The organism is Streptomyces rimosus, from assembly GCF_008704655.1.
GTDB classification, from domain to species: Bacteria; Actinomycetota; Actinomycetes; order Streptomycetales; family Streptomycetaceae; genus Streptomyces; species Streptomyces rimosus.
The window spans coordinates 5,928,189-6,043,531 of the sequence record NZ_CP023688.1 but is presented as its reverse complement, the minus strand read 5'-3'; the positions used below and the strand labels follow the sequence as shown (position 1 = coordinate 6,043,531).

The window sequence follows — 115,343 nt, the reverse complement described above, 5'->3', positions numbered from 1 at the left end:
ACTCCCGACCCGCCCGCTCCGAACGAGGCGCGCGTGCGGTGCCTACGCGGTGCCTGCCCCCCTTTCCCTTACCTCTTTCATTAGTGCCGCGGTGATGACGGCTGCGATACGTCGCGGCCGGTCACGCGGATGAAGCTGCACGGAGAGCAACATCAGCATGCCAAATTCCTTCAATCAATCGGTCATCGACGAATTCCGGGCCAATGAGGGGAAGGTCGGTGGCCCGTTCGAGGGCGGCGACCTGCTCCTGCTGACCACCACCGGCGCGAAGTCAGGCAAGCCGTACACCACGCCCCTCGCGTACGTTCGCGAAGGCGACCTGCTGCTGGTCGTCGGTTCCAACCTTGGTGGGCCCCGAGACCCCGACTGGTACCACAATCTACTCGCGCACCCGCAGGTGCGGGTGGAGTTGGGCACCGAGACCTACGAGGCGATCGCCGTGCCGGCCGAGGGCGAGCGCAGGGACCGGCTGTTCGCGCAGGTGGTACGGGCCGCCCCCGGATACGCCGACTACCAGGCCAGGACCACCCGCACCTTGCCGGTCGTGGTGCTGGAGCCCGCCGAGCCGGAGTACGAAGAGGCGGACGGCGAGGTGCTGCACGAGGTCACCACGCTCGCCGACAAGCTCATACAGGTGCACACGTGGTTGCGTGCGCAACTGCGGCACGTACGCGCCGAGGCCGAGGCCCATCTCCTGGCGCGGGCGGCACACCAGGGGCCGGGGGAACCACCGAAGCCGGGGCTCGGGCTGCAGATTCGGCAGCATTGCCTGGCGTTCTGCCAGAGCCTGGAGTTTCACCACACCGGCGAGGACGCACATGTGTTTCCCGCCGTTGGCCGCTACCACCCCGAACTGCGTCCGGCCCTGGACCGTTTGCAGGATGAGCACCGGACGATTGCCCGTATACAGAGCGACTTGCTCGCTCTGCTCGCCGACATCGGAAACGCCGACCCGGAACAATTCCGCGCCGAACTGGAGCGGATGTCGGAGGAGTTGCTGGCGCATCTCACGTATGAGGAGGAGCAGGTGATTCCGGCGCTGGCGGAGGTTCCTTGGCCGCCGGTGGCGCCGGTGTCGGCGCCGATGTCAGCGCCGGTGTCAGCGGATTAGGTATCGCTGGATAGCCGTCCCCGCTTGCGTCGGGAACGGTCGATCCATGCCGGGCCGGGGACAACGAAGCCCCGGCCCGGCACCGTGGGACTCATAACACCGGGGCCGCTGCCACGCGCCCAGCCCCATCACATTCCCGGCACAAGCTGAAGAACCAGATCAATGAGCTTGATGCCGAGGAATGGAGCGACCAATCCGCCGAGCCCGTACACCCCCAGGTTCCGGCGGAGCAGCGCGTGTGCGGAGGACGGCTGGTAGCGGACGCCGCGCAGGGCCAGCGGTATCAGCGCCACGATGATCAGCGCGTTGAAGATGATGGCCGACGCGATGGCCGAGGTGGGGCTGTGCAGACCCATGATGTTGAGCGCGCCGAGCCCCGGGTAGACGGCGGAGAACATGGCGGGCACGATCGCGAAGTACTTCGCCACGTCGTTACAGATGGAGAAAGTTGTCAGCGCACCACGCGTGATCAGCAGCTGTTTGCCGACGGCGACGATCTCGATGAGTTTGGTCGGGTTGGAGTCCAGGTCCACCATGTTGCCGGCCTCTTTGGCCGCCGAGGTGCCGGTGTTCATGGCCACGCCGACGTCCGCCTGGGCGAGCGCGGGCGCGTCGTTCGTCCCGTCGCCCGTCATCGCGACGAGGTTGCCGCCCTCCTGCTCCTGCCGGATGCGCGCCAGCTTCTGTTCGGGTGTGGCCTCCGCTATGTAGTCGTCGACGCCGGCCTCCGCGGCGATGGACCGGGCGGTCAGCGGGTTGTCGCCGGTGACCATCACCGTCTTGATGCCCATGGTCCGCAGTTCGGCGAAGCGGCGCGCGATGCCCTCCTTGACCACGTCCTTGAGATGTACGGCGCCGAGCACTCGCGCGCCGTGCCGGTCGGCGACCGCCACCAGCAGGGGCGTACCGCCGCCCGCCGCGATGGAGTCCACGATCCAGCCCGCCTCCGGCGGCACCTGCCCGCCCAGCCGCGTCACCCAGTCCCGTACCGCCCCGGCCGCTCCCTTACGTACCAGGCAGCCGCCCGACCAGGCCAGATCGACCCCGCTCATACGGGTCTGCGCGCTGAACGCCACCCAGCGCGCGGCCCCCATCTCCCCCTCCGTACGCACCCGGATCCCGTACTTCTCCTGCGCCAGCGCCACGATGGACCGGCCCTCCGGCGTCCCGTCGGCGAGCGAGGAGAGCTGGGCCGCGTCGGCGAGCTGGGCGTGCGGGACGCCGTCGAGCGGTACGAAGGTGTCGGCTCGGCGGTTGCCGTAGGTGATCGTGCCGGTCTTGTCGAGGAGGAGCGTGTTCACGTCGCCGGCCGCCTCGACGGCCCGGCCGGACAGGGCCAAGACGTTGCGCTGGACGAGCCGGTCCATCCCGGCGATGCCGATGGCCGACAGCAGCGCGCCGATGGTCGTCGGGATGAGGGTGACGAGCAGCGCGATCAGTACGGTCAGCGGCTGGGCGGCGCCCGCGTAACCGGCCATCGGCTGGAGCGAGACGACGGCCAGCAGGAAGACGACGGTGAGCGCGGCGAGCAGGATGTTCAGCGCCAGTTCGTTCGGGGTCTTCTGCCGGGTCGTGCCTTCCACGAGCGCGATCATGCGGTCGAGGAAGGTTCTGCCGGGGCGGGAGGTGATGCGGACGATGATGCGGTCGGACAGCACCGTCGTACCGCCCGTGACCCCGGAACGGTCGCCGCCCGCCTCGCGGATGACCGGGGCCGATTCGCCCGTGATCGCCGATTCGTCGACGGACGCGGCGCCCTGCACCACTTCGCCGTCGCCGGGTACCGTCGCGCCCGCGTCCACGATGACGATGTCGTACGGCTGAAGGTCGGCGGCCGGTACCGTCTCCTCCTCGTACTCCCACTCCCCCATTCCGACCCGCCAGCTGCGCAGCCGTCGCGCGACGGTGTCGCCGCGCGTCCGGCGCAACGTTTCGGCCTGCGCCTTGCCGCGGCCTTCCGCGACCGCTTCGGCCAGGTTCGCGAAGACGACGGTGAGCCAGAGCCAGACACTGATCGTCCAGGCGAAGACGCTCGGGTCGAGGACGGCCGAGAGCGTGGTGAGCAGCGCGCCGGCGGCCACGACGAACAGCACCGGGTGATGGACGAGCGTTTTCGGGTGCAGCTTGCGGAGGGCGTCGGGGAGGCAGGAGAGGAGGTGGGAGGGGGACAGGACTCCGGGGGTGAGGGGTTGGGGGCGGCTTCGGTGTGAGCGGGTTGGACGGGTGGGGGTGGTGGGGCCCGTGTGGGTATCGCGGTCGGTATGGGGGTTGGGCGCGATGGTGTCGGTGGGGGACGTGGGAACGTTCTGCTGCTCGTCCGGAGCCAGAGGCTGCATCTCGGGGGCTTTCGGGGCGGCGGAAGGGGAGGCATTGAGGGAAAGGGCGCTGAGGGTAGGAGCGCTGTTTGGTGAAGGGCCCTGAAGGGAGGGGCTTGGGTGTGCCTCTCCTGTGGATGGGCTCACTCAACCGTCCGTACGCGCCGCGCCGTGTGCCCCTGACGCTCCTCTGTCGCCCAAACCGGCCAGTCTTACGCGCCTTTGACATACACGGCGCTCATCGCCGCACGGGAGGGCGTACGAGCCACTGTGCGCGCCCCGCGTCCGTACGGGCTTACGATCCGCTCCGCGCGCCCCGCCGTCTCGATCCGCGCCCCACACCCCACACCACCAGAACCACCAGCACGCACCCCCCGAACTGGCTCGCCGTGGGCCGCTCGCCGACCGCCACCCCGAGACCGATCGCCATCACCGGTTGCAGGAGCAGCAGGGCCGCGCCGACGTTTGGCGCCAGGCGCGGGAGCGCCGGCGTCATCACCAACCAGGCCAGCACCTGTCCGACGAGGGCCAGCGCGGTCAGCCAACTCCAGGCGCGCGCGTCGAGGGAGAAGTCGATGCCGGTCCACGTCCCGCCGAGCAGCGCGGCGGCGCCCGCGGCCGCCGCGGTGGACGTGCACACCGGGCCGACCGTATGGCCCTGGCCGCCACCGAGCCGCATCAGGAAGAGGTAGCCCGCGTACCCGAAACCGGCGACCAGACCGAATACCGCGCCGGTCACCGGGTCGCTGCCCGCCGCCGGAGCGCCGACGGCCCCGCTGGCCAGCGCCACTCCCAGCAGCATGACGGGCGTCGCGACAACGAAGCGCCGCGGTACGGGAGTACGGGTGAACACGCGCGCCAGCAGCGGGAAGATCACCACCTGGATGTTGACGACCACAGTGGCGATGGACGCGCCCACGCTGTGGATCGCCGCTGCCCAGAAGACGTAATCGATGCCGAGCAACACGCCCGCCGCCAGGTCCAGGCGCCGCAACCGCCAGGCCCGCGGCCCCGCCGTCCGCCGCTCCGCGAGCGCCAGCGGAACCAGCACGAGGAGCGCGATGGCGCACCGGAAGAACGCCGCCGTCCCCGCGCTCGTACCGGACAGCTTGACGAAGACGGCGGAAGCGGAGATGCAGAGGCTGCCGGCGAGCACCATGAGTACGGGTTTTCCGGGGGTGCCGGTGCGGGGTGGGTGCCCGACCCGGGGGCTGGGATGAGATGGGTGTCCGACGTGGGAACCGATGCGAGACGGGTGCTCACCGCGGGCGTTGGTACGGAGCGGAATCCCCCTACCTCCGCCACCTCCGCGCGGGGCCTCCCCGTCCCCGCCGGTCTTGCCCCGGACCTCGCTGCCGCCCCGTATATCCCCGTCATTCCCTCGAACCGTCATTCCTCCACCCTGGCCGCCCCCACCCCTGAACAAAAGCGACGATCTGTCATCACAACTCAGTAGTTCCACTAACGCATTGCCGATCCGATCCGTCGCTAGCCTGATCTGATGATCAACTTGGAGCGGCTGCGTGCCCTGGCCGCGGTGGACACCCACGGTTCCATCGCCCGGGCAGCACGGGCCCTGCACATCACGCCATCCGGCATGAGCCAACAGCTGAGCAAGCTGGAACGGGAATGCGGACACCGCCTCACGGAACCGGAGGGGCGCAGCGTACGGCTGACCCACGCCGGCCGGGTGCTCGCGGAACACGCGGCCGCGGTCATGGCCCAACTGGCGGCGGCCGAGGACGATCTGGCCGCGCTGGACGACGAAGTGCTCGGCCCGCTCCGGATAGGCGCCGTCGGCAGCGCCATACGGACCCTGCTGCCGGCGACGTTGGCCGCGCTGACCACGCGCCATCCCCGACTCGCCCCGACGGTGCGCGACGGCGAGGTGGCCGAACTGCTCCCCGCCCTTCTGCGCGGCGACCTCGATCTGCTCCTCATAGAGAACTGGTCGAACCGACCGTGGCGCCTGCCGGAAGGCGTGGCCGTCCGCACGCTCGTTACGGAAGAGGCGCGGGTGGCGCTCCACGAGGCGCACCCGCTCGGCGACCGGCCCGTCCTCCGCCTCGCCGACCTCGACGGCGTGGCGTGGGCGGCCTGCCCGCCCGGGGCCGAGCCGCGCGAAGCGCTCGTACAGGCCCTGCGTACTTGCGGCATCGAGCCGGACCTCCGGTACAGCATCAGCGACCATGCCACTCAGCTCACCTTGGTGGCCGCCGGGCTGAGCGCCGCGCTCGTTCCCGCCACGGCCTGGCGCCAGGCCCCACCCGGCGTCCGTTTCCTGCCGACCGATCCGCCACTCCGGCGCGACGTCCAGGCGGCCTGGCGCCCCGGTACGGAGACTCCGCCCGTACGCGCCTGCCTCGACGCCCTCGCGCACGTGCCCGATCGACTCGGCGATCTTGGCCCCGGCCTCTCCACCGAACCGGCACAGTCCGAACCGGCACGGCCCGATCCGGCACAGTCCGAACCAGCGCAGTCCGAACCGGAACCATCCGAGCCGCACACCGAGTCCGCCGGCCCCACCGACCTCGCGGCATCCACGCCGCCGGCTCAGCCGCATCCCCCACACAGCCCAAATCTCACCGCCACCGAGAACCGAACGCGCGGAAGCGACGTGGGTTAAGTTGGCCACTGCTGACGCAAACGCCAGCGCCGTGAGCGGCGGAACCCGTACTCAAGGAGGGGCAATTCATGGCAGATTCCGACATCCCGGGCCATGTTTCCGGCCAGCCGCCCACACCTCCCCCTCCCCCGCCGCCACCTCCGCCCCACGCGGGCATGGCGGACAACGGATCGCGACCGGTTCCGTCCACCACGGAGGAAGCGCTGGAAATCGGCCGGCACCACTTTCCGGAGGTCGGTTCGCCCGGTGGCCCGTCCGGCCTGTTCGTCCACGAATTCGACGTCGGCTACCTCGTACGCGCGAGCTGGCCGGCCCCGGCGGACCCGCAGGCGCCACCGGCCAACCCGGGCGGCAGCAACGTGGCCATCTCCAAGATCAACGGAGATGTGACCTTTCTGCCGAACCATCCTCCGGAAGAGGCCGTGAAGATCTACCACCGGTGGTATCGGCCCAGCGGGTCGTGAACACGCAGGGCCTGACGGGGCGGGACCTGTCGAAGCAGGGCGGCCGCCCTCCGGCGCCCGCACCGATGTCCGGCCTCGTACGGGCCCTTGGCAACATCTAGACTTTGGCATGAACATCTCTTTGGGTAGCACCTGAAGAAAGCACGGACAACTCGGGGGCGTTGTGGGAGCAGGTGGATTCCAGACCGAGGTGGAGTCCCTGAAGGCGGAGGGCACCAACTTCGTCAAGCTGGGTGAGGACTTCCAGGCCTCGGTCGTGCGGCTGATGGACGGGCTGAGCGCGCTGGGCGCGGGCCCGCCCGCGACGCAGCCGGCGGGCGGTGGCCAAAAACAGCCGGAGAAGTCGTTCGGCGAGCAGTTCATAAGCGGACTGACGACGTTCGACAGCAAGGCGGACATGCCGCCGTGGGGCGACGACGACATCGGCGAGAAGTTCGGCGTGGTCTACGAGGGCGTGCGTGACGGCATGTACGAGTCGATGGGCCATCTGTCTTCGAAGCTCCAGGAGATCGGCAAGGCGCTGCACTCCATGTCCAGGAATTACGCGGAGGGCGAGGACTTCAGCGACTCGCTGATCAAGCAGCACGTGCCCAACCCGCAGGGCTCCGAGTCCTCGGCCAGGCTGGTCACGCGTCTGGACGGGCCCAGGACGCACTGACGGGCCGCCGGCCCGCAAGGCCCCGGGAAGGCCCGGGAGGCGGTGGGCGGCGTCGGCCGCAGGGTTGCCTGCCGCCCGCAGGCAACCGGCCGCCACCGCCCACGGCCTCGCCCGGCTCGCCGCCGTCCGCCTCACCACCGCCACCGCTCCCGCCGGTCACCGGCGGGCTGTTCACGCACGTTCACGGGGGAGTTTCGTCGTGTCTCTCATGCTGCCGGATCCGCTGGAGTGGGTCCTGGACATGCTCGGCTTCAACTGGCCGCATGCCGACGAGGACAAGCTGATCCAATGCGCCCAGGTCTGGCGCCAGTTCGCCAACGAGGTCGCCGGCCACCAATCGCGCGGCAACAGCGCGGCGGGCAACGTGCTCGCCGCCAACACCGGCGACGCCATCGACGGCTTCAGCAAGACGTGGGAGAAGTTCGGCGACGGCTCCGGCTACTTCGACGACGCCCGCCAGGCCGCCGAGGTCATCGCCTTCACCCTGGAGGCCGCGGCCGCCCTGGTCATCGGCATGAAGATCGCCGTGATCACGCAGCTGGCGATCCTGGCCGCCGAAATCATCGCCGCCCAGGCCGCCGCCCCCTTCACCCTGGGCCTGTCCGAGATCGGCGCGGCGGCCGGCACGCTCGCCACCCGCGAAATCGTGCGCCGCATCCTCAAGGAGGTCGCCAAGCAGCTGCTGGACGCCATCATGGAGGCGGCCAAGGAACCGGTGATCTCCGCGCTGGAGGCCATGGCCTCCGACCTGATCGCCCAGACCGTCAACCAGAACTTCGGCGCCCAAAACGGCTACGACCTGGGCCGCACCACCCAAAAGGGCGTCGAGGCCGGCAAGGACGCCCTGAAGAACACCGGCGAAACCCTCGGCGAATCCCTGCGCGACGGCGCCGGCCACCGCGCCGGCCACCGCGCCCGCCACGGCCTGGACACCGCGGCCGGACACGGCGATCACGGCGGCGGAGGCGGGACGGGCGGCGACGGCGGGGGGTCCGGGGACGGCGGCGGTTCGGGAGACGGGGGTGGCTCCGGCGGCGGCAGCCGCTCGGGCAGCGGTTCGGGATCCGGCTCGGGCAGCGGGGACGGTGGCAGCGGCTCGGGTTCGGGCAGCGGTACGGGGGCGGGCGCCGGTACGGGCAGCGGGTCGCACTCCGGTGGCGGATCCGACGCGGGCGGCTCCGGCACCGGCGGGCACGGGGCCGGCTCTGGCTCGGGTTCTGGGTCTGGTGCCGGCAGCGGCTCCGGTTCCGGCTCTCACACGGGTACGGGCGCGGGCGGCGGCTCCCACACCCCCCGCGCGGGCGACACCGGCACCGGCACGCGTCCGGACGGCGGTACGGACACCGGCTCCGGCCACCCGTCCCCCGCCGCCTCCGACCGCTCCACCCCCAGCCCGGACGGCAACCGCGACGTCCCCCGCGCGGAGCCCCTGCCGCCCCCGGACCAGCGCTCCCCCTTCGACGCCGGTTTCCAGGGCGGCAACGACCACAACCCCTACAGCGGCACCGACGCCGGACCCCACGGCACCGACGCCACGTCTCACAGCACCGACGCCGGACCCCACAACTCGGACACCGGAACGTCCGGCTCCCACACCACCCCGCCCGCCGAGCACCACACCACGCCGGACAACATCACCACCCAGCCCGCCCCGGACACCACCCCCGACGCCGCCCGCCCCAACCCCGACCACAACCCCAACAACGTCACCACGCAGCCGGCCCCCGACCACACCCCCGACACAGCCCGCCCCAACCCCGACCACAACCCCAACAACATCTCCACCCAGCCCGCCCCGGACACCACCCCGGACCACGCGCGCCCCGCTCCCGAGGCGGCCAGCACCCACCCGACGCCCGGCCCCAGCCCCGAGCCGGTCAGTACCCAGCCGGCGCCCGACACCACCCCGGATGCGGCCCGCCCCACACCGGACCACGCCAGCCCCCAGCCCGCCCCCGGCCCGTCCCCCGACGCCTCCGCCGCTCCCCAGCAGCACTCACCGTCCGTGGACCCCGTGGCAGGCAACCCGCCCAGCAACACCAGCGACAGCAACAACAACAGCAGCTCCGACAGCCCCAGCAGCGGTGGCGGCGGCCGCCCGTCCGTTCCGCACGTGGGCGTGCCCTCACAGGGCGCCCCCGTTCAGCACTCGCCGGCCACCAGCCAGCCGATCCAGCAGCGCGACCCGGCCCCGGGCGACCCCATGCCGACGGTGGACGAGAGCGACACCTCCGTATCCACCCAGTCGGCCGCCACCATGACCGCGCCCCCGCCCACCCAGCACAGCACAGACCCCAACGCCGGCACCCCCACCACCCCGCAGCAGCCGCAACAGAACACCCCCCAGTCCGCAGGCCCGGCCATGGGTACCCCGGCCATGCCCCCGCACGCCACCACCCCCGGCCCGACCACCGCACCCCCACGCGGCAGCACCCCCTCCAACCCCAACCGCCCCACCAACGCCGCACCCTCCACCGGCACCAACCGCCGCCCCGACGGCTCCCAGGCGATCCGCGACGTCACCCAGCAGCGCGACCCCGAGCGCCCGGCCTATAACCCGCGCCTGGACGGCCCGCGCCGCGACACGCCGGCCACGCCGCCCGCCGACACCCGCCGCCCCGACGGCACCCAGGCAATCCAGGACCACACCCAGCAGCCCCGCCCCGAACGCCCGCCGCACAACCCCCGCCTCGACGGCCCCGCCCGCCCCAACGACACCAACACCCCCACCCAGTCCCCAACCCACCCGAACCCGAACCCGCATTCCCCCAGCTCCCCACCCGCCAACACCCCCCACCCCCACCAGCCCACTCCGCACCAGCAGCAGGCTCCCCAACCGCAGCCTCCGCATCAGCAGCCCCACCCCCAGCACCCCCCGCAGCAGCAACCGCACCAGCAGCAGAATCCATACGCCCAGCAGCCCACCCCTCAGACCCAGCCCAACCCGTACCAGCAACACGCGCCTCAAACCCAGCCCAACCCGTACCAGCAACACGTTCCACAGACCCAGCCAAACCCGTACCAACAGCCGGCACCCCAGCAGCAGCCCCACCAGCCCACTCCCCACCACCAGCCTCAGCCCCACCAGAGCCACCCCAACCCCAACCAGCCAACCTTCCAGAACCACTCCACCACCCCCACACCCCAACACTCCCCCCAAACCGCACAGCCCCACCCCCACCTCCAACCGCACCCTCAACAGCAACCGCCCCACCAGTCCCCCCAACCCCACCCCCTCCCCCACCAGAACCAACAACAGCCACACCAGCAGCCCCCTCAGCACGCCCCCAACCAGCCCCCCGCTCCCCACCAGCCCCCACACCAACCCCCCGTCCCCCAGAACCCCAACCGCCCGAGCATCCAGCACGTCCGCGCGAGCCTGAACCACGAGCCGAGCGGTCTGTACTCGCCGTACCCGCACGACCAGCAAGCGCTGCTGAACGTTTTTCCGCGCAACCCCGACGGCACCCCGCGGGCGTTCAACGACCCGTTCCAGTCCTGGGCGCAGTACCAGAACGACGGCGGCCCCACCGTGCTCGGCCGCTCCAACAACTGCGCCGACTGCACCCGTTCCTTCATCGAGTCCTGGTACGGCAACCCGCAGGTGTCCGCGGTCCGTACGTACGATCCGGACGGCAAGGGCGGCATCGACCGCGCCTCTGGCGAGCGTGACGGGACCCGCAACATCGAGCAGTGGGCGGGCACCCAGTTCCGCAACTCCGGCCCGAACTCCCACGACGCCTACTCCAACATCGCCGACGAACTGCGCCAGGCCGGCCACGGCGCAGCCGCCGCGGTCCTCGTCACCTGGCCCAAGAACCCCGACGGCTCAGGCGGCGGCGCCCACGTCTTCAACGCCGTCAACCACAACGGCCGCGTCATCTGGGTCGACAGCCAGACCGGCGAAATCAGCCAGCAGCCCATCAACACCGCCGCAGACGGCGTCTGGCACCTCACCCTCGACGCCAACCGCAACCCATACGACCCCACCAAGGCCCAAACCCAAACCCCCCAGCAACAACACCCCCACACCCAGCCCCAACCACAGCCCCACCCCCAAAACCAGCAACACCCGCAGCACCAGCCCCAGCACCAGCACCACCCGCAGCCGCAGCCGCAGCCGCAGCCGCAGCCGCACAACCCGTACCAGCAACAGAACCCCTACGCCCAGCCTCAACCGAACCCTTACCAGCAATCCCACCAACCGAGCCCCTACCAGCAGCCCCACCAGCCCGGCCCGTACCAGCAGCAAGCTCCCTACGCACAGCCGCACCAGCCCAACCCGTACCAACAGCAGGCCCCGTACGCCCAGCCCCACCACCAGCCTGCTCCGCAGCACCAGCCCAACCCGTACAGCCAGCAGCAGCCACCGCACCAGTACCCGGGCGCCCCCTCCCCCGACGGCCCCGGGCACGAGGAGCACGGCGAAAACAACCAGAACCACCCCGACACCCGGGCCGACGCCCCGAACCAGAGCGACACCGCTCCCCACCCACACGACGTCCCCGGTTCACACGACGCCCCCCACGGCAACGACACTCCCGACCACGACCACCCCCCGACCCCCACCTCCGAAACCCGCAACCGCGAACGCCCCGGCGGGCTCGACGGCCCCTCCGACGAGCACCAGCAGCGGGTCGCAGACGCGATCCCCCGGGACGAGAACGGCAATCCGGAGCACCACCCGGACCCGAACAACGGCGACTGGGTCAACCGGATCAACGAACCCGGGTCCGACGCCCCGGGCCGCAACAACAACTGCGTGGACGCCGCGCTCGCCACGGCCGACACGTACTCCGGCAATCCCACCGCCGCGGCGCACCGCACCCCTGACCTCAATTCGGACGGCACTCCTTCCGACCGCGGCGAGCGCAACGGCCGCGACCGCATCGAGAACACCCTCGGCGCACGCTTCAACGACTACGGCAACGGCCGCGACGCCTTCAACCGCCTGGAGAACACCCTTCGCCAGGCCGGTCACGGCTCGCAGGCGGTCATCATCACCCAGGACCGCCACGGCCGCGCCCACGCCTGGAACGCCGTCAACCACCAGGGCAAGATCACCTACGTCGACTCCCAGACCGGACGCCGCAGCGATCAGCCTCTGCACAGCGGCGATCACGGCGTGCACGCGGTTCCTCTCGGCCGGGACCGCCGGCCGGTCGCCGAGAAGGGCCACCCGCCTCAGGCGGACGCCGGTGGCGCCCGGAGGCCGGCCGCCGAGCCGGCGGGGAAGTCGCCGCCGGAACAGCCGGGTGGCGGCCAGGAGAATCCGGCTCCCAAGAAACCCAAGAAGCGCACCGCAGCGGAGACGCGTAACGCGCTCCAGCAACCACTGGACCACCAGGCCGCGGAGGGCACGCCGGGGTACGGACAGGAGCAGGGGCCGGATCACACCGCGCAGGGCATGCTGGGCGATGAGGCGCAACAGCGGTTCCGTAAGACCCACGTGGTCCGGCAGGTGAACTGGGACACGGTTCTGGGCAACCTGAACCACTGGGCGGACCGGGACGCGCATGGTGATTCGCCGCTGGGTGCGGTGATGGACCACCTTCGCGAAAAGGGCCGGGTGGACGAGGCCGATCTGGAACATCTGCTGGGCGACAGGTACACGAAACTCGGGAGGGACGACAGGCTGGCGACGGTCTCCTGCCTTGCTCGCTTGAGTTACAACTACCATGCGCAGCACACCCGGATCGACGGACATGACATCAACCCGGAGGGCCTGCAGCATCACCGGGACCACAAGCCGTCCGAGGGTAATCTGAGCGACGCTCGCGGGCGAGCGATCGAATACGTGGCTCAGCAGAACGTCCCCGTGCCGGACGAAATGACGCCGCAGAGTGCCAGGCAGTACCGGAAAGACCTGAGGGCCGAACGCACACGCATCAAGAATCTGCTGGAGTCGAAGCAGGGCGACCCGGCGGCTCTTCCGGACTTCTCCGGCCGGAACTACGCGGTTTTCGAGGTGACGGAAACCGTCGGGGATACGGAGCGGGTGCATTTCATCGTCGGCTCCTCCGTGCCGGCCGGGGAAGGCGTGCCGAATCCGGATCACTCGGAACCCGCCGCCGGCGAGGGGCTGCGGCAGCTGGATCCCAAGACATTCCGGCGCACCGCGATGTTCACCGAATTCGAGCCCTGCGGTAACTCCGGCGATCTGGGCGGTGCGGCCTGCGCTCATTACCTCAGTGAGAATCTCGACCGCCCGGCGGGAGCCCCTCGTGTGCCACATGGCGAGATGAAGAAGCAGGGGCTCCTGGTCGACCCGGAAAAGAAGAGCGAGCTTGAAGTTTCATATGGCACCAACTATCGCTACGGCCCATTCGCCGTCGGTGAAACAACGAAGGAGGCCCAGGATGCGGTGAAACAGGGCTGGAAGGACGACATGGATCGGGTACGCGGTGAACTTCTCCGCATCTGGATCAAGGTGCACGAATAGTCGACGGCGTAGTAGCGTTCCCGCGAAGGACCGACTGAACGAATGGAGTCGAGCGCCGTGTCCCGTGAAGCTGTTACCACCCGGCTGTCGGAGTGGCTTCGGACACCGGACCGGCGCCACCTGACGCTCCCTGTCGCCGGTCCGGTCGGTGCCGGCAAGACCTCGTGTGTGGCTGACGCGACGGCGATGGCCGGCCAGGGCGAGTTCCCGGTTGTCACCCACTACGTCGACTGCCGGGGCCGCACCGCGGACGCCGTGGCCACTGAGCTGATCACTTCCTGGGGTTTCGACGAACGCTTCATACGGACCCGCAACGCCCCGCTGGGTGATGCCTTCCGGCAGCGGACGCACGGCCAGGAGAGGGCGGTCGTCGGGTTCGGCAACGTCCAGTGGGCCGGTGTCACGGCGACATCGACGGAACCGGAGCGGGTGCTGCGGCACGTCATCGTTCCCCTGCTGCGCAGCGCCGGCTGCCCGGTCGCCGTACTCGTCGAGACCGACCATCCGCAGGAACGCGTTCCGCTGGCATCGGTTCTGGAAAGCGAGGATCTTCCGGCGTTCGAAGCGCCGGATCCCGGCGCGTCCGCGGGCCACGATCTTGACGACGCCCTCAGCCGTTTCCCGCAGTTGCGGGCTCTGGCCGCAGCCGAAACCCGCAGCACACCGCTCACCGTCTGGTCCGTGTTGTGCACGGCCCTTGACCTGCCGGGCGACCCCGCGGACTTGCGCGCCGCGGTGAACGCCCTCCCCGGGCTCCTCACGGCGACGCCAGGTACAGCGCAGCCCGACCACGCCGGGGGAACGGGCGAAATTCCGGGCAGAGGTCCGGACGAAGCCGCCGGGGAAACAGCTGACGCCACGCACGTCGCCTTCGCCACGGACGGCATACGTCATCTTCTCCGTGGCCATCGCCCGCTGAGCCCGGCGGAACTGCCCCGTATCGCCGATGCTCTCCTGGACCGTTCGCTCCGTCTTCCCGGAGCGGCTGTCCCCTGGCGCGGGCACGACTCCGTCGCACGCTATGCCGCCGACACGCTGCCTGTGCACTGCGCGGCTGCCGGGACTTTGCCCGAGCTGGCACGCGAGCCCGGATTCCTCGCGAATGCCGACCGGCTCGCCCTGCTCACCGGATTGGCCCTCAGCTTTCCCGACGGTATCCCGCAAGGGCATCCCGCGCTCGATGTGCACTATCTGGAGGAAGCCGGCGTCGAACCGGACACCCACGAGGAGTGGGTGTCCTGGCTGCACTGGGCCTTGGTGAACCGCGGGGCCACCGACATGGCCGCCCGGCTGGCGCAGTCGGCCGGCGACCTGCCGTGGCTCACCCGCTGGTCGCACTGGCGCCCGTACGCCCTGTTCGGTCCTTCAGCGGAACACGACGCCGCGCGGGCCGACGAGGCCGTCGTGGGCGTCGCGCACGGTATGGACGTCGTCGCCGGCCAGTTGGAGCTCGACGAGGACGACTTCGACGGTGACGCGGGCGCGGATGCGGACGAGTGGGTCCTGGAACGCCTGTGGAGGCTCGACGACGGCACACCGCTTGAGGAAGCCGTCCAGGTCGCGCTGTACTACGACGACGAAGGTGACGTCGAGCACGCGGCAGGCCGCGTTTTCGAACCGGTCGAGGTGCCGGACGAACTGGACAGCCGCCCCGCTCCGCGAGCTCCTTCCTCCTCGTCGTGTCTGGCCGTGGCGACCGACGGAACGCTGGTCTACGGCGGCCACGGCGGCGTCTACGCCCTCAGCGTCCCGGACCCGGCGCGGGTGACGTCAGCGCCTCGCTGGCGCTCGCTTCCGCTGCTTCACGCCCACGGCCGAGCGGCGACGTGGCCGATGCCGGTCGAGTTGCGCGCGGGCGACCTGCAGCCGCAGCGGTGGTACGAGTCCGCGTTCGGGCGAGGAGCGTGCCGTGTCGTCGCCCGTGCCGACCTTCCGGAGGGAATCACGCACCCTGGCACCGTGCGTTTCCTGACCGAGGTGGGCCTGCCCGACTTCGACGGCGCTCTCCCGTACGTCTCGTTCGTCCCGCCGAACTCACTCACCGAGGCCACCGACAACCCCCTTGCCGCTCGGGCTGTCGGCCCAGGGCCGTTCTTCCACTTGGGGACGTGGGCAGGTGCGGGGCTGTTGCTGGACGGTTCGTCCGGACGGATTCATTTGGCACACAGCGAAGGCGCGGTCGAGGACCATCTCCTCAGCAGCGGTCTGCAACAACTGTGCACACTGCTCGCCCTGTCCAGGCTGCGGGCCGAGAGCGGCTTCACGGTGTGGGCGGAGGAGCTGGACGCGAAGCGCAGTCTGCGTGCATGGGCACAGGAGCTCGACCCGGACGCCGCTTCCCACCCCCACTGGGCCGCTGTGCTGTCGGGGCAGTGGGACGACTCCGACATGCTGTGACCCGTCATCCGCCGTACTTTCCTGCCGTATTCCGGCCGGTCGTCCAGGTGCGGCACGGGGCCCCTGCGATGCGCAACGGTGGTTGCCCGGCACGCCGGGCAACCACCGCTCGGGCAGTTCAGCCCCGCCCCGCCGCAATCTGCCGCGACATGATCGTCGTCAGTTCGTATGCGGTGTGGGAGGCGGCGACCGAGGTGATCTCGGCGTGGTCGTAGGCGGGGGCCACCTCTACCAGGTCGGCGGAGATGAGGTTGCAGGTGGAGAGGCCGCGGAGGATTTCGAGGAGTTCTCGGGAGGTGAGGCCGCCTGCTTCGGGGGTGCCGGTGCCGGGGGCGTGGGCGGGGTCGAGGACGTCGATGTCGATGGAGATGTACAGGGGGCGGTCGCCGATGCGCTGGCGGAGCTGGTCGGCGATCTCGTCGACGCCGCGGCGCATGACGTCGGCGGAGGTGACGATGCCGAAGCCCATCTTCTCGTCGTCGTCGAGGTCCTTCTTGCCGTAGAGGGGGCCGCGGGTGCCGACGTGGGAGAGGGCGGAGGTGTCGAGGATGCCTTCCTCGACGGCGCGGCGGAACGGGGTGCCGTGGGTGTACTCGGCGCCGAAGTAGGTGTCCCAGGTGTCCAGGTGGGCGTCGAAGTGGAGCAGGGCGACCGGGCCGTGCTTCTTGGCCATGGAGCGCAGCAGGGGCAGCGCGATGGTGTGGTCGCCGCCGAGGGTCATCAGGCGGGCGCCGGTGTCCAGGAGGTCGTCAGCGGCGGCCTCGATGGTCTCGACGGCCTCGTTGATGTTGAAGGGGTTGGCGGCGATGTCGCCGGCGTCCGCGACCTGGGCGAGGGCGAAGGGGGACGCGTCCTGGGCCGGGTTGTACGGGCGCAGCAGGCGGGACGCCTCACGGATGGCGTTGCCGCCGAAGCGGGCGCCGGGGCGGTAGGAGACGCCGGTGTCGAAGGGGACGCCGACCACCGCGACGTCGGCCGTGCCCACCTGGTCGAGGCGGGGCAGGCGGGCGAAGGTCGCCGGGCCCGCGTAGCGGGGGACGCGGGAGGAGTCGACGGGGCCGACGGGTTCCTGGGAGGCGCCGGAGGCGGCGGATGCGGTGGTCATGAGGCCGAGGGTAGGGAGCGGGGCCCGGCGTGCCCATGGACATTTGTGGTGATGTGCCGCCGGTCGATGGACATCACGTCCATCGGCGGGTGCTTCAAGGGACAATGACCTCATGCCGATACTGCCGCCTGCTCCCAGCCGCACCGAACTCGTCGACCATCTCGTACGAACCCGGATCGCCGGTGAGGTCGCCACGCCGCGCGAGAACAACCTCGATCACTACCGCAAGCTGGCCAACGGGGACCGCCACTACTGGCTCGGGCTGGAGCTCGGGGACCGCTGGACCGATGAGCAGGACGTGCTCGCGGTGATGGCGGAACGATGCGGCGTCATCGACGACACCCGCCACCGGATGGGCCAGGACACCATCGACCCCGAGCTGACGGTGGACGCTCTGGAGCGCGCGGCCGCCCGGCTGCGCAAGGCCGCCGCCGGGCGGGAGCGGGTGCTGTTCGCGACCGGCCATCCGGGCGGGCTGCTGGACGTGCACCGGGCCACCGCCGAGGCGCTGCGCGCGCGGGGCTGCGACATCGTCGTCGTACCGGACGGGTTGCAGGCGGACGAGGGTGTGGTGTTCCAGTTCGCCGACGTGGCGATGCTGGAGCGCGGCGCGACGCTGTGGCACACCCACTCCCCCGCGCCGATGACCGCCGTACTGGACGGGCTGGAGCGGGCGGGCCAGGCGCTGCCGGACCTGGTCATGGCCGATCACGGCTGGGCCGGGTGCGCGGGTCAGCGCGGGCTGGACGCGATCGGGTTCGCGGACTGCAACGACCCGGCGCTGTTCCTCGGCGAGGCGGAGGGCACGCTGCAGGCGACGATTCCGCTGGACGATCATGTGCTCAGCCCGCGGTACTACGACCCGCTGACGGCGTATCTGCTGGATGCGGCGGGGTTGCTGGGCTGAGGCGAAAGCGGCGGCCTTCGGGACGCACCCACGCCGCCGCCCCCTCGTTCTCAGGGAACCTCGTTCTCAGGGAACCACCTCACCCCCGCGGCACCCGAATAACCCCCTCCTGAATCACCGACGCCACCAACTGCCCATCCGCCGTGAAGATGCGCCCCTTCCCCAGCCCCCGCCCGCCCTGGGCCGTCGGTGACTCCTGGTCGTACAGCAGCCAGTCGTCGGCGCGGAACGGGCGGTGGAACCACATGGCGTGGTCCAGGCTCGCGCCGACCACGTCGCCGACCGCCCAGCCGCCGCGCCCGTGGGCGAGCAGTACGGAGTCCAGCAGGGTCATGTCGGAGACGTAGGTGACCAGGCAGATGTGCAGCAGCGGCTGGTCGATGGCGCCGTCCAGCTTGCCGTTCGTACGGAACCAGACCTGGGAGCGGGGGTCGCGCGGCTCGCCGACGCTGCCGAACGGGGGCGCGTCCACGTAGCGCAGGTCCACGGCGGCGCGTGCCTCCAGGAGGCGCTGGGCGACGCCCGGTTCGCGGAAGCGGTCGGCGTAGCGGGGCAGCATTTCGGCGGCGGTGGGCAGGGTGAGCGGATCCGGTGCGTACGGCATCGGCTCCTGGTGCTCCATCCCCTCCTCGTACACCTGGAAGGAGGCGGAGAGGTGGAAGATCGGCTGGCCGTGCTGGACGGCGACGACGCGGCGGGTGGTGAAGGAGCGGCCGTCGCGAATGCGGTCGACGGTGTAGACGATGGGCGCGCCGGGGTCGCCGGGGCGCAGGAAGTACGCGTGCAGGGAGTGCGGCGGGCGGTCCTCGGGGACGGTGCGCCCGGCGGCGACCAGGGCCTGGGCCGCGACCTGGCCGCCGAAGACCCGGGGCACGACGGACGGGCGGCTGGTGCCGCGGAAGATGTCCTGCTCGATGCGCTCCAGGTCGAGCTGTTCGAGCAGGGCGAGAAGGGCGTCGTTCACGCGCGTACGGCTTTCGTTCGGGCTGCGGCGCGCGGGGCCGGACGCCGGCGCGGCAGCGGGGCGCAGCAGGGGGCGCGGAGCTTCACAGCCCCATGGACTTGGCGATGATGGACCGCATGACCTCGCTGGTGCCGCCGTAGATGCGGGTGACGCGGGTGTCGGCGTACAGGCGGGAGATGGGGTACTCCTGCATGTAGCCGTAGCCGCCGTGCAGCTGGAGGCACTTGTCGATGACGACGGCGGCCCGTTCGGTGGTGAAGAGTTTGGCGGAGGCGGCGTCGGCGGGGGTGAGTTCGCCCGCGTCGTGGGCGTCGAGGGCGCGGTCGACGACGGCCTGCATGGCGTCGACCTCGGCCTTGCAGTCGGCGAGGACGAACTTGGTGTTCTGGAAGGAGGCGACGGACTTGCCGAAGACCTCGCGCTCCTGGACGTATTCGGTGGCGAAGCGGACCGCGGCGGCAGCCTGGGCGTAGGCGCTGACGGCGATGCCGAGACGTTCCTGCGGGAGGTTCTGGCCGAGGTAGGAGAACGCCTTGCCCTCTTCGCCGAGACGGTCCTCGACGGTCACCTTGACGTCGGTGAAGGAGAGTTCGGCGGTGTCGGAGGTCTTCAGGCCGAGCTTGTCGAGCTTGCGGCCGACGGCGTAGCCCTCGGAGGTGGTGTCCACGACGAGGAGGGTGATGCCGCCGCGGCGGTCCTCCCGAGGGGCTTCCTGCGCGGAGCGCAGTCCATCAGGGGTGGTGGCCGGGCGACGGGTGGGCGGGGCCGTACGGGCGCAGACGATCACGCGGTCGGCGAGGACGCCGCCGGTGATGAAGGTCTTGGCGCCGTTGAGGACGTAGTGGGTGCCGTCCTCGGAGAGCTTGGCGGTGGTCTTCATGCCGGCCAGGTCGGAGCCGGTGCCGGGCTCGGTCATGGCGATGGCGGTCATCATGTCGCCGGAGACGAAGGGCGGCAGCCAGCGCCGCTTCTGCTCCTCGGTCGCGTACTTGAGGAAGTACGGGAGGCACAGCGCCGTGTGGACGCCGGAGCCGCCGAAGCTGACGCCGGCCCGCGCGCACTCCTCGGTGATGACGGCGTTGAACTTGAAGCTGGTCTCGCCGGCGCCGCCGTACTCCTCGGGGACCTCGATGCCGAAGACGCCCAGTTCGCCGAGTTTCTTGTAGAAGTCGCGGGGGGCCTGGCCGGCCTGCATCCACTCGTCGTAGACGGGGACGACCTCGGCGGCGATGAAGGCGCGGATGGTTTCCCGGAACGCCTCGTGATCCTCGTTGAACACCGTACGACGCATCCGCCGCCTCCTCAGGTCCGCCGGCCGGCCTCGGCCGACCCGTCGACTAAGCGCTTGCTCAGCCGAAAGCTACCCGCCGGTCAGTGAGGCTGTCCAGAGGTGTCCGAGGGGGCGGAGAGGGCCGCCGCGCCATGCCGCGCACCGCCTGTGGCGCGCGCGTCGCCCATGGCACCCACACCGCTCGCAGCGCCCGCGTCGCGCGCCGCGCCCCCGTCCCCCGCCAGCGCCGCGAACGCCCCGCGCGCCAGCCGGTGCAGCAGCGCCGACATCTCCGTACGGCCCGGGAGCGCGCCGGGGCGGCTGAGGTGCGGGGTCGAGTTGAGCAGGCCGAAGACGGCGTGCACGGAGGCGCGGGCGTCCGCCTCGGCGCTCGCCGGGTACACCTCGCGCACCACCTGCACCCACAGTTCCACGTACTCGCGCTGGAGGCGGCGCACCCGCTTGCGGTCGGCCTCGCGCAGCCGGTCCAGTTCGCGGTCGTGGACGGTGATCAGCGGCCGGTCGTCGAGCGCGAAGTCGATGTGCCCGTCGATCAGCGCGTCCAGCACGGCGGCGGGGGTGTCCCCGCCGGACGCGGCCCGGATGCGGCCGCCGTCCAGCAGCCGTTCACTGATGCCGACGAGCAGTTCGGCGAGCATCGCGTCCTTGCCCGCGAAATGGCGGTACAGGCCGGGGCCGGAGATCCCGACGGCTGCCCCGATCTCGTCCACGCCGACACCGTGGAACCCGCGCTCGGCGAAGAGCCGGGCGGCCTCCTTGAGGATCTGCTCGCGTCGGCTGGTGGCTGCCGGGGCGTGTGTGCTGCTCATACAACTAATTGTAGACAGGCGGGTTAGTGGTCGTTAACCTGGGAGAAATGAAGTTAACGCCCATTAACCGCGCCGCCGGGCGATCCCCGGGACGCGCGGCAGTCGGACGAGAAAGGCGCTAGCGATGCAGCCGGTGGCGATGGAGCCGACGGAGACGGAGGTCCGGTGCTGATGGACCCGACGCAGCAGGCACCGGTGCTCGACAGCACGGCCGACCCGGCCTCGGACGCCTGGCGCGCCAACGAGGCCGCCCATCAGGAGCTGGCCGACGATCTGCGGGCCCGGCTCGCCGCGGCCCGCCTCGGCGGCGGCGAGAAGGCCCGCGCCCGGCACACGGCGCGCGGCAAGCTGCTGCCCCGCGACCGGGTGGACGCGCTGCTGGACCCCGGCTCGCCGTTCCTGGAGGTCGCGCCGCTGGCGGCGGAGGGCATGTACGGCGGTGCCGCGCCGGCCGCGGGCGTGATCGCGGGCGTCGGCCGGGTCTCCGGCCGCGAAACGGTGATCGTCGCCAACGACGCCACGGTCAAGGGCGGCACGTACTACCCGATGACGGTCAAGAAGCACCTGCGCGCCCAGGAGATCGCCCTGGAGAACCGCCTGCCGTGCCTCTACCTGGTCGACTCGGGCGGCGCCTTCCTGCCGATGCAGGACGAGGTCTTCCCCGACCGCGAGCACTTCGGGCGGATCTTCTACAACCAGGCGCGGATGTCCGGCGCGGGCATCCCGCAGATCGCCGCGGTCCTCGGCTCCTGCACGGCGGGCGGCGCGTACGTCCCGGCGATGAGCGACGAGGCCGTGATCGTGCGGAACCAGGGCACGATCTTCCTGGGCGGCCCGCCGCTGGTGAAGGCCGCCACCGGCGAGGTCGTCACGGCCGAGGAGCTGGGCGGCGGCGAGGTGCATTCCCGTACGTCCGGGGTCACCGACCACCTCGCCGAGGACGACGCGCACGCGCTGCGCATCGTGCGCACGATCGTCTCCACGCTCGGCGACCGCGGCCCGCTGCCCTGGACGGCGCGGCCCGCCGAGGAGCCCAAGCACGATCCGTCCGGGCTGTACGGCGTGGTGCCCGTCGACTCCCGTACGCCCTATGACGTACGGGAAGTCATCGCGCGCGTCGTGGACGGCTCCCGCTTCGCGGAGTTCAAGGCCGAGTACGGCACGACGCTGGTCACCGGCTTCGCGCACATCCACGGCCACCCGGTCGGCATCGTCGCCAACAACGGCATCCTGTTCTCCGAGTCCGCCCAGAAGGGCGCCCACTTCATCGAGCTGTGCGACCAGCGCGGCATCCCGCTGGTGTTCCTCCAGAACATCTCCGGCTTCATGGTGGGCCGCGATTACGAGGCCGGCGGCATCGCCAAGCACGGCGCGAAGATGGTCACGGCGGTGGCGTGCACGCGGGTTCCCAAGCTGACCGTCGTCATCGGCGGCTCGTACGGCGCGGGCAACTACTCGATGTGCGGCCGGGCGTATTCGCCGCGCTTCCTGTGGATGTGGCCGAACGCCAAGATCTCGGTGATGGGCGGCGAGCAGGCCGCTTCCGTCCTCGCGACCGTCAAGCGCGACCAGTTGGAGGCGCGGGGCGAGGAGTGGAGCGCCGAGGAGGAGGCCGCCTTCAAGGCGCCGGTGCGCGAGCAGTACGAGACGCAGGGCAACGCCTACTACGCCACCGCGCGCCTGTGGGACGACGGGGTCATCGACCCGCTGGACACCCGCCGGGTGCTGGGCCTGGCGCTGACCGCCTGCGGCAACGCGCCGCTGGGCGAGCCGGGCTACGGCGTCTTCCGGATGTGAGGGGTGCGGGAAATGAAGGAACGTATGACCATGTTCGACACCGTCCTGGTCGCCAACCGCGGCGAGATCGCGGTCCGCGTCATCCGGACGCTGCGCGCGCTGGGTGTCCGCTCGGTCGCCGTCTTCAGTGACGCGGACGCCGACGCCCGGCACGTCCGCGAGGCCGACACGGCCGTACGGATCGGCCCGCCGCCCGCCGCCGAGAGCTACCTGGACGCCGGGCGTCTCATCGAGGCCGCGCGGCGCAGCGGCGCGCAGGCCGTGCACCCGGGTTACGGCTTCCTCGCCGAGAACACCGCGTTCGCGGCGGCCTGCGCCGACGCCGGGCTGGTCTTCATCGGGCCGTCCGCCGAGGCCATCGAGTTGATGGGCGACAAGATCCGCGCCAAGGAGACGGTGCGGGCGGCCGGAGTCCCGGTCGTTCCCGGCTCTTCCGGGAGCGGTCTGACCGACGCCCAACTGGCCGAGGCGGCACGCGAGATCGGCATGCCGGTGCTGCTGAAGCCGTCCGCGGGCGGTGGCGGCAAGGGCATGCGCCTGGTGCGTGACGAGGCGCTGCTCGCCGACGAGATCGCCGCCGCGCGGCGCGAGGCGCGCGGCTCCTTCGGCGACGACACGCTGCTGGTCGAACGCTGGGTGGACCGCCCCCGGCACATCGAGATCCAGGTGCTCGCGGACGCGCACGGCAACGTCGTCCACCTCGGCGAGCGCGAGTGCTCGCTCCAGCGCCGCCACCAGAAGGTGATCGAGGAGGCGCCGTCCGTCCTGCTGGACGAGGCGACGCGGGCCGCGATGGGCGAGGCCGCAGTCCAGGCCGCGCGCTCGTGCGGCTACCGGGGCGCGGGCACGGTCGAGTTCATCGTGCCGGGCGACGACCCCGCCTCGTACTACTTCATGGAGATGAACACCCGCCTCCAGGTCGAGCACCCGGTCACCGAGTACGTCACCGGCCTCGACCTGGTCGAGTGGCAGCTGCGGATCGCGGCCGGAGAGCCGCTGGCGTTCGGGCAGGACGGCGTCCGGCTGACCGGGCACGCCGTCGAGGCCCGGATCTGCGCCGAGACGGTGTCGGTCCGGGAGGGCGCGCGCGGCTTCCTGCCCTCCGGCGGTACGGTCCTGGCGCTCGCCGAGCCGCACGGCGACGGGGTGCGCACGGACTCCGGCCTGTCCGAGGGCACCGAGGTCGGCAGCCTGTACGACCCGATGCTCTCGAAGGTGATCGCGTACGGCCCGGACCGCGCGACCGCGCTGCGCAAGCTGCGCGCCGCGCTCGCCGAGACGGTCGTGCTCGGCGTCCCGACCAACACCGGCTTCCTGCGGCGGCTGCTGGCCCACCCGGCCGTCGCGGCGGGCGAGCTGGACACCGGGCTGGTCGAGCGCGAGATGGACGCGCTGGTGCCTGCCGAGGTACCCGCCGAGGTGTACGCGGCCGCCGCCGCCGTACGGAACGCGGCGCTGGAGCCGGTGGCGGACGGCGGCTGGGTGGACCCGTTCTCCGTACCGGACGGCTGGCGGATCGGCGGCCGTACGGTGCCCGCGGCGCACTGGGTCAAGGTCGCGGGGCACGAACCGGTGCGGGTCAGCGGCACCGGGCACGTCACGGCCGACTCGGTCCGCGTCACCGTGGACGGCGTCGTGCACACCTTCCGCCGGGCCGGCGACTGGCTCGGCCGGGACGGGGACGCCTGGCATGTCACCGACCACGACCCGGTCGCGGACACGCTGCGCGGCGCCGCCGGGGCGCACGGGATGGACGCGCTGACCGCGCCGATGCCCGGCACCGTCACCGTCGTGAAGGTGGCCGTCGGCGACGAAGTGGCCGCCGGACAGGGGCTGCTGGTCGTCGAGGCCATGAAGATGGAACACGTCATCTCCGCGCCGCACGCCGGCACGGTCAGCGAGCTCGGCGTGTCCCCCGGCAGCACCGTCGCCATGGACCAGGTGCTCGCCGTCGTCGATCCGCACGCCTCCGGCTCGCAGGCGGCCGCACCGACCGAGGAGGCAACGGCATGACCGTATCCGGACTGCCCATGACCGTTCCGGCGCCCCATCTGCCGGCCCGCGTCCGTATTCATGAGGTCGGCGCCCGCGACGGCCTCCAGAACGAGTCGGCCGTGGTGCCCACCGAGGTCAAGGCCGAGTTCGTCCGCCGCCTCGCCGACGCCGGGCTGGGCACCATCGAGGCGACCAGCTTCGTGCACCCCAAGTGGGTGCCGCAGCTCGCCGACGCCGAGCGGCTCTACCCGATGCTGGCGGATCTCGACGCGCACCTGCCCGTCCTCGTGCCCAACGACCGCGGTCTGGACCGCGCGCTGGCCCTCGGCGCCCGCCGTATCGCGGTCTTCGGCAGCGCCACCGAGTCGTTCGCCAAGGCCAACCTGAACCGTACGGTCGAGGAATCGCTCGCCATGTTCACGCCGGTGGTCGCCCGCGCCAAGGAGGAGAAGGCGCACGTCCGCGGCTATCTCTCCATGTGCTTCGGCGACCCGTGGGAGGGCCCGGTGCCCGTCGCGCAGGTCGTCCGGGTCTGCCGCGCGCTGCTCGACATGGGCTGCGACGAGCTGAGCCTCGGCGACACCATCGGCGTCGCCACCCCCGGCCACGTCCAGGCGCTGCTCGCCGCGCTGAACGAGGCGGGCGTGCCCACCGACCGCCTCGGCGTGCACTTCCACGACACCTACGGCCAGGCGCTGGCCAACACCCTCGCCGCGCTCCAGCACGGCGTCACCACCGTCGACGCGTCGGCGGGCGGCCTCGGCGGCTGCCCGTACGCCAAGAGCGCCACCGGCAACCTCGCCACCGAAGACCTGGTGTGGATGCTGCACGGCCTCGGCATCGAGACCGGGGTCGACCTGGGCCGGCTCACCGCCACCAGCGTGTGGATGGCCGAACAGCTGGGCCGACCGAGCCCGTCCCGCACCGTCCGTGCCCTCTCCCACAAGGAGTGAACGATGTCCCTGGACCACCGCCTGTCCCCCGAACTCGAAGAGCTGCGGCGCACGGTCGAGGCGTTCGCCCATGACGTCGTCGCCCCCAAGATCGGCGAGTTCTACGAGCAGCACGAGTTCCCGTACGAGATCGTGCGGGAGATGGGCCGCATGGGCCTGTTCGGCCTGCCGTTCCCCGAGGAGTACGGCGGCATGGGCGGCGACTACCTCGCCCTCGGCATCGCCCTGGAGGAGCTGGCCCGGGTCGACTCGTCCGTGGCGATCACCCTGGAGGCGGCCGTTTCGCTCGGCGCCATGCCGATCTACCACTTCGGCACCGAGGAGCAGAAGCGCGAGTGGCTGCCCCGGATGTGTACGGGCGAGGTGCTGGGCGCCTTCGGCCTGACCGAGCCGGACGGCGGCTCGGACGCGGGCGCCACCCGCACCACGGCGGTACGGGACGGCGACGAGTGGGTGATCAACGGCAGCAAGTGCTTCATCACCAACTCCGGCACCGACATCACCGGCCTGGTCACGGTCACCGCCGTCACCGGCCGCAAGGACGACGGCAGCCCGCTGATCTCCTCGATCATCGTGCCGTCCGGCACCCCGGGCTTCACCGTCGCCGCCCCGTACTCCAAGGTCGGCTGGAACGCCTCGGACACCCGTGAGCTGTCCTTCTCCGACGTACGGGTCCCGGTGGCCAACCTGGTCGGCACGGAAGGCCGCGGCTACGCCCAGTTCCTGCGCATCCTGGACGAGGGCCGGATCGCCATCGCGGCGCTGGCCACCGGCCTCGCGCAGGGCTGTGTGGACGAGTCCGTCCGCTACGCCAAGGAGCGGCACGCCTTCGGGCGGCCGATCGGCCACAACCAGGCGATCCAGTTCAAGCTGGCCGACATGGAGATGCGGGCGCACACCTCCCGGCTGGCCTGGCGCGACGCAGCCTCCCGCCTGGTGCACGGCGAGCCGTTCAAGAAGGAGGCGGCGCTCGCGAAGCTGTACTCCTCCGAGATCGCGGTGGACAACGCCCGCGAGGCCACCCAGATCCACGGCGGCTACGGCTTCATGAACGAGTACCCGGTCGCCCGTATGTGGCGCGACTCCAAGATCCTGGAGATCGGCGAGGGGACGAGCGAGGTGCAGCGGCTGCTGATCGCGCGGGAGCTGGGGGTGTAGGCGCCCGCGTCCGGCGGTCGCGTACGGCATCCCCGTACGTGTACGGCCTTCACGTACGGCACAGGGCGGGCCCGGGAATCCGGGCCCGCCCTGCTGTCACGGCACCGTCAGCTCACTTCTTTCCCCACGGCACCTGCGGGGACCTGTAGTAGTCGAAGCCCATGGCCTCCCAGCGGGGCGCCTGGGCGGCCAGCCGGTACTTGTAGGTGTCCCAGTCGTGGGTGGACCGCGGTGACCAGCCCAGCTCGGCGATGCCGGGCATCCGCGGGAAGGTCATGTAGTCCAGGTGCTGATCGGTGGAGAGGGTCTCCGTCCAGATCGGCGCCTCGACACCCATGATCGACTTCTGCGGCGCGCCCTTGAGGTACGTCCCGGGGTCCCAGTCGTAGGAGCGCTGGACCTCGACGTACCCGGCCCACGCCTTACCCAGCTTGGTGTCCTTGGTGTACTTCATGTCGAGGTAGGAGCGGTCGGCGGGCGACAGGATCAGCCCGGCGCCCTCGCGGGCCGCCGCCGCGACCTGCTCCCGCTCCTTGGCGGGGGTCTTGTCGTAGCCCCAGTACTGCACCGCGGCGCCCTTGGCCGGGGTCACGGCGGTCATCTGGTGCCACCCTATGACCTTCTTCTTGTACTTGGTCACCAGCGGCTGGACCTTGTTCATGAAGGTCACGTAGTCGGCGTGGCTGGTGGAGTACGCCTCGTCGCCGCCGATGTGCAGGTACGGGCCCGGCGTCAGCGCCGCGGTCTCGCGGAAGACGTCGTCCAGGAACTCGTACGTCACCTTCTTGGGCACGCACAGCGAGCTGAAGCCGACCTCGACGCCGGTGTAGATCGGAGGCGCGACGTTGTTGCAGTTGAGCTTGGCATACGAGGCGAGCGCGGCCTGGGTGTGCCCCGGAGTGTCGATCTCGGGGATGACCTCCATGTAGCGACTGGCGGCGTACCGCAGGATCTCGCGGTACTGGGCCTTGGTGTAGTAGCCGCCGGGGCCGCCGCCGACCTGGGTGCTGCCGCCGTAGGTGGCGAGCCGCGGCCAGGAGTTGATCTGCAGGCGCCAGCCCTGGTCGTCGGTGAGGTGCAGATGCAGCTTGTTGTACTTGTACAGCGCAAGCTGATCGATGTAACGCTTCAGCTGCTCGACCGTGAAGAAGTGCCGGCCGACATCGATCATCCCGCCGCGGTAGCCGTAGCGCGGGGTGTCGGTGATGGTGCCGCCCGCGACCTTCCAGGGGCGGTGCTGCGCGCTGCGCTTCTCGACGGACGGCGGCAGCAGCTGGCGCAGCGTCTGTACGCCGTGGAAGAGCCCGGCGGGCCGGGCCGCGGTGATCGTCACGGCGTGCCGGGTGGAGGTGAGGCGGTAGCCCTCGGCGCCCAGCTTCCCGGTGTCCTTGCCGCCGAGCCGCAGCACGATGCCGTCCCGGCCGTCCTTGCCGGTGACGGGCAGGGGGTAGCCGGTGGACGGCCGCAGCACGTCCGCCAGGTAGCCGGCCACCCGCCGGACCTCGCCCGACGCGCCGGGCACCCGGATCTGCGTCCGGTCGCCGAGCGTGTAGGGGTCCTTGCCGGGCCGGACGGAGGCGGGCGCCGGGATGACCTGGTCGAGGGCTATGGGCTTGGCGTGGCGGCCGGCCTGGCGGTCATGGCCGTCCGTGGGCCGCGCCCCGGCCGTGGACAGGCCGGCCGCCGCGACCAGCAGCAGCGAGCAGAACAGTCTGCGTCGTCTCACGAGGTTCCCTTCGGTGGGCTCGTCGTGCATGGCCGTGCGTGGTCGTACGTGGCATGGAGCAACCGAACGTCAACATTGAGTACCGCTGACCCTTGTGATGGTCAAGGTGTGGACCACGTCTGGCGTCATCCGGCGTGTCGCTTGCCCGATATCGGGCAGATTTCTTGCATTGGCCGGGGCGACCCATCAGTATTCATCGGGTGCTCGATCGCCGTTCGCCCCATGAGGACCTCATCGACCACCTGGTGCGCAGCACGCCGCTACAGCGCGGCGAGGCTGCCCGGGTGGTCCTCGACGTCCTCGCGTACTTCGACGAGACGACCGAGGACTACGTCCGAAGGCGCCACCGGGAGCTGCAGTCGCAGGGACTGCGCAACGACGCGATCTTCGAACGGATCGGGCAGGAGCTGCCGCACCGCGCGGTGTGCCCGCCCACCCTCTCGGCGCGCCAGCTGCGCCGCCTCGTCTACGGCTGACCCGGCCGAGCACCCGGCACGTGCCGCATCGCGTGCCACCTGTCCAACTGCCTGACCGAAGGGGTCACCACATGTGCGGGATCGTCGGCTACATCGGTAAGCGGGACGTGGCTCCGCTGCTTCTCGAGGGACTGCAGCGCCTGGAGTACCGCGGGTACGACTCCGCCGGTATCGCCATCCACGCCAAGGGCACCGGCAAGGCCGCCGGCGGCCTGAAGACCGCCAAGGCCAAGGGCCGCGTCCGCGAGCTGGAGTCCCGCCTGCCCAAGCGCTTCGCGGGCACCGCCGGCATCGCGCACACCCGCTGGGCCACCCACGGCGCGCCGACCGACGAGAACGCCCACCCGCACGTGGACACCGAGGGCAAGGTCGCCGTCGTCCACAACGGCATCATCGACAACGCCGACGAGCTGCGCGCCAAGCTCACCGCGGACGGCGTGGAGTTCGTCTCCGAGACCGACACCGAGGTGCTGGCCCACCTGATCGGCCGCTCCCAGGCGCCGACCCTGGAGGAGCAGGTCCGCGAGGCCCTGCGGGTCATCGAGGGCACGTACGGCATCGCCGTGCTGCACGCCGACTTCCCCGAGCGCATCGTCGTCGCCCGCAACGGCTCGCCGGTCGTCCTCGGCATCGGCGAGAAGGAGATGTTCGTCTCCTCCGACGTCGCAGCGCTGGTCTCGCACACCCGCCAGGTCGTCACCCTCGACGACGGCGAGATGGCCACCCTCAAGGCCGACGACTACCGCACCTACACCACCGAGGGCTCGCACACCTCCGCGCAGCCGACCACGGTGGAGTGGGAGGCCGAGTCGTACGACATGGGCGGCCACGACACGTACATGCACAAGGAGATCTGCGAGCAGGCCGACGCCGTCGACCGCGTGCTGCGCGGGCGGATCGACGACCGCTTCTCCACCGTGCACCTGGGCGGCCTGAACCTGGACCCGCGCGAGGCGCGCGCCATCCGCCGGGTCAAGATCCTGGGCTGCGGCACCTCGTACCACGCGGGCCAGATCGGCGCGCAGATGATCGAGGAGCTGGCCCGTATCCCCTCGGACGCCGAGCCGGCCTCCGAGTTCCGCTACCGCAACCCGGTCGTGGACCCCGACACCCTCTACATCGCGGTCTCCCAGTCCGGTGAGACCTACGACGTGCTGGCCGCCGTGCAGGAGCTCAAGCGCAAGGGCGCGCGCGTCCTGGGCGTGGTGAACGTGGTCGGCTCGGCGATCGCCCGGGAGACCCACGGCGGCGTGTACGTGCACGCGGGCCCCGAGGTCTGCGTGGTCTCCACCAAGTGCTTCACCAACACCGTGGTCGCCTTCGGCCTGCTCGCGCTGCACCTGGGCCGCATCCGCGACCTGTCCGTCGCGGACGGCAAGCGGATCATCGAGGGCCTGCGCAAGCTGCCCGGCCAGATCCAGGAGATCCTGGAGCTGGAGGACGAGGTCAAGAAGCTGGCGGCCGAGTACGCCGACGCCAAGTCGATGATGTTCATCGGCCGGGTGCGCGGCTACCCGGTGGCCCGCGAGGCCTCCCTCAAGCTCAAGGAGATCTCCTACATCCACGCCGAGGCGTACCCGGCGTCCGAGCTCAAGCACGGTCCGCTGGCGCTGATCGAGCCGGCCATGCCGACCGTGGCGATCGTCCCGGACGACGACCTGCTGGAGAAGAACCGCGCCGCGATGGAGGAGATCAAGGCCCGCAGCGGCCGCATCCTGGCCGTCGCGCACCAGAAGCAGGACAAGGCCGACCACACCATCGTCGTGCCGAAGAACGAGAACGAGCTGGACCCGATCCTGATGGGCATTCCGCTCCAGCTGCTGGCCTACCACGTGGCGCTGGCCATGGGCCGGGACATCGACAAGCCCCGCAACCTGGCGAAGTCGGTCACGGTCGAGTAGGCAATCGACGGCGAGCGGTCGCTCCCGGGCGGTGGTCGCCCGGGGCGGGGGCTCGCTCGGGCGAGCAGTCGCCCGACGGACCGCGGGGGTCCTGTCCACCTCCGCGGTCACGGGCGTTCGTCCGGAGGGCCGGGCGGCCTACGGGGGGCCGCCCGGACGGACGACGCGCCCCTACAAGGGGCGGGAGGCGGGTGCCCCGCGCGTGCCACCATACGCGCGAGGCCCCGCCTCCCCTGTTGCCGGCGTCGCCCTTACGCCGGCGGTGGCCGCCCTCCCGGGAACCGTCACCTCCCGGGCGGCAGCACGTTCTTGACGGGCGTTCTCGGTGGGCGGCCGGTGACGCGGCGGCCGGTCGGCCGTTCACGCTCCGTTCGCGTCCCACTTGATGGGATTTCTACCCTCCACAACCCGGCAATCCACCTCTACGGGCCAGTAGATATGCCGACTGCCCCAGATGGCGCGGCTGGTGACGCTCCCTCACCTCACGCCCCATGAGGGTGTGCGCGGACGGGGGCGGACGCGACGCGCAAGCCGTACGGACACGGAGCGCACCGGACCGGCGGGACGGCCCGCGCAGGCCGTGCGGGGGCGGTACGCACCGGGCGCCCGGATCAGGGAATGACGACCACGGGCCGCTGCGCCCGCCGGGCCAGCCGGCCCGCCACCGAGCCGAAGATGCGGCCCACGAGGCCGTGCGACGAGCCGACCACGATCGCGTCGGCTTCGTACTCCTGCCCGACCTCTTCCAGCTCGTGGCAGATGTCGCCACCGCGCTCCACGAGGATCCAGGGGATCTCCGCCAGATGGTCGGCGCAGGCCAGCTCCAGGCCCAGCACTTCCGTGCGGTGGTCCGGCACGTCCACGAAGACCGGGGGCTCGCAGCCCGCCCAGACCGTCGTGGGCAGCCGGTTGGCCACATGGACGATGATCAGGCCCGACGCCGAGCGCCGCGCCATACCGATTGCATACGCCAACGCCCGCTCGCTCGACATCGAGCCGTCGAAGCCGACCACGACACCGTGCCGGAAGGCGGGGTCGCAGGAATGGCGTGTCTCTTCCGCCGCTCGGAGGTCCGCCATCGGATCGGCGACCTGCTTGCGGTCCGCGGGTTCGGGGATTTCGTGACCGGCCATGGCTGTCTCGGCGAAGGAGGTCCTTGCGGAGGGGCGGACGGGGAGCGGCGATTGACTTGATCCGGCAGTTGACTGAGCTGGCTTGATCGAGAGGTCGGCCCCATAGTTCAAAGGGGAACAACACGACCGGGAATCATCTTCCCAATGCCTTACCCCAAGAGTACGGCGCCAGTCCCCCGCTGCACAGGGCCCGACGCGGACGGCGGACCCCGGTGACGGAGGTGGACCCCCGCCACCACACGGGGCGGGGTGCCCCTCGAACGTTCCCCGGAGCATGCCGGAGCGTGGGCCGGATGGCAATGCCCCGGCCTGCCCCCGTACGTACCCCTCGCGGTGACTCACGGGCCCCGCGGCCGTTGTAGTACCTGCCTGCCTGGAGGGAGTACACCGTGCCCGGTCCGTCGAACACTTCAGCCGATCCGGTGAGCGATCTCGTCCGCTGGGCGGCGTTCAGCTGCGCCCTGGTGCCGCTCGTCCTCGTCCTGTGCGGCGCGTCCGCCGCCGGTGCCGCCGGTGCCGCCGTGGGGCTGGCGACGGTGACCTGCGCGTGCCGGGCGCTGCTGCGCCAGTCCGAGCGCACCGCGGCCCGGCCGTCCTCGGACGAGATCGCCCCGCACCGCGGCCGGCACAGCCGTACCGGCACCGGAGCCCATCGGGGCGGGAGGCGCTCCGACGGGCGTACGCCGGAGGAATGACGCGCTCGCAAGCCTGCCCAGGGTCGTTTTCGGCCAACTTCGGGTTGAAGTGCATCCCTTGGCGAAAGCGACCCGCAACCTGGGCCTGAGCTGGGAGGAAAGGACCGCCGGGCGTGGTTGTGCCCTACGGCTTACGGGCAGAGGCGGGAGGCGTACTTCCCAGCAGGCCCGACGAGTGGAACGCTTCGTGATCGAATGCTTCGCGCCAAGTTGCCATGTCGACATACGAGCGGGTGGTGAACTTGGCACTCCATCCTCACGGGACGCAGTAGATTCGATCTTGGCAATCACGGCGGGGGAACAGTGCAGGACCGAGAGGGCGAGACGACCGAGGGGGGCTTAAGTGCCATGAGCCAGGACTCCGCTGCCGTACCAGATGCCGCACGCAAGCTCGCCGCCCGACGACGCCGCGAAATAGTCGCGGTGCTCCTCTTCAGTGGCGGCCCGATTTTCGAGAGCTCCATTCCGCTCTCGGTCTTCGGCATCGACCGCCAGGACGCGGGTGTTCCGCGGTACCGACTACTTGTGTGCGCGGGCGAAGACGCGCCTTTGCGCACCACCGGGGGGCTCGAACTGTCGGCCCCCTACGGGCTGGAGGCGATCGCCCGCGCGGGCACGGTCGTCGTACCGGCCTGGCGGTCCATCACACAGGCACCACCACCGGCCGCGCTGGACGCGCTGCGCCGGGCGCACGAAGAAGGGGCCCGCATCGTCGGGCTCTGCACGGGGGCCTTCGTGCTCGCCGCCGCAGGGCTCCTCGACGGCAGGCCCGCGACCACCCACTGGATGTACGCGCCGACGCTCGCCAAGCGTTATCCGTCCGTCCATGTCGATCCCCGCGAGCTCTTCGTCGACGACGGCGACGTGCTGACCAGCGCGGGGACCGCCGCCGGCATCGACCTGTGCCTGCACATCGTCCGTACCGACCACGGGGCGGACGCGGCCAACGCGCTCGCCCGGCGGCTGGTGGTCCCGCCCCGGCGCACCGCGTCGGACCTGGGGCACCAGAGGTACCTGGACAGGTCATTACCGGAGGAGATCGGCGCGGACCCGCTCGCCGAGGTCGTGGCCTGGGCGCTGGAGCACCTCCACGAGCAGTTCGACGTGGAGACGCTGGCGGCCCGCGCGTACATGAGCCGCCGTACCTTCGACCGCCGGTTCCGGTCCCTGACCGGGAGCGCGCCGCTGCAATGGCTGATCACCCAGCGCGTCCTTCAGGCGCAACGGCTGCTGGAGACCTCGGACTACTCCGTGGACGAGGTCGCCGGACGCTGCGGCTTCCGGTCGCCGGTCGCCTTGCGCGGCCACTTCCGGAGGCAGTTGGGCGCCTCGCCCGCGGCCTACCGCGCGGCCTACCGCGCGCGCCGGCCGCAGAACGGGGTGCCCGAGCAGGCCGGGCGGGCCGACCGGCCGGAGCGAGGTGAGCGGCCGGGTGCCGGTGCGGACCGGTTCGCCGCCGCGGCGGCGGGCCATCTGCAAGGGGGACACGGCCAGCTGCACCACAGCCAGGCGTCACACCTGCAAGGGGGTCTCGGTCCCGGCGGTCACACGCAGGGCCACCCCCAGGGCGGGCACGGTCCGGGCGGTCACCCGCAGGGCGGGCACGGCGGTCCGGGCGGGCACGGGTCGGGCGGCCAGCCGGGGCACAGTACGGCGGGCCACACCCAGCCGGTGCACAGCCAGGCCACCGCGCTCGCGCCGACGGAGCAGGGCAAACCGGAATCCGACGCCTACTCGCCGAGGCTTCCGGAACAGCCCGCCGGGCGGCCCGGTGGCCGACCGGTGCTGCCCAGCCAGCGGGAGCGCCCCGTAGGGTGAGACGTATGAACGATCGCATGGTGTGGATCGACTGCGAGATGACCGGGCTCTCGCTGGCGAACGACGCGCTCATCGAGGTGGCCGCCCTGGTCACCGACTCGGAGCTGAATGTCCTGGGCGACGGGGTGGACATCGTGATCCGCCCCCCGGCCGAGGCCCTGACCACCATGCCCGAGGTCGTGCGCCAGATGCACACCTCCTCCGGGCTGCTGGCCGAGCTGGACAGCGGCACCACTCTGGAGGACGCGCAGGAACAGGTGCTCCAGTACCTCAAGCAGCACGTACCGGAACCCGGCCGGGCACCGCTGTGCGGCAACTCCGTCGGCACCGACCGGGGCTTCCTGCTCCGCGACATGCCGGAGCTGGAGAGCCACCTGCACTACCGGATCGTGGACGTGTCGTCCGTGAAGGAGCTGGCCCGGCGCTGGTATCCGAGGGCGTACTTCAACAGTCCGGAGAAGAACGGGAACCACCGGGCGCTGGCGGACATCCGTGAATCCATCGCGGAACTCCGCTACTACCGGGAGGCGGTCTTCGTGCCGCAGCCCGGCCCGGACTCGGAGACCGCGAAGCAGATCGCGGCCAGGCACGTCCTGCCCGCGGACCCGGAGTGACGTAGCTCGCTCCCGGCCTCACCGGAAGCCGGGAGCGAGCACCCCTCCGGACCCTGTACACTTTTTCTCAGCCGGTGGGGAACAAGACACCACACAGCACCGGTCATGGTGGGTATAGCTCAGCTGGTAGAGCACCTGGTTGTGGTCCAGGATGTCGCGGGTTCAAGTCCCGTTACTCACCCCAACGACTAGGGCCCCCGGACGTGAAAGCGTCCGGGGGCCCTAGTCGTTGGTGCGGTGGGTCTCAGTGGCTCCACGGGCCGGGCGGCGGGCACCGGTGCCGGTGCGCGCCGCCCCGTGGGCCCCGCGGCCCCTGCGGCTCAGTAGCCGACCGTGAAGCGCTCCCCGATGTGCTGCGGCTTCTCGACCTCGTCCAGGAGGGCGACGGCGTAGTCCTCGGCGGAGATCCGGCTGGTGCCGTCGGCGTCCGTGACCAGGTCGTCCAGGGCGGTGCGGTACGTGCCCGTGCGCTCGCCGGGCTCGATCAGCCCGGCCGGGCTGAGGTTGGTCCAGCGCACGTCCGTGACGGTGCGGTAGAAGTCCAGCGCGTCGCCGTGCGCGTGCATGATCTGGAGCAGGAACTCCGGCAGGCCCTCCGCGTCCCAGACCTGCTTGCCGTCGGGCGTGCGCAGCGAGCCGGCGCCGCCCACCGAGATCAGCCGGGGCGCGGCCTCGCCGAGGGTGCGCAGCCCGGCCACCAGGGACTCGGCGGCGGGCTTGATCGTGGCGATGTGGCCGGGGCCGTCGCCCCCGCCCACCGCGCTGACCAGCACGTCCTGGCCCTGGGCCGCGGCCGCGACGGAGGCGGGGTCGAGGATGTCGCCGGTGGTCACGGCCAGGTTCGGGTCGGTCTTGGTGATCTTCGCGGGGTCCCGGACGACGGCGGTGACCTGGTGGCCGCGGCGCAGCGCCTCGTCGAGGACGCGGCTGCCGATGGTGCCGTTGGCTCCGAAAATGGCGATCTTGGACATAGCGGTACTCCCTGTGCCCCTGCGGGGCCTGCTGTGGCTTTTCTTTTTCCGTCATCAGCCGCGCTGACGTCTTCTACGCTAGGGGTATTAGCAGGACATACCGGGGTAGGCACGGGACCGCCGATGGTGAAAAAACGACACACTGCACAGGACGCCGGGGAGAGCATCCCGGCGGTCGCGTTCGCGGCGCCGGCCGGGCGGCCCGCCGGCGTGGAGGTGCTGACGCTCGCCGAGCTGCGCGAGCGCGCCGACGCCTGCGCCCTCGCCGTACCGCACCGTCCGGACTTCCACCACCTCCTCGTGGTGGACGAGGGGCGGCTCCGGCACACGGTGGACTTCCGAAAGTATGAGCTGTCGGTGAATGACTGGATGTGGGTGCGTCCAGGGCAGGTGCATCACTTCGGCAACCTGTCCGGGGTAGAGGGCCGGCTGGTGCTGTTCGAATCCGGCTTCCTCGATCCGGCGACGGCGGCCGCGGCCCGCCTGGAGGACTGGTTCGGCCCGGCGGTCCACCACCCGGAGGGCGAACAGGCGCGCGCGGTGGACTGTGCGCTGCGTCACCTCCATGAGGAATTCGGGGCGCTGCCGGGGCTGCCTCTGGAGATGCACATCGAGGTGCTGCGGCACCTGCTGGCCGTGCTGGTCCTGCGGGCCTCCCGGATGTCCGCGCCTGCCGGGGGCGGCGAGGCGCGGGGCGGCGCCGGGGCCGTACAGGGTGAAGGCGACGGCCGGGCGCCCGACGGGGACGGCGTCTGCGAGGCGAGCGAGACGTTCCTGCGCTTCCGCGACGCGGTGGAGCGCGGCTTCACCCGCAGCCGCCGCGTCGAGGACTACGCGCGGCAGCTCGGCTACTCGCCCCGCACCCTCTCGCGCGCGACGGCCGCCGCCACCGGCGTGGGCGCGAAGGAGTTCATCGACCGCCGCGTCGTGCTGGAGGCCAAGCGGCTGCTGGCGCACGGCGACCAGACCGCCGCGCGTATCGCCGTCCGCCTCGGCTTCGCCGACGCCGCGAACTTCGCCAAGTTCTTCCAGCACCGCACGGGCAGTACGCCGATCTCCTTCCGTACGGAGGTACGCGGCCCGGCGTGACCAGGGGGAACGGATACGCCGGGCCGGAGGGGGCGTGTCAGGGGGACCAGTGGGAGCGCTCCCAAGGATTGGGGCGGACGGGCGCGCCGTCAAGAGGCGGAGTCCACGCGGCCGACGCGGCAATTGAGAGAGGAGATTTCGCAACTACGTTGTGAATCATGGGCAGTTGACACTAGCCTCCGACAAACCAGTGGGAGCGATTCCATTCGTCGCGGGCCGCGTGGGCGGCCTCCGCGTACGTATCCGAGGAGTCGCTCATGCGCAGACCGTACGAGCCGGGCTTCGCACGCCGGCGCTTACGCCTTTACGCCCTGGCGGTGGCCGCGGTGTTCGCCCTTCCGGGCGCGTCGCCGCCCACCGCGGCCCCGGCCGCCGCTCCCGTGGCGGCGGCGCCACAGCTGCACGTCGCGGGCAACCGCCTCGTCGACCGTGACGGCGCGGCGCACCGCCTGCTCGGGGTGAACCGTTCCGGCGCCGAGTTCGCGTGCGTACAGGGCCACGGCATCTTCGACGGCCCGGCGGACGACGCCTCCGTCGCGGCCATCGCGTCCTGGCGGGCCAACGCCGTCCGCGTCCCGCTGAACGAGGAGTGCTGGCTGGGCACGTCCAACATCGACCCGCGGTACGGGGGCGCCAACTACACCTCCGCGATCCGCGACTACGTCCGGCGGCTGACCGCCCACGGCTTGACGCCGGTCCTCGAACTGCACTGGAGCAACGGCCGCTACACCGGCCCCTCGGCCGGCTGCGCCGACGAGCACGCGAGCTGCCAGAAACCCATGCCGGACCGGCGCTACTCCCCCGCCTTCTGGTCCTCGGTCGCCGCCACCTTCAAGAACACGCCCGAGGTGATCTTCGACCTGTTCAACGAGCCGTACCCGGACCGGGCGACGCCGGACACCGAGCGGGCCTGGGCCTGCTGGCGGGACGGCGGGACCTGCCCCGGCATCGGCTACGAGGTCGCCGGCATGCAGACCCTGGTGGACGCCGTACGGGCCGCCGGCGCCCGCAACCCCGTCCTGGCGGGCGGCCTGGCGTACGCCAACGACCTCGACCGCTGGACCGCGTACGCCCCGAAGGACCCGGCGGGCAACCTCGCCGCCGCCTGGCACGCGTACAACTTCAACGCCTGCGCCGACGAGGGCTGCTGGTCGCGCACGCTGGGGCCGGTCGCCGACCGCGTACCGCTGGTCGCGGGCGAGATCGGCGAGAACACCTGCGCCCACGCCTTCTCCGACCGCGTCATGCGCTGGCTGGACGGCCGCGGCGCGTCGTACCTGGGCTGGACCTGGAACACCTGGGACTGCGCCGCGGGACCCGCGCTGATCCGGGATTACGGGGGGACGCCGACCGCGTATGGGGCCGGGCTGCGGGATCACTTGCGGGCGCTCGGCCGGCACGCGGCTTCCTGAACCGGCACGGCACATCACCTCTCCACCGAGGCACGTCGCCTCGCCACCGAGGCACGTCGCCTCCCCACCGAGAAAGGACGACCCTCACATGAGACGCACCGCTGAACAACTCCCCGTACAACCGCACGGACGCGACCGCTCCCGGACCGCACGCCACCGCGGCCGTGCCGCCGCGCTCGCGGCCTGTGCGGCGCTGGTCGCCGCCGCGGCCGCCGGCACCTCGCCCGGAACCGCCCACGCGGCGCCGACCGCCCGCGTCGACAACCCGTACGCGGGCGCCGGGGTCTATGTGAACCCGGAGTGGTCGGCGAAGGCCGCGGCCGAGCCGGGCGGCGGCAAGGTCGCCGGGCAGCCGACCGGCGTCTGGCTCGAACGGATCGCGTCGATCAACGGCACCGGCGGCACGATGGGGCTCCGCGGCCACCTGGACACCGCCCTGCAGCAGGCGGCGGGCAAGCCGTTCGTCGTCCAGCTGGTGATCTACAACCTGCCGGGCCGGGACTGCTCGGCACTCGCCTCCAACGGTGAGCTGGGCCCGACGGAGATCGACGCGTACAAGACCCGCTACATCGACCCGATCGCGGCCATCCTGGCCGACCCGAAGTACGCGTCGCTGCGGATCGTGACGACCGTCGAGATCGACTCGCTGCCCAACCTCGTCACCAACACCGGCGGCCGCCCCACCGCCACCCCGCAGTGCGACACCATGCTCGCCAACGGCAACTACATCAAGGGCGTCGGGTACGCCCTCAACAAGCTGGGCGCGGTCCCCAACGTCTACAACTATGTGGACGCCGGGCATCACGGCTGGATCGGCTGGGACGACAACTTCGGCGCCTCCGCGCGGCTGCTGTACCAGGCGGCGACGGCCGAGGGCAGCACGGTCGACAAGGTGCACGGGTTCATCACCAACACCGCCAACTACAGCGCGCTCAAGGAGGAGAACTTCGCGATCGGCGACTCCGTGGCGGGCCGGCCGGTGCGGGAGTCGAAGTGGGTGGACTGGAACCGCTACACCGACGAGCTGTCGTTCGCCCAGGCGTTCCGGGAGGAGGCGGTGCGGGCCGGGTTCCGCCCGGACGTGGGCATGCTGATCGACACCTCGCGCAACGGCTGGGGCGGCAGCGCCCGGCCCACCGGTCCCGGGCCGCGCACGAACGTGGACACATACGTGGAAGGGGGCCGGTACGACCGCCGTCTGCACGTCGGCAACTGGTGCAACCAGGCCGGGGCCGGGCTGGGCGAGCGCCCGAAGGCGGCACCGGCGGCGGGGATCGACGCGTACGTGTGGATGAAGCCGCCGGGCGAGTCGGACGGGTCGAGCACGGCGATCCCGAACAACGAGGGCAAGGGCTTCGACCGGATGTGCGACCCGACGTATGAAGGCAATCCGCGCAACAACTACCACCGCTCGGGGGCGCTGCCCGATGCGCCCCTGTCCGGGCACTGGTTCCCGGCCCAGTTCCGTGAGCTGCTGAAGAACGCGCATCCGGCGCTGTAGGCGCCGGGCGGCGCAGGGCGGGTACGTACGGAACCGTACGCGGGCGCCCCGCCCTGCGCCGCAGTCACGACGACGCCCGCCGCACCAGCTCCGTCGGGAGTACGAGGTGGGCGCCGGAGGGGGCGCGCGGGCCCGGTACGCCGCCGCCCGCGCCCCCGGTGATCTGTTCCATCAGCAGCCGTGCCATCGCCCGCCCCATCTCCTCGATCGGCTGGCGCACGCTGGTCAGCGCGGGGTCCATGTGGCGGGCGATGGCGGAGTCGTCGAAGCCGACCAGGGCCACGTCGTCCGGGATGCGGCGGCCCGCAGCGCGCAGTTCGTGCCGGGCGCCCGCGGCCATCACGTCCGAGGCGCAGAAGACGGCGTCCAGCGCGGGGCGGCGTTCGAGGAGTTCGCGCATGGCGCGGCGGCCGCCCTCCTCGGTGAAGTCGCCGTGCGCGACGAGTCCGGCGTCCGCGGGGTGGCCGGCGGCGCGTACGGCTTGCCGGTAGCCGTCGAGGCGGCAGTGGGCCACGTACATGTCGGGCGGTCCGGCGATGGTGGCGACCTGGCGCCGGCCGCGGCCGATGAGGTGCTCCAGCGCACTCTGTGCGCCGCCGGTGTTGTCGGAGTCCACGAACGGGACCGTTTCCCCGGCCGTGCGGCGGCCGTTGAGGACGGTCGGGATTGCCATCCGTTCCAGCAGGTCGGGCAGCGGGTCGTCGCCGTGCACCGAGACCAGGAGCACGCCGTCCACGCGGTGCGCCGCGAGGTAGCCGGCGAAGCGGCGCCGCTCCTTGGACGTGCGGATGAGGGTCAGCAGCAACTGCATGTCGTGGTCGGCGAGTCCGGCGCTGACGCCGCGGATGATGCCGGAGAAGTACGGTTCGGCGAAGAGCCGGGTCTCGGTCTCCGGGATGACCAGGGCGACCGTGTCGGCGCGGTGGCCCGCCAGGGCGCGGGCGGCGCGGTCGGGTACGTAGCCGAGGTCGGCGACGGCCTGCTGCACCAGGGTGCGGGTGCGTTCGCTGACCTGGGGCGAGCCGTTGATCACGCGGGAGACCGTGCCGCGGCCGACGCCCGCGCGCGCGGCGACCTCTTCGAGCGTGGGCCGGCCGCCCCCGCGCCGTCCGCCTGGTGTCATGACCGCCTCCCCCTGCCGCCCTGACCGTACATTCAACAACGGGGCGTGCGACCGGCGTTGGTGCGCTATGCCTTGACACGCCCGCCGCGGAACGGCGACCCTTCACCTCATCACGTCTGGGAGCGCTCCCACACTACTGGACACGCCACATCCCGCACGCACGGTCGGCAGGGCACCAGGAGGAGACGCCATGCGCACGACGATTCGCGGTACCCGGCACCGAGCGGTGGCCCTGCTGGCCGCCGCCGTACTCGGAGCCGGACTGCTCGGCGGCTGTGCCGAGGACAGCGACCGGCCCGGCGCGGCCGGGTCGCCGGGCGCGGACGCCGGGAAGACCACCCTGACGGTCGGTGTCTTCGGCGTCTTCGGATACAAGCAGGCCGGGCTCTACGACGCGTACATGAAGCTGCACCCGAACATCCGGATCAAAGAGACCTCGATCGAGCGGAACGAGAACTACTACCCGCAGCTGCTCACCCATCTGAGCACGGGCAGCGGGCTGGCCGACATCCAGGCGGTCGAGGTCAACAACATCGCCGAGGTCACCGCGACGCAGGCGGGCAAGCTCGTCGATCTCTCGAAGGCGCCGGGTGTGCGGAAGGCCGACTTCATTCCTTGGAAGTGGGCGCAGGCCACGGACAAGAGTGGCAAGACCGTGGGTCTGGGGACGGACATCGGGCCGATGGCGGTCTGCTACCGCAAGGACCTCTTCGCCAAGGCCGGACTGCCCACCGACCGCAACGCGGTGGCCGCGCTCTGGGCGGGCGACTGGGGGAAGTACCTGGACGTGGGCGAGCGCTACAAGGCCAAGGCTCCGGCGGGCACGGCCTTCGTGGACTCCGCCTCCGGCGTCTACAACGCGGTGATCTCCAGCAGCGCAGAACGCTATTACGACCGCGACGGCAAGCTGGTCTACAAGGACAGCCCGTCGGTACGGCAGGCATGGGACGCGGCGATGCGGGCGGCGACGGGCAAACTGACCGCCCGGCTCCAGCAGTTCCAGAAGTCCTGGGACCAGGCGTACGCCAACGGCCGCTTCGCGACGGTCTCCTGCCCGCCGTGGATGCTCGGCTACATCAAGGAGAAGTCCGGGGACCAGGGCCGCGACGTCTGGGACGTGGCCGCCGCGCCCAAGCCGGGGAACTGGGGCGGCTCCTTCCTGGCCGTACCGGAAGCGGGGCGGCACAAGAGCGAGGCGGTCAAGCTGGCGGCCTGGCTGACCGCGCCCGAGCAGCAGGCGAAGCTCTTCACCAAGCAGGCCAGCTTCCCGAGCGCGCGGGCGGCGTACGGCCTGCCGGCGGTGGCGGGCGCCAAGCACCCGTACTTCGGTGACGCGCCGATCGGCAAGATCTTCGCCGCGGCGGCCGAGGGCATCCCGAACCAGGTGCTCGGCCCGAAGGACCTCACCGTCAACCAGAACATCACCGATGTCGGGGTGCTCCAGGTCGACCAGCAGGGCAAGACGCCCGAGCAGGGCTGGCGGGCCGCGGTCGAGTCGATCGACAACGCGCTGGACCAGTGAGCCGTGGCCGGCCGAACCCCTCGCCCCGCGTCCTCGGCCGCGGCACCGGCCCCCGACCCGGCGGCCAACGGCTCGCCCGGCCGGACCGGGGCCGCCTCCGGCCTTGGGCGTACGGGCGGCACGGACAGCCTCGCCGCCGACCGCGCCCGCGCACGGCGCAGCCGCCGCTATCGCCGGGACCTGCGCTGGAGTCCGTACGCCTTCATCGCCCCCTTCTTCCTCTTCTTCGCCGCCTTCGGGCTCTTCCCCCTGCTCTACACGGGGTGGGCCGCGCTGCACCGCGTGGAGCTGACCGCGCCCACCGACATGGAGTGGGCCGGGCTGCGCAACTTCACCCGGCTGCTCGGCGACGACTTCTTCTGGAACGCGCTGGGCAACACCTTCGTCATCGGGGTGATCTCCACCGTGCCGCAGCTGCTGATGGCGCTGGGCATGGCGCATCTGCTCAACTACCGGCTGCGCGGCTCCACGTTCTTCCGCGTCGCGCTGCTCACCCCCTACGCGACCTCGGTGGCCGCCGCGACGCTCGTGTTCGTGCTGATCTTCGGGCGGGACTACGGGCTGGTCAACTGGCTGCTGAGCACAATCGGCGTGGACGGCGTGGACTGGGAGAACGGCTCGTGGAGCGCCAAGCTGGCGGTCTCCACGATCGTCATCTGGCGGTGGACGGGCTACAACGCGCTGATCTACCTCGCCGCCATGCAGGCCATTCCGCACGACCTGTACGAGTCCGCGGCGCTCGACGGGGCCTCGCGGTGGCAGCAGTTCCGGTACGTGACCGTGCCGTCGCTGCGGCCGACGATCCTGTTCACCTGCGTCGTCTCGACGATCGGTGCCATGCAGCTGTTCGGCGAGCCGCTGCTGTTCAGCGGCAGCGCCGGGGCCACCGGCGGCGCGGATCACCAGTACCAGACGCTGGGGCTTTATCTGTACGAGCAGGGGTGGGTGAACCTCCATCTCGGCCGGGCCTCGGCCATCGCCTGGACGATGTTCCTGATCCTGCTGGTCGTCGCCGCGGTCAACGCACTGATCGCCCGCCGGCTGCGGCGGGGCGACTGAGGAGGAGCCATGACAGCCCGACGCGCCGGCCGGCAGCTGCACGGCGGCAAGGTGACCTACGCGGTGCTGATCCTTTTCACCGCGGGCTCGCTCTTCCCGCTGCTGTGGACCGCCGTCGCCGCCTCCCGCAACAACACCCGGCTCGCCCAGACGCCGCCGCCGTTCTGGTTCGGCGGGAACCTGCTCAAGAACCTCGGTACGGCCTGGACCGACGCCAACATGGGCACCGCGCTGCTGAACACCACGGTGGTCGCGACGACGGTCGCGGCGGGCACGGTGGTCTTCTCGACGGTGGCCGGGTTCGCGTTCGCCAAGCTGCGCTTCCGGGCGAAGCGGCTGCTGCTGTTGCTCGTCATCGGCACGATGATGGTGCCGCCGCAGCTCGGGGTCGTGCCGCTGTTCATGACCATCGCGGAGCTGGAGTGGACCGACCACCTCCAGGCCGTCATCCTGCCCACGCTGGTCAGCGCCTTCGGGGTCTTCTTCATGCGGCAGTATCTGCTCCGGGCGCTGCCCACCGAGCTGATCGAGGCCGCGCGCACGGACGGCGCGAACAGCTGGCGGGTCGTGTGGCACGTCGTCTTCCCGGCCGCCCGCCCGGCGATGGCCGTCCTGGGGCTGCTCACCTTCGTCCAGGCGTGGAACGACTTCTTCTGGCCGATCATCGCGCTCACCCAGAACGGCAGCCCGACCGTGCAGGTCGCGCTCACCGGCCTGGGCCGCGGCTTCATCCCCGACCAGTCCGTGATCATGGCGGGCGCGCTGCTCGGCACGCTGCCGCTGCTCATCGCGTTCGTCCTGTTCGGCAAGCAGATCGTCGGGGGGATCATGCAGGGCGCGGTCAAGGGCTGACCGGTGCCCGCACCACACGTACCTCATGCACCACTCGCGCCACGCGCTCCGCACGGCCCGTGCCGTGCACCGCGCCCTCGTGAACGGGAGTACCGCCATGTCCTGCCCCCTTCGTTTCCCGCCCGGCTTCCTCTGGGGCGCGGCCACCTCCGCCTACCAGGTCGAGGGCGCCGCCCGGGAGGGCGGCCGCACCCCGTCGATCTGGGACACCTTCAGCCACACCCCCGGCAAGGTCGCCGGCGGCGACACCGGTGACGTCGCCGTCGACCACTTCCACCGGCGCCACGAGGACCTGGAGCTGATGGCGGCCCTCGGGCTCGGGGCCTACCGCTTCTCCGTCTCCTGGCCGCGGGTGCAGCCGACCGGCCGCGGGCCCGCCGTACAGCGCGGGCTCGACTTCTACCGCCGGCTCGTCGACGGCCTGCTCGCCCGCGGCATCCGGCCGGTGCTCACGCTCTACCACTGGGACCTGCCGCAGGAGCTGGAGGCCGACATCCACGGCGGCTCCGCCTCGGGAGGCGGCTGGCCGCACCGGGACACCGCACAGCGCTTCGCCGACTACGCGGCGATCGTGGCGGAGGCGCTCGGCGACCGCGTCGAGTGGTGGACCACTCTCAACGAGCCGTGGTGCAGCGCGTTCCTCGGTTACGGATCAGGGGTGCACGCGCCGGGCCGCAGCGACCCGGTGGCCGCGCTGCGCGCCGCGCATCACCTCAACCTCGCGCACGGGCTCGCCGCCCAGGCACTGCGCGCCGCGCTGCCCGCCCGTGGCCAGGTGATGATCAGCCTCAACCCGGCCGCCGTGCGGGCCCGTTCCGACGCACCCGAGGACCTGGAGGCTCAGCGGCGGATCGACGCGCTGGCGACGCGTATCTTCACCGGGCCCCTGCTGCGCGGCGCGTACCCCGCCGATCTCCTCGCGGACACCGCGCACCTCACCGACTGGAGCTTCGTCCGCGATGGTGACCTCACCGTCATCAAGCACCCCCTCGACGCGCTGGGCATCAACTACTACACACCCACAGTGGTATCAGCCGGCACTGACAACGCCCCGCCGCCGCGGCACGACGGGCACGGTGCCAGTATGCATTCGCCCTGGCCGGGCGCCGACCGGGTGGCGTTCCACCAGCCGCCGGGCGACCGCACGGCGATGGGCTGGTCCGTGGATCCGACGGGCCTGTACGACCTGCTCATGCGGATGCACCGGGAGGCCCCCGGCCTGCCCCTGTACATCACCGAGAACGGCGCGGCGTACGAGGACCGGCCGGACGCCGAGGGCGCGGTGCACGACCCGGAGCGCATCGCCTACCTGCACGCCCACCTCGCCGCCGCGCACCGTGCCCTGGCCGAGGGCGCCGACCTGCGCGGGTACTTCCTGTGGTCGCTGATGGACAACTTCGAGTGGGCGTACGGCTACGGCAAGCGCTTCGGCGCGGTGCACGTGGACTTCACGACGCAGGCCCGCACGCCCAAGGCGAGCGCCCACTGGTACGCGAACGTGGCGCGCACCAATGAACTGCCCGCCCTGAGCCCTGGAGTGGCCGCTCCGTAAGGCGACGAGACCGAGCGCCCCATAGGAGCGGCGGGACACAGCGGTGGGGGGTGGCCGCTGTGTCCCGCCCGGGGGGTGGCTCGGTTGTGCGCCGGTCAGCCCTGGTACGCGCCGAACGCCTTGGTGAAGTCGAGCGGGCCCTGCGCGACGGAACTGCACGTCGGCTGCGCGGAGTTCTGCGGGCCGCCCGGGCACGCCTTGTCCCGCGTCGAGGACCACATCGACAGCCAGGCGAGGTGCTTGGACTGAGCGAACGTGACCAGTTCCTTGGCGTCCTCGACCTTGAAGATTTCCTTCTGCACGTCGTTGACGCCGATCATCGGGGTCACGGCGACGGCCTTCCAGGCGGCCGCGTCCCCGAGGCCGAGGGTCTTCTTGAGCTGGCGCTGGGTGGCGGTGGCGGCCTGGATGGCGTACTTGCCCATGTCCCCGTCGTAGGAGGCGCCGTAGTCCATCGCCATGATGTTGACGGCGGAGATCTTCACACCGTTCTTCTTGGCGTCGGCGACGAGGTTCACGCCGTCCTGCGTCAGGCCCTCGGGCATGACCGGCAGCGTGAAGGAGACGTCCAGGCCCGGGTGCTTCTTCTGGAGCTGCGCGATGGCCTGCGCACGGCGGGTGTTGGCGGCGGCGTCGGGCAGCGCACCGCCCTCGATGTCGAAGTCGACCTTCTTCAGCGCGAACTGGTCGATGACCTTGCCGTACGCGGCGGCCAGCTCGTTCGCCGACTTGCAGGCCACTCCCAGCTCGGAGCCGTTGGCGCCGCCGAAGGAGACCCGCACGTCCCCGCCGGCCTTGCGCAGCGCGGGGATCTGCTTCGCCACCGCGTCGTCACCCAGCCCGCCGAAGCCGCCCCACTTCGGGGTACAGCCGCCGCCGGACGTGACGAAGGCCAGGTTGAAGGTCTTCACCCCGGTCTTCTTCGCGGTGTCGGCCATGTCGTAGGGCGGGTACAGGGACGTGTCGATGTACGGCGAGAAGGCGGCGCCCGCCTTGGCCGCGGCGCCGGCTTCCGGGGCCTTGGTGGCCAGCGCCGAGCCGGCGACCGCGAAGCCGCCGCCCGCCGCCAGTGCGGCCGCCGCGACCGTACCGATCAGCTTGGCCTTGCGGCTCTTGCGACGGCGGTGTGCCGAGGAACTCATGTCGTGCCTGCCTGTTCGTCATGGGGGGACGGAGGTGCTGTGGTGCGTCCCGCACGCTAGCGATCAGGAAACGGACAAATGCCGGTTACGGCGCGGCAGATGAAAGGCTTATGACGCTCTTAAGGGACCGAAAGGGAACGGTTAAGCGCGAAGGCCGATCGGTCGCGGAACAGCCCGGCCCCGGCACCTCACTCCGTGCCGGAACCGCCGGAACCGCCCGCACGCCCCGCCGCCCGGCGACCCCGCGAGCGGCCCAGGCGCCGCCCCAGCCGACGGCGCAGCCGGTGCCCCGTGTGCCGCCGGCGTCCCGCGCGCGCCCTCCGGGCGCCGTCCAGCGCCAGCCACACCCGTACCTCCGTGCCGCCCAGTACGGACCGGCCGAGACGTACGTCCCCGCCGGTCGACTCCGCCAGCCGCCGCACGATGTCCAGGCCCAGCCCGGTGGACCCGTCGCCGCCGTCCCCGTGGCCGCGCCGCAGGGCCGCGTCCGGGTCGGCGATGCCCGGCCCGGCGTCCGAGACCAGCACGATCACCGCGTCCTCGGCGTTGTGCACGTCCACCGCGAAAGCGGTGCCCTCGGGGGTGTGGCGAAAGACGTTGCCGAGCATCGCGTCCAGCGCGGCGGCCAGATCGGAGCGCGCGACGGGGACGCGTACCGGCCGGTCCGCGCCCGCGACCCGCACCGTGCGCCCCTCGTCCTCCGCGAGCGCCGACCAGAAATCCATGCGTTCCCGGATCACCTCGGCCGCGTCGCAGCCCGCCGCGGCGGCGGCCTGCTGGGCGTGGGCCCGCTGCTGGCGCGCGGTCCGGATGATCTGGTCGACCTCGCGCTCCAGCTGGGCGACCGCCTCGCGGGTCTGCTCGGCCGCCGGGCCCTCGCCGAGCGAGGCGGCGTTCAGGCGCAGCACGGTCAGCGGCGTCCGCAGGCGGTGCGAGAGGTCGGCGGCCAGCTCGCGTTCGTTGGCCAGGAGCTGGACGACCTGGTCCGCCATCGCGTTGAACGCGGCGGCTGCCGAGCGCAGTTCCCTGGGGCCGTCCTCCCGTACGCGCACGCCCAGTTTGCCCTTGCCGAGGTCGTGGGCGGCACCGGCGAGGCGTTCGGCGGGCCGCACCATACGGGTGCCCAGGCGGTCGGCGACGGCGACCGAGCCGACGATCAGCGCCAGGCCGACGCCCGCGAGCAGCGCCCAGGAGGTGCCGACGCCGTTGGTGAGCGCGGCGTCCGGCACGTACACCTCGACCACCGCGATGCCGGAGGCCACGGCGGTGGGCTGGAGCAGCACGGAGCCGCCGGGCGCGGGCGCGATGGAGGCGCGGCCGAGGCCGACGGCGGCCTCGACGTCCGCGGGCCGGGCCCGCCGGGAGCCGATCTCGGCAGGCCGGCCGCCCTTCTCGGCCGGCGGTACGTGTACACCGATGTACCCGCCGGGCCCGCTCTCCGTGCTGGCGACGGCACGTTCCAGCTGTGTGCGGTCGGTGGTGATGGCCAGGACGGGGCCGATGGTGGCCGCCTGCCGTTCGGCGTTGGAGAAGGCGCGGTCCTTGGCCATCTCCTTGACGACGAGTCCGAGCGGTACGGCGAACGCCACCACGACCATCACGGTGACCGCCAGACACACCTTGACCAGGGCCCATCTCACGCCACGGGCTCCGGGAAACACTCCGGGAAGTCCCCGGTCCGCGCGGGCGGCTCCGGCGTGTGCGCCGTCCTTCCGCGCTCGCTCCGGGCGCGCGTCACAGCGGAGGCTCCAGTTTCACGCCTACCCCGCGCAGGGTGTGCAGGTACCGGGGCTGTGCGGCCGTTTCGCCCAGTTTGCGGCGCAGCCAGGAGAGGTGGACGTCGATGGTCTGGTCGTCGCCGTACGACTGCTGCCAGACCTCGGCGAGCAGTTCCCTGCGGGGCACGACGACGCCCGGGCGGCCCGCGAGGAAGGCGAGCAGGTCGAACTCGCGGCGCGTCAGGTCGAGTGGCGTCCCGTCGAGTTCGGCCTGCCGGCGCAGCGGGTCGATGCTGAGGCCGCCCACCTGGAGCACCCGGGAGGGCGGTTCGCCGCCCGCGGCGGCGCCCCGGGAGCGGCGCAGCACGGCGGCCATCCGGGCGGAGAGGTGTTCCACCGAGAACGGCTTGGTCAGGTAGTCGTCGGCGCCGTCGTTCAGCAGCCGGACGATCTCGGCCTCGTCGTCCCGCGCCGTCGCGATGATCACGGGTACGTCGGTGATTCCGCGCAGCATCTTCAGGGCCTCGGCCCCGTCCAGGTCGGGCAGGCCGAGATCCAGGATGACGACGTCGAAGCCGACGTGGGCCACCTCGCGCAGCGCCTCAAGGGCCGTACCGACGCTGCGTACCGTGTGGGACGCCTCGGTCAGATGGCGGATGAGGGCCGAGCGCACGAACTGGTCGTCCTCGACCACGAGCACACTTGCCATGGGCGGCACCGTACGCCATGAGCGGGCATTTCCTTACGCGAGGTTGACGCGGAAGGCGGCCGCTCCGGCCCTCTTTCGACGGGTCTCGACCACTGTCCCCGGACCGTCCCGGATCGTCCCTCCGCACCGGCTATGTCCCGTCCGTACGGGGGCCGTTGCTCCTGACCACCTCCGGCACGTGGTGCAATATGAGCCGGATGCACAGAGGACTGGTTCACACGGCGGCCTGGACGATGGCGACGGGCGCCGCCGTCACGCTGTCGTGGTTCGGCGTGCACACCGTGCTGGCCGGTACGGCGTACGATCCGCCGCGCGCGCTCCCGCTCTCCGACCACGCGCCGTCCGCACACCCCGAAACCGACGGCGGGATCTCGCCCCGCGCCTCCTCCACGCACCGCCCCAAGCCCTCCGGTTCGCCCTCCGCGCGCCCCGGATCGTCCGGGAAACCGACCGCCCCCTCCAAGGAGTCCGGCGGCAGCGGTTCCGGAAGCGGCGGAAAAGGCACGGGCAGCGGGCCGCACCCGCCCGGCGGCGACACCCCGGCCACCACGAGCGGCACGGTCAAGAGCTTCGACACCGCCGGCGGCCGGGTGGTCCTCGACATGGGCACCCGCTCGGCCGAGCTGGTGTCGGCCACCCCGGACTCGGGCTGGCAGATGCAGGTATGGCAGCAGAACGAGTGGATCCGGGTCGACTTCACCGGCGGCACGGGGCGTACATCGGTCTTCTGCACCTGGAACGGCCACCCGCCGCTCGTCCAGACGGACACCCACGCCTGAACCGTGCCGCAGGTTGGCCGCACTCGTAGAGCAGGCTTGCTTACTTGAAGACGGCGGGCGGCGGGGACGGTGAGTCCACTGCGGTCGCATCCGTCACCGGCTGCGCTCCCCCGGTGAAGTCCAGCAGCGCGCGCCCGTGTTCGACGCGGCCCTGCTGCGGGTCGGTCGCGGCGCGCCGCGTCAGCTCGGCGACGGGGAGTTCCCCGGTGGCGGCGAGCAGGACGGCGTTGCCGAATCGTTTGCTTCGCAGGACGGCCGGGTCGGCGGTCAGGCACAGCTCGGGGAAGACCGTACGGACGGTGGCGATCTGCGCCCGTACGAAGGCCAGCGGCGGGCCGTCCGCGAGGTTGGCCGCGTACCAGCCGCCGGGCCGCAGCGCCCGCGCCACCTCTGCCGCGAACTCGACGCTGGTCAGATGCGCCGGGGTGCGGGCGCCGCGGAACACGTCGGCGATCACGAGGTCCGCCCAGCCGTCCGGGATCTTCGCGAGCCCCGCGCGGGCGTCCGCGCCGCGCACCCTGATCCGCCACGCGCTGTCCAGCGGCAGTTCACGGCGGACGAGTTGGACCAGCGGCGCGTCGATCTCCACGGCCTGCTGGGTCGAGCGGGGGCGGGTGGCCGCGACGTAGCGCGCCATGGTCAGCGCGCCGCCGCCCAGGTGCACGACCTGGAGGGGGCGGCCGGGCGGCGCGGCGAGGTCGACGATGTGGCCGAGCCGGCGCTGGTACGCGAAGTCCAGGTACGTCGGATCGTCCAGGTCCACGTGCGACTGCGGGGCGCCGTCGAGGAGCAGCGTCCAGCCGCGCGGCCGGTCGCGGTCGGGGCGCAGCTCGGCGACGCCGCCGTCCACGGTTTCCACCACGGGCTCGGGACCCGTACGGGACCGGCCGCGCCTGCTCTTCGCCATGCCTCCAGTATGCCGCGTATCCGCAGGTCAGGACGGCCCCGGTGGAGGCAGTGGGCTCAGCAGCAGCGGTCGACGGCCTCGATGGTGCGGGCCGCCTCGCCGAGGGCCTCACGCAGGACGATGGGATCGGTGGCCGTGCCGCACGCGCCTTCCGGGGACACCAGCCAGTCGGTGCCCGCGACGGGCGGCTCGACGGGGGCGCCGTCGGCGGCCCGCGCGCCGTCCGCGGGCACCTCGCGCTCGTACGTCTGCGTACACGCGCTGCCCGGCAGGTCCCAGCCGTCGGCCGTGCCCGGCGGCACCAGGAAACCGAGGGTGTCGCACGCGCCGTCGTGCAGGACCGGGCCGACGCCGGCGCGCAGCCGCAGGATGTCGACCGCCTCCAGGCCCTGACGGGCCGGCACGGTCACCAGATCGCAGGTCCGCGGCGCCTCGGGGAGCAGGCCGAGCTCCGCGGAGGGCCAGCGCCGGTCCACGGCGGGTGAACCGTGCCCCGGCGCACGGCCGTTCGGGTGCGCCGCGCGGCCGGAGCGCGCGCTGCCGCCGTGCGCCGCACCGGCGGCTCCCGGCTCGCCGCCCACGGCAGTCCTGACCTTGGCCACGCCGGTCTCCCGCACGCCAACCCCTCCTCCGCACACGCCGCTCCCTTTACGTCCTGTTCAACGTCCGGACACGTCAACGGCTACGGCGGCAGGACACCGCAATGAATGGCACTTCATGGCGGATCGTGCGTGAGATATCCGGTTTGTAGCCAAACTCTGCGTGTCGGCGAGGTCACAGCTAGTACGGTTCGTTCCGCCGCACCGCCAGGCCGCGGCACCCGCCACGGAGATGGCACGGAGGGTCTGCCATGGCGCCGCAGCCAGCGGGACCAGCGTCGTCCCCGCACGTCCCCGCACAGCCGAACCACGCCTTCCGGCAGTTGCGCGGGCGGCTCTCACCGGGCGAGTTCGCGGCGTCGGTGCGCCGCGCCGCCCGCGAGATCGGGGAACAGGTCGCGTGTGACGCCCGGTACGTGGGCCGCGTCGAGGCCGGGGAGATCCGCTGCCCCAACTACGCCTACGAGCGGGTGTTCCGCCACATGTTCCCCGGGCTCACGCTCGCTGACCTGGGGTTCGCGCCGCGGGAGACGGTGCGCGGGCGGCGGGCCCGTACGGCAGCGGACGCAGGCGTACCGGCGTCCGGCGGCCCTTCAGGTGCCGGGCCCGGACCCGGCGCCCCCGATATGTGCACCGATACCGGCAAGGAGAGCGACGTGCAGCGTCGCACGTTCATCACCGGCGGCCCGGCCGCCGCCCTGGGGCTCACCGCGCTGCCCCCGTTCGCCCCGGAGGCCGCCGCCGTCCCCCGCCGCGTACCGGCCGCCCGCCCGGCGGACGGGCCCGGGCGGGCCGGTGAGGCCGAGGCCGCGTCGGTCGAGGAGGCGGTGCGCCGCATCCGGCTGCTGGACGACCGGCACGGCGGCGAGGGCCTCTACCGGCGCGCGGCGCGGCCGCTGCGCACCGCGTACGAACTGCTGGACGCCGAGGTGCACCGCCGGTCCGTGAGCGACCGTCTGCACGCGGGCGCGGGCGAGCTGGCCATCTCCGTCGGCTGGCTGGCGCACGACTCGGGCCGGTTCGGCGACGCCCGGTCGCACTACGCGGAAGCGCTGGCCACCGCCCGGGTCGCCGGTGACGCCGCCCTGGAGGCGCACGCGTTCTGCAACACCTCCTTCCTGGCGCGCGACGCGCACCGCCCCCGGGAGGCCGTCCGCGCGGCGCAGGCCGGGCAACTGGCCGCCCGGGGCCTCGGGTCGCCGCGCCTGCGGTCGCTCCTGGCGCTGCGCGAGGCGGGCGGCTGGGCAGGGTTGGGCGACCGCCGCAGCTGTGAGCAGGCGCTGCTGCGGGCGCAGCGGCTCTTCGCCGAGGGGCCGTCCGACGAAGATCCCGAGTGGATGTCGTTCTACGGGGAGGCGGAGCTGGCGGGCCTGGAGGCGCAGTGCTGGTCGGCGCTGGGCGAGCAGGAGCGCGCGGCGACGCTCGCGCGCCGGGCGGTGGCGCTCCAGGACGCGCACTTCACGCGCAACATCGCCCTGTTCACCGCGGAGCTGGCGGGCGACCTCGCGCTCAGCCGGGCGCCCGAGGAGGCCGCGGCGGCCGGGACGCGGGTGCTGGTGCTCCTGGAGGGCGTACGGTCGGCCCGTATCCGGACGATGCTGGACGCGACGGCGCGGGCGCTGCGGCCGTACCGCGGCGGCACGGGAAGCGCGGCCAACCAGGTGGCGGCCTTCCTGGACCGGCACGCGGCCGCCCGGCCGCAGGCTTCCCGGAAGCCGGGCCGGCAGGGGGCGCGGCGGGCGGGCGGTGCGCTGCCGGAGCAGCGGGGGGATGGTGCGGCCGGGGCGTTCACGGCTTGAGGGCGGGGCGTACGGCGTAGCAGCCGCGCCCTTGCGTCAGCCGCGCTCCGGCGCAAGCGCCGGTCCGGCCGTGGGGCCCGCCCCAGCCGTGGCCCGCCCCGGAGGATCGATCGGCCCAGGTGGCCACGCCTCAAACGACCAGACCGGCCCAGCCGACCAGACAGGCTCAGACGACCAGGTCAGCCCAGGTGACCGGTGTCGTTCCAGCGCTCGATCGCCGGTTCTCCGTATGCCCAGCCCAGTACCGACAGGGAGGTCGGCTCCAGGCGGATGCGGGCGGCGAAGGAGATGTCCAGGCCGAGCCAGCGGGCGCCCAGGGAGCGCAGGATGTGGCCGTGCGCGAAGACCAGCACGTCGCGGTCGGCCGAGCGCGCCCACGCCACGACCTCGTCGGCGCGCGCCGCGACCTCGGCCAGCGTCTCGCCCTCGGGGACGCCGTCGCGCCAGATGAACCAGTCCGGGCGGCCCGCCTTGATCTCGGCGGGCGTCAGGCCCTCGTACGCGCCGTAGTCGACCTCCATCAGCGCGTCCCAGTCCTGCGCGCGGTCGTCGAAGCCGGCCAGCTCGCAGGTCTCCTTGGCGCGCACCAGGGGGCTGGTACGGACCTCGACGTCCGGCAGGCCGTTCCACGGGGCGCGGTGCAGCCGCTCGCCCAGGAGCTTGGCGCCGCGGCGGCCCTCCTCCAGGAGCGGAATGTCCGTACGGCCGGTGTGCTTGCCGGACAGGGACCACTCCGTCTGCCCGTGCCGGGCCAGCAGAATGCGCGGTGCCATGGGGAATACCTCTGGCCGATCGCTCGGCTCTTCCGTGCTCGGAGCCCCATCGGAGCTCGGTTTTGCTCGACTGTCGCCCGACTCTTGTCGTGCTTGTGACCGACTTTTGCCGCGCTCGATGCCCGGCTCCTGTCGTTTTCCGACGCTGTCCGTCCGTTCCATCATCGCGCACCGGCCCGCGGTGCCGGACCCGGCCCCTCCCGTTCCACGGCAGCGAGCTATACAGCGTACGGTGGAGGGTCGGCGTTTTCGCGCCGGCGGGTGCCGCAGCGCACCGCGCACCCCTCGCACCAGGCCCGGTGACCGCTCCGCCACGGGCCACGCACGTTGGAGAACGACCAGGATGGACGCCGCAGCGCGCCGCCACGCGGCAGCCGGCAGCCGGCCGCGGTGGTGGACGGAACTGCCACTGCTCGCCCTCGTGTACGCGGCCTACTCCGCGGGCCGGCTCGTGGCCCGGGGTGACGCGCACGCCGCCGCCGGGCACGGAGAGACGATTCTGCGGTGGGAGGAGCTGCTGCGGATCGATCCGGAGCGCGCGCTGAACCGTCTCTTCACCGCCACGCCCGCCCTCGGCATACCCGCCGACTTCGCGTACGCCTCGCTGCACTACCTGATCACGCCCGCCGTCCTGATATGGCTGTGGCACCGGCGTCCCGCGCACTACCGGACGCTGCGGACATGGCTCATGCTGGCCACGCTCATCGGGCTGATCGGTTTCACGCTGCTGCCGACCGCGCCGCCGCGCCTGCTGGACACGGGCAGCGGGTTCGCGGACACCATGGCGCGGTTCTCCTCGTACGGCTGGTGGGGCGGCGACGCGAGCGCGCCGCGCGGGCTCGGCGGCATGACGAACCAGTTCGCGGCGATGCCCAGCCTCCACGTGGGGTGGGCGCTGTGGTGCGGGGTGGTCCTGTGGAAGCACGGCCGGTCGCGGGCGACGCGGGCCCTCGCGGTGGCGTATCCGCTGGTCATCGTGCTGGTGGTGATGGGTACGGCCAACCACTACCTGCTCGACGCGCTCGCCGGTACGGCCGTGATGGGACTGGGCCTGCTGCTGACACGCCCGGCGCTGCGGCTCGCGGAACGGGTGCGCGGGGCGGCGGGCGCGACGCGGCCGGGTGTGGGTTCCGGAACGGTGACCGGCGCGGCGGGGCCTGGCGTGAGTTCCGTTCCGGGCGGCGTCAGCGGCCTCGTGGCGGGCGGGGCGGCGGGGGCCGTGGGCGGTTCCGTGGCGGCCGGGGCGGCGGGCACACCCGCGAATGTCAGTGACGGATGCGAGACTTCCGCGGGTGAACGTATTCCGCGACAGCCGACCCGCCGCGGCCGACCGACCGCCGCGGCAGCCGCCTCCGCTGCCGCAGCCGACGACGGGGCTGCGGCAGCGGCTCAGTGAGCTGCGCGGCCCCGGCGTGCGGCCGCGGCCGCTGGACGCCCGGGCGCTCGCCGCGCTGGCCGCCAACCCGGGCTGCCGCCGCCGCTCCCTGCTGGACGGCGCCGGGGTCGACAAGGCGGCGCTCGCGGGCGCCCTCGGTTCCCCCGCGCCCTTCGGGCAGTCGCAGTTCGCCCTGGCCCGGGGCAATTCGTTCGAGGCCCGCGTGAAGGCGGACGACGGCGCCGACCTGATGCGCCTGCTGCACGAGCGCATGGACGCCGGCGCGGCGCCGCCCGAGCCCGGCGCGGTCGCCGTCCCCGACCTCTCCGCCGCCGGTCCCGAGGGGCGTGCCGCCCGTACGGCCCTGGCGCTGCGCGAGGCCACCACCGCCGGCGGCTGGACCCTCCTGGACCACCCGATGCTCACCCTGGAGGTGGCCGGGTCGCCCGCCTATCTGGAGCCGGACGCGGTCGTGGTGCATCCGGACGGCGGCTGGACGGTCGTGGAGATCAAGTCCTTCCCGATGATCGACGGCGCCGCCGACCCGGCCAAGGTGGGCGCCGCCGCCCGGCAGGCCGCGGTGTACGTCCTGGCACTGGAGCGGGTGGCCGCCCAGGTGGCCGCCGCCACCGGCCGTACGGTGCCGGTGCGCGACCGGGTGCTGCTGGTCTGCCCGAAGGACTTCGCGAACCTCCCCACCGCCGAGGCCGTCGACGTCCGTAAGCAACTGGCGACGACCAGACGCCAGTTGCAGCGCCTCACGAAGGTCGAGGAGATCGCCGGGCAGCTCCCGCCCGGCACCACCTTCGACCTGCGGCTCGCGGACGACGGCAAGACGGTGACGCGGTCCGCCGAAGAGCTGGCCGAGGCGGTGAAAGCGGTCGACGCGGCGTACGCGCCGGAGTGCCTGGCCGCCTGCGAGCTGGCCTTCCACTGCCGCGGCCGGTCCCGCGCCGCGGGCGCGGTGGAGTCACTGGGCCGCGGAGTGCGCGGCGAGCTGGGCGGGCTGCGTACGGTCGCGGAGGTGTTGGAGGCGGCGGGTACGGGGCGTGCGGAGGACGGTACGGGAGGCGGCCGTGCGGGCGATGGCCGTACGGGCGTGGGCAGCCGGGCGCGTACGGGCTGCGGGGCAGGCGCGGACGACCAGGCGCGTACGGACGCCACGACGCTCCCGCACGGCCGGGCAGGCGCGGACGACCACCCGGATACGGACCTCTCCCCCGACGCCCCCGCCACCGAGGCCCTGCGCCGCGCGGCCGCACTTCGTAGCGAAGCCTTGGCCGCGGCGCGCCGTGCGCAGGCGTCTGCACAGGCGGAGGAGGCCCCATGTCGTTGATCGAAGTGCTCGCCAGGATGGAGGCCGTGGCGGCGGGCCGCGCGCAGCCGCTGGCCACGGTCCGCCACCGTCACCTCTCCGAACGGCCGCTGGTCTTCGTCCCGTTGACGACCGCGGGTGAGGCGGGCGCGCCGCTGGGCGCGCTGGTCGGTACGGACCGCGAGAAGCCGCTGCTGCTCGCCGTGCCGCAGCCGCGCGACCGTGACCTGCGGTTCGCCTTCCTCGCCGAGCTGGCCGAGACCGTCCTGCCGTATGTGGACGGGTACGCGGACACCGTCGAGCTGGAGGAGCGCAAGGAGACCGACCCGGAGACCGGCAAGAAGGTGCCGGTCGAGGTCGAGCTGTGCGCGGACGCGCCGCAGGTGATCGTGCCGAGTGCGGCGGGCGTGGAGTACGTACGTCTGCTGGGCCGGTCCATGCGCTTCCGGCGGACCGCCGAGCAGGAGCCGGACACCCCGCATCCCGCGCCGCCCCATGTGCCGCTGCTCGGGCGCTGGTTCACGCACTTCGGCGAGCGGGCCCGGGTGCCGGGCGCGAGCCTGCTGCTGCCGATGACCGGGCTGCTCGCCCGTCACTGGGCGACCGGCCAGAGCAACCTGGAGGACCAGCACCTCGGCGCGCTGCTGGCCTGGATAGACCCGCCGGAGGGCGAGCACGGCGCGACGGCCGCCGAGCGCGCCGAGACCGCACGGGACGCGGCCGGCCAGCTGCTGTGCCCGCCGGCCGGTCCCGCCACGGACCCGGCCTTCGACAACAAGCGCCTCGCGCCGGCGATGGCCCGTTACGACGCCGGGCTGCCCGGTGCCGAGGACGAGATCCGCGACCTGGTGGAGAGCCAGCTGCGTCCCGCCTGGGACGCCGTGTGGCGGGGCATCGACCTGCTGCGGGCCCTGCCGGAGGGCGCCCGGGTGGCCGACCGCTGGAAGCGCGACCGATGGTCGTACACCTCCCACCGCGACCGGGTACGGGCCGGTGAGCCGCCGCAGCCCAAGCGGGACGACGCGATCACGGCCGCGCAGAAACTGTCCTCCCGGGAGACCGCCCAGGCGCAGCTGGACGCGCAGGAGGCGCTCGACGACCCGCTGGTCATGGCGGCGCGGCGGCTCGCCGGAGAGGCCCTGGTGGGCGAGGTGACCGGGGTCGAGATGGCGTATTCGCAGGGCAAGCGGCCGATGCCGCGCCCGCTGGTGACGCTGTGGACGGACGACCGGCCGCAGCTGACCGAGGGCGGCAAGCTGTACCGGCCGCTGCCGGACGGGAAGAGCCAGCCCGCCGAGTTTGTCGCGTACACGACGGACGGCCCGTCCGGTCTGGTCGTGCGGCTGACCGGCGGGATGGGGCGCGGCAAGACCCCGGAGCCCGGGTCGGTGCCCGAGCCCGGCGACCGGGTGTGCTGGACCCTGTTCGAGCACCAGCCACGGGGCGGTCCGGAGCTGCCCGACCCCGAGGACACGCCGTGGACGCACGGCGGCCCGCCCGCCGCCGACACTCTGCCCGTCGACCTGCCCGACCCCGTCACCGCGGAGGACTTCCTGTGACCGAGGCCCCTTCCGCCTCCCCCGAGGTGCCCGCCGCCCGGCGGGCGGACGGCGCGGCACCCTTCGATCCCGGCGCGGCGGCGGCCGAGGCCACCGACGCGATCGTGCACAGCACGCTGCACGGCACGCACCGCGGCGTCGTCGTGGACTCGCCGCCCGGCGCGGGCAAGTCCACGCTGGTGGTGCGGGCGGCCCGCGAACTGGCCGCCGCCGGACGCCCGTTGATGATCGTCGCGCAGACCAACGCGCAGGTGGACGATCTTGTGCTGCGCATCGCCGAGAAGGACCCGGAACTGCCGGTGGGGCGGCTGCACAGCAGCGAGCCGGGCGCCTTCGACCCGGCGCTCGCGGAGCTGCCCGCCGTCCGTACGTCCGCCAAGATCGCCGACCTGGCCGGGCTGGACATCGTCGTCTCGACGGCCGCCAAATGGGCGTACACGAAGGTCGACGAGCCGTGGCAGCACGCCATCGTGGACGAGGCGTACCAGATGCGCTCGGACGCGCTGCTCGCCGTCGGCGGGCTGTTCGAGCGGGCGCTGTTCGTGGGCGACCCGGGACAGCTGGACCCGTTCAGCGTGGTGGGCGCCGACCAGTGGGCCGGGCTGGCCTACGACCCGTCGGCCAGCGCCGTGACCACCCTGCTGGCGCACAACCCCGGCCTGCCGCAGCACCGGCTGCCGGTGTCGTGGCGGCTGCCTGCCTCCGCCGCGCGGCTGGTCTCCGACGCGTTCTACCCGTACACGCCGTTCCGCAGCGGCACCGACCACGGTGACCGCCGGCTCGCCTTCGGGGTGCCCTCGGACGGTTCGGGCGTGGACCGCGTCCTGGACGAGGCCGCCGAGTCCGGCTGGGGCCTGCTCGAACTGCCCGCCCGGCACACCCCGCGCACCGACCCGGAGGCGGTGCACGCCATCGCGCAGGTGGTACGGCGGCTGCTGGACCGGGGCGGCGCGGCGACCAGCGAGCGCTCCCCCGCCCCCGCGCCGCTGACCGCCGACCGGATCGCGGTCGGCACGGCGCACCGCGACCAGGCGGCGGCGGTACGGACCGCGCTGGCCGGGCTCGGCGTCAGCGGCGTGGCGGTGGACACCGCCAACCGCCTCCAGGGCCGGGAGTTCGACGTCACGGTCTTCCTCCACCCGCTCTCCGGCCGCCCCGACGCGACCGCCTTCCACCTGGAAACCGGCCGCCTGTGCGTCCTCGCCTCCCGCCACCGGCACGCCTGCATCGTCGTCTGCCGCGCGGGCGTCGCCGACCTGCTGGACGAACACCCGTCGGCGGAACCGGTCCAACTGGGCGTCACGGTCAAGTTCCCGGACGGCTGGGAAGCGAACCATGCGGTGCTCGCGCACCTGAACGAACATCGGGTGGCATGGCACACCTGACTTCGCTCCAGCCTCTGTGTGGCGGGCTTGTCCCCGGGGGCTCTCGTCCCTCGGCGCGGCGCACTTTCGCCCTCGCGCGCGGCGTACGGTCGTACGGTGGCAGTGCGAGGCGCATCGTCAGGCGCGCGCCGAGTGACGCGCCCTGCCCGGCCGGACGGGCGCACCCCCAGGCGCACTTGCGCGGCGCGGGACAATGGAACGCGGCACACGATCCAGGAGGTACGTACATGTCCGAGCCGCAACCGGCTCCCGACCCGCGCGGGACGGCCCCGGCGCCCCGGCGCCTGAAACCGGCTCCGCTGCTCTTCGAGCCTCCGGAGGCCACGTCCGACCCCGAGCACTTCTTCGACCTGGAGTCCATCGAGGACCCCAAGGAACTGCTCGCCCGCGCCACGGAGCTGACGCTCGCCTTCCGCGCGGCGGCGGACCGGGCCACGGAGTTCCAGGCGATGGCGGCGGCCCAGCTCGCCGACCCCAAGCGCTTCGACCGGCTGCCGCTCGCCGTGATCGCGGAGCGCGCCGACTGGACCGAGGACTACGCCGCGAAGATGGTCGAGTTCGGCCGCGGCCTGCTGCGCAGCAGCGGCGACAACCGCCTGGAGCCCAGGGACTGAGGCCCGGGGGCGGCGGGTCGGCGGGGATGAGGGCCGGGGTCGGCGGGGATGCGGGCCGGTGTCCGACCGGGACCGGCACTCGACCCGGCCCTGGAACCGGTGCCGGGGACCGGTATCCGGCCGGGACCTAGAGCCGGGGCCGGGGACCGGTATCCGACCGGGCCCTAGAGCCGGGGCCGGGGACCGGCACAAAGAACCGGCACCCGCGCGGACCGAAACCGGCAGGCACCCGACGCCCCACCCCCGAATCCCGACCCCGATCCGCGCACCCCGAACCGCCCCCAACCCACACCCCCGACCACCCCACCTCATGATCCCCCCAACCGATCATGGGCCACTGGCATATGCGGGCGCGGAAACATACCCCACACCGCCCCGTCCTGTCCCGATTTCGGCCATTCCGCAGAAACGGAACACCGCCTACCGGTACACCTGGGCCCATGAGCGACTGGCCCTCCGAGCACCCCCGCCGTCCCGCCTCCGCCACGTTCCACACCGCGTCGTACGTCACCCTCGCCGGCGCCGACTGGCTCGCCTCCGCCGACCCCTGCCCGGAGAGCGTGCACGCCCGGTGGGCGGCCTGTCCGGACGCGCCGAGCACGCTCCCGTGCGGCAGCGTCTTCGACGTGATCAACGCGCCCGCGCTCTTCGGCCGCGAGCTGGTGGACCGGTTATGGACCGCGGGGCCCGGGTCCGGGCCGGTCGCCACCCACCGCGGCCGCATCCTGCTGTTCGCCGAGCCCGGCACGGCCCGGCGGCTGCCCGCCCTGCTCGGCTGGGAGGAGTGGTCCGGCTCCGTACCGCCGCTGCTCTGCCACGGCACCGGCGACGCGGTGACCGTCCCGCCCCTCTTCCCGCACCGCCCGGCGCGGCCGGACCCGCCGTACGGCACCCCCACCGCCCCCACCGGCGACGCGCCCACCCCGGAGCCCGACCGCCCGGAGCCCGACCGCCCGGAGCCCGACCGCCCGGACGCCACCTCCCGCTGGCTGGTCGCCCCCGACGTACGCCATCCGTGGCTGCCCGGCCCCGGCACGCTGCTCTGGGCCTGCATACGCGCCGCCCGCCGCGTCCACACCGGCGGAGCCGAACCAGCGGCCGACGCACCCGGCAGCTCCGCGCCGGCCCTGTGACCAGCGCCACCGCCACCGCGACGCCTCACGGCACCACCCTGAGGGCCCGCCGCAACCCGCTCACACCCCCGCGGGACCGGCCCCGCGGAATCGATTTTTGCGCCACCCGATCAGGATGCTAATGTTTTCCACGTCAGCAGGCGCCGCTAGCTCAGTTGGTTAGAGCAGCTGACTCTTAATCAGCGGGTCCGGGGTTCGAGTCCCTGGCGGCGCACCGACAGAAGAAGGCCCCCACCTCGGTGGGGGCCTTCTTCGTGCGCCCGCGGGGCCGCGGTCTCAGCTCCGGCCGATCTTGACCGTCCAGTCCCCCGCGGACGACCGCCCGTACACCTGGACCCGCACCCCGTCCTCCGCGACATCCAGGCTCTCCCCCTCGCCGAGCGGCGCATCAGCGAGCTGCGGGAAGACGGAAGTCCCCCAACACGCCTCGGTACCGGGGTGGCCGTCCAGGACCTCCACCGGACCGCTCCCGGACGCGGTCTCGCTGCGTACGCGGTAGACCAGCACGCCCTCGGCGCACACGTCGCGGTCGTTGCCCACCGCGCCGCGCGCCTCGACGGCCAGCGCGCTGCGCGGCCCGGTGCGTACGACCAGCAGCCGCGACCGCCGCTCGTCGCCCGGCTCCATGGGGGCCGCCAGCGGCCGCAGCGTGTGGACGGCGTCGCGCGGCTCACTGGTCAGGGAGACGCATGTCACCTGGCGGCCGCGCAGCCAGCCGAGCTTCCACTTGTGCCAGCCGAAGGGGTCGGGGGCCAGCCCGAACTGGCTGCCCATGAGGTCCCAGTCGCCGACGTACGTGTCCCAGTCGCCCTTGCCGTCCCGCGGCCGGTGGTAGAGGTCCGGCAGGTCGAAGACGTGGCCGGTCTCGTGGGCGAGCACATTGCGGTCCGGGGGGCTCTGCTCGAAGACGGTGACGAACCGGCTCAGGTCCGCGTCGTCGGCGCGCAGCGGCCGGTCGAGGTTGACGACCTTGGTGGCGTCGGAGTCGACGCCCGGCGCGTCCGGGTCGGCGACGAGGTAGACCACGTCGTAGCGGCTGAAGTCCACCACGCCGTCGGCGGCGGCGACGGCGTCGCGCAGGTAGGCGCCGCGGCGGGCGGCGTCCCAGTCCCGTCGTATGCCGTACGAGCCGGAGACCTGCGGCATCCGTACCCAGCGGCGCTGGATGTCGGGGCGCAGCGCGAAGCGGCCGTACGAGGCGCGCTCGAAGAAGCGGGAGGTGGAGGGGAAGTAGTCGGCGGCCAGCTCGCCGGGGTCGGCGACCGGCTCGGAGTCCGGGAAGGACAGGAAGACCATGACGGCGTCGAGGGTGCGCAGGGGCTTCGGATAGGCCCGGTTCCAGGTGTCCAGCCCCTCGGAGTGGTGGGCGTCGGTACGGGCCAGCGCGCAGGGCGGGGAGCCCTCGGACGCGGTCGCGGGACCCGTGATGACGGAGGTGGCTATGACCGCGCTGAGGGAGGTGGCCACCGCGGCCACCCGGCGCAGCACGTGGCGGTCGACCTCCGGAGGTTGCTGGGCGCGCGGCACATCGACCTCCCAGTACGGATTCGGGGCACCTTCACCACTTTGTGGTGATTCGCCGTTATCCGTCCTGTTCCGGGGCCCCAGACGAGTGACCGGCTCAACTCCCTGGCCCGTAACGGAAAGTCACTATCGATCGTTGACCGGATACGCACGAACACAGCCGGAAGGAAATGGCCAAAGTTCCGCCATGGGTGCCGATGATCACGGCTACGTCGCTGGATAGGCCCTTGCGGCAGCCTCTATGATCGCCACACTTTCCAGCGCGGATTCCCCCCCCTCCATCACGAGACAAGCGCCATGCGGGAGCGAGCAGTGAGCGGATACCCCGGCGGCACGGGCCGCGCGCCCGGAACGACGCTCTCCGCGGTGACGGAGCGTAATGAACCGACCAATGAACCGGCCGGGGATCAGGACGACGCCTCCGGCCCCGCGCACACCACCGGCACCGACACGGCCGACGGCCCCGCCCGGCCCGGCGGGCGGCCCGGCCCGCACGACGAGCCGCGCGTGGCCGGCCGCGGCGAGCCGGACGCCGGCGACGGCTCGGCGGCCTCGCTGCGCGACTACCGCGCCGCCTTCCAGGCCGCCCGCGTCCCCCTGGCCGTACTGAACCGCGACGGCCTGGTCCTCGCCGCCAACCCCGCCTTCGGCGAACTGGTCGGCGCGGCACCGGACGACCTGGTCGCGGCGACCGCCGCCGACCTGGCCGAACTGGGCACCGACCCGCGTATCTGGGCCGCCTACCGGGAGGTGCTGTGCGGGCACAGCGACCGGCTGCGCTGCACACGACGACTGAAACATCCCGACGGGCAGTTCCTGTGGGCCGAGGTGACGGTCGAACCGCTGCCGGACGAGGACTGCGTCCTGCTGTCCGTGTCGGACATCAGCGACCGGCATGACCTGCTGGCCCGGCTGCGCCACCTCCAGATGCACGACCCGGTGACCCGGCTGCCCAACCGCGCGCTGTTCTTCGAGCGGCTGGCGGGCGCGCTGGAGTCGGCCGCCTTCGAACAGCACGGTACGGGCCGGGTCGGCCTGTGCTACCTCGACCTGGACGGCTTCAAGGCCGTCAACGACACCCTCGGCCACCGGGTCGGCGACCGGCTGCTGTGCGCGGTGGCCCAGCGCCTGACGCACTGCGCCGAGACCCTGGACGGGCGCGGCGCGGCGCGCGGCGGCAGCGGGCATCTGGTGGCGCGGCTCGGCGGTGACGAGTTCGCGCTGCTGGTGGAGGACTCGGCCGGCACCGAGCAGCTCGCCGAGCTGGCGCAGCGGGTGCTGGACGCGCTGCAGCGGCCGTTCGACCTGGCCGGGCAGCGGCTGTCGGTCTCCGCGAGCATCGGCGTCGTGGAGCGCGCGGCGACCGGCACCACCGCCACCGGTCTGATGCAGGCCGCGGACACCACGCTGTACTGGGCGAAGGAGGACGGCAAGGCCCGCTGGACGCTCTTCGACCCCGAGCGCAACGCCCACCGGATGACCCGCCAGGCCCTGTCCAGCACGCTGCGCCCGGCGGTGGACCGCGGCGAGTTCACGCTGGAGTACCAGCCGCTGGTCGGGCTCGGCGACGGGCGCGCGAAGGGCGTCGAGGCGCTGGTGCGCTGGCGGCATCCGCAGTTCGGCACACTGTCGCCGAATCGGTTCATCGGATTGGCGGAGGAGAACGGCTCGATCGTCGAGCTCGGCCGCTGGGTGCTGGCCCGCGCCTGCCATCAGGCCCGCGCCTGGCAGCTGGCCCGCCCCGGCGACGAACCGCTGTTCGTCAGCGTGAACGTCGCCGTACGGCAGGTGTGGGACTCCGACCTGGTCGCCGACGTGGCGGGCATCCTCGCCGAGACCGGCCTGCCGCCGGCCCTGCTCCAGCTGGAGCTGACCGAGTCGGCCGTGATGGGCTCGGCCGGCCGCCCGCTCCAGGCGCTCCAGGCGCTGAGCGAGATGGGCGTACGGATCGCCATCGACGACTTCGGTACCGGCTACTCCAACCTCGCCTACCTCAGCCGGCTGCCGGTCTCCGTCCTGAAGCTGGACGGCTCCTTCGTCCGCGGCTTCCGCTCACAGGAACACCCGAACCCGGCGGACGAGACCATCGTCGAGGCCCTGGTGTCCCTGGCACACCGGCTGGGCCTGACGGTCACAGCGGAATGCGTGGAAAGCGCCGAACAGGCGGAACGGTTGCGCCGTATCGGCTGCGACACCGGGCAGGGGTGGCTGTACTCCCGCCCGGTGCCCCCGGACCGCGTATGCGATCTGTTGGAGGCGGCGCGGCCGGGCGCGTAGCGGCGCCCGCGGGGGCGGGCGGACCAGCGCGCTCCCCCGCCCGCTCCGACGCATCCGCCCCCGCTCCGGCACGCCCGCCCGTACGGCGGCCCCTCTTACTCCTCCGGCAGCCCGTAAGCGTCCGCGATCAGCTCGTACGAGCGCAGCCGCGCGTCCCCGCCGTGCGCGTTGGCGGTGATCATCAGCTCGTCGGCGCCGGTGCGCTTGGCCAGGGCGTCCAGGCCGGTGCGTACCGCGTCGGGGGTGCCATAGATGACGTTGGACAGCCAGCTGTCGACGAAGTCGCGCTCCATCTCGCTGAAGGTGTACGCCTCGGCCTCCTCCGGGCTGGGGATCAGCCCCGGTCGCCCGGTGCGCAGCCGGATCATGGACAGCGCGCCGGTGAGGACCTGGCGGCGTGCTTCCTTCTCGTCCTCGGCGGCGAGCGCGCCGACGCCGATCAGGGCGTACGGGGCGTCCAGGACCGCCGAGGGGCGGAAGGACTCGCGGTACAGGTCCAGCGCGGGGACGGTGTTCGCCGCGGAGAAGTGGTGGGCGAAAGCGAAGGGCAGGCCCAGGCGGCCGGCCAGCTGGGCGCTGAAGCCGGAGGAGCCGAGCAGCCACAGCGGCGGCCGGTGCGGGGACTGGACCCCGCCGGGGGACGTGGCCTGGACGGGGCCCGGCACCGCGTGGATGCGGCTGTACGGGTGGCCGTCCGGGAAGTCGTCGTCCAGGAAACGGGTCAGTTCGGCGAGCTGCTGCGGGAACTCGTCGGCTCCCTCGCGGAGGCGGTCCGTACGACGCAGGGCGGCCGCCGTGGCGCCGTCCGTGCCGGGCGCCCGGCCGAGGCCCAGGTCCACCCGGCCGGGGGCCATCGCTTCGAGCGTGCCGAACTGTTCCGCGATCATCAGCGGCGCGTGGTTGGGCAGCATGACGCCGCCGGAGCCCAGCCGGATGCGGTCGGTGTGCGCGGCGAGGTGGGCCAGCAGCACCGCGGGGGACGAGGAGGCCACGCCGGGCATCGAGTGGTGCTCGGCGACCCAGTAGCGGTGGAAGCCGCGGCGCTCGGCCGTGCGGGCGATGCCGACGGCGGTGCGTACGGCCTGGGAGGCGGTGTGCCCGGCGCCCACGGTCACCAGGTCGAGGACGGACAGCGGCACCGGCGCGGTGCCGCGGGCGGTGCCCCGGATGCCGTCGCCCGGTACTCCCCCGGTCCCCCGGTTCTCGTCGGTGCCCCGGATCTCGTCGTGGTCGCCGCTCACGGTGCGGGCCCTCCTCGCGTCGCTGGTCTGCCGCGAGAACAACCGGAGCACTTCTCCGGTTATTCCCGGGTACGCGAAGAGGGCCCTGGACCGGCCGCCGTCACCCCACGGCGGACGGCGCCGATGCCCCGGCGAACAGCGTGCCCAGCGCCGGACACGCGACCGTACGGTCCAGCAGCCGCAAGCCCTCCCAGGCGGTGACCTGGTTGGCTGTGAGCACCGGCTTGCCCAGCGCCGCCTCGACGTCGGGGAGATAGGCGGCGGTGTGCAGGGCGGTGTCGGGGAGCAGCACCGCCTCGGCGTCGGGGTGATCCCCCGTACGGGCGAGCAGCAGGACCTCTTCGAGGCCCCAGGTGCCGACCTCGGCGGCGGTGATGACCCCGCTGCCGCGCGTCGAGACGACTTCCGTACCCGCGGATTTCAGGAAGGCGCGGAAGCACTCAGCCACGTCGTCGGGGTAGGTGGCGGCGATGGCCACCCGTTCGGCGCCCAGGGCCCGGACGGCGTGCGCGAAGGCGAAGGACGTACTGGACGCCGGCAGCCCGGCGGTGGCCGACAATTCGCGTACCTGCTCGTGGGCGCCCTCCCAGCCGAAGACGAAGCTGGCGCTGGTGCAGGCCCAGACGACGGCCTCGGCGCCGCGCGCCTTCAGTTCGGCGACGCCGGCGGCGAGGCGGGCGGCGGAGCCCATCTCCAGCAGGGCGTCGACACGGTGGGCGTCCTCGCCGATGTCGGTGTGGACGAGCGGCAGGCTCAGGCCGTTGCCGAGGAGGGTTTCGAGCCGGGGGTAGTCGTCCTCGGCGGAGTGGCCGGGGTAGAGGAAGCCGACCGTGGATGCCATGCAGATCTCCTGACTGAGGGGTCCGCGGGTGCGGGTGAGGGTGGGTGCTGCGGTGCGCGCGCCGTTACGGGCTCACGCGCGCCGGGGCGCCAGGGGCGCATGAGGGGCGCGGCGCCCGGCGGGGCGCCGTCCGTACGCCTCAGACCGGCGCCGCCGGGCCGGGTTCCTCCGGAGGGTGAAAGGGCGCCGCGTCCCGTACGTCGGCCGGCCCGTCCTCCGGCGAGGGGATCGCCGACCCGGCGAACGCCGCCTCGGGAGGGGCACCGCGCCTCGGTATACCGGCCCCGTCCTCGGGGGCCCAGGAGGCGGTCATGGCGGCCGGTCCGCGTCTGGCGACCGGGTCCACCAGCGCCTGGTACGGGCCGATCGCGTCGGCCCCGATGGCCCGCAGCGAGGCCCACATCGTGACCTGGTTGGCCGACAGGACCGGCATCCGCAGCTCGGCCTCCAACTGCGGGATGACGTCGTACGTCGGCAGGTTCGTACAGCTGATGAACAGGGCGTCGGCGGCGCCGACGACGGCCTGGCGGGCCATGTCGACGACGTCCCGGTACGGCACCTTCCAGATGTGCCGGGTCAGACCCAGGTAGGCGCGGCCGGTGACGGTGACGCCGGCCTCGCGCAGATACTCCTCCAGGGAGTCGGTCACCGATTTGGTGTAGGGGGTGACGACGGCGATCCGCCGCGCGCCGATCTCGCAGAGCGCCTGGAGGAGCGCGCCGGAGGTGGTGAGCGCGGGGAGTCGCTCCCCCGCCTGGGTCATGGCGGCACACATGGCGCGCTCGCCCGCCATGCCGCCGACGAAGCTGCCGGAGGTACAGGCGTACGAGACGACCTGCGGAGATACGGCGCACAGCGCCTGGACGGCGGCGTGCAGGGTTTCGTGTTCACTGACGAGGCGGGCCAGGTCGAGGCTCACCTCGACCGGTACGAAAGGGGTTCGGGTGAGGTGGAGGGACACATCGTCGGGGACCCAGCGCCACAGCTCGCGGTCCAGGGCGAAGTCGAACGGAGCGACGACACCCACACCGAGCTGAGGCTTCGGTCCCCCCAGAAATGAGACGTCCATGATGCCCCCAGAAGAGCGAAGGGCGGGCAAGGGCAAGGCCATTGGCCAGGGGTTTGGTGCGACCGGCACAAGCCGGGGACGTCGGGACAGAGCCGTTGTTGACACGGTAGTTACGACTTCTTAGCGTGGTCAATCCTCGCATCTCAGGCATCTGTCGGCGCCTCTTGTCAGTTAAAGGGGCTTACGTTTCAGAACGGTTTCTGGCCTATGTCCGAAAGCACCGTCCTTGTCCTTGGCTCCGACCCGCCTCCGAAGCTCGACCGGCTCACCGGCCGCGCCCGGCTGGTGTACGCCGACGACGAGACCCTCGCCGCACAACTTCCGGCCGCCGACGTGGTGTTGGCCTGGGATTTCACCTCCGACGCGATCCGGGACGCCTGGCCGGGGAGCGGCCCGCGACCCGTTTGGGTGCACACCGCGAGCGCGGGCGTGGACCGGCTGATGTGCCCGGAGCTGATCGCCGATACGACCCTGGTGACCAACGCGCGCGGCGTCTTCGAGCAGCCGATCGCCGAGTACGTCGCCGGGCTGGTGATCGCCATGGCCAAGGACTTCTACGGAAGTTGGGAGCTCCAGCGGCAGCGGCGCTGGCGGCACCGGGAGACATTGCGGGTGGCGGGCAGCCGCGCCGTCGTGGTGGGCGCCGGGCCGATCGGCCGGGCCATCGGCCGGACGCTGCTGGCACTGGGTGTCAGGGTGGAGCTGGTCGGGCGGCGGGAGCGTACGGACGATCCGGACTTCGGCCGGGTGCACCCGAGCGCTGCCCTGAACGGGCTGCTGGGCACGGCCGACTGGGTGGTGTGCGCGGCGCCGCTGACGGAGGAGACGCGCGGCATGTTCGACCGGGCCGCGTTCGGCCGGATGCGGCAGCGGGCCCGGTTCATCAACGTGGGCCGAGGCCCGCTCGTCGTCGAGGACGACCTGGTGGCCGCGCTGCGCGAGTGGCGGATCGCGGCGGCGGCGCTGGACGTCTTCGAGCACGAGCCGCTGACCGCGGACAGCCCCCTGTGGGACGTGCCGCACCTGATCGTCTCGCCGCACATGAGCGGCGACACGCTGGGCTGGCGGGACGCGCTGGCCGAGCAGTTCGCGGACAACTTCGACCGGTGGGCGGCGGGCGAGCCGCTCGCCAATGTGGTGGACAAGCGGCTGGGCTACGTACCGGGCTCCTGATCTTCCGGGACCGTGGAGGCGGAGCGTTCGTGAAGGGAGGTCGGGATGGCTGAAGCGACGGATCTGGCCGACTGCTCGGCGGAGCGGCTGGTCGCGGGGTACGCGGCGGGCGAGTTCTCGCCGGTCGAGGCGGTACAGGCGGTGATCGAGCGGGCCCGGTGGGCCCAGGAGCGGGTGAACGCCTTCACCCGGATCGACGCGGACGAGGCGCTGACCGCGGCGAAGGAGTCCGCGGAGCGCTGGCGGTCGGGGCGGCCCGCCGGGCTGGTGGACGGCGTGCCGGTCACGGTCAAGGACCTGATCCTGACCCGCGGCACGCCGACGCTGCGCGGGTCGCGCACGGTGCGCGAGCAGGGGATGGTCTGGGACGCGGACGCGCCGTCGGTGGCGCGGCTGCGGGAGCACGGCGCGGTCTTCGTGGGCAAGACGACCACGCCCGAGTTCGGGTGGAAGGGCGTCACGGACAGTCCGCGGCACGGGGTGACGGGCAATCCGTACGATCCGTCCCGGACCGCGGGCGGGTCCAGCGGCGGCAGCGCGGCGGCCGTGGCGCTCGGCGCCGGGCCGCTGAGCCTGGGCACGGACGGCGGCGGCTCGGTCCGTATCCCCGGCTCCTTCTGCGGGATCTTCGCGCTGAAGCCGACGTACGGGCGGGTGCCGCTGTTCCCGGCGAGCCCGTTCGGGACGCTGGCGCACGTCGGGCCGATGACCCGGGACGCGGCGGACGCCGCCCTGCTGATGGATGTGATCACCGGCTCGGACTGGCGGGACTGGTCGCAGCTCGCGCCGCCCGCCGGCTCCTTCCGGGAGGAGCTGACGCGGCCGGTGGCCGGGCTGCGGGTGGCCTACAGCCCCTCGCTGGGCTGGGACGTTCCCGTACGGCCGGAGATCACCGCGGCGGTACGGCGCGCCGTGGACCGGCTCGCCGAGCTGGGCGCCGAGGTCGAGGAGGCCGACCCGGGCATCGCGGACCCGGTAGAGGAGTTCCACACGCTGTGGTTCAGTGGCGCGGCCCGGGTGGTCCAGCACCTGAGCCACGCGCAGCGCGAGCTGCTCGACCCGGGCCTGAAGGAGATCTGCGCGGAGGGCGCGCGGCGCAGCGCGCTGGACTATCTGGCGGCGGTGGACGTGCGGATGGCGCTGGGCCTGGCGATGGGCCGCTTCCACAGCACGTACGACCTGCTGGTCACGCCGACCGAGCCGATCACCGCCTTCGAGGCGGGGGCCGAGGTGCCGGCCGGGTCGGGGCACACGCGCTGGACGGGCTGGACGCCGTTCACGTACCCGTTCAACATGACGCAGCAGCCCGCCGCGACCGTGCCGTGCGGCGTGGACGGGGACGGGCTGCCGATCGGGGTGCAGCTGGTGGGCGCACGGCACGCCGACGCGCTGGTCCTGCGCGCCGCGCACGCCCTCTATTCCTCGGGGGCCGCGGAGCTGCCGGCTCTTCCTATGCCCGGCGGAAGTTGAGGGTTTCCCCCAGCGCTCCTGCGCGCCACAGGTCCTGGCAGGCGTCGGCCATCCGGTCCAGGCCGTCCACCACCGAGCCCCACACGATGCCCGGCACCCAGCCCGCGTCACCGTTGATCAGCAGGTTGTTGCGTTCGTAGAAGAGCGCGAGGTCGACGACGGTGGCGCGGCCCTGGTGCTTGGCCTGCCGCTCGTATCCGTACGAGGCGGTGCCCAACTGCGTGTCGCTGAAGGTGAAGTAGCAGAGGTCGCCGGGGATGGGGGTGATGGTCGGGTTCTCCAGAGGGGGTTCCTCCGGGGCGAACGGCGGGACGAGGGCGTAGATCTCGTTGCGGGCGTACTTGGCGTGGTAGACGTCGCCGCCGAGCGGCAGCGCGTCCCAGACGGCTTTGCAGGTGACCGGCGCGCGGTCGTCGAGCAGCTTGGCCGTGCAGCTCACGCCCCGCTTGTCGAGGGAGACTTCGATGAAACGGTCGACCATTTTGCCTCCTAACGGTGCTTTGCGGACCCATGGTGGACCAGGGGACGGCGCGATGCACACCAGGGCGGCGGCGCGCCGGACGCGCATGTACGGGACATGCCGCCCGTCGCGAACGAGCCACTGATATACGGGAGTTACCGCTTCCGAACGGGTGTCGTATGCACGCATGACCGACATGTGGCACGGTCCCGCACCGCTTCCGTCAAGGGCCGGAAACGATAGGCATATCTTCAACGAGTTCGGGTAATCGCGCGCCCATGGCTCCACCACAGGGGAACAGCTCAGGAAGAAACGCATCAGGGTTCCGCCGCCGCTCACTGCTTGCAGGAGCGGCGGCGCTGGGTTTGACAGGGGCATTCGGAGCGGCCGCCACCGGTTGCTCGCGTGTGGACATCACCGGGGCTACGGACGGGGGGCACCTACTCGATGATCTTCGTAGCAGGAAAGTCGTACGGATGGGTATCGCCAGCGAGCCGCCGTACGCGTCGATCAACAGCCAGGGCGAGCTGACCGGCGAGGCGCCCGCCGTCGCCAAGACGATCTTCCAGCGGCTGGGGGTGGAGCGCTTCGAGCCGGTACCCGTCGAGTTCGGCGCGCTGGTGCCCGGCCTCCACTCCTTCCAGTACGACGTGATCGTGGCCGGCATGTTCATCAACAAGGCGCGCTGCCAGGCCGTACTGTTCTCCGACCCGGACTACGAGTCGAAGGACGGCTTCCTCGTGCCGAAGGGCAACCCGAAGAAGATCGCCTCCTACCGGGACGTGGCCAGGGGCGGCCTGCGGATGGGCACCGGCATCGGGTACGCGGAGATCGACTACGCGGTCGGCAACGGCGTCGCCAAGGGGAAGATCCAGACGTACGGCGACCAGATCGCCGGCATGGAGGCGCTGGAGGCGGACCGCATCGACTGCTTCGCCGGCACCGCGCTGACGATGATGGAGGCGCTGAAGACCGGCAAGCACCCCAAGGTGGAGATGACCCACCCCTTCACCCCGGAGGTGGACGGCAAACCCCAGCGGGACGGCGGCGGTTACGGCTTCCGGATCGGCGAGACCAAGCTGCGCGACGCCTTCAACCGTGAGCTGCATCAGATGAAGAAGAGCGGCGAACTCCTGCGCATTGCCCGGCCCTTCGGGTTCACCGAGGAGTTCATGACCGACCTCACGGCGAAGGAGCTCTGTGCCCGGTGACCGGAGCGTTGTGGGAACTGTTCTTCAAAGGCGTGTGGATCACCGTCCAGCTGATGGTCTACAGCGCAGCGCTGGCCGCCGTCGTCGCCTTCGGCATCGGCATGGCCCGCACGTCCCGGCTGTGGATCGTGCGCTTCCTGTCCGGCGTCTACGTGGAGTTCTTCCGCGGCACCTCGGCGCTGGTCCTGATGTTCTGGCTGTTCTTCGCGCTGCCGCTGCTGGGCTGGCAGCTCGCCGGCATGTGGGCGGGCACCCTGGCCCTCGGCCTGTCGTACGGGGCGTACGGCTCCGAGGTCGTGCGCGGCTCCATCCAGGCGGTGGCGCCCGCCCAGCGTGAGGCGGCCATCGCGCTGAGCTTCACGCCCTGGCAGCGGATGCGCAAGGTGATACTGCCGCAGGCCGTGCCGGAGATGCTGCCGCCGTTCAACAACCTGCTGATCGAGCTGCTCAAGGGCACGGCCCTGGCCTCGCTGCTGTCGATCGGCGAGCTGACCTTCCAGGCCAAGCTGGCCCGGCTCTCCACGGGCCAGAGCGCCCAGGTCTACGGGATCATCCTGGTCCTCTACTTCGTGATCGCGTTCGTGGTGACCCGGATCATGCGCCTCCTGGAGCGCCGGGCCAAGGCGTCGATCGGCCGCGCGCCGGAGAAGTCCGGCTGGTTCTCGCGCCGGCTGCCGATCGACAGGCAGGGCCCCCAGGTGATCACCGCCCCCGGAGGTAAGCCGTGAACAACTGGTCGTGGGAGTACGTCGGCGACATCCTGCCCGACCTGCTCCAGGGGCTGTGGATCACCGTGCAGGCGACGCTGTACGGCTCGCTGGTGGCGTTCGCGCTCGGCCTGGTGTGGGCGCTGCTGCTGCGCTCGCCCAGCCGCTGGGTGACCTGGCCGGTCAGCATCGTCGTGGAGTTCATCCGCAACACGCCGCTGCTGGTGCAGCTGTTCTTCCTCTTCTTCGTGCTGCCGGGCTGGGGGCTGACGTTCCCGGCGCTGGCCACCGGCGTCATCGGGCTCGGGCTGCACTACTCGACGTACACCGCCGAGGTCTACCGCGCGGGCATCGACGGCGTACCGGAGGGCCAGTGGGAGGCGGCGACCGCGCTCAGTCTGTCGCGGCGGCGCACCTGGACCTCGGTGATCCTGCCGCAGGCGTTCCGCCGGGTGGTCCCGGCGCTCGGCAACTACGTCATCGCGATGTTCAAGGACACCCCGATGCTGGCCGCGATCACCGTCGCGGAAATGCTCTTCCGGGCGAACAGCATCGGCGCGACCACCTTCGACTACATGGAGCCGATCACGGTCGTCGGCGTCCTGTTCGTCGTGATCTCCTACCCCACCTCCCTTCTCCTGCGAGCCTTGGAGCGTCGCCTTGTCCGATGACAGCACTCCCAAGAAGGCCACCGTCGGCACCGCGGAGGACGGACCCGAGCTGGTCCGTTTCGACCGGGTCAGCAAGCGCTTCGGCGCGCACACCGTCCTGGACTCGCTGGACATGACGGTCTACTCCGGCAAGCACGTCACGCTGATCGGCCCCTCCGGGTCCGGCAAGACGACGATCCTGCGTCTGCTGATGACGCTGCTGAAGCCGGACGAGGGCACGATCAAGGTCGGGGACGCCTATCTGACCCACGAGGAGAAGAACGGCGAGCTGGTGCCGGCGGGCGAGAAGCACTGCCGGGAGGTCCGCAAGAACATCGGCATGGTCTTCCAGCAGTTCAACCTGTTCCCCAACATGAAGGTGCTGCGCAACATCACCGAGGCGCCGGTGCACGTCCTGGGCCTGGACAAGGCGGCCGCCGAGGAGCGGGCCCGCGGGCTGCTGGACCTGGTGGGGCTGACGCAGCACATCGACAAGTACCCGTCCCAGCTCTCCGGCGGCCAGCAGCAGCGGGTGGCCATCGCGCGCGCCCTGGCGATGCGGCCGCAGGTGCTGCTGCTGGACGAGGTGACCAGCGCGCTCGACCCGGAGCTGGTGGCCGGTGTCCTGGACGTCCTGCGCGACATCGCGCACACCACCGACATCACGATGCTCATCGTCACCCACGAGATGAACTTCGCGCGGGACATCTCCGACTGCGTGATGATGTTCGACCAGGGACGGGTGATCGAATTCGGGACGCCGGAGAAGATCTTCAGTGAGCCGGAGAACGACCGCACGCGCGAGTTCCTGAGCGCGGTCCTCTGAGGAGCGAATGCGCCGCGGTGCGGTGCCCGGTCACGGCCGCGGCCGTCCTCCGGGCACCCGCCGGGCGGCGCGTTTCCGGGCATCCGACCCGTCCGGAATGACCAGGGCATATGCCAGCGGGACGCGCTCCTGTACAGACGAACGGCAGGGCCCCCTTTTCGGTCAAGACCCCCTCCTGCGGATGGCTTTGGCCGCTATCGTGGTACGTGCCCCGCTGCCCGCGATCGGCCGGTAATGCTCGCCGACCGTGACCGCCAGCGACGGCAGCGACGCAAACGGTCACAACCTGCTAGGGGGACACCGTGGCGCTGAAGCCCGAGCCGACCGCGCCGTTCCACTCGGTGCAGTACGCCCTCCGCGTGCTCGAAACCATCGCCCGGCACGCCGACGGCGTGACGGACGTGCAGATCGCCCGCGAGACCGGCCTGCCGACCGGACACCTCGCCCACATGCTGGCGATGCTGCGCCGCGAGGGCTATGTCGCGCAAGTCGCCGACGGTACGTACGTCGTCGGCGAGTCCCTCATACTGCTCGGTTCGGGCGGCGACCGCGAGGCGGCGCTGCGGGACAAGCTCCAGCGCACGCTCGTCGAGCTGCGCGACTCCGTCGGCGCCGCCGTCTACATCAGCCGCTACATCGACGGCGAGGTCAAGATCCTCCACTACGCCGACGGCCCCCGCGCCCCCAAGGTCAACGAGTGGGCCGAATTCCGCCGTACGGCACATGCCAGCGCGGTCGGGAAGTGCCTGCTGGCGCAGCTGGACCACGACGGCCGGATGGACCACCTCTCCCGCCACAAGACCGCCCGGCTCACCTCCCGGACGATCACCAACGAGAAGGTGCTCTTCCACAAGCTGGACAGCCAGCCGCCCACGGTCCCGATGCTGGACCTCCAGGAGTACGCCGTCGGCACGGTCTGCGCGGCCGTACCGATCACGGCGGGCGCCACGGTCGGCTGTCTGGCCCTGTCCATGCCGCTGGAGCACGCCCACCGGCTGCGACAGGCCGCCGACGCGCTGAACCGGCGGGCGGCTCCGGTCCTGCTGTCACTGTCCCTCTGATCCCGGGCGGCGGGGCCCGGGAGCGGGCCTTCGGGGCACCCGGACCGGAGGTGGTCACCAGCACCCCTCGGGACCAGGTAGTATTTACTTCGTCAGCGAGCGCCGCTAGCTCAGTTGGTTAGAGCAGCTGACTCTTAATCAGCGGGTCCGGGGTTCGAGTCCCTGGCGGCGCACCTGAGAAGGGGCCTCTCGGAGCACAGCTTCGAGAGGCCCCTTCATGCTTTCCCGGGCCGGTCACCTGCCTGCCGTCCCGTTCAGTACTCCACGTCCGAGCAGGCGTAGAACGCGTTGGCGGTGTCGGCGATCGTCCAGACGCCGACGATCAGGTGCCTGCCGCTCTTCCCGCCGGGCAGCGTGCCCTGGTGGGTGTAGGTGGTCGGCGGCTGCTGACCGTTGTAGGGGACGGTCAGGAACGGGGTGGGCTCCAGGTCCGCCCTGGTCACGGGGCGGCTGGGGTTCCAGCCGTTCTTGGTGATGTAGTAGCGGAAGTCCGTCGTGCGGTGCGGGGCGGTGAAGCGCCAGCGGAAGGTGTACGAGCCCGCGCTCACCTTGGTGGCGGGCCACTGGCCGCCGCGCGGGTCGTCCAGTTCCGCGAACCGGGCGTTGCCGCCGGCGCAGATCCGGCCGTCGGCGGGTCCGCCGTTCGGGAAGCCCTTGGGGCCTTCGACGCTCTGCGGCTCCCACTGGATGGCGCCGCAGTTCTTCACCGTGCCGTTGGCGCACAGTTTCTGTCTGCTGATGGGGGCGTCGGTGTAGCCGTGGCTGCCGGCGCCACCGGTCGACAGGACCGTCGCGCCGATGATGCCCAGTCCGACGACGGCCGCGCTGATCCTTTTGCGCATGCTTCGCTCCCGGAATGAGGGGGGTTTCCTGCGAGCCGAGTGCACTGCGGTCCAGACCAACCAGCAGAATATTCCCGCCCACGGGTGCTGCCTAGGGGAGCGGAGCGGGCGGATGGACGGGGCCTCCCCGGGGGAAGGACAGGGAGGCCCGTCGGGGGCTCCGGCGCCGGTTACGAGAGGTTGACGTCGGAGCAGGCGTAGAACGCGTTACCGGTGTCGGCGATGTTCCAGACACCCAGGATGATGTGGTGGCCGTGCTTCTGGGTGGGCACCGTGCCCTGGTGCTGCACGGTCGCGGCCGGCTGCCGCCCGCCCATCGGCACCGTCACGAACGGCTCGGGTTCGAGGTCGGCCCGGGTGAGGGGCTTGCTCGGGTCGTAGCCGTCCTTGGTGATGTAGTAGCGGAAGTCCGTGGTGGCGTGCCGCGCGGTCAGCCGCCACTGGAAGGTGTAGCCCTGGCCGCCCTTGAGGTTGGTGGCGGGCCACTGGCCGCCGCGCGGGTCGTCCAGCTCCTTGAACCCGCTGTTGCCGCCGGAACATATCTTGCCGTCGGCGGGGCCGGCGGCCGGGAAGCCCTTGGGGCCCTCGACGCTCTGCGGTTCGTACTGGATCGCGCCGCAGTTCTTGACCGTGCCCTTGGCGCAGAGGGCCTGCCGGCTGGGGGGCTGGTCGCTGTAGCCGTGGCTGGACGCACTGCTGGTGGCGAACAGGGAGACTCCGACGACGCCGAGACCGACCACGGCAGCGCTGAGCTTTTTGCGCATGCTTGGCTCCTGAAGAACGAGGGGGGTGTTCCATGAGCTGCTGACTTGCGTGCTGTGCGGTCTAGACCAACGGGAAGAGTAGTGACGCCGCATGGACATGTCCAGACCAATAACAAGCGGACGGTCGGTTTACGGTTGCGGACGGCCACCCCAACGGTCACCCGCGTACGGGCCCGCCGCAGGAGCCTGATCGCGCCACGGCCCGGCCGGTCGCCCGTGGCCGGAACACCCCTCTCGGTTCCTCTGATCAGGCCACGGCCGTCAGCCCTCCCCCGGCCGGACGGGCGGCGCACCGCACCAGGCCCGCGTACGTACGCCGCAGCGCGATCAGCGATTCCCGTGCCTCCCGGAAGACGGCGGCATCCGGGCCGCCCTGGTGGGCGAGGGTGCGTACGGGCGCGCAGTGCCGGTCCAGCGCGCTGAGCCAGGCGCGGTGCCGGGGCGGCAGATGGCGGCGCAGCTGGTGGCGGCCGGTGTCGCCCGCCCGGCGTCCGCCCGTGCCGAGCACCGCGTCCGCCGCCTGGAAGACCGGCGGTTCCAGCGCCCCCAGCCCGGCGAGTTCGATGAGCACCGCGCCCTGCCACGCCGGTTCAGGAGCCGCCCGCAGCTCAGCCGCCTCCGACTGGAGCTGGGCGCGCAACGCGTGCTGCACCCGGATCAGCCGGCGCAGCGCCGTCGCGGTGGAAGCGTCCGCCGGGTCCCGCCCGGCGAGTGTCCCGGCCAGTCGCAACAGCCAGATGCCGTGCGCCTCCAGCCGGGTGGTGGCCAGCATCAGCCGGTCCAGCGGGCCGAGCGGCTGCCCTTCCGGCGACCAGCGCACGACGGGGACGAGGGGTTCCGTACGGGCGAGCTGGTCGATGGGCAGGGCACGGCGCGGCTTGCGCTCGGGCGACCAGTTCAGCAGCGCGAGCGTGGGCAGCGCCACGAACTGCTGGTGGCCGACGCGGTGCGCGACGGCCGACCACAGGTCGAGGAACGCGGGGTCGGCGGCGCGCCGGGACACGGGCGCGAGCGGATCCAGGGCGCTCCAGCCGCAGGCCGCCGCGATCACCGCCACCCTCAGGGAGGCGGCGTCGGCGTTGCGCGGCGACAGGCGGGAGACGCGCTGCCGCAGCGCCGTCAGGTCGCCCTGCCGCGCCCCATGGGCCACCAGGGCGCGGGCGGTGTCCCGGTCCGGGGCGGTGGCGACCGCCCCGGCCAGCTCGCTCAGCCACCCCCAGGTCCCGGCCATGGTCCGTACGGGTGGCCGGGCGGGCAGGAAGCCATGGGCCTGCGGGTCGGATATCGGCTCGGGTATGTCCGCGGCGGGGTCCGCGGGCGGTTCGGCGGACGGGGCCGGAAAGGTGGTGAGGGCGGTCGGCGCCATGACGTGGCCTTTCTTCAGGGGCGGGGCTGCGCTTGCGGCGGGATCAGCCGACCCGCCCGTACAAGGTGGGGCGGTAGACGTCGAAGGACGAGATCCGGACCGACCGCCCGGGCCGGGGCGCCTCCAGGTACTGGCCGCCGCCGAGGTAGACCGCCACGTGGTGGACGCCGGACGCGGAGCCGTTGGAGGACCAGAACACCAGGTCGCCGCGGCGCAGCTGGTCGCGGGTGAGGGGTGTGGAGGCGCGGTACTGGGCGTCGGCGACCCGCGGCAGGGAGATGCCCGCTCGCTGGTACGCCTGCTGGACCAGGCCGGAGCAGTCGAAGGCGGACGGGCCGTTGCCGCCCCACGCGTAGGGCTTGCCGAGCTGGGCCATCGCCCACTGGACGGCTGCCTCGGTGCCGAACCGGGTGGGGCCGCTGTGGCTGCTGCCCGACCTCTGCTGCGTACGGGGCTGCGCGCCGCCCGTCCCGCCCGACATGCCGGTACGGGCTTCGTAGCGGTCCCGGTGGCTGGTCCACCACCAGCTGCCGTTCTGCCGGTACCAGTACACCCGGTCGGTCGCGTCCCAGCCGGACCGGCCGCGGAAGGTGGGATTGGGGTTGTGGCCACGCGCGGGCGCGGCGGAGGACCCTTGCGAGCCGACCGCCGCCCCGGAACCGCCGCCCGAACCGCCCGCGTACCGCTGGTACTTCTCGTAGTGGCTGGTCCACCGCCACCAGCCGGTGGCGTCCTTGTACCAGTACTTGGAACCGTCCCAGCCCGCGTGGCGGGGCGCCGGTTCGGCGCTCGCCGCCCCGGCCGCGGCGCCGACCAGCGTCGCCGCGCCCACCGCCGCCGCGACCGCGCCGCGCACCGTGCACCGCGGCCGGCTGCCGCCGTTGCGCGCGGCGGACTCGACCGCGGCCCCGGCGCAGAAGGCGCACCCGCACCCATCCGTTATGTCTTCGACGAACTCCGGTGTCCGCATGTCCTGCCTGCCTCTCCGCTCTCGTCCGCTCTCGTTCAGCTCTTGGCGGCGGCGCTGCCGCGCGCCGTGTAGAACGCCACGGTCAGGTCTTTGACCAGGGCTTTTCGCTCGTAGTCGTCCAGTTCGACCAGCCCTCTGCTGGTCAGCCGGTGCACGGTGTCGTCGACCGCGTCCACGACCGAGGTCAGCACGCTGTCGCGGTGCTTGGCGTCGAGCGCCGCGATCTGCCGCCGCTGCATCGCGGCCGCCACCTCCGGCGCGTACTCGATCCGGGTCGGCTGTACGGAGAACACCTCGATGCCGACCGGGCGGCAGTCCGCCGACAGGGCCCGGGTGAGGGCCTCGCCGACCGCCTCGGCGTTACGCAGGGTCGGCGTCTCCTCGTGGAAGGCGTCGGCGGGCAGTTGGGAGAGCACCCGGGCCATCGCCGCCTCCACCTGTTCGCGCAGGTAGGCGGTGTGGTCCCGGACGGCGAGCAGCGCACGGGCGGTGTCCCTGACCCGCCAGACGACGAGCACCACGACCAGCAGCTGGATGCCCTGCGCGTCGACCGCGGGCATCGCCTCGCTCCGCCAGTGCCGCAGCCGTACGTCCACCCGGCGGCGCAGCACCAGCGGGCTGATCCACACCAGTCCGGTACGGCGGACACTGCCGCGGTAGCGCCCGAAGAGGCTGAGCACCCAGGCGCTGCCGACCCGCCCGCGGGCCAGCCCGCCGAACGCGCACAGCGCGAGCACGCCGCCGAGTGCGGCCACGGCCCACTCCCACGGCTGCGGGGCCGGGCTGATGTCGATCTTCAGGCCGAGGGCCCGTACGACGGAGGCGGGCAGTATGCCGCGCCACCACAGGAACGCCACCGACGCGGCGATCGCGACCAGGCCGGCGAACACGGCCAGCCAGCCGGACAGGGAGAAGCCGCGGCGCTCGGCCACGCCGGTGTCCACGTGGGGGGCGCGGCGCTCGGCGGGCCCGGGGAATTCCCGGAACCACGCGGGGCGGCCGTCCGCCGTGCCGGGGTCCGCTTTCCGGTCGCCGCCGGAGGCGGGCCCGCCGTCGGTACGGAACCGGCTGCCCGCGTCGACCACGCCGAGGGCGCCGTCGAGCACGGCGCGTTCCGCGGTGTCCAGCAGGCCGGTCGCGGCGGTGATCCCGGCCACGGCGGCGTCCGCCGGGGTCGCCCGGGCGGGCTCCGGGGACGCGAGCGGAGCGCGTACCGGCGGCTGCTCGGCGGTGTCGGTGTCGTCGGGGTCGTCGGACGCCGCGTCGGCCGCGGGCTTCGCGCCGGGCGGGCCGCCCGCCGCCTTGGCCGCCGCCGTCGCCCCCGTGCCCTCCTCCGGCTCGGCCCGGAAGAGCATGTCCATGGGGATGCCGTCGCCGTACCGCGCGGAGCGGGCGCGCGCGGTCCAGAGGGAGGGCTGGGCCGCGGAGGGGCGCTTCACGGCCGCGCCTGAGTCCTGGTCAGGAGATGGCTGGGCGGGCGTACCTGAGTCCGTATCAGCAGCCTGTTCCCCCGCCCCGGAACCGCTCTCCGGCCCCGCCGCCGGCGCACCGGCGCGCGTTTCCGTCTCCCCCGCGCCCCCGCCCTCCCCCACCTCGCGCACCGGCCCGTCCGGCCCGTCCGCCGGCTCGTTCCGCGCCCCGCCCGCCGTCCCGTTCTTCGTGTCCGCTGTCGTGGTCTTCGTCGCCATCGTGCGCTCCGTCATCGGAAGAGTCGCCGCCATGTCTCGGGGCCGGGGTAGCCGTCGGCGTCCCGGCCGGTCCAGCCCTGGGCCCGCTGGAACGCCTCGACGTTGCGGCGGTCCGCCTCCGTCCACCGGGGTCCGGGGCCGGAGGTGTAGTACCTGCCGAAACCTTTGGCCACCAGCCGCTTCCCGAGGCTGGTGACATAACCGCTGGACTGGCCGGGCCGGAACCAGCCGGTGCCCGGGAAGGCCGTGCCGCCACCGCCGGACGGGCTGCCGCCGATGTCCCGGCCCACGCCGTTGACCAGGTACGACCAGGTCGACGGGCCCGGGATGCCGTCCGCCTCGGCGCCGGTCCAGCCCTGGGCCCGCTGGAACGCCTCGGTGGCCCGGCGGTCCGCCGCGGTCCAGCGCGGCCCCGGTCCCGAGGTGTAGAACCGGCCGCCGCCGCGTTCCACGAGCATCCGGCCGAGCCGGGTGACATACGCGTTGTCCGCGCCAGGACCGAAATACCCGGCCCCGGGAAATGCCGCCGTCCCGGTGTCCGTTCCGCCGCCCGGAGTGCCACCGTCGGCCAGCCCGCGGTAGCGATAGGCGACGTAGCGCGTGGAATTGCTCCAGTAGGCGTACGGGGTCGGCCGTTTCACCGTGTGCGGCCGGGTCTGCTCGTACGCGATGTAGCGCGTACGGGAGGAATCGGTCCAGCCGCCGAAGAGGGTGACGTGGGAGCCCGCCCCCGGATTCGCCGGGTTGTGGAACAGCAGCATGTCGCCGGGCCGCAATTCGCTCTTCGGTATGCGGACGCCGTACTGGGCGAGGCTTCCGGTCCACTGGTTGCCGCCGAGGTTCCAGGCCATCGAGATGAAGCCGGAGCAGTCCTGGCGGTAGCCGTCCGACCAGTAGCGATGCATGTTGTACGGGACCTGGGAGCTGATCCAGCGCTGGGCCCGCGCGATGATCTGGTCCCGGGTGAGGGTCCGGGTGGTGCGCGCCGCCGTGACGATGCCGTGCCCACTGCCCGTCCCTCCGTACAGCCCGCTGACCTGGCCCTGCGGGGTTGTGGCGGAGATCACGTCGGCCGGTGCGGGAGTGCCGGCCGGGCCCGCGACGCCGCCGCCGTCGAGCGCCACGGCGAGCCCGGTACCGGAAACGCCGCTGCTCAGGACGGTGCCGGCGGTCGCGACCAGGACCAGCGCGCGGCGGGCGCCGTGCGCGCCGGGGTGCCCGCCGTCCCGGACGGCCCGGGCGTGCTGGAGCGTCCGCCGCCGCTGGACGCAGCCGCCGCAGGAGCAGCTGTCCGCGGGGTCGAATTCCACGAATACCGGCACTGCCATTTCAGTTCCCCTCCAGGCCCGTTCCGTTCCCGTTCGCCTTCGCACCTGTCACAGCTTCTCAACTGGCAGGAGATACCGCATGTTGACGGGGCAACTGATGATCTTGTACCACGAATCGATACTCACAGACCAAAACGGGCACGCGAAACGGCGAAGGTCCCGAGATCGCGGGACTTTCGCCCCGGCCGTCCGGGGAATTCCGGCCCGGTGGCCACAGCCCCGAATCCCCCGGAAAGACGGTGACACAGGTCACACATTCGGCCGGTCCGGGCGGCCGGGCAGGTGGTCGGGAGCACCCCCGGAGTTCGTGTAAAGTTTTCTTCGTCAGCGCGCGCCGCTAGCTCAGTTGGTTAGAGCAGCTGACTCTTAATCAGCGGGTCCGGGGTTCGAGTCCCTGGCGGCGCACGTCCACCGAGGCCCCTCGCAGCTGCGAGGGGCCTCGGCGCTTTTGCGGCCCGCCTCGTCTTTCCGGCGCCGGGCCCAGTGGCTCGCTGGTCAAAACGGGGACCGGGGTGCACAGTCGCACAATGGCGCGCGACATCCAGGAGCGGATCAAGAAACTCATCATCGACCGGCGGCTGGCCCCCGGCGCCCCGCTGCCCACCGAGACGGAACTGATGACGCTGCTCGGGGTCAGCCGGAACTCCGTGCGCGAGGCGCTCAAGGCGTTGCAGGCGATGGGCATCGTGGAGATCCGGCACGGCTTCGGCACCTACGTCGGGCCGATGTCGATGGCCCCGGTGACCGAGGGACTGGCCTTTCGTACGGTGGCCGGCCACTACCGCGGCGAGGACAGCCTGCTCCAGCTGCTGGAGCTGCGCGAGGCGGTGGAGACCGGACTGGTCGCGCGGCTGGCGGGCCAGGTGCCCGAGGCGGACCTCGCGGAGCTGGACGAGCTGGTGGCGCGGATGGCGGCGGAGGCGGCGGACGGCGCGGTGCGCGCCGACACCGACCGGGCCTTTCACGCGGCGCTCTACCGGGGGCTCGGCAACCGGCTGCTGAGCGAGGTGCTGGACGCCTTCTGGGAGGCGTTCCACCGGGTCCGTACGGATCTGGCCGGACTGGGGGCCGATCCCCGGGTCACCCACCGCCAGCACGCGGACATCCTTGAGGCGGTACGGGGCGGTGACGCGCGGCGCGCGGAGCAGGCCGTACGCCGTCATTTCGACAACATCCGGCAGCGGCTGAGCAGTTCGGGACCGAAATAATGCCCCCTGCGACCCAACCCGTCCATCAATGCACTCACATGCCCGGTAAACACCTCGTTTCACCCTTGCGATCAAGATTGAGGTCCGGGACCCTGACGGGATACTGGAGCCCAACTGGGCCTGTGCACGCTCAAGTTGGGTGACACACCGGTTGCGATGAGTGTGGGAGTGGGGACCCCGCTGCATGAAATGCGAATGCAAACGGGAATCATGCAACCGGAAGACGGCCGTCCTACGTCCATGTCGTAGGCGGCCGACACCATTTGCGCCCGGGTCGGTCGAGGGGGACCGAGGTCTCGGGCCATGAGAAGACGGGCACGCAGCCAGCATGCGTGCCGGGGGGATGGACTCATGACGTCGCCGCCTACCGGCGCCCGGCAGGAGCACCAGTACGACCCGTCCGCGACCACGCGCCTGCGCGTGCCGCGCCAGCACTGGACGCGCAGACCGCAGCGCAAGCCGCTGCCGCGCTACGACTACGAGCACTACAGCCGCCTCGCCGGCCCGCTCACCCAGCCGGACCCGGACAAGCCCTACAAGGTGCGCTACCGCAGCCTGCTGGCGGACGAACCGCACCGAATACGCGCGGCGTTGCTGCTCGGCGCCGCTCCCCTGCTCTCGCTCGGCCTGCTCGCCTGGCTGATGCAGCCGGCCCACTGGACCGAACGCGACTACCCCGCCTACGACTTCCTGCCCGCCCTGGACATCGTCATGCTGGTCTCGATCGGGCTGATCGAGTTCTTCCGCTGCATGAACGTGCTGTCCAACGCCCACGCCACCCTGGTGGCCCGCGACCCCATCCCGGTCGTCCCCGAACACGGCACCCGTGTCGCCTTCCTGACCTCCTTCGTGCCCGGCAAGGAACCGCTGGGGATGGTGACCAAGACGCTGGAGGCGGCCGTCAAAGTGCGCCACCGCGGCCTGTTGCACGTCTGGCTCCTCGACGAGGGCGACGACCCGGCGGTCAAGGAGGTCTGCGAGCGCCTGGGCGTCCACCACTTCACCCGCAAGGGCATCCCGCAGTGGAACCAGAAGAAGGGCCCGCACCGCGCCAAGACCAAGCACGGCAACTACAACGCCTGGCTCCAGGCGCACGGCGACTCCTACGACTTCTTCGCCTCCGTCGACACCGACCATGTGCCGCTGCCCAACTACCTTGAGCGGATGCTCGGTTTCTTCCGCGACCCGGACGTCGGCTTCGTCATCGGGCCGCAGGTGTACGGCAATTACGACACGTTCGTCACCAAGGCGGCCGAGTCGCAGCAGTTCCTCTTCCACGCGCTGATCCAGCGGGCCGGCAACCGCTACGGCGCGCCCATGTTCGTCGGCACCTCCAACGCCGTACGCATCAAGGCCCTGCAGCAGATCGGCGGCCTGTACGACTCGATCACCGAGGACATGGCGACGGGCTTCGAGATGCACCGCCACCGCAACCCGGAGACCGGCAAGAAGTGGCGCTCGGTCTACACCCCGGACGTGCTCGCGGTCGGCGAGGGCCCGTCCGCCTGGACGGACTTCTTCACCCAGCAGCTGCGCTGGTCGCGCGGGACGTACGAGACCATCCTCAAGCAGTTCTGGAAGGCGCCCTTCACGCTGCCGCCGGGCAAGTTCTTCAACTACACCATGATGATCATCTTCTATCCGATGTCCGCCATGAACTGGATCCTGGCGGCGCTCAGCTGCGCGCTGTTCCTGGGCCTGGGCGCCTCGGGCGTGCAGATCGACCCGTCGGTGTGGATGATGCTGTACGGCAACGCCTCGGCGCTGCAGATCGGGCTGTACGTCTGGAACCGTCGGCACAACGTCTCGCCGCACGAGCCGGAGGGCTCCGGCGGCGTGGCCGGCATGGTGATGTCCGCGCTGTCCGCGCCGATCTACGCCCGCTCACTGTTCGACGCGGCGCTGCGCCGCAAGAGCAAGTTCGTGGTGACGCCGAAGGGCGACTCCTCCAGCCCGGACACCCTCTTCGGCACGTTCAGGGTGCACCTCTTCTTCATCCTCACCTTCGGCGGCTCGCTGGGCGCCTCGTTCTACTTCGGGCACAGCCACCCGGCCATGGTCACCTGGGCCTCGCTGGCGCTGCTGATCACCGCGGCGCCGATCTTCGCCTGGCGCTGGGGCATCCGGCAGGAGCGGCGGAAGAAGTCCGGCGGGGACGCCGCGGGGCCGGACGGCGGGCCGCCGCAGGCGCCGCATCTGCAGCGGCAGCCCGGCTGGGCGGCGCCCGGCCGCGAAGCCCTTGCCGAGCCGGGCCACCGTACCGCCGCCGACCAGACCGCCCAGATCGCCCTTGGGGGACGTCACCCATGAAATACCGTCCGAGCCGGCGCACCCGCAGAGTCGCGATCGGTGCGGCGGTGGTGCTCGCACTGGCGGGGATGAACGGGCCGGCCCTGATCGGGTTCGCCTCGGAGCAGTACCACCAGTACAAGATCAACCAACCGGAGTACAAGGCGGCCAACGGCCACTGGGACGTGGTCGACGTACCGCCCGAGTACAAGATCAACACGATTCACGCCGCGCTGCTGCACACCGGCAAGGTGCTGCTGGTCGCCGGGTCGGGGAACAACGCCAAGAACTTCGCGGCGAAGTCGTTCCGTACGGTCCTGTGGGACCCGGTGAGGAACACCTTCAAGAACATCCCCACCCCGAAGGACCTCTTCTGCTCCGGCCACACCCAGCTGCCGGACGGCAAGCTGCTGGTGGCCGGCGGCACCCAGCGCTACGAGAAGCTCGGCGGCGACGTGAAGAAGGCCGGCGGGCTGATGATCGTCTACAACGAGAGTCCGGACGCGCCGAAGACCTTCCCGGCCGGGACGCTGTTCACCGGCAAGCAGAACGGCAAGACCTTCGTCTCCAAGGACCCGCTGGTGGTGCCGCGCGCCAAGAAGAAGGCGGACCCGAAGACCGGCAAGGTCACGGTCACCCACAGCGAGGCCCGGGTTTACGTGGAGGCACTCAAGGAGGGCCGCCAGTACTCCACCGGCGCCCAGGACAACTACCGTATCCACGGCCTGACCGGCGCCGACGCCCGGAACTTCTACGGCATCGCGCAGAAGCTGTCCTTCGACAAGAAGGACTTCCAGGGGATCAAGGACTCGTTCGAGTTCGACCCGGTGGCCGAGCGCTACATCCCCGTCGACCCGATGAACGAGGCCCGCTGGTACCCGACGCTGACCAGCCTGGAGGACGGCAAGGTGCTGTCCACCTCCGGGCTCGACGAGATCGGGCAGGTCGTCCCGGGCAAGCAGGAGATCTACGACCCGAAGACGAAGAAGTGGACCTACCTGCCCAAGCAGCGCTTCTTCCCGACCTACCCCACGCTGTTCCTCACCGACAAGGGGCGGCTGCTCTACACCGGCTCCAACGCCGGATACGGTCCCGACAACATCGGGCGCACCCCCGGCATCTGGGACCTGAAGACCAACAAGTTCCAGGTCATCCCCGGCATGAGCGACCCGGACGTACTGGAGACCTCGATGTCCGTACTGCTGCCGCCCGCGCAGGACCAGCGGTACATGGTCCTGGGCGGCGGCGGGGTCGGCGAGGACCCGAAGGCGACCGACAAGACGCGGCTGGTGGATCTGCACGCCGCCCAGCCGCGCTTCAAGGACGGGCCGCCGCTGTACGCGAAGGCGCGCTACCCGAGCAGCGTGATCCTGCCCGACGACACGGTCCTGACCACCAACGGCTCGGGCGACTACCGCGGACGCAGCGACAGCAACATCCTCAAGGCCGAGCTGTACGACCCGAAGGCCAACACCTCCCGGCCGGTGGCCGATCCGCTGGTGGGGCGCAACTACCACTCCGGCGCGCTGCTGCTGCCGGACGGCCGGGTGATGACGTTCGGCTCCGACTCGCTCTTCGCCGACAAGGACAACACCAAGCCCGGCGTCTTCCAGCAGCAGATCGACATCTGGACGCCGCCGTACCTCTACCGGGACTCCCGGCCGGAGCTGACGGATCCGGGGCCGAAGACGGTACAGCTGGGCGGCACGGCCACGTACCGGACCAAGCACGCCTCCGCCATCAAGAAGATGCGCCTGATGCGGCCAGGTTCGTTCACACACGTCACCAACATCGAACAGCGATCGATCGCGCTGGACTTCAAGGCGACGAAGGACGGTGTCACGGTCACCCTGCCGAAGGACCCGACGCTGGTGCCGCCCGGCTGGTACATGCTCAACGCCGTGGACGACCAGGGCACGCCCTCCAAGGCGGTCTGGGTGAAGGTCCCGACGGCGACCAAGGCACAGCTGAAGGGGCTGGGCCTGAACTGAACCTGCTGCGGGGTGTCCCGGGGTTTCCCGGAGCACCCCGCGATCAGGTCGCTGCCACGGCTACTTCGTATTACGGGCCAGGTCCAGCGCGTAACTAGGCCACCAGTCGCCCGCCTTGGGGCCGCCCTTGCACGTGCCGTCCGACTCGCCGGGCCGCTTGATCCACAGGTAGGCGTCCACGAGGGGGTCGCCGGTGCGGGTGGTGGGGGTGGCGCCCAGGGCGCGGCCGCTCGGGTTGCACCAGTTCTCGGGATCGTCGCCGCCGGGGGCCGGGCCGTTGCCGTTGCGGCTGGTGTCGATGACGAAGTGCTTGCCGCCGACCATCGAGGACAGCTGCTTGCCGTACTTCTTGTTCTCCTCGGTGGTCTGGAAGTTGGAGATGTTCAGCGCGAAGCCGTCGGCCTTTTCGATGCCGGCCCGCTTCAGCGGCTCGACCATGCGGCCCGGGTCCTTGATCCAGTGCGGGTTGCCGGCGTCGAGGTAGACCTTGGTGTGCGGCAGGGCCTTGAGCTTGCCGACGGCCTCCGTCAGCAGAGCGTAGCGCTCCTCGTGGAACTGCTCGGGGGTGCACTTGTCCTCGATGTGCGGCAGCGCGTCCGGCTCCAGGACGACGGTGGTCGGGCGGTCGCCGATGCCCTTGAGCACGCCGTCCAGCCAGGCGCGGTACGCGTTGCCGTCCGCGGCGCCGCCCTTGGAATAGCTGCCGCAGTCGCGGTGCGGAATGTTGTACAGGACGAGCAGGGCCTCGCGGTCGGCCTTCGCGGCTGCTTCCGTGAAGCCGCGGGCCTCCCCCTGCGGGTCCTCCACGCCGATCCATTCGGCCACCGGCTGCGCCGCGATCTTGTCGATCTCGCGCGCCTCGTCGTTCTTGCCGTCCTTGGCGTACGCGGCGGCCTGCCGGGCCGCCTTGCCGTCCGGGTTGACCCAGTACGGCACCGTGGACTTCGGCTGCTGTCCGGGCTCCGCCCCGGCCTTCCCGTCTCCCTCGCCGTCGTCGGACGACGAGAAGCACCCGGACACCAGCAGCAGCGCCCCCAGCGCCGATGCCGCGCCGAACGCGCCGCGCCGGCGGGCGGCGCGGCGCTCACCCGGGGGGCCACCCCCGGACCCCCGCACGTTGCCGTACATCCACTCCCCCCTCGGAGCACGGGACAAGACCGGTCCAATCCATCCTGGCACATGCCCTTCAGCCACAGGTGAGCCTGTGGACAACCTGTTACGCCCCGGCCGCCCGGGCCGAAAACTGCCGCGCGGCACGGTTCGGTGCCCAACTCCCCCTAGGCGACGCGGTGCAGTCGTTCTACAGTGAACCCCAGTGTGAGCTTCAACGTTGGTCACCTGGCCCCAGCCCCTGGTCGGGCCCGTGCACGCGCCTTGAGTTCGGGCGCCCACGCACCTCCCGCCGGCGGCAGGGCAACTCCCGCAGTCCTGACACCCCGGCGGTCGAGGACCGGCCGGTCGGCGGTTCAGGGGGAGCGAGCCGCCGGCCGGGAACGGTCGGGAACCCGGGCTCCATCCCCCGCCCGGGCCCTCAGCCCTCCGGTGCGGGCGTGACCTTGGTGAGATACGCGTACACGACGACGTTGGCGGTGTAGGCGTCCCGCTCCCGGTCGTAGGCGCCCGCGCAGGTGATCAGGCGCAGTTCCGCGCGCCCCGGCACCTGCGCGCCGTAGACCTTCCGCGGCGCGAACCGCCGCCGGTCGTAGATCTTCACGTCCTCGACCGTGAACCGGGCGGTGCCGCCGTCGGCCCTGCGCACGTCCACCGGCTGCCCCGGCTTGAGGCTGCCGAGGCGGTGGAAGACCGCCCGCCGGTCGGCCGTGTCGACATGGCCGACCAGCACGGCGGCGCCCGCCGTGCCCGGTTGCGGCCCCTTGGCGTACCAGCCGACGAGCCCCGGGGTGCGGTACGAGGGCGCGTCCACCGCGCCGGTCGCGTCCAGCCCGGTCTTCACCACACCGGCCCGTACACCCAGGGCGCCGATCGCGACCTCGGCGGGGCGGCCCTCCGGCGAGGTGGCCAGCGGGGCGTGCGCGGCGGGCAGGTCCTGTTCGAGCGGGCGGCCGACGGCCGCCACGTCGCCGGTCGTCGGCCCCTTCGCCAGGGCGCCGCCGTCGGTCAGGTCCCGCCCCCACAGCCACAGGCCCAGCAGCAGCGCCGCCCAGGCCACGCCGGCGGCCATCCGGCCGTGTCCCGGCCCGAGCGGGGGGCGGCGGCTCGCCACCGGGTGGTCGTCATCCGGCATCGCCATCGTCCGATCCCTTGCGCCGGCGCCGCATCCGCAGCACCTGTCCGGTGAGCGCGAGCGCCGCGCCCCCTGCCAGCACCAGTCCCACCGCGTAGATGCCGTCGCCCTCATGGCTCGCGGCCGTCCGCACGGCCGCCGTCCGCACCAGCGCGGCCCGCGACTCCTGCACGGGCGGCGCGGCCCGGTGCCCGGCCGTACCGCCGCCTCCGGCCCGTACAGGCGCGGACGGCGAGGCGGGCCGCTCCGCGGAGGTCCCGGATTCCGGGGCGGCGAGCGGCGCGGCCGCGAGGTCCCCGCCGCCTTCCGCCGCCTCATCCCCCGTGGCGCGCGCCGGAGCCGGTACGACCTCGAACGAACCCGCGGCCCGCGCATCCTGACCGTCACACCGGACGGAGACGGTGTACGCGCCGGGATCCGCGGTGGAACGCACCCGCGCGTCACCCACCAGCCCCGCGGCGACCCGCGCCAGCGGCACCACGTCGACAAAGGCGTCCGAGGTGGCGCTCCCCGTACGCCCCGTACAGCCGCTGACCTGAAGGGCCGTATCGGTGCCCGGCACGACGGCCGACGGAGTGACCGCGACCGCACCGCCCGCGACACCCGGCGCCCGGGCCGCGAACGCGAGCGCGGACCCCGGAGAGAGCACCGCGACCGCGAGGGCGGCACAGAGAGTGAATCCCGGTGAGCGCATGGTGAACCTCCGAACACTTCCGAAGGTCCGCCCGGGGGGAGGATCCCGCATCCGGTGGGGGCCGTGAGTACGCCGTTCGGGTGAGCGGCGGGGGCCGCGGGTCGGGACACGCCACGGCTGCGCCTAATTTCGGAGTTGTAGGTCCGGGCTCTCTCCGCGCCTCCGGGAAGCGGATCGCCAGCAGGGCCGTGACAGTGACAACGACGGGGGAAGACATGCTCAAGGCAGGCGGCTACGTCCGCATTTCCGACCGTGGCAGGACGGGTGACGACCGGGACGGCCGTGAAGGCGTGGTCCGGCAGCGCGCGGACGTGTACGACCTCGCCCGGACCAAGGGCTGCACCATCCACCGTGTCTACGAGGACAACGACACCTCGGCCTTCAAACGTCGCGTGCGGCGCGAGGGCTTCGAGGAGATGGTCCTCGACCTTGAGCGCGGCGTGATCAGCGGCATGCTCGCGCACGACATCGACCGCGTCGCCCGCCGGCCTCAGGACCTCGAACGTCTCATCGACATCTACGAGCAGAGCCGCCGGCCGATGCTCTTCGCCACCACCGCCGGTGACTACGACCTCACCACCGCGGACGGTCGCTTCCAAGCCCGTATCCATGTGACCGTCGCCAACAAGTTCTCCTCCGACGCGGCGCGACGCGTCGCACGGCAGAAGCTCGCCGAGGCTACGGAGGGAAAGCCGCACAGGGGCCGGCGCGCCTTCGGCTGGAAAGATGCCGAGCACATCGCCGAGGGGGAAGCCGCGCTCATCAAGAAGGCGCGCCAGGACGTATTGACGGGCAAGAGCGTTGCCACGGTCCACCGCGAATGGGTGGCGCTGGGGGTGCGGGGGCCGCAGACACCACCGGGTAAGACGATCGGTTACAGCAGCGTGCTGTATGTGCTCCGGAATCCACGGCTTTGCGGATACCGCGCCTACGTTCCCCAGGAGATCCGCGAACGGTCGGGGCGGGTGGACCCTGTCGAGTACCTGGTCGAGCGCACGGACGGTACCCCGGTGACAGGACGGTGGGAAACCATTCTGACACCCGGCGAGTGGCGGGAGCTGGTGGACGAGCTCGACTCCCGCAAGGGCAAGGAGAAGGGCCGGAGGGCGGGTACCACGGTCACCAAGCGGCTGCTGACGGGAATTGCGCGCTGCGCGAGGTGCGGCACCGGCCTGGCCTCCGGGATGTACCAGCGAGGTACTGCCAGCTTCGGAAAGCACGGGTATTACTACTACTGCCGTGCCGCGGACGGTGGGTGTGGAAAGCTCTCCCGCAGTGGTCCCCCGCTGGAGGACCACGTGGAGAAAGCCCTGCTCGATCACCTGATGAAGCAAGCTCGCGACGCGAAGTCCGCCGAGGCGGCGGATCCCGGATCCATCAGCTCGATGGGGACCCTGAAGCGGATCGAGGAGGACAAGGCGGAGGCCCGCCGGCTCCGGGCCGACGGCCTGCTGTCGCTGGCCGAGTTCGCTCGCGAGATGTGCCGCCTCGAGAAAGCGGAGAAGGTGACGAGGGAAACGGTTCCCGCCCTTGCCACCCCGTCGGCGCGGCCCCGTTCCGCCGCGGCCCGCATTGTCCGCGAATGGAACGCGTACACGGTGGACATGAAACGCCGGGAGATGGGGCGCAGTATCGAAGCGGTGGTCGTCGCACCCGCCGGCAAAGGAGGGGCCCAGCGCGGGATTTTCCGACCCGATTTGATCGAGATCGTGTGGAAGTAACCGAACACCCCGATGCCGCGCCGGCGTCGCGCCCCCGTTGCCTTTGCGCACTGTACGAGCCCGCCGCAGGAGTCGGCCCGGCCTCGGCCGTTCCGATACCCATGGCCCGGTCGAAACAGGCGTCCTTCCGCTTGTCCGCCTTCCCGGCCTGAATCATGATGGCCTCGGTCATCGGGGTGCGGGTCGGAGCGGCCCGCATCGTCGACGCCTGCGTTTTCCTTCTATGAATAGCATGGGCGTTCCATGGCCCACCGACGGCAGGAGTCCTCCCCATGACAGAGCGCAAGCCCATCGAATCATGGCTCACCGACATGGATGGGGTGCTGATGCACGAGGGGGTCCCGGTTCCTGGCGCGGACTCCTTCATCAAGAAGCTCCGCGAGTCCGGGCGGCCGTTTCTGGTCCTCACCAACAACTCGATCTACACGGCCCGCGACCTGCACGCCCGGCTGAACCGGATCGGGCTCGAGGTACCGGTGGAGAACATCTGGACCTCGGCCCTGGCCACCGCGAAGTTTCTGGATACCCAGCACCCCGGCGGCACCGCGTACGTCATCGGTGAGGCCGGCCTGACCACCGCGCTGCACGACGCGGGCTATGTGATGACCGACGCCGACCCCGACTTCGTGATCTTGGGTGAGACCCGGACCTACTCGTTCGAGGCGCTGACGAAGGCCATCCGGCTGATCAACGACGGCGCCCGCTTCATCGCCACCAACCCCGACAACACCGGGCCGTCGCCGGAGGGGGTGCTGCCCGCGACCGGCTCGGTGGCGGCATTGATCACGAAGGCCACGGGGAAGAAGCCGTACTTCGTCGGCAAGCCGAATCCTCTGATGATGCGGACCGGGCTGAACGTGATCGGCGCCCACAGCGAGTCCTCGGCCATGATCGGTGACCGGATGGACACCGATGTGCTCGCCGGGCTGGAGGCCGGTATGGAGACGTTCCTCGTCCTCACCGGCCTGACGTCGCAGGATGACATCGACCAGTACCCCTACCGGCCGACGAAGGTCGTGGACTCGATCGCCGACCTGGTGGACCTCATCTGATCCAGGGCCCGCCATGGGCGGGTGCCCGGGCGGGCGCGCCCGAAGCCCCCGTCAGCTCCCCGTCGCCTCCTTCCAGGCGTCCAGATAAGCGGACAGATTCTTGTCGATGTCATTCCAGTCCGGGTGGAAGACCTCGACGCCCTGCATGATCCGGGCGAGTTCGGTGGCGTTGTGGTCGGTGGGCCTGATGTCCGTGCGGGCGGTGAAGCCGCCGCCGGCTTCGGAGACCTGGCGTTGTACCTCGGGGGAGAGGAGGTGGTCGAGGAACTTCTTGGCCTGGGTCGCGTGGGGGGCGTTTTTGACCAGGCCGGCCGCGTACGGGAGCGCGAAGGTGGACGGCTTGGCGCCGGGCTTGGCCGCCGGGAAGAAGATGCCCTGGTTCGGCATGGACTTCATGTTGGCGTAGTTCATCTGCACGTCGCCGTTGGCGACGAGGAGTTCGCCCTTGTCCGTCTTGGGGGCGAGCTGGCCGGTGGAGGAGGACGGGCCGACGTTGTTGGCCTGGAGTTTCTTGAGGAAGGCCATGGCCGGGCCCTGGCCGCCGAAGTCGTGGAGGGCCTGGACGACGACGGCGGTGCCGTCCCCGGCGACGCCCGGTGTGGAGTACTGGAGCTTGTTCTTGAAGCGGGCGTCCGTCAGGTCCTGCCAGGTGCGGGGCGGCTCCTTGAGCTGCTGCTTGTTGTAGATGAAGCAGAAGTAGTTGTTGACGACGGCGGTCCACCTGCCGCCCGGGTCCTTGTCCGCGGCGGCGACCTGTTCGGAGCCCTTGGGGCGGTAGGTCTCCAGCAGGCCCTTGCCGTCGGCCTGCTGGATGAACGGCGGCAGGGTGACGACGATGTCGGCCTTGGTGTTGGCCTTCTCGCGGGCCAGCCGCTGCACGGCGGCGCCGGACCCGCTCTCGACCAGGTTGATCTTGACGCCGGTCTTCTTCTCGTAGTCCTTGAAGACCCGGTCGTAGAAGCCGTCGCCCCGCTCGCCGCGCAGGCCGTCGGCGCTGTAGACGGTGATCTCCTTGGCGTCGGCGTCGGCGCGGGAGGCGCCGCCGCAGCCGGTCAGGGCGGCGGCGAGGAGCAGAGCGCCGCAGAGGGCGGCGGACGGCTTGAGGGGGGTGCGCATGGCGTGGCGTCACTCCTTGATGGAGGGCAGGGCGGGGTGCGTCAGCGGTACGAGGCTTTGGTACGGATGCGGGAGACGGCGAGCAGGACGAGCAGCGTGGCGGCCATCAGCGCCACCGCGAGCGCGGCGCCCGCGAACAGCGCGCCCCGGTCGGTGGTGGCGAAGACCCGTACCGGCAGCGGTAGCCAGTCCGGCGGGTAGATCATCATCGTGGCGCTCAGTTCGCCCATGGACAGGGCGAAGCACAGGCCCGCGGCGGCGGTCAGGGACGGCAGCAGGAGGGGCAGTTTCACGCGCCACAGGACGTGGGCGGGGCGCGCGCCGAGGCTGGCGGCGCTCTGTTCGTACGCCGGGTCCAGGCGGGTTAGCGCGGCCGTGACGGACTGGTGGGCGAAGGCGGTGACCAGGACCGTGTGCGCGATGACGACGATCTGTGGGGTGCCGTTCAGCAGCAGCGGCGGCTGCGAGAAGGCGACCAGCAGCGACAGGCCCACGACGACGGACGGCACCGCGACCGGCAGCATGAAGAGCGCGTCGAGCACCTTGCGGGCGCGGGGCCGCAGCCGTTGTGCGGCCAGCGCGGCCCAGGTGCCGGCGGCCAGCGCGAGCAGGCTGGCGGTGACGGCCGTGACCAGGCTGGTGACCAGCGCCCGGAGGGAGTCGCCCTGGGCGAGGTCCCGGTAGTGCGCGAGCGTGGGGCCGGACGGCAGCGCGCCGCTCCAGCTGCTCGCGAAGGACGCCGCGACGATCACCAGCAGCGGCAGTGCGAAGAGCGGCAGGAACAGGACGAGGAACAGGGCCCGGACGGCCCGGCGGGCGCCCTTGCTATGCACGAGCACGGTGCTCGTCACCTCCCGTGGACGGCGTACGCGCCCCGCCCGCCCGTGCGGCCACGGTCCGGTACAGGGCGTAAAGGGCCAGGGACAGCACGATGTTGACGACGGCGACGACGCACGCCCCCGTGTAGTCGCCGTCGAGGATGGCCTTCGTGTAGACGAGCACCGGCAGGGTGACCACGTCCTTGGCGCCGGTGAACAGCACGATCCCGAACTCGTTGAGCGTCAGCACCAGCACGAGGGCCCCGCCCGCCGCCAGCGACGGCAGCGCCTCGGGCCAGATCACCTTCCGTACGACCCGGGCCGGCCGGGCGCCGAGCGAGGCGGCGGCCTCCAGCTGTCCGGTCTCGATCTGGGAGAAGGCGGCGAGCAGCGGGCGCATCACGAAGGGCGTGAAGTAGGTGATCTCGGCGAGCAGCACGCCCCAGGGGGTGCGCAGGAAGTCGAAGGGCCCGCTCGCGGCGCCGGTGGCGTCCGTCCACAGGCCGTTGGCGAGCCCGGCCGTTCCGTAGACGAAGAGCAGCGCGAGGGTGATCAGGAAGGACGGGAAGGCGAGGAAGACGTCGATGAAGCGGCCGAGCGCCCGGCTGCCGGGGAACGGCACGAACGCGATCACCAGGGCGAGGGCGAAGCCGAGCAGCAGGCACCCGGCGGTCGCGCCGAGGGCGAGCAGCACGGTGTTCCCGAGCGCGTCCCGGAAGGACGCTTCGGCGAAGACCTGCGCGTACGGGGCGGTGGACGGCGGGCCGCCCTCGTCCTGCGTGAAGGACTGCCGTACGACCAGGGCCAGCGGGTAGAGGAAGACGAGCCCGAGGGCGAGGAGCGGCGGAAGGGCCCACAGGGCCGACGAGGCCCGCCGCCGACCGCCTTCGTGCCGCGTCCCGGCCGGTCGGTCACGCTCTCCGGCCGTCCGGTGCCGCTCTCCGGCCGTATGCGGCGTGAGCGTGCCCGGCCTACTCATCGTCCCTGCTCCCCGCTCCGGCCGGCAGCAGCACCGCGTCCTCGGCGGCGAAGTGCAGGACGATCTCGCTGCCCGGCTCCGGTGTGGTCCGCAGTTCGCGCAGGTCGGCCATGACGCGGTGCCCGGCCACGTCCGCGTACACCCGGTGCGTCGCGCCGCGCCACTGCACCTCGGTGACGCGGCCGTGCAGCGCGTTGGGGCCGTCGCCGAGGCCGACCAGGTGCGGGCGTACGCAGAGCGTGGCGGACGCGCCGGGTGCGGGGCCCTCGGCGGGCGTGACGGTCAGCCGGGTACCGGCGAAGTCGGCGGTGCCGTCCGGGCCGACGGTCACCGGGAGGAGGTTGGCGTTGCCCACGAAGGAGGCGGTGAACTCGGTGCGCGGACGGCGGTAGAGGTCCTGCGGGGTGCCGCAGTCGCGCAGCCGCGCGCGGTCCATGACGGCGATCCGGTCCGCCAGCGTCAGCGCCTCCATCTGGTCGTGGGTGACGTACAGGATCGACACGTCGGGCAACTCGCGGTGCAGACGCGCCAGTTCGGCGAGCATGCCGGAGCGCAGCCGGGCGTCGAGGGCGGACAGCGGCTCGTCCAGGAGGAGCACGCCGGGGCGGATGGCCAGCGCCCGCGCGATGGCGACCCGCTGCTGCTGCCCGCCGGACAGTTCGCGCGGGTAGCGACGGGCGTACGCGGCCATGCCGGTCATCTCCAGCACCTCGGCCACCCGGACCGCGGTCTCGGCGCGCGACGCGGTGCGCCCGCGCCGCGCCTTGAGGCCGAAGGCGACGTTGTCCTCGACGCGCAGGTGCGGGAAGAGCGCGTACTGCTGGACGACCATGCCGATGCCGCGCCGGTACGGGGGCAGCCCGGTCACGTCCCGGCCGCCGATCAGCACCCGCCCGGCACACGGCCGGACGAATCCGGCGACCGCCCGCAGCGCGGTGGTCTTGCCCGACCCGGAAGGGCCGAGCAGCGCCATCACCTCGCCCGGTTCGACGGTCAGGTCGAAGGACTCCAGGACGACGTGCTCGCCGTAGGCGACGGAGACGTTGTCGAAGCGGATGCCGGAGGGGGTGGTGGGGGCGGGGGCGGCGGGGCGGATCGTTTCGGCGGGCGCGCTCATGAGGGGCGCTCCGGGCGCGGTCCTTCGAGCAGGGCGGGCAGTTCGGCCACCGAACCGAGGACGTGGGTGGCGCCCGCCGCGCGCAGCGCCGCCTCGTCGTGGGCGCCGGTCAGCACCCCGGCGACGACGGAGGCGCCGGCGCGGCGCCCGGAGAGCATGTCGTACGAGGTGTCCCCGACCACCGCGACCTGCCGTACGGAGTCGGCGGCGCCGGTGCGCAGCAGCGCCGTCAGCACCAGGTCCGGGTACGGGCGTCCGCGCCCGCCCGCGTCGGCCGGGCACAGGGTCAGCGCCGCCAGGTCCCGCCAGCCGAGCGCGTCCAGGATCGCGTCCTGGGTGACCCGGGCGAAGCCGGTGGTCAGCACGACCGTGCGGCCCGCGTCCCGCAGGGCCTCGATGGCCTCCCGGGCGCCGGGCACGGGCGCTATCCGCCCGCCGTCGACCAGTTCCCCGTACGCCTCCTCGAAGGCGGCGTTGGCACGGCGGGCCCGCTGTTCGTCCCCGTAGAGGTGCCGGAAGACGGAGATCTTGGACTCGCCCATGGTGGCGCGGACGTACGCCAGCTGTTCGGCGTGCTCGGCGCTGCCCGGTACGACGCCGAGCCGCCCGGCCGCGGCGCCGAACGCCTGCTCCACCAGCCCGCCGTCGGCGACCGTGGTCCCCGCCATGTCGAGGACGACGAGGGAAACCGGCGCGTCCTCCGGGTAGTCGCTGTTCATGGCCCTCACCAGCCCAGTTCGTTCGCGGTGTCCTCGGCCAGCGCCGGGGAGCAGGTCATGCCGCGTCCGCCGGGTCCGGTGACCAGCCAGACGCCCTCCCGCACCTGCTGCCGGTGCACGACGCGGGACGGGTCGGTGCACTGCGCGTACACCCCGGCCCAGCGGCGGCGCACGGCGGGCAGCGGGCGGCCGAGCAGCGCTTCGACGACCGAGGTCAGGTGCTCGTACGGGTCCTCGACCACGTCGAACCCGAAGGGCGTGGCGTACTCGTGGGTGTCGCCGATCGTCAGGCCGCCGTCGGCGCGCTGCACCATCAGCAGCTGCATGCGGTGCTCGGCGGCGACCGGCGGCTGGGGCTGCGCTGCGGCCAGCGCGTCCAGCTCCGGTCCGGCGTAGGCCGGGTAGTAGCGGAAGCTGTCCGCGTCGGCGACGGAGGTGGTCAGGCTCTCGCCGAGCGGTGTGGTCTGCATCATCTGGAGCCGGACCCGGCGCACCGGCAGGTCGGGGGCCAGCTCCCGCACCAGGCCGCCGAGCCAGGCGCCGGTGCACAGCACCACCGCGTCCCCTTCGTGGAAGTCGCCGTGGTCGTCTCGGACGGCCCGCTCGCCGACGACGTCGCGTACCTCGCGCCCGCCGAGGAAGGTGTACTGCCCGGACGCCGCCAGGGCCTCCCGCAGCGCTCGCTGGGCGGTGCGCGGCTCGACCGCGGCGTCCCGCTCGCACCAGAGCGCTCCGGCGAACTCCCCGCGCAGCGCGGGATTGAGCGCCCGGGCCTCGTCGGCGCCGAGCAGCTTGTACCCGCGGGACGCGGCGTCGGGACGGCGTACGGCCGCCTCGGCGACGGCGTGCTCGGCCGCGTCGCGTACGACGGTGAGCGAACCGTTCGGCCGGAACCCGAGACCGGGGACCCGCTCCCCGATGCCCTCCCACAGCTCGCGGGCCCGCAGCGCGGTGTCCAGCTCCGCGCCGCCGGCCCGGCCGCCGACCCAGACCAGCCCGAAATTGCGCACCGAGGCCCCGCGCGCCTCGGCCTCCCGCTCGATGTGCACGACCTCGTGGCCGCGCCCGACCGCTTCCCAGGCGTGCATGGTCCCCAGCACCCCGGCTCCGACAACTATGACTCGCATGCCCGGAACGGTCGTGGGGGCGGGTGGCGCCCGGCGGTCCGGGAGGGGACGGGGTGGTGAACGGGGCCGCAAGTTTGGCCTAGACCCGTTATCTTCTCGTGATCGAAGCGGCGGGCTGCCGCGTCCCGGGAGATCAGCCGCCCAGATGGGTCGTGAAGGAGAACCGGTCCCCCCGGTAGAGCGAACGCACCCGCTCCAGCGGCAGGCCGCGGGTGTCGCGGGACAGTCGGTGGATGAGAAGCATCGGCAGGGCGCCGGGAGTGCCGATCAGCAGGGCTTCGCGCGGGGTGGCCAGTACGGTCTCCAGGCGCTCGTCCGCGTCCCCGAAGCCGATGCCCAGGCGCTCGTGGAGGTAGGCGTAGAAGGAGGAGTCGGGCTCGAACTCCGCGTCCAGGCGCGGCACCCTGGCCACGGCGACGTACGTGCTCTCCAACCCGACCCGTTCGTCGTCCGCGAGCAGCACCCGCTCCATGTGCCAGACCTCGTCGCCGACTTGCAGGCCCAGCTCGCCGGCCAGCTTCTCCGGCGCGGGGAAGCGGTCCAGACCGACCAGGTGGCGGCCCGGGCGGCGGCCCTGTTTCCGTACGCCCTCGGTGTAACTCGCCAGCGACAGCGGCTGTTCCAGCTTCGGGCCCGCGACGACGGTGCCGCGGCCCAGACGCCGCAGCCGCCCCTCCAGGTGGAGTTCACGGAGCGCCTGGCGCAGCGTTTCCCGGGACACCTCGAAGCGCAGGGCCAGTTCGCGTTCGGTCGGCAGCGCCTCACCCTCACCCAGTTCGGCGAGCAGCGTCTCCAATTGGACCTTCGCCGCGTAGTACTTGGGGATGCGTCCGTGCTCGGGGATGCCGGAGCGGATCGGTGCGCCAGGTTCCTGGCCGTTCGGGTAGTCCACCGGGCGATCCTCGCACTCCGGGTGCGGCCGGAGGTTACGCGTTGCCTACGGGAAGGGGGCTCGCGGGTGTCCTGCTCGGCGCGCGGGCGGAGTCCTGGTCAGCGCGTAGTCGGTGTTCTGCTCAGCGCCGCCGGAGTCGGCGGGCCGCCGCCAGGAGGAGGACGCCGGCGGCCATGAGCACCAGGGCGACGGCGCCGATACGGGTGACGGCGGCGGCTCCGGTGTCCGCGAGGTGGGGCGGGCGGCCCGTGCGGTCGGCCGCGCGAGCGGCCGGGCGGTCCGTACGGTCGGCCGGGCCGTCCGCTCCGTTCGCCGCCGGGGACCGCTCGGCCGCCGTACGTACCTCCGCCCGGTGCCCGGGGCTCTCGGCGGCGGTCGCGGACGGGCACGCAAACGACACGGCGGCCAGCAGCGCGGCCGAGACGGTGGCGCGCGTCAGCACACGGGGCGGGCGCACGGGCATGACGGACCTCCCTGCTCGCCCGGCGCGGACGGACGGCCCGGCGCCGGGGCGGTCGGACGGGGACACGGGCGGGGACGGGGCGGGCTGGGGACGGGGACGTGGGCGATCCGGACGGTCCGGTCCGGGGTGTGCCGCTCGTCGCGGCCCGCCCCGGACCGGACCGTCCGTATCTCGTATGACCGGTCGTTCCCGGACCTTGCCACGGGCGTGCGCCGCCCGGGCCCCGACGCCCCGGTACGCGCCTTCGATCGCCCGAATGCCGCGCGTTCAGCGCAGCCCCCGGACACCAAAAGCCCCTGCCTCAGCGCAGTTCCGCCGCCGCTCCGCCCCCGAACGGCGTCCCCGGCGCGCCGAACAGCGGCGCGAGGACGAGGTGCGCCGCGCCGTCCGCCACCGCCTGCGCGCCCCCTTCGGCCACGGCCACGGGGATCGCGGGGGTACCGCCGTCGCCCCGGATGCGGGCCTGTTCGGCCAGGGCCTCGGCCACGCCGCGTACGTACGTGTCGGGGCTCGCCAGCACCGTACGGCCGCCGAGCAGCACCCGGTCGATGTCGAGCAGTTCCACCAGGTTGGCCGCGGCCACGCCCAGGATGCGGGCCGCTTCGGCGGGCTCGCCGCGCGCCGCCCTGTCGAGGCACAACGCCTCGACGCAGCCGCGCTTGCCGCACCCGCAGCGCGGACCGTCCAGTTGCAGCACCTGGTGCCCGAACTCCCCCGCGCCGGTCCTGGCCCCCCGGTACAGCGCGCCGCCGAGCACCAGGCCCGCGCCCAGCCCCGTACCCAGGTGGAGGTACGCGAACGAGCCGCGCCCGTCCGGTTCGCGCCGGGCCAGGCCGAGGGCGGCGGCGTTGGTGTCCTTGTCCAGGACGACGGGCAGGCCGAGGCGTCCGGCGAGCGCGTCGCGCAGCGGAAAGCCGTCCCAGTCCGGGAAACCGGTGACCCGGCGCAGCACTCCGTCCGTGTGGTCCAGCGGCCCGGGGCTGGCGGCGCCGACGCCCAGGACGCGGGGCGAACGGGCCTCGTCCGGGAGCGCGGCGAGCTGCCCGGCCACCGTGTCGAGCACGGCGGGCGCGCCCGCGCCGAGGTCGAGCGAGGCGGTCCGCGCGGCGACGGTGCGGCCCGCGAGGTCGGTGAGGACGGCGGTCAGCTCGTCGCGGTCCAGGTGCAGCCCGATCGCGTACCGGGCCTCGGGCACCAGGCGCAGCACCGTGGGCGGCTTGCCGCCGGTGGAGGCGCGCCGGCCCGCCTCGGCGACCAGGCCGGCCACCCGCAGCCGGGCGAGGATCTTGCTGACGGCCTGCGGCGTCAGCCCGGTGTGCGCGGCCAGCTCCAGCCGGCTGACGCCCGCCGGTCCGGCCGCCCGCAGCAGCCCCAGCACCAGGGCGGTGTTGTGGCCGCGCAGGGCGGGCAGCCCGGCTCCGCCGCCGGGCGGCGCGGGGGCCGGTCCGGTGGCACACGGCGGCGCGGAGGCCGGTGCGGCGACACGTTCTTCGGAGTCGTGGCTGGTCACCCGTCCATTGTCCGCATTGCTTGCACTTTGGCAACAGCGTTGCTTAAGTGGGACGCATGAACGACTCTCCCGGCACTCCCCTGCGCGTCGGCCTGATCGGCTACGGTCTCGCCGGCTCGGTCTTCCACGCCCCGCTGATCGCCGCCACCAACGGCCTGACGCTGGACACCGTCTCCACCAGCAGCCCGGACCGGCAGGCACAGGCCCGCGCCGAGCACCCCCGGGTCCGTACGGTCGCCACCCCCGACGAGGTGCTGGCCCGCACCGGCGAACTGGACCTGATCGTCATCGCCTCCCCCAACAAGACCCACGTCCCGCTCGCCACCGCGGCGCTGGAGGCCGGTCTGCCGGTGGTCGTCGACAAGCCGCTCTCCGGGACGGCCGCCGAGGCCGAGCGGCTGACCGCCCTCGCGGACGACCGCGGCCTGCTGCTCTCCGTCTTCCAGAACCGGCGCTGGGACAACGACTTCCGCACGGTGCACCAGCTGATCACCGAGGGCGCGCTCGGCGACGTCCTGCGCTTCGAGTCGCGTTTCGAACGCTGGCGGCCGAAGCCGAAGGGCGGCTGGCGCGAGTCCGGCGACCCGGCCGAGATCGGCGGGCTGCTGTACGACCTGGGCAGCCACGTCGCCGACCAGGCGCTCGCCCTCTTCGGTCCGGTCACCCACGTCTACGCCGAGTCCGACGTACGCCGCCCGGGCGCCGAGGCCGACGACGACACGTTCCTCGCGCTCACCCACGCGAACGGCGTCCGCTCACACCTGTGGGTGAGCGCGACCACCGCCCAGCTCGGGCCGCGCTTCCGGGTGCTGGGCAGCCGGGCGGGTTACGTGAAGTACGGCCTGGACCCGCAGGAAGCGGCGCTGCGCGAGGGCCGGCGGCCGGGCGAGGACCCGGCCGGCTGGGGCACCGAACCCGAGGCGTCGTGGGGCCGGATCGGCGCCGGGGAGTCCCCGCTGACCGGCGGCGGCGACCCCGTACCGACCCTGCCCGGCGACTACCCCGCGTACTACGCCGCCGTCGCGGAGGCCCTGCGTACCGGCGGCCGGCCGCCGGTGAGCGCCCGGGAAGCGGCGGCCACGCTGCGCGTTCTGGAAGCGGCGAAGACATCGGCGGCCGAGGGCCGCACGGTCCGGATCGAGGAGTCGGCATGAGCGGCATGAACGGCACGGGAGTGCTGAACGGTACGGACGAGCGGGAGGCGGCGCGCCACCAGGTGCGCGAACTGGAGGAGCAGGAACGCCGCCTGGTCCTGGACCGCTTCGGCAACGAGGACGCGTGGCGGCTGGGCTGCCTGCTGACGGACCTGGCGCGCGAGCGCGGCGCGGCCGTCACGGTGGACATCCGGCGCGGCGGGCAGCAGCTGTTCCACTGCGCGCTGCCCGGTACGTCGGCGGACAACGACGCGTGGATCGAGCGCAAGTGCCGCGTCGTGGAGCGGTACGCGGAGTCGTCGTACCTGGTCGGCGCCCGGTTCCGCGCCAAGGGACGGACCTTCGAGGAATCGTCCCGCCTCGACCCGGACCGCTACGCCGCGCACGGCGGCGCCTTCCCCGTACGGCTGCGCGGTACGGGAGTCATCGGCACGGTCGCCGTCTCCGGCCTCCCCCAGGGCGACGACCACGCGCTGGTGGTCGACGCCCTGGGACGCTACATCGAGCAGCGGACGGAGGACTGACGGCAGGTCAGTCCGAGCGGCGCCGGGTGCGGATGATCAGCACGAGCACCACACCGCTGATGACGGCGGCCACCGCCGCCCCGATGAACAACGGATCCTGGAACCCGCTGCCACTGTGCGCCAGCTGATCCCCACCATCGGTGGGGGCGGGGCTGGGCAGGGGGGTGTGGGAGGAGTGGGTGGGGTTGGGGGTCGGGGTTGCAGTGAGAGTTGCGGTGGGGGTGGGGGTTGAGGTCGGGGTCGGCTCGGTGGGGCCCGGGGTGGGCTCCGTGGGGCCGGGAGTCGGCTCCGTCGGGCCCGGAGTCGGCTCCGTCGGGCCCGGAGTCGGCTCGGTCGGGCCGGGAGTGGGCTCCGTCGGGCCCGGAGTCGGCTCGGTCGGGCCGGGAGTGGGCTCCGTCGGGCCCGGAGTCGGCTCGGTGGGAGTCGGGACCGGCTCGGTCGGAGAGGGTGTGGGTTCGGTCGGAGACGGGGTCGGCTCGGTCGGGCTCGGGCTCGGCTCCGTCGGACTCGGGGTCGGGGTCGGAGTCGGCTCCGTGGGGGTCGGGGTCGGTTCCGTGGGCGACGGGCTGGGCTCGGTCGGCGACGGCGACGGCTCCGTGGGGGAAGGGCTCGGCTCCGTGGGACTCGGCGAGGGCTCCGTGGGCGAGGGGCTCGGCTCCGTCGGCGACGGCGACGGCTCGGTCGGCGAGGGACTCGGTTCGGTCGGACTCGGCGACGGCTCGGTCGGAGACGGACTCGGCTCCGTGGGTGAAGGCGACGGCTCCGTAGGACTCGGTGTCGGGCTCGGCGTCGGCCTCTGGTCCCGGCAGTCGGGCAGATCGCCGTTGAAGGGGTAGTTGTGCATCTCGGCGCCGGACGTCGAGGTGTGCACCAGCGAACCGACCGTGAAGAACCGGCCGTTCATGCCCGGCACCGACACCGTCGTCGTACTGCCCTGCTTGCCGACCAGCACGCTTCCCTGGAACTGCGCACCGCCCTTGAACTCCACCGTGTTCGCGTCCGGGAAGTTCCACAGCAGCCGCTGGCGGATGCCGGGCGGCTGGAGGTCGTGGCCGATGTACGTGTTGATCGTGCGCGCGTCGCCGACCATGTTGACCAGGACGGTCGCGCCCTGCGGAATCCCGGTGAAGGTGATGCCCTGGGCGCCGCCGTTGCGTCCCACCAGGTCGAAGTCGACGTTGAAGACCTGTAGGGCGGACCTGCCGTCACCGGTGAAGACCGTCGAGTAGCCCTGGTTGACGGCGGTGCCGGTCGCGGGCCGCGGCCCGTCCCCGGTCCGCGCGTAACACCGGCTGCTCGCCGTGAGATCGGGCACCAGCCTGCGGTACGGGTCGGCGACGCCGGGCCGCTGGTCCGCCTGGGGAATCACGGTGCCGCTGAGCCTGCCCTCGTAGGCGACGACTCCGTGGGTGCTGCCCTCCTCGGCGAGCAGCCGCTGCCCGGGGGCGATGGTGACGTCGCCGCCCACGGTCAGGAAGTCGGAGCCGTTGGGCGGCGGCACCCGGGAGCCGACGCCGACGATGCCCACGTTGTAGACGCTGGACCCGCCGGTCTTGTTCATCTCGAAGGTGCCGAGGGTGACGATCTTCCCTTCGGCCTCCGCGGCCGAGCCGCCGACGCGGAAGTCCCCGCCGACGAAGATGTTGAGGTTCTCGTCCCGGCCGGGCACCGGTCCGTTGTTCGGATCGTCGTACGAGGACGGGCAGCCGCTCCCCAGGCACGGGCCGAGCCCGTCGGGCAGCGGGGCCGCGAAGCCGAACGCGGCGAACAGGCCGAGGAGCACCGCGGCGACGGCTCCCAGCGCGGCGGCACCCACCACATGGGACCGTTTTGTCTTTTTTGCAGGCATATGGGCACTATGAACGCGGACCGGTCGGGCAGCCGGACAGCCCGCGTACCCGTACGGCGATTCCCCCTGTCCAGCCGACAGCCGGCCGCCCCGCCCGCGACCCGCGCCTGATGCCCCGTCAGGCCGCCGTCAGCTCCTGCCGCTGCCGCCCCAGGCCGTCGATTTCCAGCTCCACCACGTCACCGGCGCGCAGATACGGCTTCGGCTCCGGGCAGCCCATCGCCACGCCCGCCGGGGTGCCGGTGTTGATGACGTCGCCCGGGTACAGGGTCATGAACCGGCTGAGGTAACGGACCACTTCGGCCACCGGGAAGATCTGCTCGGCGGTCGTGCCGTCCTGCCGCAGCGTGCCGTTGACCCACAGGCGTACGCCCAGCGCCTGCGGATCGGGCACCTCGTCGGCCGTCACCAGCCACGGGCCCAGCGGGTTGAACGTCTCGCAGTTCTTGCCCTTGTCCCACTGGCCACCGCGCTCGATCTGGAACTCGCGTTCGGAGACGTCGTGCGCGATCGTGTAGCCGGCGACGGCGGCGCGGGCCTCGTCGTCGGTCTCCAGATAGCGCGCGGTACGGCCGATGACGACGGCCAGTTCGACTTCCCAGTCCGTCTTCACGCTGCCGCGCGGCACCAGCACCGGGTCGTGGGGACCCACGACCGTGTCGGGCGCCTTCAGGAAGACGATCGGTTCGGCCGGGACGGCGGCACCGGTCTCGCGGGCGTGGTCGTGGTAGTTCAGCCCGATGCACACGACCTTGCCGATCCGGGCGACGGGCGGGCCGGTGCGCAGCCCGGCCGGGTCCAGGCGCGGCAGCTCACCGGCGGCGGCCGCCGCCCGTATCCGGTCCAGGGCCGGGGCGTCCGCCAGCAGAGCCCCGTCGATGTCCGTGACCAGCGTCGACAGGTCGCGCAGGGCGCCCTGCTCGTCGAGCAGCGCCGGGCGTTCCGTCCCCACCTGACCGACACGCAGCAGCTTCATCGGTACAACTCCCGTGGTCGAAGGGTCGGTCCGGGAGGGCTCTCCCGGACCGGCCGATGGGGACGGCCATCGAGCGATTCGGACGATCGTCCAAGAACGGCGTCCGCTCCGCAAGACCCGGTTCACGTACTGGACCGTTACCCGGCGGTACGGGCCTAGGCCGCGATCTCCTTCTCCGGCGTACGGTCCGCGCCCCCGCCCCGGTGCAGCAGCGCCCGCTCGCACGCCGTCCACGCCGTGGTCGTCACCAGGTAGAGCGCCGCCGCCAGCGGCAGCACCGCGACGCTGATCAGCGTCCCGAAGGACAGCAGCGGCATGACCTTCAGCATCCCGCCGAGTCCGGGCACCGCGCCGTCGGCGGCCGTTCCCCCCTCGGCGCTCCGCGCCATCGTCGTACGCGCCCGCCGGTAGTTCCAGAAGGCGACCGCCGCGGCCAGGGCGAACAGCGCGAGGTAGACCAGCCCGTGCGGCCCGAACGGCCCGCCGTCCGCGAGGGCCTGCGACCAGTGGCCGCCGAGCGGCGCGCCCAGCAGGGTGTGCCCGAGCAGGCCGCTGCCGTCGTTGGTGAACAGGTGGTACATGAGGAAGAAGACGGGCAGTTGCAGGAGCGCCGGCAGGCAGCCGGCCAGCGGCGAGGTGCCGGTCTCGGCGTAGAGCGCGGCCGTCGCCTCCCGCAGCCGCTCCGGGTCCTTCGCGTACTTCCGCCGCAGTTCCGCCAGGCGCGGGGCGTGCGCGGCGCGGGTCTTCTCGCCGCGGGCGGCGGCGCGGGCGAGCGGGTGCAGGGCGGCCCGTACGCACAAGGTGAAGAGGATGATTGCGGCGGCCGTCGCGGAGGCGCCGAAGAGCGGTTCGATGAGGTCGGCGGCCTGGGCCAGCGCGCCGCCCAGGGTGGAGAAAACAGACATGGGTGAGCCCTCCACGGGTCTCGTCGTGCCGGGGAAAAGGTCGGCGTGACGAGCCGCGCGGGGCCGGAGCCCCCGCACAGTGCGAGGTGAAAGGCGCCTACGCGGCCGTCGGGAGGGGACGGCCGGGTGCCCTGGGCCGCGGACGGCCGGCGGCGTCGGGATCGCGCTGCGGCAGGAAGGCCGTACGGCGTTCCCGGTCGCGCAGGGCGGTGCGGACGCGGCCCGGCGGTTCGGGCCGGGCGAGTGCGGCGGCCAGGAAGGCGCGGCACAGCAGCAGCACGGCGGCGGTGGTCGCGGCGGCGGCGAACGCGGGCGCCAGTCCGCTCTGGGCGAGCAGGAACCCGGAGAGCAGGAAGAAGAGCGCGCCCACGTACAGCCGCCAGGCGTCGGCAAAGCGCTGCACCGTGTTCACTCCCTTCCGTACTCGAACCGGCTGTACCGCCGGTGTCCGCCCCAGCGTAACCGCAGCGGCGGCGGGCGGAGCGGCGGCCCCGGAGGGGAGCCCGGGGCCGCCGCGGTCGGGGTGCGCCCGTCACAGCCCGTTGACCCGGGCCTCCCGGGCCATGCCCAGCGGGCGGATGGTGGAGGCGACGGCCCGCGCCCGGCGCCCGGCCCGTGAGCGGTAGCGCCGTACGTGGGCCATCAGGCGGCGGCTGCGCAGCGCCATCTCCAGCTCGAAGCGGGTACGCGGATCGCGCAGCGCGGGGCCGAAGAGCTTCTCGATCTGCCGCAGGCGGTAGCGCACCGTCTGCGGGTGCACCTGGAGCACCTTCGCCGCCTCCGGCGCGCCGCCGCCTTCCAGCCAGGCCAGCAGGGTGACCTCCAGCCGTTCGCTCTGCCGTGGCGTCAGGTCCTCCAGGGGGCTCAGCCAGCGCGAGGAGAGCGCCCGCGCCAGCGATTCGTCCTGGAGGAGGAGCAGCGCCGAGAGGTGGTCGTCGACGAAGGCCGGGCGCGTGTCGGGGCCGCCGCGGCCGGGCGAGAGGGCCAGCAGGGTGCGCGCCCAGCGCAGCGAGGAGGCGGTGTCACCGGCCGGTACGGCGTGCCCGACCGCCGCCGCCCGCCCCTTGAGCGCGGCCTCCAGCCGGGCGCGGGTCTGCGTACCGGGATCGGGCACGAGCAGGCAGGTGTCGCCGTCCACCGTGCCGATCAGGGCGTCCCCGAGGGCGGCGGCCAGCTGGGGCGCCTCGGCGGGCGAGGCGAGGGCGATGGCCTGGACGAAGCTCGGTACGGGCCAGCCGGCGCAGCGGGCCACCTCGCAGAGGGCGACCTCGGAGACGTCCTTGGTTCCGGAGAGCGCGGCGAACAGCTCCCGGCGGGCGGGTGCGACCGGCAGCGGGGTGACGACGAGATCCTTGGAGCGCCGGGCGCGTTCCGCGGTGTCCTGGTAGCCGAGCGCCACCAGCATGGCCTGTTCCACGGCCCAGCGGGCCTCTTCGGCGCCCATTTCCGCGAGAAGTGCGGAAAAGGCGGGAAATCCGCTCCGCAGCTCCTCGGTCACCTTACCGGCGAGCGCCGGGAGTTCCTTCTTCAGAACGCGGGTCCATTCACCGCGGGGGCGTGACCAGATGCGGGTCAGGAGATCACACATCGCTACCTCGTTCCTGGCGTGATGCGGAAGGATTGCGGCCCTGCTGCCCGGCGGCACGGTGCGGACGCGCTCCGGGCGGTGGTCCTGCTTGGAGGGGCACCATCCGGAGTTACCCGCCGTAACTTCGATGCCGGTGCAGGAATTTGTCACAGCGCGATAAACCGCAGGACGCTCCGGCGGGCTTCCGTGATGCTGCTGCACATCCCGATCACTACCGCCCGGTACCTGCCTTTGCGCGGCCCGGCGGGGCAGAGCCACGGAAAACCGTGGCGAATTTCGGTGAATTGCGTACCACGCGAACCGGTTACGGCCGGGCCGTCGCCCGCTCGTACTCCGTACTCGACTCCCCCTCCTCAAGGAGGCCCGATGCCCGCATCCCGTCTGCGGACCGTCCTGCGCCCGGCCCTGCCGGCCGTCGTGCTCCTTTTCCTGGCCGTGGCCACCCATGCCGGCGCGCCCCGGCGCCTGCTGGACTTCCTGGACTTCGGCGCCGGTGTGCTCGCGCTGGTCTCGCTCACCGGCACCGTGCTGTGGGGCCTGGCCGCCACCGACCGGATGCTGCTGCACTCCGGCCACCGGCTGGTCGCCCAGGCCGTGCACCGCGGCACCGGCGTCGCCGGGCTCGGCTTCCTCGCCCTGCACATCGGGGTGAAGGTCGCGCGCGGCCGGGCCGGCGGTACGGCCGTCGTGGTGCCGTTCGCCGACGAAGGCCGCCCGCTGCTCATCGGCCTCGGCACGCTGGCCGGTTACCTGTTCCTCGCGGCGGCGGTGACGGGCGCGGTGCGCGGCGCGTTCACCTCACGCCGCGGGGCGCGGTGGTGGCGGCTGCTGCACATGGGCGCGTACGCGGCGTGGTGCGCGGCGCTGGTGCACGGCCTGAAGTCGGGGCGTCCGGCGGCTGGTTGGGCGACCGCGGCGTACCTGCTCTGTGTGGCGGGCGTCGCGGTGGTGCTCGTGCTGCGGGTGCGGTGGCCGCGGCAGGCCCGGGCCCCGGGCAGCCGGCCATGACGTACCGCTGACGCCCATGCCGTACCGCTACGCGCGAAGACTCCGCCGGTACGCCCGCGGAGCCCACCCCGTACACCCCGGTAACCCACCCCACCTCCGGAGTTCCCCATGACGCTCCTTGCGCCTGCCACCACGATCCCCCTGCCCGCCGTCGGGCGCGCGCCCGTTGTACCGGCGCTCGCCGCGGTCGGGCCGCCCCGGCTGCTGGCCGGGCTGGACGGGGCGGAGCGGCTGGACCGGGTCGCGCACCTCACCCGGCACGGCAGCCCGCCGGATCTGTCCGCGAGCGAGCTGGTGGCGCTGGCCGAGGACACCGGTCTGCGTGGCCGCGGCGGCGCGGGGTTCCCCTTCGCGCGCAAGCTGAGCGCCGTCCTGGAGGGGCGGCGGCGCGCGGACGGGCGCGCCGCCGTGGTCGTCAACGGCAGTGAGGGAGAGCCCGGTTGTCTCAAGGACACGGCGCTGCTGCTGTACGCGCCGCACCTGGTGCTGGACGGCGCGCTGCTGGCCGCGCGGGCGCTCGGCGCCGAGGAGGTCGCGATCGGGGTGACGCGCGCCGACGTGGCCCGTTCGGTGCGCCGGGCGATCGCCGAGCGCGGTCCGCTGTCCACGCCGGTACGGGCACAGCTGCTGAAGGAACGCTTCGTCACCGGCGAGGGCACCGCGCTCACCGACGGCCTCAACCGGGGCCCCGGCCTGCCCTCGGGCCGCAAGGTCCGTTCCAGCGAGCGCGGCCTGAACGGCCTGCCCACGCTGCTGTCCAACACCGAGACGTACGCCCAGCTCGCCGTCGCCGCCCGGCTCGGCGCCCTCGGCTTCCGCACCACCGGCGACCCCGCCGAACCCGGCACCGTCCTGCTGACCGTGTCCGGTGAGCGGGTCGTGGAAGCGCCGACCGGGGTGCCGCTCGCCCGCGTACTGGCCCTGTGCGGGCTCGGCCCTGGCCAGGGCGTACTCATCGGCGGCTACCACGGCACCTGGCTGCCGCCGTCCGCCGCCGCCACGGTCGTCCTCACCCGCGAGGCCCTGGCCGCACATGGCGCGGTGCTCGGGGCGGGAGCGGTGCTGCCGCTGCCGGAGGGGACCTGCCCGGCGGGCGAGACCGTACGGGTCGCGCGCTGGATGGCGGCCGAATCCGCCGGGCAGTGCGGGCCTTGCGTGCTGGGCCTGCCCGCCCTTGCCGATGCCCTTGGCCAGGCGGTGAGCGGCGGCGGTCAGCGCGCGCTGGATGCCGTACGGGCACGGATGCGGGCCGTGGATCGGCGCGGGGCGTGCAGCCACCCCGACGGCACTGCCCGCTTCGTCGCCTCGGCACTGGCCGCCTTCCCCGAGGAGTTCGCCGGGCACGCACACGGCGCCGGGTGCGGCCGTCCGGTGCTCGGCGTACTGCCCGTGACCGGCGAGGAGGCGTACGGGGCCGACAGCGCGCCCGGAACCGGCGGCGGGCGGCACGCCGGTGGCCACACGTCCACGCTCGCGTCCCGGCCCCCCGCCCCCCGCCAACGGCTCCTCGTGGACTGGACGCTGTGCCAGGGCCACGGCCTGTGCGCGGACCTCGTACCCGGCATGGTCCGGCTCGGCGCCGACGGCTACCCGGAGCGCGCCGCCATGCCGCTGCCCGCCCGGATGCGCCGCCGCGCACAGCTCGCCGTACGCCGCTGCCCGGCGCTGGCGCTGCGCATCCAGGACGGCACCTGACCCGAACGGGGGCGTAGCGGACCCCACTTGGGCGCGCTTTCTGTCCCCCGATGACAACTTCCGCCCCGCCTGAACAGCGGCCCCCCACCCCTCGTACCCCGCAGACAGCACACCCCGTACCTCGGAGAACCTCGAAGGAGACCCCCGTGAACCAGCACACGCCCACCGGCACGGCCACCGCCCGCACCGCCCGGACGCCGCGCCCCGCCCGCTGCTCCGACGCCCAGCGGCGGCACGCCGCGCTGGCCGTGACGGCCGCCGCCGTCATGGCGCTCACCACCGCCTGCGGCTCCGGCGGCAGCCCCAACGCCGCGCCGGTGGCCAACGACAAGGCCCAGTCGGCCAGCGGCGGTTCCTCCGGATACGGCTCCGGCTATGGCTCCGGCGACAGCGGTTACGGCGCGAACAAGGGCCAGGCTGGCGGTGACGGCTACGGCTCGTCCGGCGACAGCACCCGGCCCGCCGCGCAGGGCGCCCCCGCCGGGACGCTCGCCCTGCGCCAGTCCCCCGAGCTGGGCCCGGTCGTCACCGACAGCAAGGGCATGACCCTCTACCGCTTCGACAAGGACACCGCCAAGCCGCCCAACTCCGCCTGCTCCGGCGCCTGCGCGACCACCTGGCCGCCGGTGCCCGCCGACGACACCACCGCCGCCTCCGGCATGGCCGCGAGCGCCCTCGGCTCCGTCACCCGCGCCGACGGCAGCAAGCAGCTCACCATCAACGGCTGGCCCGCGTACCGCTACGCCAAGGACACCGCCCCGGGCGACACCAAGGGCCAGGGCGTCGGCGGCACCTGGAACGCGTTCACGCCCGACGGCAAGAAGGCCACCGCCGGGCCCGCCGCCGACGTCTCCGTCTTCGACCAGCCCAAGCTGGGAAAGCTGCTCGTCGACAAGGAGGGCCGGACGGTCTACCGCTTCAACAAGGACAGCGCCTGGCCGATGAAGTTCGGGTGCAACGGCGCCTGCCTGGACACCTGGAAACCCGTCGCGCCCGCCGACAAGAGCAAGCTGAAAGGCGTCCCCGAGAAGCTGATCAGCACCGTCACCCGCCCCGACGGCACCAAGCAGCTGGCAGTCAAGTGCTGGCCGGTCTACACCTTCAGCGGCGACCGGCAGCCCGGGGACGTCAAGGGGCAGGGGAAGATGGGCGCGTGGTTCGCCGTCTCCCCGGAGGGCAAGAAGATCACTTCGCCGGCGACGGGCTGACCTCCGCCGCGCCGTCCCCCGGCGTGCCGCCCGCCCCCGGCCCGTCCTCTCCCGTGTCCAGGTCCGACGCCAGCACCTCGGAGTCCGGCCGGTCGTCCACGGGCCGCGGTCCCAGCCAGGTCACCGCGAGCGCCACCACCAGGTTCACCGCGAGCGCCACGATCCCCGCGTTCATGCCGCCCACCGGGTCGTGCTCGGTGAAGACCAGCCCGCAGACCACCACGAGGCCCACGGCCAGCCCGGCGACCGCCCCGTACAGCGTCAGCCGCCGCCACACCAGCCCCAGCAGAATCATCGGGACCAACTGCGCCATCCCTTCGTACGAGATGAGCGAGAGCCGCACCAGGGTGTTCGGCGCGGTGTACGTCAGCAGCAGCGCCAGCGCGCCCGCCACCACGACGACCACCTGCGACCACAGCTTCTGGCGGTTCGCCAGCCGGGGCACCGCGCCCAGCACGCTCCTCCCCCACATCGTGCCGATGACCAGCATGAACACGGCCATCGGCACGATGGAGGAGAGCGCCGCCGCGACACCGGTCACGCCCACCAGCCAGGCCGGCAGCGAGTCCACCACCAGCTTGAACAGCGCCAGGTTGGAGTCCGCGCCGGTCAGCCCCGGAACCACGAACAGGGCCGCCATGCCCAGCAGCATCGGCACGAACAGCAGCACGTTGTAGAACGGCAGCAGCACCGCGTTGCGCCGCAGGGCGTCGGCGCTGCGCGCGCCCAGATAGCCCGCGACGGTCGTCGGGAAGATGACGACGGTCAGCGAGTTCAGGAGGGA

Annotated in this window: 93 protein-coding genes, 4 tRNA genes and 1 pseudogene (1 of these 98 only partly in view); 53 read left to right on the top strand and 45 right to left on the bottom strand. The window is 72.3% G+C overall.

Annotated elements, in window-relative coordinates; genetic code table 11:
* Positions 1-157 precede the first annotated feature (157 nt).
* The gene (locus tag CP984_RS26195; RefSeq protein WP_003980157.1) at positions 158-1,111 is read left to right on the top strand and encodes a nitroreductase/quinone reductase family protein; all 954 of its coding nucleotides are present in this window, start codon (positions 158-160) and stop codon (positions 1,109-1,111) included.
* Between the two features lie 128 nt (positions 1,112-1,239).
* Here CP984_RS26195 and kdpB read toward each other — a convergent pair whose 3' ends face one another.
* The gene (kdpB, locus tag CP984_RS26190; protein ID WP_078575661.1) at positions 1,240-3,447 is read right to left on the bottom strand and encodes a potassium-transporting ATPase subunit KdpB; all 2,208 of its coding nucleotides are present in this window, start codon (positions 3,445-3,447) and stop codon (positions 1,240-1,242) included.
* A 274-nt stretch (positions 3,448-3,721) separates the two neighbouring features.
* A complete protein-coding gene (locus CP984_RS26185; RefSeq protein ID WP_003980160.1) occupies positions 3,722-4,585 on the bottom strand; it encodes a DMT family transporter in 864 nt (287 codons plus the stop codon).
* A gap of 342 nt (positions 4,586-4,927) precedes the next feature.
* On the opposite strand from CP984_RS26185, the gene CP984_RS26180 reads away from it, so the two are divergent.
* The 5 genes from CP984_RS26180 to CP984_RS26160 all read left to right on the top strand — a co-directional run bounded on the left by CP984_RS26180 (position 4,928) and on the right by CP984_RS26160 (position 16,013).
* Positions 4,928-6,052 (top strand): LysR family transcriptional regulator, encoded by a 1,125-nt coding sequence (locus CP984_RS26180; RefSeq protein WP_003980161.1) that lies wholly within the window; start codon positions 4,928-4,930, stop codon positions 6,050-6,052.
* Positions 6,053-6,120: 68 nt separating this feature from the next.
* Positions 6,121-6,516 (top strand): hypothetical protein, encoded by a 396-nt coding sequence (locus CP984_RS26175; RefSeq protein ID WP_030182994.1) that lies wholly within the window; start codon positions 6,121-6,123, stop codon positions 6,514-6,516.
* Positions 6,517-6,706: 190 nt separating this feature from the next.
* On the top strand, positions 6,707-7,174 hold the full coding sequence (locus tag CP984_RS26170) for a hypothetical protein (protein ID WP_003980163.1): 468 nt from the start codon (positions 6,707-6,709) through the stop codon (positions 7,172-7,174).
* A gap of 208 nt (positions 7,175-7,382) precedes the next feature.
* The gene (locus tag CP984_RS42660) at positions 7,383-13,616 is read left to right on the top strand and encodes a toxin glutamine deamidase domain-containing protein (protein WP_263407374.1); all 6,234 of its coding nucleotides are present in this window, start codon (positions 7,383-7,385) and stop codon (positions 13,614-13,616) included.
* A 168-nt stretch (positions 13,617-13,784) separates the two neighbouring features.
* Complete coding sequence (locus CP984_RS26160) at positions 13,785-16,013, top strand: SUKH-4 family immunity protein (protein ID WP_129820902.1); 2,229 nt, start codon at positions 13,785-13,787, stop codon at positions 16,011-16,013.
* A 118-nt stretch (positions 16,014-16,131) separates the two neighbouring features.
* On the opposite strand, the gene speB is transcribed toward CP984_RS26160, so the two are convergent.
* The gene (gene speB, locus CP984_RS26155; RefSeq protein ID WP_003983287.1) at positions 16,132-17,118 is read right to left on the bottom strand and encodes an agmatinase; all 987 of its coding nucleotides are present in this window, start codon (positions 17,116-17,118) and stop codon (positions 16,132-16,134) included.
* A 112-nt stretch (positions 17,119-17,230) separates the two neighbouring features.
* Between speB and CP984_RS26150 the strand changes: the two genes are divergently transcribed.
* A complete protein-coding gene (locus CP984_RS26150) occupies positions 17,231-18,025 on the top strand; it encodes a phosphatase (protein WP_003983286.1) in 795 nt (264 codons plus the stop codon).
* Between the two features lie 79 nt (positions 18,026-18,104).
* Here the strand turns inward: CP984_RS26150 and CP984_RS26145 are convergent, their stop codons facing one another.
* The 3 genes from CP984_RS26145 to CP984_RS26135 all read right to left on the bottom strand — a co-directional run bounded on the left by CP984_RS26145 (position 18,105) and on the right by CP984_RS26135 (position 21,089).
* Positions 18,105-18,989 carry an acyl-CoA thioesterase gene (locus CP984_RS26145; protein ID WP_003983285.1) on the bottom strand — a complete coding sequence of 295 codons (885 nt, stop codon included), beginning with the start codon at positions 18,987-18,989 and terminating at the stop codon, positions 18,105-18,107.
* 82 nt (positions 18,990-19,071) lie between these two features.
* Positions 19,072-20,280 carry an acyl-CoA dehydrogenase family protein gene (locus CP984_RS26140; RefSeq protein ID WP_003983284.1) on the bottom strand — a complete coding sequence of 403 codons (1,209 nt, stop codon included), beginning with the start codon at positions 20,278-20,280 and terminating at the stop codon, positions 19,072-19,074.
* Positions 20,281-20,360: 80 nt separating this feature from the next.
* Positions 20,361-21,089, bottom strand: a complete 729-nt coding sequence (locus tag CP984_RS26135) for an SACE_7040 family transcriptional regulator (RefSeq protein ID WP_003983283.1) — start codon at positions 21,087-21,089, stop codon at positions 20,361-20,363.
* A gap of 171 nt (positions 21,090-21,260) precedes the next feature.
* Here CP984_RS26135 and CP984_RS26130 point away from each other — a divergent pair, with 171 nt between their 5' ends.
* The 4 genes from CP984_RS26130 to CP984_RS26115 are packed head-to-tail and all read left to right on the top strand — an operon-like array spanning position 21,261 to position 26,992.
* Positions 21,261-22,886 (top strand): carboxyl transferase domain-containing protein, encoded by a 1,626-nt coding sequence (locus CP984_RS26130; protein WP_030182850.1) that lies wholly within the window; start codon positions 21,261-21,263, stop codon positions 22,884-22,886.
* Positions 22,887-22,916: 30 nt separating this feature from the next.
* Positions 22,917-24,899: an ATP-binding protein gene (locus tag CP984_RS26125; RefSeq protein WP_100246614.1), complete on the top strand. Its 1,983-nt coding sequence runs from the start codon at positions 22,917-22,919 to the stop codon at positions 24,897-24,899.
* Positions 24,896-25,834 (top strand): hydroxymethylglutaryl-CoA lyase, encoded by a 939-nt coding sequence (locus CP984_RS26120; protein ID WP_003983280.1) that lies wholly within the window; start codon positions 24,896-24,898, stop codon positions 25,832-25,834. The genes CP984_RS26125 and CP984_RS26120 overlap by 4 nt, the downstream gene beginning before the upstream one ends.
* Positions 25,835-25,837: 3 nt before the next feature.
* Positions 25,838-26,992 carry an acyl-CoA dehydrogenase family protein gene (locus tag CP984_RS26115; RefSeq protein ID WP_003983279.1) on the top strand — a complete coding sequence of 385 codons (1,155 nt, stop codon included), beginning with the start codon at positions 25,838-25,840 and terminating at the stop codon, positions 26,990-26,992.
* Between the two features lie 112 nt (positions 26,993-27,104).
* On the opposite strand, the gene CP984_RS26110 is transcribed toward CP984_RS26115, so the two are convergent.
* Positions 27,105-28,718 (bottom strand): beta-N-acetylhexosaminidase, encoded by a 1,614-nt coding sequence (locus tag CP984_RS26110; protein ID WP_032921198.1) that lies wholly within the window; start codon positions 28,716-28,718, stop codon positions 27,105-27,107.
* 200 nt (positions 28,719-28,918) lie between these two features.
* On the opposite strand from CP984_RS26110, the gene CP984_RS26105 reads away from it, so the two are divergent.
* Both CP984_RS26105 and glmS read left to right on the top strand, forming a co-directional pair.
* Positions 28,919-29,194 carry a hypothetical protein gene (locus tag CP984_RS26105; RefSeq protein ID WP_003983277.1) on the top strand — a complete coding sequence of 92 codons (276 nt, stop codon included), beginning with the start codon at positions 28,919-28,921 and terminating at the stop codon, positions 29,192-29,194.
* A gap of 71 nt (positions 29,195-29,265) precedes the next feature.
* On the top strand, positions 29,266-31,095 hold the full coding sequence (gene glmS, locus CP984_RS26100) for a glutamine--fructose-6-phosphate transaminase (isomerizing) (protein ID WP_003983276.1): 1,830 nt from the start codon (positions 29,266-29,268) through the stop codon (positions 31,093-31,095).
* Positions 31,096-31,706: 611 nt separating this feature from the next.
* Here glmS and CP984_RS26095 read toward each other — a convergent pair.
* The gene (locus tag CP984_RS26095) at positions 31,707-32,228 is read right to left on the bottom strand and encodes a universal stress protein (protein WP_003983275.1); all 522 of its coding nucleotides are present in this window, start codon (positions 32,226-32,228) and stop codon (positions 31,707-31,709) included.
* Positions 32,229-32,650: 422 nt separating this feature from the next.
* Here CP984_RS26095 and CP984_RS26090 point away from each other — a divergent pair, with 422 nt between their 5' ends.
* The 4 genes from CP984_RS26090 to CP984_RS26075 all read left to right on the top strand — a co-directional run bounded on the left by CP984_RS26090 (position 32,651) and on the right by CP984_RS26075 (position 35,539).
* On the top strand, positions 32,651-32,923 hold the full coding sequence (locus tag CP984_RS26090; RefSeq protein WP_176564604.1) for a hypothetical protein: 273 nt from the start codon (positions 32,651-32,653) through the stop codon (positions 32,921-32,923).
* A gap of 348 nt (positions 32,924-33,271) precedes the next feature.
* Positions 33,272-34,741, top strand: a complete 1,470-nt coding sequence (locus CP984_RS26085; protein WP_030182855.1) for a GlxA family transcriptional regulator — start codon at positions 33,272-33,274, stop codon at positions 34,739-34,741.
* Between the two features lie 5 nt (positions 34,742-34,746).
* On the top strand, positions 34,747-35,355 hold the full coding sequence (orn, locus tag CP984_RS26080) for an oligoribonuclease (RefSeq protein ID WP_003983272.1): 609 nt from the start codon (positions 34,747-34,749) through the stop codon (positions 35,353-35,355).
* Between the two features lie 108 nt (positions 35,356-35,463).
* Positions 35,464-35,539, top strand: a tRNA-His gene (locus CP984_RS26075).
* 136 nt (positions 35,540-35,675) lie between these two features.
* Here the strand turns inward: CP984_RS26075 and CP984_RS26070 are convergent.
* Positions 35,676-36,326 (bottom strand): NAD(P)-dependent oxidoreductase, encoded by a 651-nt coding sequence (locus tag CP984_RS26070; protein ID WP_003983271.1) that lies wholly within the window; start codon positions 36,324-36,326, stop codon positions 35,676-35,678.
* Positions 36,327-36,449: 123 nt separating this feature from the next.
* Here CP984_RS26070 and CP984_RS26065 point away from each other — a divergent pair, with 123 nt between their 5' ends.
* From CP984_RS26065 to CP984_RS26055, 3 genes are all read left to right on the top strand, one after another.
* Positions 36,450-37,415, top strand: coding sequence for an AraC family transcriptional regulator (locus CP984_RS26065; RefSeq protein WP_003983270.1), 966 nt, complete (start codon positions 36,450-36,452; stop codon positions 37,413-37,415).
* Positions 37,416-37,672: 257 nt separating this feature from the next.
* Entirely contained in the window at positions 37,673-38,827 is a 1,155-nt protein-coding gene (locus CP984_RS26060; RefSeq protein WP_030182858.1) for a glycoside hydrolase family 5 protein, read from the top strand.
* Positions 38,828-38,915: 88 nt separating this feature from the next.
* Positions 38,916-40,328 (top strand): glycoside hydrolase family 6 protein, encoded by a 1,413-nt coding sequence (locus tag CP984_RS26055; protein WP_003983268.1) that lies wholly within the window; start codon positions 38,916-38,918, stop codon positions 40,326-40,328.
* 64 nt (positions 40,329-40,392) lie between these two features.
* On the opposite strand, the gene CP984_RS26050 is transcribed toward CP984_RS26055, so the two are convergent.
* On the bottom strand, positions 40,393-41,451 hold the full coding sequence (locus tag CP984_RS26050) for a LacI family DNA-binding transcriptional regulator (protein WP_003983267.1): 1,059 nt from the start codon (positions 41,449-41,451) through the stop codon (positions 40,393-40,395).
* Between the two features lie 190 nt (positions 41,452-41,641).
* Between CP984_RS26050 and CP984_RS26045 the strand changes: the two genes are divergently transcribed.
* From CP984_RS26045 to CP984_RS26030, 4 genes are all read left to right on the top strand, one after another.
* Positions 41,642-42,973, top strand: a complete 1,332-nt coding sequence (locus tag CP984_RS26045; RefSeq protein ID WP_003983266.1) for an ABC transporter substrate-binding protein — start codon at positions 41,642-41,644, stop codon at positions 42,971-42,973.
* Between the two features lie 3 nt (positions 42,974-42,976).
* Positions 42,977-44,032: a carbohydrate ABC transporter permease gene (locus CP984_RS26040; protein WP_003983265.1), complete on the top strand. Its 1,056-nt coding sequence runs from the start codon at positions 42,977-42,979 to the stop codon at positions 44,030-44,032.
* Positions 44,033-44,041: 9 nt separating this feature from the next.
* Entirely contained in the window at positions 44,042-44,884 is an 843-nt protein-coding gene (locus tag CP984_RS26035) for a carbohydrate ABC transporter permease (protein WP_003983264.1), read from the top strand.
* Positions 44,885-44,981: 97 nt separating this feature from the next.
* Positions 44,982-46,436 (top strand): GH1 family beta-glucosidase, encoded by a 1,455-nt coding sequence (locus CP984_RS26030; RefSeq protein WP_030182865.1) that lies wholly within the window; start codon positions 44,982-44,984, stop codon positions 46,434-46,436.
* 95 nt (positions 46,437-46,531) lie between these two features.
* On the opposite strand, the pseudogene CP984_RS26025 reads toward CP984_RS26030, so the two are convergent.
* From CP984_RS26025 to CP984_RS26015, 3 genes and pseudogenes are all read right to left on the bottom strand, one after another.
* A pseudogene (locus CP984_RS26025) lies at positions 46,532-47,428 on the bottom strand (chitinase); the annotation flags it as partial.
* 338 nt (positions 47,429-47,766) lie between these two features.
* A complete protein-coding gene (locus CP984_RS26020; protein ID WP_030182868.1) occupies positions 47,767-49,218 on the bottom strand; it encodes a sensor histidine kinase in 1,452 nt (483 codons plus the stop codon).
* A gap of 94 nt (positions 49,219-49,312) precedes the next feature.
* Complete coding sequence (locus CP984_RS26015) at positions 49,313-50,005, bottom strand: response regulator transcription factor (RefSeq protein ID WP_003987170.1); 693 nt, start codon at positions 50,003-50,005, stop codon at positions 49,313-49,315.
* Between the two features lie 197 nt (positions 50,006-50,202).
* On the opposite strand from CP984_RS26015, the gene CP984_RS26010 reads away from it, so the two are divergent.
* Complete coding sequence (locus CP984_RS26010) at positions 50,203-50,784, top strand: hypothetical protein (RefSeq protein ID WP_030182871.1); 582 nt, start codon at positions 50,203-50,205, stop codon at positions 50,782-50,784.
* Positions 50,785-50,824: 40 nt separating this feature from the next.
* Here the strand turns inward: CP984_RS26010 and CP984_RS26005 are convergent, their stop codons facing one another.
* Together CP984_RS26005 and CP984_RS26000 are read right to left on the bottom strand one after the other, a co-directional pair.
* Positions 50,825-51,691, bottom strand: coding sequence for a spermidine synthase (locus CP984_RS26005; RefSeq protein WP_003987167.1), 867 nt, complete (start codon positions 51,689-51,691; stop codon positions 50,825-50,827).
* A gap of 56 nt (positions 51,692-51,747) precedes the next feature.
* On the bottom strand, positions 51,748-52,308 hold the full coding sequence (locus tag CP984_RS26000) for a hypothetical protein (protein ID WP_003987166.1): 561 nt from the start codon (positions 52,306-52,308) through the stop codon (positions 51,748-51,750).
* Positions 52,309-52,541: 233 nt separating this feature from the next.
* On the opposite strand from CP984_RS26000, the gene CP984_RS25995 reads away from it, so the two are divergent.
* Positions 52,542-54,089 (top strand): tetratricopeptide repeat protein, encoded by a 1,548-nt coding sequence (locus CP984_RS25995; protein ID WP_226048701.1) that lies wholly within the window; start codon positions 52,542-52,544, stop codon positions 54,087-54,089.
* Positions 54,090-54,268: 179 nt separating this feature from the next.
* Here the strand turns inward: CP984_RS25995 and CP984_RS25990 are convergent, their stop codons facing one another.
* A complete protein-coding gene (locus CP984_RS25990) occupies positions 54,269-54,862 on the bottom strand; it encodes a histidine phosphatase family protein (RefSeq protein WP_003986449.1) in 594 nt (197 codons plus the stop codon).
* Positions 54,863-55,205: 343 nt separating this feature from the next.
* Between CP984_RS25990 and CP984_RS25985 the strand changes: the two genes are divergently transcribed.
* The 7 genes from CP984_RS25985 to CP984_RS25955 all read left to right on the top strand — a co-directional run bounded on the left by CP984_RS25985 (position 55,206) and on the right by CP984_RS25955 (position 62,457).
* Positions 55,206-56,258, top strand: coding sequence for a phosphatase PAP2 family protein (locus CP984_RS25985; protein ID WP_003986448.1), 1,053 nt, complete (start codon positions 55,206-55,208; stop codon positions 56,256-56,258).
* Positions 56,155-57,573, top strand: a complete 1,419-nt coding sequence (locus CP984_RS25980) for a hypothetical protein (RefSeq protein ID WP_003986447.1) — start codon at positions 56,155-56,157, stop codon at positions 57,571-57,573. The genes CP984_RS25985 and CP984_RS25980 overlap by 104 nt, the downstream gene beginning before the upstream one ends.
* On the top strand, positions 57,564-59,111 hold the full coding sequence (locus CP984_RS25975) for a hypothetical protein (protein WP_003986446.1): 1,548 nt from the start codon (positions 57,564-57,566) through the stop codon (positions 59,109-59,111). The genes CP984_RS25980 and CP984_RS25975 overlap by 10 nt, the downstream gene beginning before the upstream one ends.
* 26 nt (positions 59,112-59,137) lie before the next feature.
* A complete protein-coding gene (locus CP984_RS25970; RefSeq protein WP_030182882.1) occupies positions 59,138-60,496 on the top strand; it encodes an AAA domain-containing protein in 1,359 nt (452 codons plus the stop codon).
* 227 nt (positions 60,497-60,723) lie between these two features.
* A complete protein-coding gene (locus CP984_RS25965; RefSeq protein ID WP_003986444.1) occupies positions 60,724-61,110 on the top strand; it encodes a hypothetical protein in 387 nt (128 codons plus the stop codon).
* A gap of 440 nt (positions 61,111-61,550) precedes the next feature.
* The gene (locus CP984_RS25960; RefSeq protein ID WP_003986443.1) at positions 61,551-62,243 is read left to right on the top strand and encodes a hypothetical protein; all 693 of its coding nucleotides are present in this window, start codon (positions 61,551-61,553) and stop codon (positions 62,241-62,243) included.
* Positions 62,244-62,383: 140 nt separating this feature from the next.
* Positions 62,384-62,457, top strand: a tRNA-Lys gene (locus CP984_RS25955).
* 62 nt (positions 62,458-62,519) lie between these two features.
* Here the strand turns inward: CP984_RS25955 and CP984_RS25950 are convergent.
* Positions 62,520-63,770, bottom strand: a complete 1,251-nt coding sequence (locus tag CP984_RS25950; RefSeq protein WP_030182885.1) for a M6 family metalloprotease domain-containing protein — start codon at positions 63,768-63,770, stop codon at positions 62,520-62,522.
* Positions 63,771-64,064: 294 nt separating this feature from the next.
* Here CP984_RS25950 and CP984_RS25945 point away from each other — a divergent pair, with 294 nt between their 5' ends.
* On the top strand, positions 64,065-66,044 hold the full coding sequence (locus tag CP984_RS25945) for a putative bifunctional diguanylate cyclase/phosphodiesterase (RefSeq protein ID WP_226048700.1): 1,980 nt from the start codon (positions 64,065-64,067) through the stop codon (positions 66,042-66,044).
* Between the two features lie 95 nt (positions 66,045-66,139).
* Here the strand turns inward: CP984_RS25945 and CP984_RS25940 are convergent, their stop codons facing one another.
* From CP984_RS25940 to CP984_RS25930, 3 genes are all read right to left on the bottom strand, one after another.
* Entirely contained in the window at positions 66,140-67,285 is a 1,146-nt protein-coding gene (locus tag CP984_RS25940; protein WP_003986907.1) for an LLM class flavin-dependent oxidoreductase, read from the bottom strand.
* Between the two features lie 100 nt (positions 67,286-67,385).
* On the bottom strand, positions 67,386-68,126 hold the full coding sequence (locus CP984_RS25935) for a maleate cis-trans isomerase family protein (protein ID WP_003986905.1): 741 nt from the start codon (positions 68,124-68,126) through the stop codon (positions 67,386-67,388).
* 139 nt (positions 68,127-68,265) lie between these two features.
* Complete coding sequence (locus tag CP984_RS25930) at positions 68,266-69,195, bottom strand: maleate cis-trans isomerase family protein (protein ID WP_030182890.1); 930 nt, start codon at positions 69,193-69,195, stop codon at positions 68,266-68,268.
* A 207-nt stretch (positions 69,196-69,402) separates the two neighbouring features.
* On the opposite strand from CP984_RS25930, the gene CP984_RS25925 reads away from it, so the two are divergent.
* Positions 69,403-70,368, top strand: a complete 966-nt coding sequence (locus CP984_RS25925; protein WP_003986903.1) for a D-2-hydroxyacid dehydrogenase — start codon at positions 69,403-69,405, stop codon at positions 70,366-70,368.
* Positions 70,369-70,413: 45 nt separating this feature from the next.
* Positions 70,414-71,838 carry an amidase gene (locus CP984_RS25920; RefSeq protein WP_030182892.1) on the top strand — a complete coding sequence of 475 codons (1,425 nt, stop codon included), beginning with the start codon at positions 70,414-70,416 and terminating at the stop codon, positions 71,836-71,838.
* On the opposite strand, the gene CP984_RS25915 is transcribed toward CP984_RS25920, so the two are convergent.
* Positions 71,819-72,319: a DUF3830 family protein gene (locus CP984_RS25915; protein ID WP_003986789.1), complete on the bottom strand. Its 501-nt coding sequence runs from the start codon at positions 72,317-72,319 to the stop codon at positions 71,819-71,821. The two genes, CP984_RS25920 and CP984_RS25915, sit on opposite strands and share 20 nt — an antisense overlap.
* 257 nt (positions 72,320-72,576) lie before the next feature.
* Here CP984_RS25915 and ehuB point away from each other — a divergent pair, with 257 nt between their 5' ends.
* The 6 genes from ehuB to CP984_RS25885 all read left to right on the top strand — a co-directional run bounded on the left by ehuB (position 72,577) and on the right by CP984_RS25885 (position 76,926).
* Complete coding sequence (gene ehuB, locus CP984_RS25910) at positions 72,577-73,509, top strand: ectoine/hydroxyectoine ABC transporter substrate-binding protein EhuB (RefSeq protein WP_030182894.1); 933 nt, start codon at positions 72,577-72,579, stop codon at positions 73,507-73,509.
* Complete coding sequence (gene ehuC / locus CP984_RS25905) at positions 73,506-74,237, top strand: ectoine/hydroxyectoine ABC transporter permease subunit EhuC (protein ID WP_003986791.1); 732 nt, start codon at positions 73,506-73,508, stop codon at positions 74,235-74,237. The genes ehuB and ehuC overlap by 4 nt, the downstream gene beginning before the upstream one ends.
* Positions 74,234-74,887: an ectoine/hydroxyectoine ABC transporter permease subunit EhuD gene (ehuD, locus tag CP984_RS25900; protein WP_003986792.1), complete on the top strand. Its 654-nt coding sequence runs from the start codon at positions 74,234-74,236 to the stop codon at positions 74,885-74,887. The genes ehuC and ehuD overlap by 4 nt, the downstream gene beginning before the upstream one ends.
* On the top strand, positions 74,877-75,692 hold the full coding sequence (gene ehuA, locus CP984_RS25895; RefSeq protein WP_003986794.1) for an ectoine/hydroxyectoine ABC transporter ATP-binding protein EhuA: 816 nt from the start codon (positions 74,877-74,879) through the stop codon (positions 75,690-75,692). Before ehuD ends, ehuA begins: the two co-directional genes overlap by 11 nt.
* A 302-nt stretch (positions 75,693-75,994) precedes the next feature.
* Positions 75,995-76,753, top strand: a complete 759-nt coding sequence (locus CP984_RS25890) for an IclR family transcriptional regulator (RefSeq protein WP_030190529.1) — start codon at positions 75,995-75,997, stop codon at positions 76,751-76,753.
* Positions 76,754-76,852: 99 nt separating this feature from the next.
* Positions 76,853-76,926: transfer RNA gene (locus CP984_RS25885), tRNA-Lys, on the top strand.
* 81 nt (positions 76,927-77,007) lie between these two features.
* On the opposite strand, the gene CP984_RS25880 is transcribed toward CP984_RS25885, so the two are convergent.
* The 6 genes from CP984_RS25880 to CP984_RS25855 all read right to left on the bottom strand — a co-directional run bounded on the left by CP984_RS25880 (position 77,008) and on the right by CP984_RS25855 (position 83,711).
* Entirely contained in the window at positions 77,008-77,595 is a 588-nt protein-coding gene (locus tag CP984_RS25880; protein WP_003986796.1) for a lytic polysaccharide monooxygenase auxiliary activity family 9 protein, read from the bottom strand.
* 170 nt (positions 77,596-77,765) lie between these two features.
* Positions 77,766-78,359, bottom strand: coding sequence for a lytic polysaccharide monooxygenase auxiliary activity family 9 protein (locus CP984_RS25875; protein WP_003986797.1), 594 nt, complete (start codon positions 78,357-78,359; stop codon positions 77,766-77,768).
* A gap of 247 nt (positions 78,360-78,606) precedes the next feature.
* Positions 78,607-79,725 carry a hypothetical protein gene (locus CP984_RS25870; RefSeq protein ID WP_003986798.1) on the bottom strand — a complete coding sequence of 373 codons (1,119 nt, stop codon included), beginning with the start codon at positions 79,723-79,725 and terminating at the stop codon, positions 78,607-78,609.
* Positions 79,726-79,768: 43 nt separating this feature from the next.
* Positions 79,769-80,695 (bottom strand): C40 family peptidase, encoded by a 927-nt coding sequence (locus CP984_RS25865; RefSeq protein WP_050498862.1) that lies wholly within the window; start codon positions 80,693-80,695, stop codon positions 79,769-79,771.
* A 35-nt stretch (positions 80,696-80,730) separates the two neighbouring features.
* Positions 80,731-82,383 carry an SPFH domain-containing protein gene (locus CP984_RS25860; RefSeq protein ID WP_226048699.1) on the bottom strand — a complete coding sequence of 551 codons (1,653 nt, stop codon included), beginning with the start codon at positions 82,381-82,383 and terminating at the stop codon, positions 80,731-80,733.
* Positions 82,384-82,394: 11 nt separating this feature from the next.
* Positions 82,395-83,711: a peptidoglycan-binding protein gene (locus tag CP984_RS25855; RefSeq protein ID WP_003984877.1), complete on the bottom strand. Its 1,317-nt coding sequence runs from the start codon at positions 83,709-83,711 to the stop codon at positions 82,395-82,397.
* A gap of 331 nt (positions 83,712-84,042) precedes the next feature.
* Between CP984_RS25855 and CP984_RS25850 the strand changes: the two genes are divergently transcribed.
* From CP984_RS25850 to glxA, 4 genes are all read left to right on the top strand, one after another.
* A tRNA-Lys gene (locus CP984_RS25850) sits at positions 84,043-84,116 on the top strand.
* 122 nt (positions 84,117-84,238) lie between these two features.
* On the top strand, positions 84,239-84,919 hold the full coding sequence (locus CP984_RS25845) for a FadR/GntR family transcriptional regulator (protein ID WP_003984876.1): 681 nt from the start codon (positions 84,239-84,241) through the stop codon (positions 84,917-84,919).
* Between the two features lie 351 nt (positions 84,920-85,270).
* Positions 85,271-87,229, top strand: coding sequence for a glycosyltransferase family 2 protein (locus CP984_RS25840; RefSeq protein ID WP_003984875.1), 1,959 nt, complete (start codon positions 85,271-85,273; stop codon positions 87,227-87,229).
* Positions 87,226-89,199, top strand: a complete 1,974-nt coding sequence (gene glxA, locus CP984_RS25835; RefSeq protein WP_003984874.1) for a radical copper oxidase GlxA — start codon at positions 87,226-87,228, stop codon at positions 89,197-89,199. The genes CP984_RS25840 and glxA overlap by 4 nt, the downstream gene beginning before the upstream one ends.
* Positions 89,200-89,259: 60 nt before the next feature.
* On the opposite strand, the gene CP984_RS25830 is transcribed toward glxA, so the two are convergent.
* The 3 genes from CP984_RS25830 to CP984_RS25820 all read right to left on the bottom strand — a co-directional run bounded on the left by CP984_RS25830 (position 89,260) and on the right by CP984_RS25820 (position 92,138).
* Entirely contained in the window at positions 89,260-90,327 is a 1,068-nt protein-coding gene (locus tag CP984_RS25830) for a glycoside hydrolase family 6 protein (RefSeq protein ID WP_003984873.1), read from the bottom strand.
* Between the two features lie 403 nt (positions 90,328-90,730).
* Positions 90,731-91,450 (bottom strand): class F sortase, encoded by a 720-nt coding sequence (locus CP984_RS25825; protein ID WP_003984872.1) that lies wholly within the window; start codon positions 91,448-91,450, stop codon positions 90,731-90,733.
* Positions 91,434-92,138 carry a hypothetical protein gene (locus tag CP984_RS25820; protein ID WP_003984871.1) on the bottom strand — a complete coding sequence of 235 codons (705 nt, stop codon included), beginning with the start codon at positions 92,136-92,138 and terminating at the stop codon, positions 91,434-91,436. Before CP984_RS25820 ends, CP984_RS25825 begins: the two co-directional genes overlap by 17 nt.
* 215 nt (positions 92,139-92,353) lie before the next feature.
* On the opposite strand from CP984_RS25820, the gene CP984_RS25815 reads away from it, so the two are divergent.
* Complete coding sequence (locus CP984_RS25815) at positions 92,354-93,859, top strand: recombinase family protein (protein ID WP_003984870.1); 1,506 nt, start codon at positions 92,354-92,356, stop codon at positions 93,857-93,859.
* A 272-nt stretch (positions 93,860-94,131) separates the two neighbouring features.
* Entirely contained in the window at positions 94,132-94,911 is a 780-nt protein-coding gene (locus CP984_RS25810) for an HAD-IIA family hydrolase (protein ID WP_003984869.1), read from the top strand.
* Positions 94,912-94,962: 51 nt separating this feature from the next.
* Here the strand turns inward: CP984_RS25810 and CP984_RS25805 are convergent, their stop codons facing one another.
* The 9 genes from CP984_RS25805 to CP984_RS25765 all read right to left on the bottom strand — a co-directional run bounded on the left by CP984_RS25805 (position 94,963) and on the right by CP984_RS25765 (position 103,652).
* The gene (locus CP984_RS25805; RefSeq protein WP_003984868.1) at positions 94,963-96,027 is read right to left on the bottom strand and encodes a 2-aminoethylphosphonate ABC transporter substrate-binding protein; all 1,065 of its coding nucleotides are present in this window, start codon (positions 96,025-96,027) and stop codon (positions 94,963-94,965) included.
* A 41-nt stretch (positions 96,028-96,068) separates the two neighbouring features.
* Positions 96,069-96,866, bottom strand: coding sequence for an ABC transporter permease (locus tag CP984_RS25800; protein WP_003984867.1), 798 nt, complete (start codon positions 96,864-96,866; stop codon positions 96,069-96,071).
* Positions 96,853-97,824 (bottom strand): 2-aminoethylphosphonate ABC transporter permease subunit, encoded by a 972-nt coding sequence (locus CP984_RS25795; RefSeq protein ID WP_003984866.1) that lies wholly within the window; start codon positions 97,822-97,824, stop codon positions 96,853-96,855. Before CP984_RS25795 ends, CP984_RS25800 begins: the two co-directional genes overlap by 14 nt.
* The gene (locus CP984_RS25790) at positions 97,817-98,941 is read right to left on the bottom strand and encodes an ABC transporter ATP-binding protein (RefSeq protein ID WP_003984865.1); all 1,125 of its coding nucleotides are present in this window, start codon (positions 98,939-98,941) and stop codon (positions 97,817-97,819) included. Before CP984_RS25790 ends, CP984_RS25795 begins: the two co-directional genes overlap by 8 nt.
* Positions 98,938-99,660, bottom strand: a complete 723-nt coding sequence (locus CP984_RS25785; RefSeq protein WP_003984862.1) for a phosphonatase-like hydrolase — start codon at positions 99,658-99,660, stop codon at positions 98,938-98,940. Before CP984_RS25785 ends, CP984_RS25790 begins: the two co-directional genes overlap by 4 nt.
* Before the next feature lie 5 nt (positions 99,661-99,665).
* Positions 99,666-100,787, bottom strand: a complete 1,122-nt coding sequence (locus tag CP984_RS25780) for a TIGR03364 family FAD-dependent oxidoreductase (RefSeq protein ID WP_003984861.1) — start codon at positions 100,785-100,787, stop codon at positions 99,666-99,668.
* Between the two features lie 133 nt (positions 100,788-100,920).
* Entirely contained in the window at positions 100,921-101,679 is a 759-nt protein-coding gene (locus CP984_RS25775) for a GntR family transcriptional regulator (RefSeq protein ID WP_003984859.1), read from the bottom strand.
* Between the two features lie 121 nt (positions 101,680-101,800).
* The gene (locus CP984_RS25770; protein WP_003984858.1) at positions 101,801-102,142 is read right to left on the bottom strand and encodes a hypothetical protein; all 342 of its coding nucleotides are present in this window, start codon (positions 102,140-102,142) and stop codon (positions 101,801-101,803) included.
* A 301-nt stretch (positions 102,143-102,443) separates the two neighbouring features.
* A complete protein-coding gene (locus CP984_RS25765) occupies positions 102,444-103,652 on the bottom strand; it encodes an ROK family transcriptional regulator (protein WP_078587065.1) in 1,209 nt (402 codons plus the stop codon).
* 56 nt (positions 103,653-103,708) lie between these two features.
* Here CP984_RS25765 and CP984_RS25760 point away from each other — a divergent pair, with 56 nt between their 5' ends.
* Both CP984_RS25760 and CP984_RS25755 read left to right on the top strand, forming a co-directional pair.
* Complete coding sequence (locus CP984_RS25760) at positions 103,709-104,806, top strand: Gfo/Idh/MocA family oxidoreductase (protein WP_003987449.1); 1,098 nt, start codon at positions 103,709-103,711, stop codon at positions 104,804-104,806.
* Between the two features lie 5 nt (positions 104,807-104,811).
* Complete coding sequence (locus CP984_RS25755) at positions 104,812-105,330, top strand: heme-degrading domain-containing protein (RefSeq protein ID WP_063604394.1); 519 nt, start codon at positions 104,812-104,814, stop codon at positions 105,328-105,330.
* Between the two features lie 7 nt (positions 105,331-105,337).
* Here CP984_RS25755 and CP984_RS25750 read toward each other — a convergent pair whose 3' ends face one another.
* The 5 genes from CP984_RS25750 to CP984_RS25730 form a co-directional block, all read right to left on the bottom strand.
* Positions 105,338-107,179 (bottom strand): choice-of-anchor A family protein, encoded by a 1,842-nt coding sequence (locus CP984_RS25750; protein ID WP_050504663.1) that lies wholly within the window; start codon positions 107,177-107,179, stop codon positions 105,338-105,340.
* Positions 107,180-107,297: 118 nt separating this feature from the next.
* A complete protein-coding gene (locus CP984_RS25745) occupies positions 107,298-108,155 on the bottom strand; it encodes a fumarylacetoacetate hydrolase family protein (RefSeq protein ID WP_003984901.1) in 858 nt (285 codons plus the stop codon).
* 155 nt (positions 108,156-108,310) lie between these two features.
* Positions 108,311-109,060 (bottom strand): YidC/Oxa1 family membrane protein insertase, encoded by a 750-nt coding sequence (locus tag CP984_RS25740; protein ID WP_003984899.1) that lies wholly within the window; start codon positions 109,058-109,060, stop codon positions 108,311-108,313.
* 97 nt (positions 109,061-109,157) lie between these two features.
* Positions 109,158-109,463 carry a DUF6412 domain-containing protein gene (locus tag CP984_RS25735; protein WP_030185513.1) on the bottom strand — a complete coding sequence of 102 codons (306 nt, stop codon included), beginning with the start codon at positions 109,461-109,463 and terminating at the stop codon, positions 109,158-109,160.
* Positions 109,464-109,592: 129 nt separating this feature from the next.
* Positions 109,593-110,648 carry a PucR family transcriptional regulator gene (locus CP984_RS25730; RefSeq protein WP_003984896.1) on the bottom strand — a complete coding sequence of 352 codons (1,056 nt, stop codon included), beginning with the start codon at positions 110,646-110,648 and terminating at the stop codon, positions 109,593-109,595.
* 366 nt (positions 110,649-111,014) lie between these two features.
* Here CP984_RS25730 and CP984_RS25725 point away from each other — a divergent pair, with 366 nt between their 5' ends.
* From CP984_RS25725 to CP984_RS25715, 3 genes are all read left to right on the top strand, one after another.
* On the top strand, positions 111,015-111,656 hold the full coding sequence (locus CP984_RS25725; RefSeq protein WP_003984895.1) for a hypothetical protein: 642 nt from the start codon (positions 111,015-111,017) through the stop codon (positions 111,654-111,656).
* 108 nt (positions 111,657-111,764) lie between these two features.
* A complete protein-coding gene (locus CP984_RS25720) occupies positions 111,765-113,351 on the top strand; it encodes an NADH-quinone oxidoreductase subunit NuoF family protein (RefSeq protein WP_030185512.1) in 1,587 nt (528 codons plus the stop codon).
* A gap of 146 nt (positions 113,352-113,497) precedes the next feature.
* Positions 113,498-114,559 carry an SCO0930 family lipoprotein gene (locus CP984_RS25715; RefSeq protein ID WP_003984893.1) on the top strand — a complete coding sequence of 354 codons (1,062 nt, stop codon included), beginning with the start codon at positions 113,498-113,500 and terminating at the stop codon, positions 114,557-114,559.
* On the opposite strand, the gene CP984_RS25710 is transcribed toward CP984_RS25715, so the two are convergent.
* Positions 114,537-115,343: the 3' portion of a sodium:solute symporter family protein gene (locus CP984_RS25710; RefSeq protein WP_003984892.1), read on the bottom strand. It continues 741 nt past the right edge of the window; the window shows 807 of its 1,548 coding nt (coding positions 742-1,548); its start codon lies off the right edge, out of view; the stop codon is at positions 114,537-114,539. The two genes, CP984_RS25715 and CP984_RS25710, sit on opposite strands and share 23 nt — an antisense overlap.

Coding starts and splice junctions, on each gene's coding strand:
- CP984_RS26195 (WP_003980157.1), top strand. CDS start 158: ATGCCAAATTCCTTCAATCAATCGGTCATCGACGAATTCCGGGCCAAT.
- kdpB (WP_078575661.1), bottom strand. CDS start 3,447: ATGCAGCCTCTGGCTCCGGACGAGCAGCAGAACGTTCCCACGTCCCCC.
- CP984_RS26185 (WP_003980160.1), bottom strand. CDS start 4,585: ATGGTGCTCGCCGGCAGCCTCTGCATCTCCGCTTCCGCCGTCTTCGTC.
- CP984_RS26180 (WP_003980161.1), top strand. CDS start 4,928: ATGATCAACTTGGAGCGGCTGCGTGCCCTGGCCGCGGTGGACACCCAC.
- CP984_RS26175 (WP_030182994.1), top strand. CDS start 6,121: ATGGCAGATTCCGACATCCCGGGCCATGTTTCCGGCCAGCCGCCCACA.
- CP984_RS42660 (WP_263407374.1), top strand. CDS start 7,383: ATGCTGCCGGATCCGCTGGAGTGGGTCCTGGACATGCTCGGCTTCAAC.
- speB (WP_003983287.1), bottom strand. CDS start 17,118: ATGACCACCGCATCCGCCGCCTCCGGCGCCTCCCAGGAACCCGTCGGC.
- CP984_RS26150 (WP_003983286.1), top strand. CDS start 17,231: ATGCCGATACTGCCGCCTGCTCCCAGCCGCACCGAACTCGTCGACCAT.
- CP984_RS26140 (WP_003983284.1), bottom strand. CDS start 20,280: ATGCGTCGTACGGTGTTCAACGAGGATCACGAGGCGTTCCGGGAAACC.
- CP984_RS26135 (WP_003983283.1), bottom strand. CDS start 21,089: ATGAGCAGCACACACGCCCCGGCAGCCACCAGCCGACGCGAGCAGATC.
- CP984_RS26130 (WP_030182850.1), top strand. CDS start 21,261: ATGGACCCGACGCAGCAGGCACCGGTGCTCGACAGCACGGCCGACCCG.
- CP984_RS26125 (WP_100246614.1), top strand. CDS start 22,917: ATGTTCGACACCGTCCTGGTCGCCAACCGCGGCGAGATCGCGGTCCGC.
- CP984_RS26120 (WP_003983280.1), top strand. CDS start 24,896: ATGACCGTATCCGGACTGCCCATGACCGTTCCGGCGCCCCATCTGCCG.
- CP984_RS26115 (WP_003983279.1), top strand. CDS start 25,838: ATGTCCCTGGACCACCGCCTGTCCCCCGAACTCGAAGAGCTGCGGCGC.
- glmS (WP_003983276.1), top strand. CDS start 29,266: ATGTGCGGGATCGTCGGCTACATCGGTAAGCGGGACGTGGCTCCGCTG.
- CP984_RS26095 (WP_003983275.1), bottom strand. CDS start 32,228: ATGGCCGGTCACGAAATCCCCGAACCCGCGGACCGCAAGCAGGTCGCC.
- CP984_RS26085 (WP_030182855.1), top strand. CDS start 33,272: ATGAGCCAGGACTCCGCTGCCGTACCAGATGCCGCACGCAAGCTCGCC.
- orn (WP_003983272.1), top strand. CDS start 34,747: ATGAACGATCGCATGGTGTGGATCGACTGCGAGATGACCGGGCTCTCG.
- CP984_RS26070 (WP_003983271.1), bottom strand. CDS start 36,326: ATGTCCAAGATCGCCATTTTCGGAGCCAACGGCACCATCGGCAGCCGC.
- CP984_RS26065 (WP_003983270.1), top strand. CDS start 36,450: ATGGTGAAAAAACGACACACTGCACAGGACGCCGGGGAGAGCATCCCG.
- CP984_RS26060 (WP_030182858.1), top strand. CDS start 37,673: ATGCGCAGACCGTACGAGCCGGGCTTCGCACGCCGGCGCTTACGCCTT.
- CP984_RS26055 (WP_003983268.1), top strand. CDS start 38,916: ATGAGACGCACCGCTGAACAACTCCCCGTACAACCGCACGGACGCGAC.
- CP984_RS26050 (WP_003983267.1), bottom strand. CDS start 41,451: ATGACACCAGGCGGACGGCGCGGGGGCGGCCGGCCCACGCTCGAAGAG.
- CP984_RS26045 (WP_003983266.1), top strand. CDS start 41,642: ATGCGCACGACGATTCGCGGTACCCGGCACCGAGCGGTGGCCCTGCTG.
- CP984_RS26035 (WP_003983264.1), top strand. CDS start 44,042: ATGACAGCCCGACGCGCCGGCCGGCAGCTGCACGGCGGCAAGGTGACC.
- CP984_RS26030 (WP_030182865.1), top strand. CDS start 44,982: ATGTCCTGCCCCCTTCGTTTCCCGCCCGGCTTCCTCTGGGGCGCGGCC.
- CP984_RS26015 (WP_003987170.1), bottom strand. CDS start 50,005: ATGGCAAGTGTGCTCGTGGTCGAGGACGACCAGTTCGTGCGCTCGGCC.
- CP984_RS26010 (WP_030182871.1), top strand. CDS start 50,203: ATGCACAGAGGACTGGTTCACACGGCGGCCTGGACGATGGCGACGGGC.
- CP984_RS26005 (WP_003987167.1), bottom strand. CDS start 51,691: ATGGCGAAGAGCAGGCGCGGCCGGTCCCGTACGGGTCCCGAGCCCGTG.
- CP984_RS25995 (WP_226048701.1), top strand. CDS start 52,542: ATGGCGCCGCAGCCAGCGGGACCAGCGTCGTCCCCGCACGTCCCCGCA.
- CP984_RS25990 (WP_003986449.1), bottom strand. CDS start 54,862: ATGGCACCGCGCATTCTGCTGGCCCGGCACGGGCAGACGGAGTGGTCC.
- CP984_RS25985 (WP_003986448.1), top strand. CDS start 55,206: ATGGACGCCGCAGCGCGCCGCCACGCGGCAGCCGGCAGCCGGCCGCGG.
- CP984_RS25975 (WP_003986446.1), top strand. CDS start 57,564: ATGTCGTTGATCGAAGTGCTCGCCAGGATGGAGGCCGTGGCGGCGGGC.
- CP984_RS25965 (WP_003986444.1), top strand. CDS start 60,724: ATGTCCGAGCCGCAACCGGCTCCCGACCCGCGCGGGACGGCCCCGGCG.
- CP984_RS25960 (WP_003986443.1), top strand. CDS start 61,551: ATGAGCGACTGGCCCTCCGAGCACCCCCGCCGTCCCGCCTCCGCCACG.
- CP984_RS25945 (WP_226048700.1), top strand. CDS start 64,065: ATGCGGGAGCGAGCAGTGAGCGGATACCCCGGCGGCACGGGCCGCGCG.
- CP984_RS25935 (WP_003986905.1), bottom strand. CDS start 68,126: ATGGCATCCACGGTCGGCTTCCTCTACCCCGGCCACTCCGCCGAGGAC.
- CP984_RS25930 (WP_030182890.1), bottom strand. CDS start 69,195: ATGGACGTCTCATTTCTGGGGGGACCGAAGCCTCAGCTCGGTGTGGGT.
- CP984_RS25925 (WP_003986903.1), top strand. CDS start 69,403: ATGTCCGAAAGCACCGTCCTTGTCCTTGGCTCCGACCCGCCTCCGAAG.
- CP984_RS25920 (WP_030182892.1), top strand. CDS start 70,414: ATGGCTGAAGCGACGGATCTGGCCGACTGCTCGGCGGAGCGGCTGGTC.
- CP984_RS25915 (WP_003986789.1), bottom strand. CDS start 72,319: ATGGTCGACCGTTTCATCGAAGTCTCCCTCGACAAGCGGGGCGTGAGC.
- ehuB (WP_030182894.1), top strand. CDS start 72,577: ATGGCTCCACCACAGGGGAACAGCTCAGGAAGAAACGCATCAGGGTTC.
- CP984_RS25880 (WP_003986796.1), bottom strand. CDS start 77,595: ATGCGCAAAAGGATCAGCGCGGCCGTCGTCGGACTGGGCATCATCGGC.
- CP984_RS25875 (WP_003986797.1), bottom strand. CDS start 78,359: ATGCGCAAAAAGCTCAGCGCTGCCGTGGTCGGTCTCGGCGTCGTCGGA.
- CP984_RS25870 (WP_003986798.1), bottom strand. CDS start 79,725: ATGGCGCCGACCGCCCTCACCACCTTTCCGGCCCCGTCCGCCGAACCG.
- CP984_RS25865 (WP_050498862.1), bottom strand. CDS start 80,695: ATGCGGACACCGGAGTTCGTCGAAGACATAACGGATGGGTGCGGGTGC.
- CP984_RS25860 (WP_226048699.1), bottom strand. CDS start 82,383: ATGGCGACGAAGACCACGACAGCGGACACGAAGAACGGGACGGCGGGC.
- CP984_RS25855 (WP_003984877.1), bottom strand. CDS start 83,711: ATGGCAGTGCCGGTATTCGTGGAATTCGACCCCGCGGACAGCTGCTCC.
- CP984_RS25845 (WP_003984876.1), top strand. CDS start 84,239: ATGGCGCGCGACATCCAGGAGCGGATCAAGAAACTCATCATCGACCGG.
- CP984_RS25840 (WP_003984875.1), top strand. CDS start 85,271: ATGACGTCGCCGCCTACCGGCGCCCGGCAGGAGCACCAGTACGACCCG.
- glxA (WP_003984874.1), top strand. CDS start 87,226: ATGAAATACCGTCCGAGCCGGCGCACCCGCAGAGTCGCGATCGGTGCG.
- CP984_RS25830 (WP_003984873.1), bottom strand. CDS start 90,327: ATGTACGGCAACGTGCGGGGGTCCGGGGGTGGCCCCCCGGGTGAGCGC.
- CP984_RS25825 (WP_003984872.1), bottom strand. CDS start 91,450: ATGGCGATGCCGGATGACGACCACCCGGTGGCGAGCCGCCGCCCCCCG.
- CP984_RS25820 (WP_003984871.1), bottom strand. CDS start 92,138: ATGCGCTCACCGGGATTCACTCTCTGTGCCGCCCTCGCGGTCGCGGTG.
- CP984_RS25815 (WP_003984870.1), top strand. CDS start 92,354: ATGCTCAAGGCAGGCGGCTACGTCCGCATTTCCGACCGTGGCAGGACG.
- CP984_RS25810 (WP_003984869.1), top strand. CDS start 94,132: ATGACAGAGCGCAAGCCCATCGAATCATGGCTCACCGACATGGATGGG.
- CP984_RS25805 (WP_003984868.1), bottom strand. CDS start 96,027: ATGCGCACCCCCCTCAAGCCGTCCGCCGCCCTCTGCGGCGCTCTGCTC.
- CP984_RS25795 (WP_003984866.1), bottom strand. CDS start 97,824: ATGAGTAGGCCGGGCACGCTCACGCCGCATACGGCCGGAGAGCGGCAC.
- CP984_RS25790 (WP_003984865.1), bottom strand. CDS start 98,941: ATGAGCGCGCCCGCCGAAACGATCCGCCCCGCCGCCCCCGCCCCCACC.
- CP984_RS25785 (WP_003984862.1), bottom strand. CDS start 99,660: ATGAACAGCGACTACCCGGAGGACGCGCCGGTTTCCCTCGTCGTCCTC.
- CP984_RS25780 (WP_003984861.1), bottom strand. CDS start 100,787: ATGCGAGTCATAGTTGTCGGAGCCGGGGTGCTGGGGACCATGCACGCC.
- CP984_RS25770 (WP_003984858.1), bottom strand. CDS start 102,142: ATGCCCGTGCGCCCGCCCCGTGTGCTGACGCGCGCCACCGTCTCGGCC.
- CP984_RS25760 (WP_003987449.1), top strand. CDS start 103,709: ATGAACGACTCTCCCGGCACTCCCCTGCGCGTCGGCCTGATCGGCTAC.
- CP984_RS25755 (WP_063604394.1), top strand. CDS start 104,812: ATGAACGGCACGGGAGTGCTGAACGGTACGGACGAGCGGGAGGCGGCG.
- CP984_RS25750 (WP_050504663.1), bottom strand. CDS start 107,179: ATGCCTGCAAAAAAGACAAAACGGTCCCATGTGGTGGGTGCCGCCGCG.
- CP984_RS25745 (WP_003984901.1), bottom strand. CDS start 108,155: ATGAAGCTGCTGCGTGTCGGTCAGGTGGGGACGGAACGCCCGGCGCTG.
- CP984_RS25740 (WP_003984899.1), bottom strand. CDS start 109,060: ATGTCTGTTTTCTCCACCCTGGGCGGCGCGCTGGCCCAGGCCGCCGAC.
- CP984_RS25730 (WP_003984896.1), bottom strand. CDS start 110,648: ATGTGTGATCTCCTGACCCGCATCTGGTCACGCCCCCGCGGTGAATGG.
- CP984_RS25725 (WP_003984895.1), top strand. CDS start 111,015: ATGCCCGCATCCCGTCTGCGGACCGTCCTGCGCCCGGCCCTGCCGGCC.
- CP984_RS25720 (WP_030185512.1), top strand. CDS start 111,765: ATGACGCTCCTTGCGCCTGCCACCACGATCCCCCTGCCCGCCGTCGGG.